Origin of the sequence: Halalkalicoccus sp. NIPERK01 (assembly GCF_030287405.1) — an archaeon.
GTDB lineage: Archaea > Halobacteriota > Halobacteria > Halobacteriales > Halalkalicoccaceae > Halalkalicoccus.
The window spans coordinates 1-110582 of record NZ_JASVVV010000001.1 but is presented as its reverse complement, the minus strand read 5'-3'; the positions used below and the strand labels follow the sequence as shown (position 1 = coordinate 110582).

Annotated in this window: 113 protein-coding genes, 3 tRNA genes and 1 other RNA gene; 63 read left to right on the top strand and 54 right to left on the bottom strand. The window is 64.5% G+C overall.

Going from position 1 to position 110582, the window contains the following annotated elements; all coding sequences use genetic code 11:
• Positions 1-31: 31 nt before the first annotated feature.
• A complete protein-coding gene (locus QRT08_RS00580) occupies positions 32-2626 on the bottom strand; it encodes a heavy metal translocating P-type ATPase (RefSeq protein ID WP_286043630.1) in 2595 nt (864 codons plus the stop codon).
• Between the two features lie 310 nt (positions 2627-2936).
• Complete coding sequence (locus QRT08_RS00575) at positions 2937-3701, bottom strand: HoxN/HupN/NixA family nickel/cobalt transporter (protein WP_286043629.1); 765 nt, start codon at positions 3699-3701, stop codon at positions 2937-2939.
• A 161-nt stretch (positions 3702-3862) separates the two neighbouring features.
• On the opposite strand from QRT08_RS00575, the gene QRT08_RS00570 reads away from it, so the two are divergent.
• Positions 3863-5308, top strand: a complete 1446-nt coding sequence (locus tag QRT08_RS00570; protein WP_286043628.1) for an MATE family efflux transporter — start codon at positions 3863-3865, stop codon at positions 5306-5308.
• Here QRT08_RS00570 and QRT08_RS00565 read toward each other — a convergent pair.
• Complete coding sequence (locus QRT08_RS00565; RefSeq protein ID WP_286043627.1) at positions 5305-5499, bottom strand: hypothetical protein; 195 nt, start codon at positions 5497-5499, stop codon at positions 5305-5307. The two genes, QRT08_RS00570 and QRT08_RS00565, sit on opposite strands and share 4 nt — an antisense overlap.
• An 89-nt stretch (positions 5500-5588) precedes the next feature.
• On the opposite strand from QRT08_RS00565, the gene QRT08_RS00560 reads away from it, so the two are divergent.
• Entirely contained in the window at positions 5589-6998 is a 1410-nt protein-coding gene (locus tag QRT08_RS00560) for a DUF7289 family protein (protein ID WP_286043626.1), read from the top strand.
• 2 nt (positions 6999-7000) lie between these two features.
• Here QRT08_RS00560 and QRT08_RS00555 read toward each other — a convergent pair whose 3' ends face one another.
• The 9 genes from QRT08_RS00555 to tatA all read right to left on the bottom strand — a co-directional run bounded on the left by QRT08_RS00555 (position 7001) and on the right by tatA (position 15329).
• The gene (locus QRT08_RS00555) at positions 7001-7738 is read right to left on the bottom strand and encodes a DUF7289 family protein (RefSeq protein WP_286043625.1); all 738 of its coding nucleotides are present in this window, start codon (positions 7736-7738) and stop codon (positions 7001-7003) included.
• Positions 7735-8196, bottom strand: coding sequence for a DUF7266 family protein (locus QRT08_RS00550; protein WP_286043624.1), 462 nt, complete (start codon positions 8194-8196; stop codon positions 7735-7737). Before QRT08_RS00550 ends, QRT08_RS00555 begins: the two co-directional genes overlap by 4 nt.
• Positions 8193-9044: a DUF7261 family protein gene (locus QRT08_RS00545; RefSeq protein ID WP_286043623.1), complete on the bottom strand. Its 852-nt coding sequence runs from the start codon at positions 9042-9044 to the stop codon at positions 8193-8195. The genes QRT08_RS00550 and QRT08_RS00545 overlap by 4 nt, the downstream gene beginning before the upstream one ends.
• Entirely contained in the window at positions 9032-9640 is a 609-nt protein-coding gene (locus QRT08_RS00540; protein ID WP_286043622.1) for a DUF7288 family protein, read from the bottom strand. Before QRT08_RS00540 ends, QRT08_RS00545 begins: the two co-directional genes overlap by 13 nt.
• Before the next feature lie 2 nt (positions 9641-9642).
• Positions 9643-10059 (bottom strand): DUF7287 family protein, encoded by a 417-nt coding sequence (locus tag QRT08_RS00535; protein ID WP_286043621.1) that lies wholly within the window; start codon positions 10057-10059, stop codon positions 9643-9645.
• A complete protein-coding gene (locus QRT08_RS00530) occupies positions 10056-12068 on the bottom strand; it encodes a type II secretion system F family protein (protein WP_286043620.1) in 2013 nt (670 codons plus the stop codon). The genes QRT08_RS00535 and QRT08_RS00530 overlap by 4 nt, the downstream gene beginning before the upstream one ends.
• Entirely contained in the window at positions 12065-14398 is a 2334-nt protein-coding gene (locus tag QRT08_RS00525) for a type II/IV secretion system ATPase subunit (protein ID WP_286043619.1), read from the bottom strand. Before QRT08_RS00525 ends, QRT08_RS00530 begins: the two co-directional genes overlap by 4 nt.
• A 492-nt stretch (positions 14399-14890) precedes the next feature.
• Positions 14891-14963: transfer RNA gene (locus QRT08_RS00520), tRNA-Arg, on the bottom strand.
• 33 nt (positions 14964-14996) lie between these two features.
• The gene (tatA, locus tag QRT08_RS00515; RefSeq protein ID WP_286043618.1) at positions 14997-15329 is read right to left on the bottom strand and encodes a twin-arginine translocase TatA/TatE family subunit; all 333 of its coding nucleotides are present in this window, start codon (positions 15327-15329) and stop codon (positions 14997-14999) included.
• A 93-nt stretch (positions 15330-15422) separates the two neighbouring features.
• Here tatA and thrS point away from each other — a divergent pair, with 93 nt between their 5' ends.
• The 13 genes from thrS (at position 15423) to QRT08_RS00450 (ending at position 30289) form a co-directional block, all read left to right on the top strand.
• On the top strand, positions 15423-17345 hold the full coding sequence (gene thrS / locus QRT08_RS00510) for a threonine--tRNA ligase (protein ID WP_286043617.1): 1923 nt from the start codon (positions 15423-15425) through the stop codon (positions 17343-17345).
• Between the two features lie 124 nt (positions 17346-17469).
• Entirely contained in the window at positions 17470-18459 is a 990-nt protein-coding gene (locus QRT08_RS00505; RefSeq protein ID WP_286043616.1) for a TAXI family TRAP transporter solute-binding subunit, read from the top strand.
• A gap of 1 nt (position 18460) precedes the next feature.
• Complete coding sequence (locus tag QRT08_RS00500; RefSeq protein WP_286043615.1) at positions 18461-18952, top strand: DUF1850 domain-containing protein; 492 nt, start codon at positions 18461-18463, stop codon at positions 18950-18952.
• Positions 18949-20943, top strand: coding sequence for a TRAP transporter permease (locus QRT08_RS00495; RefSeq protein ID WP_286043614.1), 1995 nt, complete (start codon positions 18949-18951; stop codon positions 20941-20943). Before QRT08_RS00500 ends, QRT08_RS00495 begins: the two co-directional genes overlap by 4 nt.
• A gap of 293 nt (positions 20944-21236) precedes the next feature.
• Positions 21237-22736 carry a phenylalanine--tRNA ligase subunit alpha gene (gene pheS, locus QRT08_RS00490; protein WP_286043613.1) on the top strand — a complete coding sequence of 500 codons (1500 nt, stop codon included), beginning with the start codon at positions 21237-21239 and terminating at the stop codon, positions 22734-22736.
• Complete coding sequence (gene pheT / locus QRT08_RS00485) at positions 22736-24439, top strand: phenylalanine--tRNA ligase subunit beta (protein ID WP_286043612.1); 1704 nt, start codon at positions 22736-22738, stop codon at positions 24437-24439. The genes pheS and pheT overlap by 1 nt, the downstream gene beginning before the upstream one ends.
• 137 nt (positions 24440-24576) lie before the next feature.
• A complete protein-coding gene (locus tag QRT08_RS00480) occupies positions 24577-24810 on the top strand; it encodes a hypothetical protein (protein ID WP_286043611.1) in 234 nt (77 codons plus the stop codon).
• Between the two features lie 32 nt (positions 24811-24842).
• A complete protein-coding gene (locus tag QRT08_RS00475) occupies positions 24843-25826 on the top strand; it encodes a glutathione S-transferase family protein (protein ID WP_286043610.1) in 984 nt (327 codons plus the stop codon).
• Positions 25827-25864: 38 nt separating this feature from the next.
• On the top strand, positions 25865-27142 hold the full coding sequence (locus QRT08_RS00470) for an FAD-dependent oxidoreductase (RefSeq protein ID WP_286043609.1): 1278 nt from the start codon (positions 25865-25867) through the stop codon (positions 27140-27142).
• A 120-nt stretch (positions 27143-27262) separates the two neighbouring features.
• Positions 27263-28063, top strand: a complete 801-nt coding sequence (locus QRT08_RS00465) for an HD domain-containing protein (RefSeq protein ID WP_286043608.1) — start codon at positions 27263-27265, stop codon at positions 28061-28063.
• Positions 28064-28114: 51 nt separating this feature from the next.
• Positions 28115-29290, top strand: coding sequence for an inorganic phosphate transporter (locus tag QRT08_RS00460; RefSeq protein ID WP_286043607.1), 1176 nt, complete (start codon positions 28115-28117; stop codon positions 29288-29290).
• Between the two features lie 53 nt (positions 29291-29343).
• Positions 29344-29739, top strand: a complete 396-nt coding sequence (locus QRT08_RS00455) for a universal stress protein (RefSeq protein WP_286043606.1) — start codon at positions 29344-29346, stop codon at positions 29737-29739.
• Between the two features lie 49 nt (positions 29740-29788).
• Positions 29789-30289 (top strand): DUF2243 domain-containing protein, encoded by a 501-nt coding sequence (locus tag QRT08_RS00450; protein WP_286043605.1) that lies wholly within the window; start codon positions 29789-29791, stop codon positions 30287-30289.
• On the opposite strand, the gene QRT08_RS00445 is transcribed toward QRT08_RS00450, so the two are convergent.
• From QRT08_RS00445 to eif1A, 3 genes are all read right to left on the bottom strand, one after another.
• Positions 30267-31322: a DUF7350 domain-containing protein gene (locus tag QRT08_RS00445; protein ID WP_286043604.1), complete on the bottom strand. Its 1056-nt coding sequence runs from the start codon at positions 31320-31322 to the stop codon at positions 30267-30269. The genes QRT08_RS00450 and QRT08_RS00445 overlap by 23 nt on opposite strands.
• Positions 31323-31409: 87 nt before the next feature.
• Positions 31410-31703 (bottom strand): hypothetical protein, encoded by a 294-nt coding sequence (locus QRT08_RS00440; protein WP_286043603.1) that lies wholly within the window; start codon positions 31701-31703, stop codon positions 31410-31412.
• Between the two features lie 118 nt (positions 31704-31821).
• Positions 31822-32106 carry a translation initiation factor eIF-1A gene (eif1A, locus tag QRT08_RS00435; protein ID WP_066383241.1) on the bottom strand — a complete coding sequence of 95 codons (285 nt, stop codon included), beginning with the start codon at positions 32104-32106 and terminating at the stop codon, positions 31822-31824.
• A 179-nt stretch (positions 32107-32285) separates the two neighbouring features.
• Between eif1A and QRT08_RS00430 the strand changes: the two genes are divergently transcribed.
• Positions 32286-34148 (top strand): asparagine synthase-related protein, encoded by a 1863-nt coding sequence (locus QRT08_RS00430; protein ID WP_286043602.1) that lies wholly within the window; start codon positions 32286-32288, stop codon positions 34146-34148.
• 292 nt (positions 34149-34440) lie between these two features.
• Here the strand turns inward: QRT08_RS00430 and QRT08_RS00425 are convergent.
• Together QRT08_RS00425 and QRT08_RS00420 are read right to left on the bottom strand one after the other, a co-directional pair.
• Positions 34441-34511: transfer RNA gene (locus tag QRT08_RS00425), tRNA-Gly, on the bottom strand.
• Between the two features lie 190 nt (positions 34512-34701).
• On the bottom strand, positions 34702-35337 hold the full coding sequence (locus tag QRT08_RS00420; RefSeq protein WP_286043601.1) for a class I SAM-dependent methyltransferase: 636 nt from the start codon (positions 35335-35337) through the stop codon (positions 34702-34704).
• Between the two features lie 142 nt (positions 35338-35479).
• On the opposite strand from QRT08_RS00420, the gene QRT08_RS00415 reads away from it, so the two are divergent.
• The 6 genes from QRT08_RS00415 to QRT08_RS00390 all read left to right on the top strand — a co-directional run bounded on the left by QRT08_RS00415 (position 35480) and on the right by QRT08_RS00390 (position 39722).
• Positions 35480-35950, top strand: coding sequence for a DUF5793 family protein (locus QRT08_RS00415; protein WP_286043600.1), 471 nt, complete (start codon positions 35480-35482; stop codon positions 35948-35950).
• 81 nt (positions 35951-36031) lie between these two features.
• Positions 36032-37384 carry a phosphohexomutase domain-containing protein gene (locus tag QRT08_RS00410; RefSeq protein ID WP_286043599.1) on the top strand — a complete coding sequence of 451 codons (1353 nt, stop codon included), beginning with the start codon at positions 36032-36034 and terminating at the stop codon, positions 37382-37384.
• 21 nt (positions 37385-37405) lie between these two features.
• A complete protein-coding gene (cdd, locus tag QRT08_RS00405; RefSeq protein ID WP_286043598.1) occupies positions 37406-37798 on the top strand; it encodes a cytidine deaminase in 393 nt (130 codons plus the stop codon).
• 41 nt (positions 37799-37839) lie between these two features.
• On the top strand, positions 37840-38019 hold the full coding sequence (locus tag QRT08_RS00400) for a hypothetical protein (protein ID WP_286043597.1): 180 nt from the start codon (positions 37840-37842) through the stop codon (positions 38017-38019).
• The gene (locus tag QRT08_RS00395; RefSeq protein ID WP_286043596.1) at positions 38016-38861 is read left to right on the top strand and encodes a beta-keto acid cleavage family enzyme; all 846 of its coding nucleotides are present in this window, start codon (positions 38016-38018) and stop codon (positions 38859-38861) included. The genes QRT08_RS00400 and QRT08_RS00395 overlap by 4 nt, the downstream gene beginning before the upstream one ends.
• A 36-nt stretch (positions 38862-38897) precedes the next feature.
• Positions 38898-39722: a nucleoside phosphorylase gene (locus QRT08_RS00390; RefSeq protein ID WP_286043595.1), complete on the top strand. Its 825-nt coding sequence runs from the start codon at positions 38898-38900 to the stop codon at positions 39720-39722.
• Positions 39723-39801: 79 nt separating this feature from the next.
• Here QRT08_RS00390 and QRT08_RS00385 read toward each other — a convergent pair whose 3' ends face one another.
• Both QRT08_RS00385 and QRT08_RS00380 read right to left on the bottom strand, forming a co-directional pair.
• Positions 39802-40953: an NAD(P)/FAD-dependent oxidoreductase gene (locus QRT08_RS00385; RefSeq protein WP_286043594.1), complete on the bottom strand. Its 1152-nt coding sequence runs from the start codon at positions 40951-40953 to the stop codon at positions 39802-39804.
• Positions 40954-41196: 243 nt separating this feature from the next.
• Complete coding sequence (locus tag QRT08_RS00380) at positions 41197-41730, bottom strand: Rrf2 family transcriptional regulator (RefSeq protein ID WP_286043593.1); 534 nt, start codon at positions 41728-41730, stop codon at positions 41197-41199.
• Between the two features lie 151 nt (positions 41731-41881).
• Here QRT08_RS00380 and rocF point away from each other — a divergent pair, with 151 nt between their 5' ends.
• From rocF to QRT08_RS00360, 4 genes are all read left to right on the top strand, one after another.
• Positions 41882-42787: an arginase gene (rocF, locus tag QRT08_RS00375; RefSeq protein ID WP_286043592.1), complete on the top strand. Its 906-nt coding sequence runs from the start codon at positions 41882-41884 to the stop codon at positions 42785-42787.
• Between the two features lie 285 nt (positions 42788-43072).
• The gene (locus QRT08_RS00370; protein ID WP_286043591.1) at positions 43073-44383 is read left to right on the top strand and encodes a M28 family peptidase; all 1311 of its coding nucleotides are present in this window, start codon (positions 43073-43075) and stop codon (positions 44381-44383) included.
• Between the two features lie 40 nt (positions 44384-44423).
• Complete coding sequence (locus tag QRT08_RS18760; protein ID WP_286043590.1) at positions 44424-45140, top strand: NAD(+)/NADH kinase; 717 nt, start codon at positions 44424-44426, stop codon at positions 45138-45140.
• A 50-nt stretch (positions 45141-45190) separates the two neighbouring features.
• Positions 45191-45613, top strand: coding sequence for a DUF7313 family protein (locus tag QRT08_RS00360; protein WP_286043589.1), 423 nt, complete (start codon positions 45191-45193; stop codon positions 45611-45613).
• A 294-nt stretch (positions 45614-45907) separates the two neighbouring features.
• Here the strand turns inward: QRT08_RS00360 and QRT08_RS00355 are convergent, their stop codons facing one another.
• The 8 genes from QRT08_RS00355 to QRT08_RS00320 all read right to left on the bottom strand — a co-directional run bounded on the left by QRT08_RS00355 (position 45908) and on the right by QRT08_RS00320 (position 51048).
• Entirely contained in the window at positions 45908-46183 is a 276-nt protein-coding gene (locus tag QRT08_RS00355) for a DUF7314 family protein (protein WP_286043588.1), read from the bottom strand.
• On the bottom strand, positions 46176-46481 hold the full coding sequence (locus tag QRT08_RS00350; protein ID WP_286043587.1) for a DUF7315 family membrane protein: 306 nt from the start codon (positions 46479-46481) through the stop codon (positions 46176-46178). The genes QRT08_RS00355 and QRT08_RS00350 overlap by 8 nt, the downstream gene beginning before the upstream one ends.
• Before the next feature lie 26 nt (positions 46482-46507).
• Positions 46508-47287 carry a cytochrome b family protein gene (locus QRT08_RS00345; protein ID WP_286043586.1) on the bottom strand — a complete coding sequence of 260 codons (780 nt, stop codon included), beginning with the start codon at positions 47285-47287 and terminating at the stop codon, positions 46508-46510.
• 6 nt (positions 47288-47293) lie between these two features.
• Positions 47294-48094: a cytochrome b gene (locus tag QRT08_RS00340; protein ID WP_286043585.1), complete on the bottom strand. Its 801-nt coding sequence runs from the start codon at positions 48092-48094 to the stop codon at positions 47294-47296.
• On the bottom strand, positions 48091-49182 hold the full coding sequence (locus QRT08_RS00335) for a ubiquinol-cytochrome c reductase iron-sulfur subunit (RefSeq protein WP_369684809.1): 1092 nt from the start codon (positions 49180-49182) through the stop codon (positions 48091-48093). Before QRT08_RS00335 ends, QRT08_RS00340 begins: the two co-directional genes overlap by 4 nt.
• A gap of 2 nt (positions 49183-49184) precedes the next feature.
• On the bottom strand, positions 49185-49574 hold the full coding sequence (locus QRT08_RS00330; protein ID WP_286043584.1) for a DUF7318 family protein: 390 nt from the start codon (positions 49572-49574) through the stop codon (positions 49185-49187).
• A gap of 1 nt (position 49575) precedes the next feature.
• Positions 49576-50199 (bottom strand): halocyanin domain-containing protein, encoded by a 624-nt coding sequence (locus QRT08_RS00325; protein ID WP_286043583.1) that lies wholly within the window; start codon positions 50197-50199, stop codon positions 49576-49578.
• Positions 50200-50280: 81 nt separating this feature from the next.
• Complete coding sequence (locus tag QRT08_RS00320) at positions 50281-51048, bottom strand: DUF7319 domain-containing protein (RefSeq protein ID WP_286043582.1); 768 nt, start codon at positions 51046-51048, stop codon at positions 50281-50283.
• An 88-nt stretch (positions 51049-51136) separates the two neighbouring features.
• Here QRT08_RS00320 and QRT08_RS00315 point away from each other — a divergent pair, with 88 nt between their 5' ends.
• Positions 51137-51619, top strand: coding sequence for a DUF7321 family protein (locus QRT08_RS00315; RefSeq protein WP_286043581.1), 483 nt, complete (start codon positions 51137-51139; stop codon positions 51617-51619).
• Between the two features lie 12 nt (positions 51620-51631).
• Here the strand turns inward: QRT08_RS00315 and QRT08_RS00310 are convergent, their stop codons facing one another.
• The 3 genes from QRT08_RS00310 to QRT08_RS00300 all read right to left on the bottom strand — a co-directional run bounded on the left by QRT08_RS00310 (position 51632) and on the right by QRT08_RS00300 (position 53917).
• Positions 51632-51865: a hypothetical protein gene (locus QRT08_RS00310; RefSeq protein WP_286043580.1), complete on the bottom strand. Its 234-nt coding sequence runs from the start codon at positions 51863-51865 to the stop codon at positions 51632-51634.
• Between the two features lie 55 nt (positions 51866-51920).
• Positions 51921-52604 (bottom strand): endonuclease III, encoded by a 684-nt coding sequence (nth, locus tag QRT08_RS00305; RefSeq protein ID WP_286043579.1) that lies wholly within the window; start codon positions 52602-52604, stop codon positions 51921-51923.
• A 128-nt stretch (positions 52605-52732) separates the two neighbouring features.
• Entirely contained in the window at positions 52733-53917 is a 1185-nt protein-coding gene (locus QRT08_RS00300) for a sugar-transfer associated ATP-grasp domain-containing protein (protein WP_286043578.1), read from the bottom strand.
• A 260-nt stretch (positions 53918-54177) separates the two neighbouring features.
• Here QRT08_RS00300 and mvaD point away from each other — a divergent pair, with 260 nt between their 5' ends.
• Both mvaD and QRT08_RS00290 read left to right on the top strand, forming a co-directional pair.
• A complete protein-coding gene (gene mvaD / locus QRT08_RS00295; protein WP_286043577.1) occupies positions 54178-55143 on the top strand; it encodes a phosphomevalonate decarboxylase MvaD in 966 nt (321 codons plus the stop codon).
• Between the two features lie 21 nt (positions 55144-55164).
• Complete coding sequence (locus QRT08_RS00290; protein WP_286043576.1) at positions 55165-56259, top strand: NAD(P)/FAD-dependent oxidoreductase; 1095 nt, start codon at positions 55165-55167, stop codon at positions 56257-56259.
• Here the strand turns inward: QRT08_RS00290 and QRT08_RS00285 are convergent.
• Complete coding sequence (locus tag QRT08_RS00285; protein ID WP_286043575.1) at positions 56256-56600, bottom strand: hypothetical protein; 345 nt, start codon at positions 56598-56600, stop codon at positions 56256-56258. The genes QRT08_RS00290 and QRT08_RS00285 overlap by 4 nt on opposite strands.
• Positions 56601-56751: 151 nt before the next feature.
• Here QRT08_RS00285 and QRT08_RS00280 point away from each other — a divergent pair, with 151 nt between their 5' ends.
• Both QRT08_RS00280 and QRT08_RS00275 read left to right on the top strand, forming a co-directional pair.
• A complete protein-coding gene (locus tag QRT08_RS00280; RefSeq protein ID WP_286043574.1) occupies positions 56752-57072 on the top strand; it encodes a hypothetical protein in 321 nt (106 codons plus the stop codon).
• Between the two features lie 179 nt (positions 57073-57251).
• A tRNA-Arg gene (locus tag QRT08_RS00275) sits at positions 57252-57326 on the top strand.
• A gap of 191 nt (positions 57327-57517) precedes the next feature.
• On the opposite strand, the gene QRT08_RS00270 is transcribed toward QRT08_RS00275, so the two are convergent.
• A complete protein-coding gene (locus tag QRT08_RS00270) occupies positions 57518-58285 on the bottom strand; it encodes a DUF8102 family protein (RefSeq protein ID WP_286043573.1) in 768 nt (255 codons plus the stop codon).
• A 67-nt stretch (positions 58286-58352) separates the two neighbouring features.
• On the opposite strand from QRT08_RS00270, the gene QRT08_RS00265 reads away from it, so the two are divergent.
• From QRT08_RS00265 to QRT08_RS00260, 3 genes are all read left to right on the top strand, one after another.
• Positions 58353-58490, top strand: coding sequence for a hypothetical protein (locus QRT08_RS00265; protein ID WP_286043572.1), 138 nt, complete (start codon positions 58353-58355; stop codon positions 58488-58490).
• Positions 58491-58875: 385 nt separating this feature from the next.
• Positions 58876-59094 carry a DUF8118 domain-containing protein gene (locus tag QRT08_RS19005; protein WP_483299906.1) on the top strand — a complete coding sequence of 73 codons (219 nt, stop codon included), beginning with the start codon at positions 58876-58878 and terminating at the stop codon, positions 59092-59094.
• Positions 59087-60682: a DUF7845 domain-containing protein gene (locus QRT08_RS00260; protein WP_286043571.1), complete on the top strand. Its 1596-nt coding sequence runs from the start codon at positions 59087-59089 to the stop codon at positions 60680-60682. The genes QRT08_RS19005 and QRT08_RS00260 overlap by 8 nt, the downstream gene beginning before the upstream one ends.
• A 412-nt stretch (positions 60683-61094) precedes the next feature.
• Here QRT08_RS00260 and QRT08_RS00255 read toward each other — a convergent pair whose 3' ends face one another.
• From QRT08_RS00255 to QRT08_RS00235, 5 genes are read right to left on the bottom strand one after another with little or no spacing between them, the layout of a single operon-like run.
• Positions 61095-61424: a hypothetical protein gene (locus QRT08_RS00255; protein ID WP_286043570.1), complete on the bottom strand. Its 330-nt coding sequence runs from the start codon at positions 61422-61424 to the stop codon at positions 61095-61097.
• A gap of 36 nt (positions 61425-61460) precedes the next feature.
• Complete coding sequence (locus QRT08_RS00250; RefSeq protein ID WP_286043569.1) at positions 61461-65081, bottom strand: DEAD/DEAH box helicase; 3621 nt, start codon at positions 65079-65081, stop codon at positions 61461-61463.
• 5 nt (positions 65082-65086) lie between these two features.
• Entirely contained in the window at positions 65087-67942 is a 2856-nt protein-coding gene (locus tag QRT08_RS00245; RefSeq protein ID WP_286043568.1) for a DUF1156 domain-containing protein, read from the bottom strand.
• A 2-nt stretch (positions 67943-67944) separates the two neighbouring features.
• Positions 67945-68577 (bottom strand): DUF7680 family protein, encoded by a 633-nt coding sequence (locus QRT08_RS00240; RefSeq protein WP_286043567.1) that lies wholly within the window; start codon positions 68575-68577, stop codon positions 67945-67947.
• Positions 68574-71864, bottom strand: coding sequence for an ATP-binding protein (locus QRT08_RS00235; RefSeq protein ID WP_286043566.1), 3291 nt, complete (start codon positions 71862-71864; stop codon positions 68574-68576). The genes QRT08_RS00240 and QRT08_RS00235 overlap by 4 nt, the downstream gene beginning before the upstream one ends.
• A 294-nt stretch (positions 71865-72158) precedes the next feature.
• Here QRT08_RS00235 and QRT08_RS00230 point away from each other — a divergent pair, with 294 nt between their 5' ends.
• The gene (locus tag QRT08_RS00230; protein ID WP_286043565.1) at positions 72159-72578 is read left to right on the top strand and encodes a hypothetical protein; all 420 of its coding nucleotides are present in this window, start codon (positions 72159-72161) and stop codon (positions 72576-72578) included.
• A gap of 228 nt (positions 72579-72806) precedes the next feature.
• Here the strand turns inward: QRT08_RS00230 and QRT08_RS00225 are convergent, their stop codons facing one another.
• The 3 genes from QRT08_RS00225 to QRT08_RS00215 form a co-directional block, all read right to left on the bottom strand.
• The gene (locus QRT08_RS00225; protein ID WP_286043564.1) at positions 72807-73595 is read right to left on the bottom strand and encodes a hypothetical protein; all 789 of its coding nucleotides are present in this window, start codon (positions 73593-73595) and stop codon (positions 72807-72809) included.
• A 124-nt stretch (positions 73596-73719) separates the two neighbouring features.
• A complete protein-coding gene (locus QRT08_RS00220) occupies positions 73720-75018 on the bottom strand; it encodes a hypothetical protein (RefSeq protein WP_286043563.1) in 1299 nt (432 codons plus the stop codon).
• Between the two features lie 122 nt (positions 75019-75140).
• Positions 75141-76160, bottom strand: a complete 1020-nt coding sequence (locus QRT08_RS00215; protein ID WP_286043562.1) for a tyrosine-type recombinase/integrase — start codon at positions 76158-76160, stop codon at positions 75141-75143.
• Between the two features lie 450 nt (positions 76161-76610).
• Between QRT08_RS00215 and QRT08_RS00210 the strand changes: the two genes are divergently transcribed.
• Positions 76611-77858: a hypothetical protein gene (locus QRT08_RS00210; protein ID WP_286043561.1), complete on the top strand. Its 1248-nt coding sequence runs from the start codon at positions 76611-76613 to the stop codon at positions 77856-77858.
• Between the two features lie 65 nt (positions 77859-77923).
• Here QRT08_RS00210 and QRT08_RS19000 read toward each other — a convergent pair whose 3' ends face one another.
• Entirely contained in the window at positions 77924-78079 is a 156-nt protein-coding gene (locus tag QRT08_RS19000) for a hypothetical protein (RefSeq protein ID WP_483299929.1), read from the bottom strand.
• Between the two features lie 554 nt (positions 78080-78633).
• Between QRT08_RS19000 and msrA the strand changes: the two genes are divergently transcribed.
• Positions 78634-79173 (top strand): peptide-methionine (S)-S-oxide reductase MsrA, encoded by a 540-nt coding sequence (msrA, locus tag QRT08_RS00200; protein WP_286043559.1) that lies wholly within the window; start codon positions 78634-78636, stop codon positions 79171-79173.
• A gap of 114 nt (positions 79174-79287) precedes the next feature.
• Here the strand turns inward: msrA and QRT08_RS00195 are convergent, their stop codons facing one another.
• On the bottom strand, positions 79288-79497 hold the full coding sequence (locus tag QRT08_RS00195) for a hypothetical protein (RefSeq protein ID WP_286043558.1): 210 nt from the start codon (positions 79495-79497) through the stop codon (positions 79288-79290).
• A 183-nt stretch (positions 79498-79680) separates the two neighbouring features.
• On the opposite strand from QRT08_RS00195, the gene QRT08_RS00190 reads away from it, so the two are divergent.
• Positions 79681-79815, top strand: coding sequence for a hypothetical protein (locus QRT08_RS00190; RefSeq protein ID WP_286043557.1), 135 nt, complete (start codon positions 79681-79683; stop codon positions 79813-79815).
• Here the strand turns inward: QRT08_RS00190 and QRT08_RS00185 are convergent.
• Positions 79812-80933, bottom strand: a complete 1122-nt coding sequence (locus tag QRT08_RS00185) for a PQQ-dependent sugar dehydrogenase (protein WP_286043556.1) — start codon at positions 80931-80933, stop codon at positions 79812-79814. The genes QRT08_RS00190 and QRT08_RS00185 overlap by 4 nt on opposite strands.
• Before the next feature lie 111 nt (positions 80934-81044).
• Here QRT08_RS00185 and QRT08_RS00180 point away from each other — a divergent pair, with 111 nt between their 5' ends.
• The 3 genes from QRT08_RS00180 (at position 81045) to QRT08_RS00170 (ending at position 83181) form a co-directional block, all read left to right on the top strand.
• Positions 81045-81821 (top strand): creatininase family protein, encoded by a 777-nt coding sequence (locus QRT08_RS00180; RefSeq protein WP_286043555.1) that lies wholly within the window; start codon positions 81045-81047, stop codon positions 81819-81821.
• 36 nt (positions 81822-81857) lie between these two features.
• The gene (locus QRT08_RS00175; RefSeq protein WP_369684808.1) at positions 81858-82706 is read left to right on the top strand and encodes a geranylgeranylglycerol-phosphate geranylgeranyltransferase; all 849 of its coding nucleotides are present in this window, start codon (positions 81858-81860) and stop codon (positions 82704-82706) included.
• A 61-nt stretch (positions 82707-82767) separates the two neighbouring features.
• On the top strand, positions 82768-83181 hold the full coding sequence (locus QRT08_RS00170; protein WP_286043553.1) for a CoA-binding protein: 414 nt from the start codon (positions 82768-82770) through the stop codon (positions 83179-83181).
• Here QRT08_RS00170 and QRT08_RS00165 read toward each other — a convergent pair.
• Together QRT08_RS00165 and QRT08_RS00160 are read right to left on the bottom strand one after the other, a co-directional pair.
• On the bottom strand, positions 83178-84152 hold the full coding sequence (locus QRT08_RS00165) for a PLP-dependent cysteine synthase family protein (protein ID WP_286043552.1): 975 nt from the start codon (positions 84150-84152) through the stop codon (positions 83178-83180). The genes QRT08_RS00170 and QRT08_RS00165 overlap by 4 nt on opposite strands.
• A gap of 26 nt (positions 84153-84178) precedes the next feature.
• Positions 84179-84547 carry a DUF5798 family protein gene (locus QRT08_RS00160; RefSeq protein WP_286043551.1) on the bottom strand — a complete coding sequence of 123 codons (369 nt, stop codon included), beginning with the start codon at positions 84545-84547 and terminating at the stop codon, positions 84179-84181.
• A gap of 84 nt (positions 84548-84631) precedes the next feature.
• Here QRT08_RS00160 and QRT08_RS00155 point away from each other — a divergent pair, with 84 nt between their 5' ends.
• The 3 genes from QRT08_RS00155 (at position 84632) to QRT08_RS00145 (ending at position 86224) form a co-directional block, all read left to right on the top strand.
• On the top strand, positions 84632-85051 hold the full coding sequence (locus tag QRT08_RS00155; RefSeq protein ID WP_286043550.1) for a DUF7548 family protein: 420 nt from the start codon (positions 84632-84634) through the stop codon (positions 85049-85051).
• A gap of 43 nt (positions 85052-85094) precedes the next feature.
• An RNA gene (gene ffs / locus QRT08_RS00150) (signal recognition particle sRNA) lies at positions 85095-85406 on the top strand.
• 149 nt (positions 85407-85555) lie between these two features.
• Positions 85556-86224: a DUF502 domain-containing protein gene (locus QRT08_RS00145; RefSeq protein ID WP_286043549.1), complete on the top strand. Its 669-nt coding sequence runs from the start codon at positions 85556-85558 to the stop codon at positions 86222-86224.
• Positions 86225-86250: 26 nt separating this feature from the next.
• Here the strand turns inward: QRT08_RS00145 and QRT08_RS00140 are convergent, their stop codons facing one another.
• The 5 genes from QRT08_RS00140 to QRT08_RS00120 all read right to left on the bottom strand — a co-directional run bounded on the left by QRT08_RS00140 (position 86251) and on the right by QRT08_RS00120 (position 88413).
• Positions 86251-86424 carry a hypothetical protein gene (locus QRT08_RS00140; protein ID WP_286043548.1) on the bottom strand — a complete coding sequence of 58 codons (174 nt, stop codon included), beginning with the start codon at positions 86422-86424 and terminating at the stop codon, positions 86251-86253.
• Positions 86425-86487: 63 nt separating this feature from the next.
• Positions 86488-87375 carry a mechanosensitive ion channel family protein gene (locus tag QRT08_RS00135; protein ID WP_286043547.1) on the bottom strand — a complete coding sequence of 296 codons (888 nt, stop codon included), beginning with the start codon at positions 87373-87375 and terminating at the stop codon, positions 86488-86490.
• Positions 87375-87632 (bottom strand): YhbY family RNA-binding protein, encoded by a 258-nt coding sequence (locus tag QRT08_RS00130; protein ID WP_286043546.1) that lies wholly within the window; start codon positions 87630-87632, stop codon positions 87375-87377. The genes QRT08_RS00135 and QRT08_RS00130 overlap by 1 nt, the downstream gene beginning before the upstream one ends.
• A 67-nt stretch (positions 87633-87699) precedes the next feature.
• Positions 87700-87978 (bottom strand): ribonuclease P protein component 4, encoded by a 279-nt coding sequence (locus tag QRT08_RS00125; protein WP_286043545.1) that lies wholly within the window; start codon positions 87976-87978, stop codon positions 87700-87702.
• A gap of 48 nt (positions 87979-88026) precedes the next feature.
• Positions 88027-88413 (bottom strand): hypothetical protein, encoded by a 387-nt coding sequence (locus QRT08_RS00120; protein ID WP_286043544.1) that lies wholly within the window; start codon positions 88411-88413, stop codon positions 88027-88029.
• Positions 88414-88606: 193 nt separating this feature from the next.
• On the opposite strand from QRT08_RS00120, the gene QRT08_RS00115 reads away from it, so the two are divergent.
• Positions 88607-89869, top strand: coding sequence for a serpin family protein (locus QRT08_RS00115; protein ID WP_286043543.1), 1263 nt, complete (start codon positions 88607-88609; stop codon positions 89867-89869).
• A 9-nt stretch (positions 89870-89878) separates the two neighbouring features.
• Here QRT08_RS00115 and QRT08_RS00110 read toward each other — a convergent pair whose 3' ends face one another.
• Entirely contained in the window at positions 89879-90637 is a 759-nt protein-coding gene (locus QRT08_RS00110) for a DUF2797 domain-containing protein (protein ID WP_286043542.1), read from the bottom strand.
• A gap of 73 nt (positions 90638-90710) precedes the next feature.
• On the opposite strand from QRT08_RS00110, the gene QRT08_RS00105 reads away from it, so the two are divergent.
• From QRT08_RS00105 to QRT08_RS00070, 8 genes are all read left to right on the top strand, one after another.
• Complete coding sequence (locus QRT08_RS00105; protein ID WP_286043541.1) at positions 90711-91070, top strand: BsuPI-related putative proteinase inhibitor; 360 nt, start codon at positions 90711-90713, stop codon at positions 91068-91070.
• Positions 91071-91082: 12 nt separating this feature from the next.
• Positions 91083-93023, top strand: coding sequence for an acetate--CoA ligase (acs, locus tag QRT08_RS00100; RefSeq protein ID WP_286043540.1), 1941 nt, complete (start codon positions 91083-91085; stop codon positions 93021-93023).
• Between the two features lie 103 nt (positions 93024-93126).
• Positions 93127-94773 carry a bacterio-opsin activator domain-containing protein gene (locus tag QRT08_RS00095; RefSeq protein WP_286043539.1) on the top strand — a complete coding sequence of 549 codons (1647 nt, stop codon included), beginning with the start codon at positions 93127-93129 and terminating at the stop codon, positions 94771-94773.
• 88 nt (positions 94774-94861) lie between these two features.
• Entirely contained in the window at positions 94862-96850 is a 1989-nt protein-coding gene (gene acs, locus QRT08_RS00090) for an acetate--CoA ligase (protein WP_286043538.1), read from the top strand.
• Positions 96851-96934: 84 nt separating this feature from the next.
• On the top strand, positions 96935-97390 hold the full coding sequence (locus tag QRT08_RS00085; protein ID WP_286043537.1) for a DUF4212 domain-containing protein: 456 nt from the start codon (positions 96935-96937) through the stop codon (positions 97388-97390).
• Entirely contained in the window at positions 97387-99111 is a 1725-nt protein-coding gene (locus tag QRT08_RS00080; protein WP_286043536.1) for a VC_2705 family sodium/solute symporter, read from the top strand. The genes QRT08_RS00085 and QRT08_RS00080 overlap by 4 nt, the downstream gene beginning before the upstream one ends.
• A gap of 4 nt (positions 99112-99115) precedes the next feature.
• Positions 99116-99580: a universal stress protein gene (locus tag QRT08_RS00075; RefSeq protein ID WP_286043535.1), complete on the top strand. Its 465-nt coding sequence runs from the start codon at positions 99116-99118 to the stop codon at positions 99578-99580.
• A 54-nt stretch (positions 99581-99634) separates the two neighbouring features.
• Positions 99635-99853, top strand: coding sequence for a DUF8119 family protein (locus tag QRT08_RS00070; protein ID WP_286043534.1), 219 nt, complete (start codon positions 99635-99637; stop codon positions 99851-99853).
• A 12-nt stretch (positions 99854-99865) separates the two neighbouring features.
• Here the strand turns inward: QRT08_RS00070 and QRT08_RS00065 are convergent, their stop codons facing one another.
• On the bottom strand, positions 99866-100105 hold the full coding sequence (locus QRT08_RS00065) for a hypothetical protein (protein ID WP_286043533.1): 240 nt from the start codon (positions 100103-100105) through the stop codon (positions 99866-99868).
• A gap of 90 nt (positions 100106-100195) precedes the next feature.
• Between QRT08_RS00065 and QRT08_RS00060 the strand changes: the two genes are divergently transcribed.
• From QRT08_RS00060 to QRT08_RS00015, 10 genes are all read left to right on the top strand, one after another.
• Positions 100196-100789: a tRNA (cytidine(56)-2'-O)-methyltransferase gene (locus QRT08_RS00060; protein WP_286043532.1), complete on the top strand. Its 594-nt coding sequence runs from the start codon at positions 100196-100198 to the stop codon at positions 100787-100789.
• Positions 100790-100794: 5 nt separating this feature from the next.
• Complete coding sequence (locus tag QRT08_RS00055) at positions 100795-101292, top strand: universal stress protein (RefSeq protein ID WP_286043531.1); 498 nt, start codon at positions 100795-100797, stop codon at positions 101290-101292.
• 139 nt (positions 101293-101431) lie between these two features.
• Positions 101432-101956, top strand: a complete 525-nt coding sequence (locus QRT08_RS00050; RefSeq protein ID WP_286043530.1) for a transcription factor — start codon at positions 101432-101434, stop codon at positions 101954-101956.
• Entirely contained in the window at positions 101956-102630 is a 675-nt protein-coding gene (locus QRT08_RS00045; RefSeq protein ID WP_286043529.1) for a DUF2110 family protein, read from the top strand. The genes QRT08_RS00050 and QRT08_RS00045 overlap by 1 nt, the downstream gene beginning before the upstream one ends.
• On the top strand, positions 102627-103376 hold the full coding sequence (locus QRT08_RS00040; protein WP_286043528.1) for a DUF5803 family protein: 750 nt from the start codon (positions 102627-102629) through the stop codon (positions 103374-103376). Before QRT08_RS00045 ends, QRT08_RS00040 begins: the two co-directional genes overlap by 4 nt.
• A gap of 29 nt (positions 103377-103405) precedes the next feature.
• Positions 103406-104095 (top strand): competence/damage-inducible protein A, encoded by a 690-nt coding sequence (locus QRT08_RS00035; RefSeq protein ID WP_286043527.1) that lies wholly within the window; start codon positions 103406-103408, stop codon positions 104093-104095.
• Positions 104096-104418: 323 nt separating this feature from the next.
• Positions 104419-105483 (top strand): ATP-NAD kinase family protein, encoded by a 1065-nt coding sequence (locus QRT08_RS00030; RefSeq protein WP_286043526.1) that lies wholly within the window; start codon positions 104419-104421, stop codon positions 105481-105483.
• A 73-nt stretch (positions 105484-105556) separates the two neighbouring features.
• Positions 105557-106588: a phosphate uptake regulator PhoU gene (locus QRT08_RS00025; RefSeq protein WP_286043525.1), complete on the top strand. Its 1032-nt coding sequence runs from the start codon at positions 105557-105559 to the stop codon at positions 106586-106588.
• 233 nt (positions 106589-106821) lie between these two features.
• Complete coding sequence (gene ggt / locus QRT08_RS00020; protein WP_286043524.1) at positions 106822-108435, top strand: gamma-glutamyltransferase; 1614 nt, start codon at positions 106822-106824, stop codon at positions 108433-108435.
• 256 nt (positions 108436-108691) lie between these two features.
• Positions 108692-108874: a YHS domain-containing protein gene (locus tag QRT08_RS00015; RefSeq protein WP_286043523.1), complete on the top strand. Its 183-nt coding sequence runs from the start codon at positions 108692-108694 to the stop codon at positions 108872-108874.
• Positions 108875-109098: 224 nt separating this feature from the next.
• Here QRT08_RS00015 and QRT08_RS00010 read toward each other — a convergent pair whose 3' ends face one another.
• Positions 109099-110241, bottom strand: coding sequence for an acyl-CoA dehydrogenase family protein (locus QRT08_RS00010; RefSeq protein WP_286043522.1), 1143 nt, complete (start codon positions 110239-110241; stop codon positions 109099-109101).
• A 65-nt stretch (positions 110242-110306) separates the two neighbouring features.
• The coding region (locus QRT08_RS00005; protein ID WP_483299902.1) for an elongation factor 1-alpha C-terminal domain-related protein at positions 110307-110582 on the bottom strand (276 nt) is incomplete at its 5' end.

Genomic DNA, 110582 nt, shown 5'->3' with positions numbered 1-110582 from the left:
CGGACGCCGCGACCATGTTTTCCCGTATCGTTCAGTCGGCCGCCGCGGGGGTCTTTCCGGGCGTGATCCGGGACAGGCGCATCGCGTTGGCCGTCACGGCCGTCGTCATCCCGGCGTCGCCGGCGAGGACGGCCAGCCAGATCGGCACGTAGCCGAAGGGGACCCCGATCGCGAGCGCGGCCTTGACGCCGAGGCTCGCGTAGACGTTCTGTCGGATGACGCCGTTGGCGTCGTTCGCGAGTTCGTAGAGGTAGGGGAGTTTCGTGAGGTCATCGGCCATCAGCGCGACGTCCGCCGTCTCGAGGGCTGTGTCCGTCCCCGCCGCGCCCATCGCGACGCCGACGGTCGCCGTCGCCAGCGCGGGCGCGTCGTTGATGCCGTCGCCGACCATCGCCACGCCCCCGTGGGTCGCGACGAGGTCCTCGATCGCCCCGACCTTCTCCTCGGGGAGCAGTTCGGCCCGGTACTCGTCGACGCCGACCCGTTCGGCGATCGCGCGGGCGGTCCGCTCGTTGTCGCCGGTGAGCATGACGGTCCGCGTCACGCCGAGGTCCGCGAGTCGGGCGACGGTCGCCGCGGCCTCCGGGCGGATCTCGTCGGCGACGCCGATGACGCCCTCGAGTTCCTCGTCGGTCCCGACGAGGACGACCGTCTTGCCCTCGGCCTGAAGCCGGGGAACCGTGTCCTCGAGGAGGTCGAGACAGTTGTTGCGCTCGCAGAGCTGGCGTGCGGTCCGCGTGACGACGCCGCCGTCGGTCGTCGCGTGGACGTGCGAGAGGTCGAACCCGAGGTCCTCGAACAGGCCGGGTTTGCCCGCGAAGTGGGGCGTTCCGTCGAGGTCGGCACGGACGCCCTTGCCGGTGATGCTCTCGAACTCGCTGACGTCGCGCTCGGTGACCTGCTCTCGCTCCGCGTGGGCGACGATGGCCTCGCCGATGGGGTGTTCGCTGCGGCGTTCGAGCCCCCGCGCACACCGGAGGACCTCCTCCTCGGAGTTGCCGTTCAACGGGACGACGTCGGTGACGGTGAGTTCGCCCCTCGTGATCGTCCCCGTCTTGTCGAAGGCGACGACGTCGACCTCGCCCATCGCTTCGAGGTGGTTCCCGCCCTTGATGAGGACGCCGTTTCTCGCGGCGCTGGTGATCCCCGACACCACGGAGACGGGCGTCGAGATGACGAACGCACACGGGCAGGCCAGCACCAGCAGGGTCAGCCCGTAGACGACGGCCGTCGACCAGGTCGTCCCGAGGACGGCGGGGCTTCCGACCGTGACGAGGACGGCGAACGCGACGACGACCGGGGTGTAGTACGCCGAGAACCGCTCGACGAACTGCTCGCGCTCGGTCCGGTTCGACTGGGCGTCCTCGACCATCTCGACGATCCGCGAGAGGGTGTCCTCGCCCGCGTTCGAGGTGACCGCCACTTCGAGGTAGCCCGCCTCGTTGATCGTTCCGGCGTACACCTCGTCGCCGACGGTCTTGTCGACGGGGACGCTCTCGCCGGTGATGGGGGCCTGATTCACGGCGCTCTCGCCCTCGACGACCTCGCCGTCGGTCGGGACCTTCTCGCCCGGTTTCACGACCACGACGTCGCCGACCCCGACCTCGTCGACCGGGACCGTGACCTCCTCGCCGTCGCGCCTGACCGTGGCCTCGTCCGGCGAGAGGTCCATCAGTTCGCGCAGCGAGTCGCGCGCGCGGTCCATCGAATGGCGTTCGAGGAGTTCGGCGACGCTGAAGAGGAAGGCGAGCGTGGCGGCCTCGAAGTACAGCGCCTCCCCGAAGACCACGCTCGCGACCAGCGCGCCGAGGATGGCCACCGACATCAGGAAGTCGATGTCGAGGTTCAGGTTCCGCCCCGAGTAGTAGCCGTTGCGGACGATCTCCTGTCCGCCGACGGCGACGGCGACGAGGAAGGCGACGTCGGCGACGAGCAGTTCGCGGCCCACGACGCTCGCGACCGGGACGTTCTGGCCGGCCAGGAGGAACTCGAAGAGGAGGCCGATCGCGACGAAGACGCCGCTGGCCCACGTCTTGAGCGCACGGGGACTCGTCCAGATGTCCGTCCGGGCGTCGTTTCCTCCCGCGTCGCCACCTCCAGTGTTGGTTCCCGTGACCTCGTAGCCCGCGCTCTCGATGGCGGCGACGACGTCCGCCCCGGTGGCGGTCGCGTCGTACGTGACGCTCACCTCGCCGGTCGTCGGCCGCGTCTCGACCGCCGAGACGCCGGAAACGCCGTCGAGCGCGTTCTCGATCTTGCCCGCACACGAGGGACAGTCCATCCCGGGGACCGCGAACGTCGCCCGCTCGCCGGTCGTCTCGACGCGGTAGCCCGCCTTTTCGATGCGGTCGGCGATGTCGGCGGGCGTCGTCCGGTCGCGCTCGTAGGAGACGGTCAGCACCCCGGTCGTCGCCTGCGGATCGACGTCGGCGATGCCGTCGAGTTTCCGGACGCTGTTCTCGACCTTTCCCGCACACGAGGGACAGTCCATCTCGGGGACGGTGAACCGAACCGTCCCCCGGTCCGTCGACGGCGGGACGGATCCCCCTTCGCCGTCTCCGCCGCGGTCGTGAGATCGAGAGCGGGGCTCGTCGGAGGTCGGCGAGTCCCGCGGAGACGAAGTCATCACCGTGGGCTAGGCCACGCCGTTTTATTAATCTAGCTGCTAAAAACGCCCATTATTTACCCTCTATTTATTATTTTTCTCGGTTAATATTGTTAACCTCCCCGGCCCCGTGGATCGGTCCCGTCGACCGGGTGCCCGACGTGATCGGCGACGGAACCGGCTCGACGTACTCACAGCCGGACCCGTGGCGAGCGGGGCTCGGATCATACCGTCGGTCACGGGAATTTCAACGGCAATGGCTGATTTGACGGGGCAATGGCGCAGTACCCGTCCGTCCGTGCCACCATCGATGTCCGTAGGACCGACAGTATCAGAAGACGCCGAGGAGGAACCCGATCCCCATCAGTACGAGGATCGCCGCCGTGAACGTCGGGAGGTGGTGGGCGTAGCCCTCGAGGCGCTCCTCGTAACGTTCGTAGCTCGCCACGAGCAGGAGCGTCACCCCGACGAGGGAGACGATGACCGCGAGCGAGTAGAGCACCATCAGTTCGAGACAGTAGGCCGATCCCGTGCAGATGGCGATGATGTCGAACTCCTCGTTGTGCGTGAACCCGAGGACGAACGCGAGAACGGCCATGCCGTAGAGCCCTCGATCCGCCTCGTCGACGTCGTGATGGGAGCGGTCGCCGACGAACGGGAGGACACGGCGGAGCCGATCGATCGGGCCGTCCCCGTTCTCGCCAACGTGCTCGTGGACGTGCTCGTGATCGTGGTCGGCGTGGTCGTGTCCGTGGTCGTCGGCCCGCGTCGAACGGTCGGGAACCGAGTGGTGGTGGCCGTTGACGTACTGCCAGACCCCGAGTCCGATGAGCAACGCGCCCGCGACGTAGTTCATCCACCCGATCCGCGTCAGCCCGAAGTACGAGAGCGCCCAGAAGTAGACGACCACCATCGCGATGCTGCTGACGAGGTGGCCGACGCCGAGGACGAGGCTCGCCGCGAGACCGTAGAACCACTTGTTCGGCTTATCGAGCGCGTAACTGGCCGCGATCGCCCAGCCGTGGCCCGGTGCGAGGCCGTGCATCAGACCGAGCGCGGTCGCACCGACCGCGAGACCGAACGCTCCACTCGCCATACCGATAGTCGGACTAGCGGACGGATAGGGGTTGTTATGATCGGCAGGGAGACGCCGCCGATCCGGAGGACGCCGTGAGTGTGCGAGCCAGCCTGAAACCGGTCGCGACTGCCGCGTAACCAAGGGCTTTCATACCGAATCGGCTAGTGTGGGGGAGTTCTGTGACCCGTGTCCCGAACCCGATCAGACTGCTCGTCCTGTGGGTGGGGCTGGCGCTCTCGCGCGTCGGCCTGATCGACGCCCATCGCGCGCGCCGGATCACCGATCTGGCGTGGCCCCGGGTACTGACGGGTATCGCCCGGATGTCGAAGAACGCCGTAGACGTGGCGATGGTCGGGGTCGCGGTCGGCTCGGGTGCCATCGCGGGCGTCGGCTTCGCGGGGGCCTACTGGGGGCTCGCCTTCGCCGTCGGCGGCGGGGTCGCCGGCGGGACGATCGCGCTCGTCTCCCAGTCGTTCGGGGCCGACGCCTACGCCGACCTCGGGCAGGCGGTGCGGTCGAGCGTTCTCCTGGTCGTCGCCTTCACCCTCCCGCTCACCGCGGCCTTCTGGACGTTTTCGACCGACCTCATCGGCCTGATCAGCGACGACCCCGAGGCGATCGCGCTCGGGGGGACCTATCTGGAGATCGTCGCCCTCGGGGTGCCGTTCGCCGCGCTGAACCTGATCGGCAGCCGGACGCTCGTCGGGAGCGACGACGCCTACACCGCGATGCTCGCGCGGGCTGGCGGCGCGGTGCTCAACGTCGTCATCAACGCCGTGTTGATCTTCGGCCTCGACATGGGCGTCGTCGGCGCGGCCCTCGGGACCGTGCTCTCGAACGTCGTCGTCACGGGGGCGTTCGCGCTCGGGCTAGTGATCGGGCGCTTTCCAGGGATGGGCGCGTTCCCCGTCACCGTCTCGCCCGCCGGGGCGTATCTCGACACGGGGATGATCCGTCAGCTCCTCTCGATCGGCCTGCCCGTCATGGGCCGGAACCTCGTCTGGACGGTCGCGGAGTTCCCCCTGCTCTCGATCGTCGACGTCTTCGGGCAGACCGTCGTCGCGGCCTACGTCATCGCGCGGCGGATCTGGGGGATCATGAACACCCCCGGCTGGGGGTTCGGGCTGGCCTCCTCCAGTCTCGTCGGCCAAGAGTTGGGCGACGGCGACGAGGAAACCGCGGAGGCCTACGGCCGGGAGATCGTTCGCTTCGCGGTCGCTGTCTACGCCGTCTCGGCCCTGCTGGTCTTCGCGTTCGCCGAGCCGATCGTGCTCGCGTTCGTCGACGACCCCGCCGATCCCGCGGTCCCGGTCGCGGTCTCGCTCGTGTACGCGGCCTGCGTCGCCGTCGTCCTCCAGGGGGTTTCGAAGGGCGCCGCCGGCCCGCTCGACGCCAGCGGCGACACCCGCTGGCCCTTCTACAGCCAGGTGCTCGGGATGTTCGGGGGATCGATTCCCCTCGCGTACCTCGGCGCGACCACGTCGCTCGGGCTCTGGGGGTTGTATCTCGCGTTCGTCGCCGAGACCGCCGTCCCCGCCGCAGTCAACTACCATCGCTTCGCGACCGGCAAGTGGAAGGCCATCAGCCGGTCGTACGGGCCACGCGGGGCGACCGGCGACGACTAGAACACGACGATCAGCACGACGAGCGCGAGGAGGACGGCGAGCGCGATCAGCCCGTAGCGCACCCGCTGGTCGTCGAGCAGTCCGCCGTCGTCGCCGTGATACGGGCTCAGGACCGTGTTACCACACGATCGACACTTGCTCGGATTGCGTCGGTGGACGGTTCCACAGGCGTCGCACTTCCACTTGGCCATCGGTGGCCGTAGACGCCGAACCTACATAGGAGCCCCGCCCGATAGCGTCCTATAGAAAGAGATATACTTTTATAATTATATTATAGTCCATGGATGGATCGCGGGGTCGCGGCGGTCGACGGATAGGTCGTGGCCAGTCGGAAGTGATCGGCGTCGTACTGGTGCTCTCGCTGACGGTGATCGGGGCGACGGCGGTCGCCGCGACGGGTGCGGCCGTGCTGGCGGACTCGCAGTCGAACTCGCAGGTCTCGCAGGCCGAAAACGCGATGTCGCAGATGAGTTCGAAGGCGAGCCTCGTCGCGCTCGGCGAGTCCGAGGGACAGTCGTTCGATTTGGGGAGACTCGACGATGGATCCGTTGAAGTACGAGAAGACGCCGGTCAGGTTACGCTCAGGCTTGACGGGGAGGAGATCTACAGCGAGCAGTATGGAGCGGTCGTCGCCACGATCGGCGGGTCGGAGGTCGCCTATCAGGGTGGTGGCGTCTGGAAGAAAGAAGGCGATAGAAGCGTCATGGTATCACCTCCGGAATACCACTACCAGCAGCGCACGCTGACGTTCCCGATCGTTCGCGTCAACGGCACGGATCACGCTACCGGAGCGGTCCAGGGACAGCTATCGAAGGGTGACAGCCGACCGATCTATCCCAACAGCACCGAAAACCGGGCAAATCCCCTCGAGGACGGTAATCTGACCGTCGAACTCCAAAGCGACTACTACCGGGGCTGGCACGACTTCTTCGACGAGCGAACCGAAGGAACCGTTGAAATCGATCACGAGAACCGGACGGTTACTGCCGAGTTAGCCGTTCCGTTCGAGAAGAACATCGAAAACGCGGTCACGGTCAGAGAGACTATCATCGCCAAAGAAGGGAACAAACCGACCCCACACCAAGAAGGGGTCGACTACCCATCGGCCAGCCCGGTGATCGAGGACAAGATCGAACGCTGTGAGAACGGGGAAAACGAGTGCGTCGCGATCGATGGAAACGAAACGATCGACCATACCGAGGATTCTGCTGGCACGTACTATGCGTCCGGAAAAGAGATTCCCGACGCGCTGACAGTCAAAACCGGCGGGCAAGATATTGACATCATCATTGACGGTTCGTTCGAACCCAACGACATCACCATCGAGGGAGACGGCACCGTCTCGATGTACATAAAAGGGGAGTTCAATCTCAGTGGCAATAACGCCATTAACGAGGGTGGCGATCCGTCACAACTGTTCGTCTACCTCCACTCAGATATCAGCGCCAGTCAGCAAGGGACACCGTCGTTCACCGGCGTCATCTACGCGCCAAACACGGATTTCACGTTGAGCGGAAACACGGATTTCGAGGGTGCTCTCATCGCAAACTCGTTGCGTATCGACGGTAACGCAGGGACGTTCGAGTACGACGAGAGCCTCTCGGAAATAGAGATCGAGATCACCTCGTCTCCGGACGCGATCACGTACCTCCACGTTACGGACAACGAGATCGAAGTCGAACTCCGATAGAGTCAGACGAAGCGAAACCGGATCCACGTCGCGGAGACGGATGTCTCACTTTCGGCTTCGTCTCTGTTGATCGCGTATTCGACCGTCGTGTCGCTTTCCATCGGTTCAACGGTGCCTACCTTCTGACGCTCGAAGTATCGTTCCCAAGCGTCCGCCCGCGGCGAATCGATCGTGATCGTCACCGTTTCGTTCTCGGTCGTACGAGGATGAAGGGGTTCGGTGTACTGGTAGGAGCTCCGTACGAGTACCGTCCGTTGGCCGCCAGTGGCCGTCTGATCGCTCGGTTTCGTAGTGATGAGAAGTGGAATCGACGATCGTCCGTCGTTCAGAACGTATCCAGGCTCATCGAGCATTACACTTGTCCCGCTGTCAGTCCGAATGATACCGCCCAGTTCGTACACGATATCGGTGTCGCCGCTACTGTAAACGAGCGGACGCGTTTCGATCGTCGTTGTGTTACCCTCGACAGCAATCGTAACCGTCGTCGGATCGCCGAACGCCAGTTGACCCCCGGCCAACCGCATCTCGGTCGACCTGCTCGGTGCGCCCTCCCTGTGGACCTCGTCGACGTTCGTCGCGAGGACGTCGAACGCCCGCTCGACGTTGTTGACCTGCTCGGCGTGTTGGGCGTCCTGTAACCCGGCGAACCCGACGGTGAAGACGATCGCGATCGTCGCGGTGATGAGCGAGAACGTGAGGACGAACCCCAGAACCTCGCTCACCGCCCGGTCGTCGCTCATGCGGTCGTGACCTCCAGCGGGCCGTCGTCAGCGTACGTGATCACGAGGTCCCCGCCCCGCAGTTCCGAAACCGCCGTCACCTCGGTCGCGGTCACGACTCGGGTGGAGGATTCGATCTCCGGGTCACTCGTTCGGAAGGTGAGTTCTGCGTAGCCGTTCCCTCCATTCTCGGTCCACGTGATCTCGATGCTGTAGGCCGTCCCAGCGACCCGGCGAGGTAGCTCAGTGCTGACGCGGACGTGTGCCGCCTCGCCGTCAGCGCTCTCGGCCAACCGATCCGCCGTCGAGAGGTCGGCGGCGAGGCGTTCCCCGAGGACGTCGAGTTCGTCCTGGATCGCGCGTTCGGACTGGGACTGGATCAGCGACCCCGAGGCGACGAACAGCCCGCTCAACAGTATCGCCGTGATGGCGAGCGTCAGCACGTAGTTGACGGTAACCGACACCCCGCGGTCGGTCACGCCGACTCACCCGCCTCGACGGTCGCTTCGGTGGTGTATCGGAGCTCCGCGGTCTCGTAGTGGATCACGAGGTCGACGCTCTCGACGGTATCAGGTCCAGTCGCCCGAAAGTCGTACGATCCCTTTAACCGGTCAGCGTTCTCGTATCTGACCTCGTCCGACTCCAGCGGAGTATCGAGAGAGACTGGCTCACCGTCGATCGTCCCATTTACGAGGTCCACCTCAAGCGGCGTTCCGTAGGCGGGACGGTCGGCGGGCCATGAGTTCCCGTTGGCCTCGATCACGATCTGGTCGTCCTCTGTGTCTGAGTTCGTCTCGACGATCGTCATCTCCCAGTCGCCCACGATGAGTCGAAACCGATCTTGTGGGTCGGCGGCGGGTTCGACCGACTCGACTGTCACGGCAAACCGTTCGGTGTCGGTCACGTTCGTCGCTACGGTCGCGTTCGATCCGTTTTCGTCGAACTCACGAGAGTCGATCTGCCATGAGATCGGCGGCCCCTCGTTGACCTCGTACGTCGTCTCCGCGACCGCGCCACGAGAGAGATGGCGCTCCGACAGTGTCCTGTTGATCGTTCCGGTTCCGTTCTCGACGCCTGCGACCGGCAGGCTCCCCTCGTAGTAGTGTTCGTTCTCCTCGGCGATCAGTTGACTTACCGCTCCGACGACGGTCGCCCGGTACTCGATCGCGTCCCCGCCGCCTGCGTCGACGCCCCGGGTCGCCAGGTTCTCGGTGTAGATGACCGTGTTCAACAGCACGACCAGCGCGACGAGGATCACGGCGATCGTCAGCCCGGTGACGAGGATCAACTGTCCCCGATCCGTTTCCGGGCGATTCAGAGCCGCCATACGACGATCCTCACCTCCACGACGTTGTACACCTGGCTGTCCGGGTCGATGTCGTCGGCGTAGAACTCGTTCTCGACCTCAGCCAGCGTTTTCGTCTCCTCCTCGCCTTCAGTAGGGAGTTCGGTCGAATCGTAGAGGACGACCGTCCGCGTCGCCGAGACGGCGTTGTCGCTCGGTGATCCCATCACGACCATGGGCTGGGTGCTCCGGTCCGTCGCCTCGGGACCGCGCTGGTAGCTCACGTCGACGTTGTACGCCAGATGTCGCTCGGCGAAGAACGACTCGAGCGTCCCATAAAGTGGATGGTCCTCGGGGGGCGTTCCGGTGTAGTACGCCCGTTCCTCGCTGGAGTTAATGAACCCCCCGTCTCCCTCAGACGTATTCCAGTAGACGACCGCCTCGCGGAGCGATCCGTCCTCGGCGGTGACCGCAAGCAGGTCGTTCGCGACGGCCCGGTGCTGGTTCTCGATGTGCTGGTTCGACGTGCTCGCCGACAGCGGCGTCACGGCGGTCGCCTGACTCGCGAAGACGAGGCCGGCGACGAGGAGCAGCGCGGCGACGAACGCCTCAAGGGTGTGGGCCTGAGCGCGGTCCACGATCACCACACCCTCACTGAAAGGAGGTGATTCTCCCCGTCGATCGAGACGAGACGCTGTGAGACCGATACTGATGTGCCAGATGGTGGATCATCACCACATTCCAGCTCCATTTCACTCGGCCCAATCACGATCCGGACGTTCCGGTCGTCGATCCCGAGTTCCGATTCGATCGGACAGTCCTCGAAGAACGCCTCCGTTTCGGTCGTGTTCAACACGTTCGGCGTCGTAGAGTCCTCCGCGAGCACCTCTTCCGCCAGTTGTGCGGCGCTCCGGTCGGCGACGAGGTCGTTGTCCACGCCGTGGCCGGTGAAGGGGTCGAACATCGTCGGGACGAACGAGAAGACGAAGCCGACGGCGATCAGGAAGACGGTCATCCCGATCAGGAAGTCGATCCCCGTCTGTGCGCGCTCGGTCATCCGACCACCGTCCAGACGCCGAGCGCGACCGTCATGAGGATCACGACGTACTTCACCCCGCTCAGGATGTCCGCGTCGCGCATGTAGCCGCTGATCAGCCCCGAGAGGATCGCCTGCATCGTCACCGCGTGGAAGAACAGCACCGAGAGCAATCCGGTGTCGAGCCCGCCCCCGAAACTGGGACCGCCGCCGGCGCTCGCCGCCTCGGCCCCGCCCGTGTCCAGCCCGGCCATCACGTCGAGGAACTGGGTCTTGAGGATCGCCATCACCGCCAAGAGGGTCAGGTAGGTCATGATGATGATGACGACCTGCATCAGCGTCCGTGACCTCCGCTCGCGCTCGATGTCGTCCTGGTTCTCGCTGGCCTGTGCCGCGGTCGTGAGGACGGCCGTGATCTGGCTGGAGGCCTCCTGGGCCTTGCTGATGAGCTTGACCGTCCGGGCCAGGCGGGGGATGTGATACCGGTTGTTGAACTCGACGAGCGCGTCCTTGAGGCTCGTCCCGTAGGCGACCTTCGCGTGCATCACGTCGAACTCGCGGGCGAGTTTCCCCGAGGAGGTCTCGGCGACCACCCGAACCGATTCGAGCAGCGTCATCCCGGTGTCGTTGGCGCTCGAGAGCTTCCGGAGGGTGTCGGAGAGCGACCCCGTGATCGCCATCCGCGAGCGGACGTTCCACTCGCGGAAGGCCGCCAGTGGGAGACAGACCACGTAGACGGGGACGTAGACCCAGATGAACGTCGCCCAGACCGGCGCGTCGACGAACCCCTCCCACGACAGCGGCGCGGTCCCCGCGACGACGGCGGTGCCGACCAGCGCGATCGCGGCCGGGATCGTCAACGACAGCGTGTAGGTCGGGTGGTCCCGGAAGAAGTGATGGGGTCGACGCAGGAGCCGTCCCGTCTCGTAGGTCCCCTCGCGGCGCTCGATGCGGTCGAACACCCCGAAACGCCCGGCGTAGCGCTCGACCAGCCCGAGGTCGAACAGCGGGTTTCGCCCCGTCGAGTCGATCGTTCCGTCGTCCCCCCGGAGGTAGCCGTCGCCGGGTTCGTCCTGTTTCACCGTCGAGACGAGGACGAGAAATCCCACGCCCACGAGCGGGATCAGCGCGTAGACCGTCGCGTAGAGCATGAACTCGGAGGCCTCCCCGAGCATGCTCATGATGACCAGCAGGATGATCAGCAGGAGGGGGAACAGCGAGAGGGTCATGTACATCTCGCCGAACAGTTCGAGGGTCTCGAGGGTGAGTTCCTGTTGCTGTTTCGCGGTGCGCATGTGTTTGTCCTTCTTGTCCTCGAAAAAGCGCGTCATATCGCCGCCGGAGTTGACGATCGAGAGCATGTCGGTCAGGAACTGGCTCAGGTCGTCCGAGGGGGTCTCGAGCGCTTGGTTCCTGATCGCCGTCCGGTAGTCGGTATCGAAGTACTCGGTCTCCTGGACGATGCTCTGGAACTCCCGGGAGACCTCCCCGTAGGTGTCGTCGGCCTTCGCCATCGCCTCGAGGATCTCCAGTTGGTTGAGCCCGCCGACCGACAGCGCGTACATGAACGCGACCGAGTCGGCGAGCAGCATGTTGATCTCGCGCTTTCGCGTCGAGACCCGCGAGTAGGGGATCGCGACGAGCGTGCCGAACGCGAGCGCGAAGCCGATCGACCCGAACACGACGCCGGTGACGGCGATCAGCGAGGGGATCCGCGCCGCGATCACGAGTTCGAGCAGGCGTTCGTTCGGGACCGGCACCCCGATGAGCGTGCCGACCGGCACCAGCCCCGTGGCGAACAGTGCGTAGCCCAGAAGGGTGCCGACGATCCACAGCAAGCCCCCCGAAAGCACGCCGTAGGCCAGCGCTCGCGAGAGGTAGTGCTCGACCGTGTCGCCCATCCGGGCCTGTTTGAGCGTGGTCTGGAACTCGACGGCGAACTGGCTGTCCTCGCCGAACAGGCGGCGATAGAGCGGGTAGAATGCGTCGCCGAGGCGGTCGGTTCCGTCCCTTTCGAGCGCGAGACTCACGGGACGTCCCCGCTTCCGTCCGCTGCGAGCGCGGCTTCGAGCGATCCCGGCGGGTCGCGATGGTCCGCGAAGAGCCGTTCGTCCGCGCGGTCGAGGATCGTTTTCGCGAGTTCAGCGGTCTCCTCGTCGGGACCCGGTCGGGGGACGAGCGCCTCCTTCTCGGGTTCGACGTCGATCAGGACGCTCTCCATCGAGCGCAGGTCCTCGAGGCTCTCGGCGAGTTGGTCGTTGGCGATCAGTCCGACGATCGTCTCGGGGTCGTTGATGAAGGCCTGCAGGGTGGCGGCGACCTGCCGGTACTCGTTGAGCCCCTCGTCGATGAGGTAGGCGAGGACGGCCTGGCGGACGAGCAACTGCTCCTCTAGCTCCCCGTGGCTCCACCCGCGGTCGAAGCAGATCTCGGCGAGCGTGTTCGAGTCGCCGACCTCGAGGAACTCGTCGGACTCGGCCTGCCACTGGTAGACGTCACGGACGTTGATCTCGTCGTGTTCGGCGTCGTAGTGGTTGATCTCGGTCAGCGACTTGTTCCGGCGGACCTTCCGGCCCTGCACGCGCGTCGAGGTCTGGACCGAGACGAGATCCAGCGCCGTGAACATCGTCTTCGAGACGTTGATGGGGTCGGTCGTGAAGCGTTTGAGCACCTCGCCAACCGAGTCGGCGTGGAAGGTGGTGTAGGTGGTGTGGCCCGTCGACATGACCTGAAACAGCGTTCGGCCCTCTTCTCCCCTGATTTCGCCCATCACGATGTAGTCGGGGCGCTGGCGGAGCGCGGCCTCCAGCAGGTCGAACTCGTCGACGTCGCCGCCGTCGCCGTCGGAGAAGGAGGGGCGAGTCACGGACGCGATCCAGTTTCGCTGGGGGAGTTCGACCTCGCGGGTGTCCTCGATCGAGACGATCTTCGCGTTCGAGGGGATGAACAGCGAGACGGCGTTCAGACTCGTGGTCTTCCCGCTTGCGGTCCCGCCCGCGAAGATGAGCGACTTGTGGTTCTCGATGCAGAGCCACAGGTAGGCCATCTCCTCGAGCGAGAAGGTGTGCCAGTTGATCAGGTCGATCGGCGTAAATGGGACGTCCTTGAACTGCCGGATCGTGTAGTTGGTTCCGTGGTCCGAGACCTCCCGACCGAGGGTGAGTTGGGCGCGCGAGCCGTCGGGCAGGGTGGCGTCGACTTGCGGGCGGCGCTTCGAAATCCCCTTGCCCGAGCGCTGTGCGAGTTTGACCACGAAGTCGTCGAGGCGCTCGCGCCCATGGTGAACGTTGGAGATGATCTGCTCGTAGTCGGTGTGATAGACGAAGACGGGCGAGTCGTAGCCGTCACAGCTGATGTCCTCGACGTTGATGTCGTGTTTGATCCCGTCGATCCGCTCGTAGCCGATGAAGTCGCGTTTGAGGTAGTACAGCAGTTTCGTGGTCTGCGCTTCGGTCACCGTCTCGGGGTCCTCGGCGAGGATCGCCGGTTCGGGCCGGACGGGGTCGACCACCGGCGGGTCCGCCGTCTCCCCCTGCCCGAGGAACGACCGGACCCGATCGACCAGCCCAGCCGTTCGTCCCCCATCCGAGCGACCGGCTGACGGGCGCTCGATGAGGCCGTAGCGATCGAGCAGTCGGCGCGTCTCGCGGTCGATGACCGCCCGGCGCTCCTCCTCGTTTCCCTCGACGGTCACCTCGTCGTCGGTGTACTTGATCGCGGTGCGGAGTTTGCCGGTGAGGAACTCCGTAAGGTCGCGCTCGATGGGGTTGAGGTACGGCTCGATCAGGTAGTACTTCGTCTCGTTCTCCTTCCGGGAGTGAAAGACGACCACGAACGAGTAGGGTTCGTTCACCCAGTAGCGTTCGACCTCCTCGAAGTGACGCTTCTTCTCCATCGGAACCGCCTTCTCGAGGTCGTATCGCGTCGTGATCGTCGGATTCCCCCGCGAGGAGAAGAAGGCGTCCTCGTCGATCTCGGGGTTCACGTCGACGGTCCGTTCGTCGACGAGGTCGGAAAGCGCGCTCGCGGCCGACTCCCCCGTGGAGAGCAATCCCTCCGTTCGGGCGGGCTCGAACCCGAGCAGTTCGGCGGGATCGAACGGGATCGGTTCCCCTTCGGCGTCGAGCGGGACCGACCCGTCCGCCTCGTAGTAGTACTTGCGCTTGACGTGCTCCCACGTGTAGAGGTCCTTGACGACGAGTTCGTCCGGATCGAGGTAGGCGTCCAACCGCCGCGCACGCGTAGCGGCGGCGAAAACGGTTTGTAGAGCGGCCTCGGGACGATCCTCGACGCTCGCGTCGGTGACCTCCGTCGGTGAGACGGGTCCCCGTTCGCTCCCGTCGGCATCGTCCGTAGACATTGTATAAGTAGATAACACATATAGAAAAAAGACTTTCGGTAAACGTTATTAAATCCGACGGGGTCGATTCGACGGTTCCACGAATGGGGAGGGACGTTCCTTGATGATCGTTTTCCCCGAAAGTGTTAAGTTCCCGAGATGGGTACTACAGAACGAGTGAAAATGAGCCGAACACGACACATGGAGAACGCGGGCGCGGCGATGGACGGATACGGCGGCAAGACGACGGCGGATCGCCCGCTGCGGTTCCGGGACCTCGTGGCACAGATCGTCGGGAAGTAATCGGGGGCCTGACGGTTCGTGAAGACCGTCAGCGACTCGATTTTCGATCGATTCCGTCGGTTCTGAGGGACGATAGCGCTCTAAAGACGGCGTGACGGGACTGCCGTGAGCCGTGCGGGACCGAAGGTCCCGCTGGAAACCGGCGGCGAAGCCGCCGGTGACGGAGCGAACGGTGGTCAGGAACGCCCGCGAGTGACTGAAAGGAACGAGCGGGCGTGACGGGATTCGAACCCGCGGTCTGAAGGTTAGGAACCTTCCGCCCTATCCGCTAGGCCACACGCCCTATCGGTAGGTGGCGTGGGGGAGGGAAAAACGGTTATCGGTTCTCGTTGGTCTCGGTTTCGAGCTCGGCGTCGGACTCCATCTCGGCGGTGGGTTCGTCGGCACCGATCTCGGGTTCGGTCTCGTCGTCGGCACCGATGTCCGGTTCGGGTTCGTCCTCAGTTTGGGTCTTGCCCTCGCGCATCGCCTGTAGCTCCTGATCGATCTCTTCGCGCCCCTTCTGGAACTCGCCCATCGCCTGTCCGGTCGAGCGCGCGAGTTTGGGGATCTTGTTCGCACCGAAGAGCAGGATCGCGATGAGCACGATCACTGCTAGTTCGATCCCGCCGGGGATCGGCCCGAACAGCGGGGCAAATTGTACTGTCATCCTAGTAGTTGATAACCACGTCTGAGTTATAGGCTTTTTGCTCGATTCGCTCCGGATAAATGCTTATTTACGCCGTGCTGGCTCAGGGTAGGTATGAGCGTTACCGTAACCCTCCCCGACGGAGCCGAACTGTCCGTCGAGGCCGGTTCGACGGTCGAGGACGTCGCTTACGAGATCGGCCCCGGTCTCGGACGCGACACCGTCGCCGGCGTCGTCGACGGCGAGTTCGTCGCCAAGGAACACCCCATCGAGAAGGACGTCTCGATCGAGATCGTCACCGAGGGAAGCGACGAGTACATCGACGCGCTGAGACATTCCGCGGCCCACGTCTTCGCCCAGGCCCTCCAACGCCTCCACCCGGAGGCGAAACTCACCATCGGCCCGTGGACCGACCAGGGGTTTTACTACGACGTCACCGGCGTCGACCTCGACGAGGCCGACCTCGAGGAGATCGGCGCCGAGGCCCACGAGATCATCGAGGCCGACCTCCCGATCGAGCGCGTCGAGATCGCTCGAAAAGAGGCCTTCGAGTACTACGAGGACAACCCGTTCAAACGGGAGATACTCGACGAGGAGGCCGCAGGCGAGGATCCCGTCAGCTTCTACGAACAGGGCGAGTTCCGCGACCTCTGTCGGGGACCGCACGTCGAATCCACCGGCGAGATCGGCGGCTTCGCCCTCCTCGAAATCTCGGGGGCCTACTGGCGCGGGACCGAGGAAAACGAGATGTTGACTCGTGTGTACGGGACGGCGTTTCCGAGCGAGGGGGAGTTGGAGGAGTTCTTAGAGCGGCGCGAGCAGGCGAAAGAACGCGACCACCGCAGGATCGGCCGCGAGATGGACCTCTTTTCGGTGCCCGACCACTCGCCGGGCTGTGTCCACTTTCACCCCAACGGGATGCGGATCCGACGGGAGCTAGAGGAGTACATCCGGACGCAGAACGACGGACTGGGTTACGAGGAGGTCTGGACGCCCGAACTCAACAAGGCCGACCTCTGGAAGCCGACGGGCCACTACGACAACTTCACGGCCGAGGGCGAGATGTTCGCCTGGGAGCAGGACGACACCGAGTACGGCCTGAAGCCGATGAACTGCGCGAACCACGCGTACATCTACGACCGGGAGGTCCGCTCGTACCGGGACCTCCCGATCCGCTTCTCGGAGTTCGGCACGGTCTATCGCAACGAGCAGTCGGGCGAGCTCTCGGGGTTGCTCCGTGTGCGCGGGTTCACCCAGGACGACGGCCACGCGTTCATCCGCGAGGACCAGATCGAAGCCGAGATCGTGGACGTGCTCCGCGCGATCGAGGAGATCTACGACAACTTCGAGTTCGAAGCCGAGTACGTTCTCGAGACCCAGGGCGAGAACGCCGTCGGCAGCGACGAGATCTGGGACGAGGCGACCGAGTCGCTCCGGGACGCCCTTGAGGTGGCGGGGCTCGACTACGAGGTCCACGAGGGCGAGGCCGCCTTCTACGGTCCGAAGGTCGGGATCAACGCGATCGACGCCCTCGGCCGGGAGTGGACGATCGGTACCGTCCAACTCGACTTCAACATTCCCGAACGCCTCGATCTCACCTACACGGGCGAGGACAACGCCGAGCACCGGCCCGTGATGGTCCACCGCGCGCTTTTGGGCAGTTTCGAGCGGTTCATGGGCGTGATGATCGAGCACTTCGACGGGAAGTTCCCGACGTGGCTCGCCCCCGAGCAGGCCCGGATCCTGCCGATTAGCGACGACAACGTAGAGTACGCCGAGGAGATCAGAAAGGAGCTCTCGGAGTTTCGCGTGGGGATCGAGGACCGCTCGTGGACCATCGGCAAGAAGATCCAGACCGCGCACGACGACCGCGTGCCCTACATGCTGATCGTCGGCGGAAACGAGGAGGAGGCCGGCACGGTCTCGGTTCGGGACCGCTTCGAGCGCGAACGGGGCGACGTCTCCCCGGTCGAGTTCCGCGATCACCTCGAAGACGAGGTCGGCGGGAAACGTACCCAACCGGACTTCCTCGAGTAGTCGCGCTGGCGGCGATAGCCCGAGACGGGACGTCGCATCGAACCGGCCGCGGTACGTCGCTTCCAGCCTCCGGGGGCCGATTAGAACCATCATAGTTATTAGCGGCTAATGACCCCCTAGGGACATGGTTCGAGATCAGACAGGCCGCGTGAACCGCCGAACGTTCCTGAGTACGACCGGAGCGGCGGCGCTCGTCGGCCTCGCCGGGTGTGGCGGCGGGGGAGGCGGAGGCGGCGGGGGAGGCGGCGACGGACCGCAGTTCGTGACCATCGGCACCGGCGGAACGGGCGGCGTCTACTACCCGCTCGGCGGCGGCATGGCCGACATCCTCAATCAGAACCTCGATGTCGAGGCCTCCGCGGAATCGACCGGCGCAAGCGTCGAGAACTGCCGGCTCGTCGCGAACGAGGAGATGACGATGGCGCTGGCGCTGGGCAACTCCGTGTTGCTCGCGGTCAACGGCGAGGGCGACTTCGACGAGGCCCTCCCGTTGTCGGCGGCGTTCGGGGCCTACCAGAACGCGACCCAGGTCGTCGTCCCCGCGGACTCCCCGGTCGAGACGCTCGCGGACATGGAGGGATTGACCGTCAGCGTCGGCGCACCCGGAAGCGGCACCGAGGTCATCGCCGAGGAACTGCTGGGGTTCTACGACCTCACCTACGACGACATCGACGAACAGCGCCTCTCGTTCTCCGAGACCGCGAGCGCGCTTCAGGACGGCCAGATCGACGCCGGCTTCTGGAGCGTCGCCTACCCCGCCTCCTCGATCCAGGACCTCGCGAGCCAGCGGGCGATTCGGTTGATAAACTTCTCCGACGAGGACATGGAGCGGCTCACGAGCGAGTTCGACTACTACAACGCGGCGACCGTCCCCGCCGGCACCTACCAGGGCGTCGAGGAGGACGTCCAGGTCCCCGGCGTGACCAACACGATGATCGTTCGCGAGGACATGAACGAGGACTCCGTCTACGACATCGTCGAGGCGATCTACACCAACCTCGACCAACTCGCGGAGGTTCACCCTGCCGCCGAGCAGTTCGAGGAGACGGCCCGCGAGGCGCCGATCGACCTGCATCCGGGCGCGGCGCAGTACTTCGACGACGCCGGACTGTGAGATGCGGCGTCGTCGAGTGCTCTCCGCGGTAGCGGGCGGCCTCCTCCTGTCCCCGCTGGTCGCGACGGACGTGACGGTGTTGCGACTGGCGGACCCACGGAGCGGCGAGACGCTCGGCGTCGAGCGCGTCGAGGAGGGCGATCGGTTCGCCATCCACTACGTTCACTCGTTCGACAAGACCCCGATCCGCGAGGTGTACGAGGTCCGGGGCGAGGAGATAGTCCAGATCCGCGAGGAGTTCAAGTACCACGCGATCGGGCTGGAGTACACCGAGGACGAGCAGACGCGCGAGGACGGCTTTACGATCCTGCACATGGAACGGCGCTTCGACTCGTTCACCGTCCGGGTGGCGAAGTACACCGACCAGTCGCTCGTCATCGACGGGGAGGAACGACCGCTGTCGTCGTACACCGCCGAGTGGGGGTCGATCCGGTTCTCCGTCGAGCGGACGAACCACCTCCGATATCTCCGATACAGGCTAGAGACGCTATGAGCACGACCACCGAAGCGAAGGCGACCGACGGACTGACCGACGCGGACGAGAAACCGGGTCGAACCCTCCGCGGGAACACGCGGGTCCTCGCGCTTGCGGTGGCGGTGCTGGCGGGGCTGTACCACATCGCCATCGCGGGATTCGGCACGCCCGGGGCGTTCATCAACCGCTCGATCCACCTGACGGCGGTGGTGATCCTCGCCCTGCTGTACTTCCCGGCGCGGGACGCCGACGCCGACCGCGTCCCGTGGTACGACTGGCTGCTCCTAGCCGTCGGCGTCCCGAGCACGCTCTACATCGCCTACGCCGTCCGGTACGGCGGGCTCGCACAACGTTCGGGATCGCCCCTGCCACAGGACCTGCTCTTCGGCGCGATCGCCATCCTCGTCGTTCTGGAGATCACCCGGCGGGCGACCGGGCGCGCGCTCCCGATCATCGGCCTCGCCTTTCTCGCGTACGCCTACTACGGGCGGCTGATGCCCGGCCCGCTCATCCATCGGGGCTACGACATCGACCGCATCATCGCCCACACGTATCTCACCACGGAGGGGATCTTCGGCATACCACTCGGGGTGAGCGCGACGTTCGTCGTCGTGTTCATCATCCTCGGGGCCTTTCTGGAGGTGACCGGCGTCGGCGACTGGTTCATCGATCTGGCCTACGGGGCGACCGGCCGGTCGACGGGCGGCCCCGCGAAGACCTCGGTGCTCGCGAGCGGGTTCATGGCAAGCCTCAACGGGAGCGCGGTCGCCAACGCGGCGACGACCGGCGCGTTCACGATCCCGCTGATGAAACGCAGCGGTTTCGAGGACCGCTACGCCGCCGCCGTCGAGTCGGCGGCCTCCTCCGGCGGGCAGATCATGCCCCCGGTGATGGGTGCCGGCGCCTTCATCATGTCCGCGTGGACGGGCATCAGCTACGTCACCATCATCGCGGCGGCGGCCATCCCCGCGCTCTTGTACTTCCTCGGCGTCGGCGCCGCGGTTCACTTCCGTGCGAAACAGCAGGGACTCGAGGGCGTCGATCCGAACGAACTGCCGAATCCCTGGGCACTGCTGCGAACCGGCGCACACTTCACGATCCCGCTGATCGCGCTCGTCTGGATGCTGGTGGCGGGCTACTCGGCGATGCTCGCGGCGTTCGTCGCCATCCTGCTGACCGTCGTCGTCGCGGTGCCGCTCTCGGCGGCCCGCGAGTTCGTGGGCGCCGTACCGCAGGGCGACTTCGACACCATCACCCGACTTGCCCGCGCCGCGGGCGTCACGACCGTCAACGCGCTCGACCGGGGGATGCGCATGACCATCGTCGTCGCGGCGGCGTGTGCGACCGCCGGCCTCGTCGTCGGGGTCGTCACGCTCACGGGTCTGGGACTGAAGTTCAGTTCGCTGATCACCACCGCCTCCGGCGGGATCCTCATCGTCGCGCTGGTGTTGACAATGATCACGTCGATCGTCCTCGGGATGGGGCTGCCGACGACCGCCGCGTACGTCGTACTCGCGGCGCTGGGCGCGCCCGCGCTCACCGCGCTGGGCGTCGAACTGCTCGCCGCCCACCTGTTCATCTTCTACTTCGGGATCATCAGCGCCATCACCCCGCCGATCATGCTCGCGGTGTTCACCACGAGCAGCATCGCCGAGTCCGACCCCTGGAAGACCGGGTTCACCGCGGTCAACCTCGCCGCGGCGGGCTTTCTCGTCCCCTACCTGTTCGTTCTCGGGCCCGAACTCCTGCTCATCGGCGAGACGACCGCCATCGTCACGGGCGTCGTCACCGCGATCATCGGCGTCGTCGCCCTCTCGGCGGGTACGCAGGGCTACTTCTACGCGCCCACCCACCTGATCGAGCGGGTGGCGCTGGTCGCCGGCGCGGTGGCGCTCATCTACCCCGGGACCACGGCCGATCTGGTCGGACTCGCCGTCATCGCCGTCGTGTTCCTCCGACAGTACGTCACGGTGCGCCGGGGCGCGACGCCCGCCACGCCCGCGAACTGACCGTCCTCGTCGGAGAAACGCTTTAGTTTCGGGCCGCGAACCGTCGCGTATGGTTTCCGAACCCGGGACCGGCGGGCGAACGGCGGGGAAAACGGCGGCGGTAGCGGTCGGGTTCGGCTTTTTCGCGACCCTATGAGTGGACGCTGGAGCCCCGCGGTGGGGTGAACGCGTTCGCGTCGTCGACCGGCGGCGGTGATCGACGCGGCCCGCGGCGGTCGTCTGAACCGTCGCCCGACTCACGACCGCCAGTCCGGAACCGCTAAACGACTGCTTTGCGACCAACCACACAACGAATGCGACTGCCATCGACACAGGCTGCACTCCTCGAGGCGGCGAGCGCCACCGAGGAGCGCACGATCGAACGGCTCGCCGAGGAACTCGGCGAAAAACCCGAAACCGTCACCGGCGCGGCCTTCGCCCTCGAAGAGGAGGGACTACTGGACGTTTCGGAGGAAGAGATCGAGGGCGTCTCGCTCACCGAGGAGGGTGCGGAGTACGCCGAGAAGGGACTCCCTGAACGGCGTCTCTACGAGGCCGCCCTCGAACTCGGGGCGGACGAGGAACCCGTTCCGATGGGCGAAGCCATCGGCAAGTCGGGATTGGAGGGAGGAGAGGTCGACATCGCGCTGTCGAACTACGCCCGGAAGGGGTACGGGGAGATCGACTCGGGCGAACTCTCGGCGGCCGCGGGCCACGACGAGGACGAGGAGGCCGACGCGCTGGCGCTGATCGACGCCGAGGAGCCCGTGGCCGACGCGGTTCTCGACTCGCTCGAACGACGGGACCTGATCGGTCGGCGCGAGTCGACGGTCCGCTCCGTGACGCTGACCGACGAGGGCGTCACCGCGCTGATGGAGGGCGTCGAGGTGAGCGAGACCGTCGGCCAGATCACCCCCGAAATGCTCACCAGCGGCGAGTGGAAAGACGTGGAATTCGCCGCCTACAACGTCGAGGCCGACGCCGCCGAGGTGACCGGGGGAAAGAAACACGTCCTCAGGCAGACCGCAGACCGCGTAAAGGACGTTTTGGTTGGTATGGGCTTCGAGGAGATGGACGGCCCACACGTCGATTCGGAGTTCTGGATCAACGACGCGCTGTTCATGCCCCAGGACCACCCCGCCAGAACCCACTGGGACCAGTTCGCGCTCGAAACCCCCGATCGAATGGACGACCTGCCCGAGGACCTCGTCGAGCGCGTGCGGTCGGCGCATCTGGAGGGCGTCGGCGAGGACGGCGAGGGCTACCACTCGCCGTGGACCGAGGAAGTCGCCCGCGGGATGGACCTCCGCGGGCACACCACCTCGCTGTCGATGCGGTATCTCTCGGGCGAGGCCGTCGGAAAACTCGAACCGCCCCAGCGGTACTTCAGCGTGGAGAAGGTCTACAGGAACGACACCCTCGACCCGACCCACCTCCTCGAATTCTTCCAGATCGAGGGCTGGGTGATGGCCGAGGACCTCTCTGTGCGCGACCTCAAGGGCACCTTCACCGAGTTCTACGAGCGGTTCGGCATCACCGACCTGCAGTTCAAACCCCACTACAACCCCTACACCGAACCGAGCTTCGAGCTGTTCGGCCACCACCCCGAGACGGGCGAACTGATCGAGATCGGTAACTCGGGGATGTTCCGTCCCGAGGTGCTCGAACCCCTCGGCGTCGAGTGTGACGTGATGGCGTGGGGGCTCGCACTCGAACGCCTCGCGATGCTGATCACCGGCGCGGAGGACATCCGCGACCTCCACGGCACGCTCGCGGACATCGAATTCCTCCGGAACGCGGAGGTGATCTACTGATGCCCGTCGTCGATATCGACACCGACGACCTGCGCGAGCTGACCGGCACCGAGAAGGACGACGACCGGCTCAAGGACGACCTGTTCGGGCTGGGTCTGGAGTACGAGGGTCGAACGGAGGACGGCGAACTCCAGTTCGAGTTCGCGCCGGATCGGCTGGACCGGCTCTCGGTCGAGGGGGTCGCCCGCTCGCTCCGGTATCAGTACGGCGAGGACCGGGGGACGTACGTCCCGCCGACGAACGACCCCGACTGGACCATCGAAGTCGACGACGTGCCCGAGGAGCGCCCCTACGTCACCGGCGCGGTGATCCGCGGGGTCGATCTCGACGAGAAGGGGCTGGACTCGCTGATCCAACTCCAGGAGAAACTCCACGCGACGATGGGTCGAAAGCGCGCGAAGGGCGCGATCGGGATCCACGACCTCGCCATGTTGAAGGGACGGCCGGCGACGGGCGAGGGGTCGCCCTCGATCCGCTATACGGGAGTCGAACCCGACGGGCCGCGGTTCGTCCCGCTCGACTCGAACGCGGAACTCACGCCCGCCGAGGTCCTTGAGGACCACCCCACGGGCCGGGAGTACGCCGACATCGTGAGCGACTACGGGAAGTATCCGGCGATCTACGACGAACTCGGCCTCTTCTCGTTCCCGCCGGTGATCAACGGCCGGCGGACTGAGGTCTCGACCGATTCCAGGGAACTGTTCGTCGAGTTGACCGGGACCGACCAGTGGACGATCGACAGGATGTGTGCGATCGTCTGCTACGCGCTGTCGGCCCGTGGCGCGACCATCGAGGAGGTCGAGATCGAGTACCCCGACCGGACGCTTCTCAGACCGGACTTCGAGGTTCGCGAAAAGCGCGTCGCACACGACCGCATCGAGGGGATGCTCGGCATGGAGTTCGACCCCGAGACGGTGATCGACTGCTTCGAGCGATCCGGGCTCTCGGCGACACGGGTGTTAGGAGAGGAGACCGCCTACGACGTGAAGGTCCCGCCGTATCGCGTCGACGTCCTTCACCCCGTCGACCTGATCGACGACGTGGGTCGGGCCTACGGCTTCGACGCGCTCGTCCCCACCTACCCCGAGGTGAGCACCGTCGGCGCTCGTCACGAGCGCACCCGACTGGAGGACGCCGCCCGGGGCGTCCTCGTGGGACTCGGCTTCGAGGACACCCTGAACTTCCACCTGATCAACGAGGCCGAGAACTTCGAACGCCTCCGGGTGGCGCCGGACGAGGGGGTCGTCGGCGCGGGCGACCCCGCGACGATCCGCGAACCCTACAGCGAGGACTACACGATGGTCCGCACGTGGGCGCTGCCCTCGTTGCTGCTGGTTCTGGAGAACAACACCCACCGCTCGTACCCCCAGGACCTCGCCGAGGTCGGCTTCGCCGCCTGGATCGACGACTCGACGGAGACTGGCGTCGCCGAGCGCCGCACCGTCGCGGGGGTCCTCGCACGGACCGACGCCTCCTACGAGGACGCCAAGGCGGTCCTGCAGGCGATCGCCCGCGCGTTCGGCGTCGACCTCGAAACGCCCCCGACCGAGCACCCGACGTTCGTCGACGGCCGGGCGGCCTCGGTCGCCATCGACGGTCGATCGGCGGGCGTCGTCGGCGAGATCCACCCCGAAGTGCTGGTCGAACACGACCTCGAACTCCCCGTCTCCGCCTTCGAGTTCCGACTCGACGCGCTGAAATAGACCGGTGTTTCCGGCACAGCAACGCTGTGTCGGTGTTTTCGGTCCAGCTTTTCGGACCGGGAGGGTCGCTCTCGCGACCCCGGGGCCGGAAGACGTGGCTGGCTACCACTTATCACGGTCGCGGACGAACGCCGACCATGGACCTGATCGGTCGAACCCTCCCGCCCTCGCTCGTCTGTCACGACTGCGACGACGAAATCGATCCCCGTGGTGGGATCTACGTCGTCCCGGACGGCGACGAGGTGCGACCGGTCTGTCCCGAACACGCCGAGGGCGCACACGGGGTCGAAATCGAGCGCCGGTCTCGTCCCGAAAACGAGGATCGGTGGGACGAGTGGTACGTGATCACGTCGGTCCCCGACGGCGGCTAAGCGGCTTTACGTCTCCGAGCCGTAGGGTTCGCGTGAACCAACTGGTCGACGGCGAGTGGCGAACCGACGCCTACGAGTCGACGAACGAGGAGGGGGCGTTCGAGCGCCAGGAGACCACGTTTCGCGACCGGATCGGCGAGGGGTTCCCCGCCGAGTCCGGCCGATACCACCTCTACGTCTCGTACGCCTGCCCGTGGGCACACCGGACCCTGCTGGCGCGGTCGCTGAAGGGACTGGAGGGCGCCATCGGGGTGTCGGTGGTCGACCCCTTTAGGGACGAGGACGGCTGGGGGTTCATCCCCGAAAAGGAGGGCTGTACCCCCGACCGCGTCCACGGATCGGACTACCTCCGCGAACTGTACGTCCGGGCGGACCCGGACGTCACCGCCCGGGTGACCGTTCCCGTCCTCTGGGACACGAAGGAAGAAACCATCGTCAACAACGAATCGAGGGAGATCCTGCGAATGTTGGACACCGAGTTCGAGGAACACGCGACCCGCGAGGTGGACCTCTACCCGGAGGGGTATCGCGAGGGGGTAGAGGAGATCATCGACGCGATCTACGAGCCGATCAACAACGGGGTTTACCGGGCGGGCTTCGCGGGCTCGCAGGCGGCCTACGACGAGGCCATCGACGACCTCTTCAGTGCGCTGGACCGCTGGGATTCGGTCCTCGCCGACCGGCGCTACCTCGCGGGCGACCGCCTCACCGAGGCCGACCTCTGCATGTTCACCACGCTGATCCGGTTCGACCAGGTCTACCACACCCACTTCATGTGCAACGTCAAACAGATACAGGAGTACGAGCACCTCTGGCCGTACCTCCGGGACCTGTACGGGACGCCGGGCGTCGCCGAGACGGTGAACATGGGCCACATCACGGAACACTACTACACGACCCACCCGGACGTGAACCCCTCGCGGATCGTCGCGCGCGGGCCCGACCTCGATTTCGATGCCCCCCACGACCGGGACCGGTTGGCGGGAGGACCGCCCGAGGCACTGACCCCACGGTAGCGGCGCGTTGATCTCCTAGGGGTGCGTTATCGCACGGCATGGACACCGAGATCGAGACGACGGTGGCAGTCGTCGGTGCCGGGCCGGGGGGCTGCCTTCTCGCCTACTTGCTCGCGCGAAGCGGCATCGAGACGACGCTCATCGAGCGCCACGCCACGCTGGACCGGGAGTTCAGGGGCTACCTGTTCCAGCCGCTCGCGCTCGACGTCTTCGAGCAACTCGGTCTTCTGGACGAGGTGCTCGCGCTCGATCACGAGCGGGTTTCGCGCCCGGAGGTGGTGATCTACGGGCGGCCCTACCGAACCATCGATTTCGAGGCGCTCGGTGGCGGGCACGACTACGCGCTGTTGATGGAACAGCCCCCGCTTTTGGAACTGCTCGTCGAGCGCGCCGCCGAGTTCCCGAACTTCGAGTACCACGACAGGCTGCCCGCGCGGGACCTCCTCTACGAGGGCGGGCGGGTCGCGGGCGTGCTCGCGACGAACCGCCGGACCGGCGACGCAGTACGGATCCGCTCGCGGGTCGTCGTCGGCGCCGACGGGCGCTACTCGACGGTCAGGGCCAGCGCGGGGATCGACCCCGGCAGGCTGGCGTCGAAACTCGACCTGCTGTGGTTCAAACTGCCCGCCGACGCCGTCGGCGAGACCGCTCAGGGCCGGTACGACGACGGCGGGCTACTGCTTTACTTCGGCCTCGGCGGCGAGGCGGCCCAGGCCGGCTGGTTCATCCCGCGGGGGAGCTACGCCGACCTGCGCGGGCGGGGAATCGAGGCGTTCCGCGAGCGGATCTCGACCGTCGATCCCGGCCTCGACGGGGTGCTCCCCGACGCCCTCGGGAGCTTCGATGACTGCACCCTGCTGCGGATCGAACCCGGGATGGGCGAGCGGTGGGTCGACGGCGGCCTCCTCCTGCTCGGGGACGCGGCCCACATCGCCTCGCCGGTCGGCGGGCAGGGGAACGCCCTGGCCATCGCGGACGCCGTCGTCGCCCACGAGACGGTCGCCCGCGCGCTCTCGCTCGATCCCGGCGACGGTCCGCTTCCCGCCTGCGCCCTCGGGCGCTACGAGTCGCGCCGTCGCCCCGCCGTCGAGCGGGTGGTCGAGACCCAGCGCCGCCTCGAACGGGCGCTGACGGCGCTGGTCCTCCACGGGGAGCGAGTCCCCCGCCCGATCCGCCGGCCCGCCCTGCGAACGTTCTTTTCCGTCGCGCCACGTAGCCCGCTCGCGGAGCGGACGGCAGAACTGCTCGCGTTCGGGCCCGATCCCGTCCGGGTCGACGACTCGTGGTTCGAGCGGGAGGCCCCGACGCAGTTCTGACGGCTCGGCCCCTCCGGCGTCGGTGAGGACGACGCCGCACCCGTTGTCGCACCGTCCATCACGACCGCCGCGGACGCCCGATGCCGCGGGTTTTTCTACCCGGCGAACCCACGGACGGATATGGCAGAGTCGACCGGTAACAGGCGATACGACCCCGACGCCGAACACGCCTTCCCCGACGAACGCGTCAACGAGGTACTCGCCTTCGTCGAACGCGACGAGGAGATCCAGGCGTACCTCGAAGCCCAGAACGTCAACCCGGTCACGCGGATGCGCTACAACGATCACGGCGAGAAACACATCGAGATCGTCCTGAACAGGGCGCTCTGTCTCTACGACCTCCTGAAGCGCGGCGGCGTCGAGTTCAACGGGGCACGCGATCAGGGGCTCGAGGAGGCCGACGAGGCGGTGATCCTCGCGCTCGCCGCGAAGCTCCACGACATCGGCCACGTCGTCCACCGCTCGGACCACACCTACTACTCGATCCCGCTCGCGGCGGACGTCCTCGACCGGATCCTCCCGGAGTTCTACGGGATCGACGGACAAGTACGAGTGAAGGGCGAGGTGCTCCACGCGATCCTCTGTCACCACACCGAGGAGGTCCCGCTGACCCGCGAGGCTGGCGTCATCCGGATCTGTGACGGCCTCGACATGGAACGCGGGCGTTCGCGGAACCCCTACGAGCGCGGCGGTCGGGGGATCAACACGGTGTCGAGCCAGGCGATCCAGCGCGTCTCGCTCCACGAGGGCGAGGACATCCCGGTCCACGTCGAGATCGAGATGACCGACGCCGCGGGCGTCTACCAGGTCGACAGCCTGCTGAAGGCGAAACTCGACGACTCGGGGCTGGAGGACTTCGTCCGGATCGTCGCGCTCAACACCCGAAGCGAGAACGAACTCGTCGAGCGGATCGAACTCTGAGCGACGCGGGCAGATGACACGCCTTAACCGGGCCCCCGCCGTCGGGGAACCATGAGCGACGTCCTGCTGTTCGTCGGCGTCGTGGTCGCGGCGTTCGTCGGCTACAACGTCGGCGGGGCGACGACCGGCCCCGCGTTCGGCCCCGCGGTCGGCTCGAACGCGATCTCGAAGGTCGGCGCGGCGGCGCTGATGACGGTGTTCTTCTTCGCCGGCGGGTGGACGCTCGGACGGGAGGTCGTCGACACGCTCGGGGGCGACATCGTCCCGAGTTCGCTGTTCAGCCTCGAGGTCTCCATCACCGTCCTCTTTTTCATCGGCGGGGCGCTGTTCGTCGGGAACGTCTTCGGCGTCCCCGCCTCGACCTCGATGAGCGCCGTGGGATCGATCGCCGGCCTCGGCATCGCCACCGGCCGGATCGACTGGGCGACGATGGGGGTGATCGTCTCGTGGTGGCTCGTCGCGCCCGTGATCGCCTTCTGGGTCAGCGGCGTCATCGGCCGGTACTTCTACTCGCATCTCAACCGGTTGGTCTCGATCCCCCGGAACGACGAACCGACGTTCGTCCTCGACCGCACGGGGCGGCTTCCGCGGCTCACCACCGGGGAGGACGTGGCCCGCCGGGAGACCGTCGGAACGGCCGTCCTGATCGGGATCGGCTGTTACATGGCGTTCAGTTCGGGCGCCAGCAATGTCGCCAACGCCGTCGCCCCCCTCGTGGGAAGCGGCGAACTGGCGATGAACCCCGCGATCGCGCTCGCGGCCGCGGCGACCGGGGTGGGGGCGTTCACGATCGCCAGACGGACCCTCGAAACGCTCGGCAACGACATCACCGACCTCCCGCTGACCGCCGCGATCGTGGTCGCGGTCGTCAGCGCGACCATCATCTCCCTGCTCTCTGCGGCCGGCATCCCCGCGAGCTTCGTCGTCGTCGCGACGATGAGCATCATCGGCCTCGGATGGGGGCGGGCGACCCGGACGACGACGCTCTCCGATAGCGTTCACGGCCGCGAGCGGACCAACGTCTCGGTCGGCGCGCTGGCCGCCGACCGCGAGGGCGAGCCCCTCCCGAAGATCGGGGACGAACGCCCCGAGGAGATCCCGAAAACCACGGATCTGTTCGACCCCGAGACGACCGCCCGCGTGATCCTCCTGCAGAACGTCGTCCCGGCGCTCGCGACCCTCGGGGCGTACCTCGCCTTTCGATTCGTGCCCGTGTTCGGGTTCTAGCCGACCGGCTCGAAGCCCGCCCACTTTTTAGGTCGGACACGATTGGCAGGGGTATGCAGCTCCTCGTCCCGATCGACGGTTCGGCCAGCAGTTTCGACGCGCTCCGGTTCGGCGTCGAGTTCGCCAGCGGGTTCGACGCCGATCTGGCCGTGGTGCACTTCGCGGCCGAGCGCACCGACGCGACCGACGAACTGTTCGAGCGCGCTCGCGCGGCGATCTCGGAACGGGGCCTCGACCCGGAACCCGAACTCGTCGAGACCGACGTCGTCCGGGAGTCGGGTGCGGCCCGGAAGGTCGGCCAGCGGATCGTCGCGCTCGCGGAGGAGCGGGGCTACGACCACGTCGTGATGGGGCGGACCACGAGCAACCGGCTCGAACGGTTCGTCGTCGGCAGCGCGAGCGAGGCGGTCGTCGAGGAGAGCGACCTGCCGGTGACGCTCATCCCGTAGTTGCGCTCTCCGGGCGTACGCTTTTGGAGCCGACCTACGAACCGCACCCATGATCGACACCGGCGGGTATCGACGGGCGCTCCTCCTGTGGGGCGGCGTCCTCGGATTCGGCATCGGAGCCCTCGTGGACGTGCTGGTCTTCCACCTGATCTTCCAGACCCACCACCTGCTCTCGGGGTTTTACGACCCGCTGACCTACGACGGCCTGCGGACGAACGTGATGTTCGACGGGCTGTTCTCGCTTACGATGCTCCTGATCGCGGGACTGGGAGCGGTGATGCTCTGGAGAATCGCCAACCGCGCCCGCGAACCGCTGCCCTCGCTGGTCGCCCTCGGCGCGTCCCTCGTCGGCGCGGGCGTGTTCAACGTCTTCGACGGGGTCGTGGATCACTACCTGCTCGGCCTGCACGACGTCATCCACGGCACGGAGGCGTACAACCCCCACTGGGTGGTCGTCAGCCTGCTCATGCTCGGGGCCGGCCTGCTCGTGGTGTGGCTGGCCGACCGCCGGAGCGGCCCAGGGAGAGCTACCGAGGAAGTCGTAGACTGAACTCGCCCCGGTCGAGGAACGCCGTCTCGTAGCCCTCGTGTCGTGCGACCTGTGGCGGCGTTTCGACCGCAATCGTCACCCGCTCGCCTCCCGCGAACTCGACGGGCGCGCCGTAGTGGTGGCCGATCTCGGGATCGAACGACTCGAACAGCGGGCGGGTCTCGCTCGACCCGGCGCGGTCGATCCGCGCCGACAGCGACGCGAACGGCGTCGGAAACCCGTTGTACGGCGTCCGCATCGAGGCGATCAGATGGTTCCCGTCGAGCGCCACCACGACCCGACAGCCGCAGACGTGACCGGTCCCGAGACGGGAGGGAAACGCCTCTGCGGGCGGTGCGGTCGGGACCGCCGGGTGACCCTCGCCGTGGCCACCGCCTCCGGCGTGCTCGCCCCGTCCGTGACCCATCGGTTCGACGGCCCCGGGTTCGCCCCGCCGGTCCTCGTCGAGGACCGTCCGCTCGAGCGCCTCGATCGCCGCCGGGTCGTACTCGAACTCGACGTCGTGGACGCCGGGATCGAACCGGGTCGAGGGGTCGCGGTGGCGGACCCCCGACGGGAGGACCCGGACGGTCGCCGCGTGGGTTCCGGGGCCGGGAAGGGCGACGTTGTCGCCGTGGTGTGGCCCCATTCGCTGGGAGAGCATCGGCCAGAGCGTCCGGTCGAGCGACTCGCCGTCGCGGGGGATCGAGACGCGCACCTCCGCGGGCAGGTATCGTCCGGACGTCGGCTCCCGGACGGCGGCCATCAGGTGGACCGAGTGGGCCTCGCGCATCGCGACCTGGTTGGTCTCGGTGCCGGTGACCGTCCAGAAGCCGTGTGGACGGCTCGCGAGGAGCGTGAGGTCGTACCCGTCGGCGTTCACGCTCGTCCACGTCGCCATCCCGTGGATCTCCGGGGGGACGTAGACCTCCTCCGGACGGTCGACGACGAGGTCGCGCCAGGCCGAGTCGGACTCAAGGGCGCCGAGACAGCCCGAAAGCGACGCTCCACAGACGAGGGTCAGTCCCGAGCGGAGCGCGGTGCGGCGCTGCATGATCGATCGGTGGGCGCGACGTACCGGCGAATACGGCCGCGTGGTACCCGTACCGTCCCTTGACGTGCTACTCGATGACGGATTCACCTACCCGAGGGAGAGGTTCTCGAGGTCGAACCGGTCTTTCGCCCGGTCGAGAAGCGCGTCGATCCGGTCCTGGAACTCCTCGACCGAACGTTCGACGTAGTACACCCGGTCGCGGGGGATCCGGCGGACGACGTCGTTGCCCTCGTCGTCCTCGCCGGCTTTGACCTGCCAGTGGTCCTGGAAGTAGACGATGTACTCGTTCTCGACCGTGATCTGGTCGACCTCGCCGTCGGGCGTCTCGAAGACGATCGTCGCGGTGCCGAGTTCCGGGTCGGGGACGTCCATCTCGTCCATATCCAGTGGAGGCCGGGCAGTCGGAAAACTCTGGGGCATGATATGCCCATACGGCGACGGGGGACGTCAACGGTGGACGCATCGCTGTCGGCTCGGGCTCGTCGTCCTCGAAAGGGGATCAGTCGATGTGGCCTTCGCGGCGCAGTTGATCCGCGTCCTGGCCCTTGTAGCGCCACTCGATGTCGGCCTTCTCGTCCTGCCAGTCCCACGGTTCGATCAGGACGACGTCGCCCTCGTTGATCCAGGTTCGAAAACGCATCCGGCCGGGGATGCGGCCCATGCGCTCTTTGCCGTCGTTACACTGGAGTCTGACGCGTCCGCCACCGAGCATGTCGGTGACGACGGCGAACATCTCGTCGTCGTTGGGCATCCGGAGGTTCCGGCGCCCGCTTTCTTCACTCACAGGCGAAGTACGAGCGGGAGACGGTTAAATCGTGTGTTCCGGCACGTCTCGACGTGCCACGGGCCGGCGGCCCGACCGTTGGGGGCGGGAGGGTTTCGCCCGTCAGTACCGCTCGGGAGAACCATACATCGAAACGGAGACATACCAACATTCAATCCGAAGGACTGTCTGAGAGAACTATGGTTGGGATCTGGGGAGCGATAGGTACTGAGCCGGTGCGAACGGACCAGAGGGAACGTCTGACGGCGGATCTGGAGTGGAACGGGCTGGAGACGACGGGCGAGTATACGGACGGGGACGTGACGGTCGGCATCGCCACGCACTCCGACGAGCCACAACCGGTCTGGACGGGCGAGGACGTGGCCGTCTGGCTGTGGGGCTCGGTCTGGGGGTTCGACGGCCCCGACGGGTACTCGCTCCCGACCGGCCCTCCCGCGGCCTACTGTGCGTCGCTGTACGAGGAGTACGGTCTCGAGTTCGTCGCCGGCCTCAACGGGAACTTCGTCGGCGCCGTCTACGACCCCTCCGAGAGACGGGTCTCGCTGTTCACCGACCGCCTCGGGAGCCGGGCGGTTCACTGCTACCGGACCGACGGGGGCATCGTCTTTTCGACGAACGTCCAGTCCCTGCCGCTTCACCCGGCCGTCGAGACGGGCTTCGACGTCGAGTACCTCGCGGAGTACTTCTCCCTCCAGCGGGCGTTCGGGGTGAAGACGCCGCTCGACGGCGTCGAGCGCCTCCAGCCGGGGTCGATCACGACCGTCTCGCTCGACGAAACGACGGTCGAGACCGAGCGGTACTGGACGCCCAGCTACGACCCGGTGGACGAGCCACGGGAGTACTTCGTCCGGCGGATCGCGGAGACGCTTACGCGGGCGGTCGAGGAGCGAACCGACCCCGACACGGAGTACGGACTGCTCCTCAGCGGGGGCAGCGACTCGCGGCTCACGCTGGCGGCGCTCATGGCGGCCGACCGGGACGTCCGCTGCTATCACCTCGCCGACTGGGTCAACCCGGAGGCGCGGATCGCCCGCCGGGTGGCCACGGCGGCCGACGTCCCGATCACGTTGCTACAGCGTGGCCGGGAGTACCAGGCCAACACCCTGCGAAAGACGCCGCGGGCCGGGAACTTCGTCGGCTACTTCAACCAGATCCACGCCGCCGGGTTCGAGGGGACCCTCCGCGAGGACGTCGAGTACCTCTTTACCGGCCACTACGGCGACATGCTGTTCAAGGGCAACCACGTTCCGACGCGGACGATCGACCTCGGCGGGCTGGGGTCGTTCCCCCTCCCGGTCGAGGAGGATGTCGAAAGCGTCGAGGAGTACGTCTCCGGACGCGTCTCGGAGGCTCCGCCGTACATCCGCGATGCGCTCTCGCGGGACATGTACGACGTGTACGCCGCGAACGTCTCCCGGGAGGGCGAGGGGATCGTCGACCACGGCATCGCCTACGGCTCCCTGCAGGAGGCGACCGTCTGTAGCCGGTGCCCGCTGACCAACGGGACCTCGCAGTTCTTCTACTACGGGACGCTCCAGACGATGCCCTCGGGCACGCTCTTTCTGGACAACCGCCTCGTCGACCTGTTCCTCTCGACGCCCACGTCGTACCTCCTCCGGGGCAACCTCATCGGCGAGGCCATCGAGTACCTCGATCCCGACCTCGCGGCGATCCCTCACGGGAGCACGAACGTCCCGCTGTCGTACCCCCCCGCGATCCAGCAGGCCGGGCGGATCGCGACGGCGTTCAAGCGCCGCCACTTCCCGGAACCGATCGACGAACCCCACTGGACGGCCGGCCCGTGGACGAACCACTCCGAACTCATCCGCTCGCAGGGGTTCGTCCGCGAGACGATCGATGAACACGAGGAGCTCATCCGGGCGCTGCCGTTCCTGAGTTGGGAGGGCGTCAACGAGTGTTATCAGGCTCACCTCGACGGCGCGGACAACCTCGCGGCGCTGTACACGCTCGTGACCTTCCTGCGGATGCCGCTCACGCGGCGGCTCGCGCAGGCGGAGCGGCCGGTCGCCACGACGCCGTGATCGGGCCTCGGACGTCGCTTTTCGTTCGCGGTGTTCGGGAAATGCGCCGGCCGGGATTTGAACCGGAGCAAGACGGTCGCGCTCACTTCGTTCGCGCGCTGCGACTTGCAGGGTTCAGAATCCCGCTGTAGCTATTTTTGTCCTCGTTGTCGCTCGGACAGAAAATGCGCCGGCCGGGATTTGAACCACGGTCGCTCACGCCGTTCGCTCTCTGATTCAAACCCCACCGAGTTGCATTCCACCTCACGGACCCGCTCGTCGCTGGCGCTCCTCGTTCGTCGTGTTCGGGAAATGCGCCGGCCGGGATTTGAACCCGGGCCATGAGCTTGGAAGGCTCAGGTCCTGCCACTAGACCACCGGCGCTCATTCGCACCGAGGATCGCAGTTCCTTCGGAACTGCTCACCACCGGCGCAAGCTCACTCCGTTCGCTTGCGTCGAGCCCTACGTCGCTTTGCTCCGTAGGACACCGGCGCTTCTCCGTCGAACCGGGAGCCACCGAAACGGTGGACGAACGCAGCGTATCTCCAACTACCTTCGCCCCGGTTAAGGGCCTTACTGTTCTCTTCGCACCGTCGCGTAGCAGTTCCCGCTGGAGACCTCGAATGCCTCGATTGCGAGCGCGCTGTTCGCGACATCCGCGCGGAACTCCTCCGGCGCGTAGATGTGATAGAATCGGGGCACCGTCTCGCCGCCCGGCAGGGTCCACGAGATCGTGGTGTCGAACCCCGATTCCGAGTCGAACCGGTCGTGGGCGGTGCTCCACGCGCTGACCAGCGCCCGGCCGTCCGGCGCGAGCACGCGTGCGAGTTCGTCGAGGCTGCGCACCCGCGTCTCGCGGTCGCGCAGGTGGTGGATCGTCGCGACGTAGAGCGCGAGGTCCACCCTTCGCGAGCGGATCGGAAGGCCCGCGGCGTCCCCCTGAACGAGGTCGACGGCGAAGCCCCGCGTTCGCGCCCGGTCGCGGGCCTCGCCGAGGAGGCCACGGCTCACGTCCATCCCGACGGCGCGGTCGGTGCGGGCGGCGAGCAGTTCGGCGTGCCGCCCGTTCGCACAGCCGACGTCGAGTCCGAACGCGCCCGAGCGGTCGTCGAGGAACGCCTCGACCTCGGGCCAGGGATGCTCGCGGGTACTCGCGAAGTGGGCCGCGATCCGGTCGTAGGTCTCGCGGACGCGCCGCGATTCGTCCATGTCCCGGGATCGGGGACGGACGGCTAAACCCCTCCGGTCGACGGGGTCGAGAACCGGCGGACTGACGGGCCACGAACTGCCACCCGTCGGTGAGGTGGGCGTTACGTTCATGGCCTCGCGGTTCGTACCGTTTCGTGAACTGATGAGGCGCGATTACTTTACGCTCGATGTTCGCGGGATCGACTGGGTCGAGGAGGGGGGCTCGCCGGCGACGCCGACCGTCGTCATCGATTTCGAGGGCCCAGCCGACGAGCTCGAAGCGCGCCTGACGGGGTTCGACGACGAACTCCTCTCGGCGGCACAGACCGACGTCGCACTCAGGCTTCAGGGAGACGTCGACGACGACGGGGTGACGGGCGTGGTGAGCGTCACGAACCGCGTCACCGGGGACTTCGTCCTCGAACTCAACGAGCAGGCGAGCGACGTTCTGCGGTTCATCCGCGCGGCACGGGCCTACGGGAAGGAGGCCGACTCCGACGAGCGCTACCGGGTGATCATCCGGATCGACGGCGAGGACCTCACCATCTACGGGAAATCGACGTTTCTGGTCTACGACCGGGAGGGCCACCTGCTCCGCCAGCACAGCCTGATCCCCAGCGGCGTCGAACTCTGATGGGCGACCGCGTTCACCTCCCGATCCCGTCCCGCCCGGGGAGCCGACAGTATATATGAGTGCCGGCGAAACCGGCCACACATGATCCGCTTCGGAACCGCGGGTATCCGCGGGCCCGCTCGCGAGAAAGTGACGCCGTTCGTCTGTCTCGCCGTCGGACAGGCGGTGGGCGAGGCGGGAACGACGATCGTCCTCGGACGCGACGGGCGCGAGACCGGCCCCGCGCTCGCCGACGCGATGGCCGCCGGCCTCGAGAGCGCCGGCACGACCGTGATTCGCCTCGGCGTCGTCCCGACCCCGACGCTGGCGTTCGCCTCGCAGGGTCGCCACGGCGTGATGCTCACCGCCTCGCACAACCCGCCCGCGGACAACGGGATCAAGCTGTTTCGCGACGGCGTCGAGTACGACCGCGACGCCGAGACGGAGGTCGAGACCGCCCTCGAGGCCGGGACGCACCCGACCGAGTGGGACGCGTGGGGGGAGTCGATCACGCGGGACGTCCTCGATCGCTATCGACGCGCGGTCGTCGGGTTCACCCGCGAGTTCGTGGGGGGCGCGGAGGGCCTGCAGGTCGCCGTCGACTGCGGCAACGGGATGGCGGGCCTCGCGACCCCGCAGGTGTTGACGAGCCTCGACGCCGCGGTCACGACGCTGAACGCGAACGTCGACGGCCGTTTCCCCGGGCGGGGGAGCAAGCCGACCCCCGAGACGCTCGCCGACCTCCGGGCGTTCGTCGCCGACGGTTCCCACGGGATGGGGATCGGTCACGACGGCGACGCCGATCGGATCGTGATCGTCGACTCCTCGGGGGACGTGGTCCACGAGGACACCGTACTGGCGATCCTCGCCGAGCGCTACACGCGCGAGAGCGCCTCGCCCGACCCCGTCGTGGTGACGACGCCGAACGCCTCCGCGCGGATCGACGAGCGCGTCGAGGCGTCGGGCGGGCGGGTCGAGCGCGTCCGACTGGGCGCGCTCCACGAGGGGGTCGCGCGCGTCCGGGAGTCGGGCGGCGACGTCGTCTTCGCCGCCGAGCCGTGGAAACACATCCACCCCGGATTCGGCGGGTGGATCGACGGCGTCGCCAGCGCGGCCGTCCTCGCGGGACTGGTCGCCGAGGCCGACGGGATCGGTCCCCTAAGGGAGCCGATCACCGAACGGCCCTACCGGAAGGTCGCCGTCGAGTGTCCCGACGAACGCAAGGAGCGGGCGATGGAGCGCCTCGAAACGGCGCTTCCGGCGGCGTTCCCCGACGCCGCGGTCGATACGGCCTACGGCGTGCGCCTCGAGTGGCCCGACGGCTCGTGGATCCTCGTCCGGCCCAGCGGGACCGAACCCTACGTCAGGCTGTACGCCGAAAGCGAGGGCGTCGAGACGCTGATCGAGGAGGCCACCGCGGTCATCGAGTCGGCGGTCGACGAGCAGGCTTTATAACCATCACTTCGTACTCGAACCATGAAAACGGAGGACCTCGTGCAGGCGGCCCGAGAGGCGCACGCCCACGCCCACGTCCCCTACTCGGAGTACCGGGTGGGGGCGGCCATCGAGACCGTCGACGGCACCGTCTTCACCGGCTGTAACATCGAGAACGCGAACTACTCCAACAGCCTCCACGCCGAGGAGGTCGCCATCTCGCAGGCGATCGCCACGGGCCACCGCGAGTTCTCGCGACTGGCCGTGAGTTCCGACCGGCGCGACGGCGTCACGCCCTGTGGGATGTGCAGACAGACGCTCGCGGAGTTCTGCGACGAGGAGTTCCCGGTCGTCTGCGACCGCGGCGACGACTGGGAGGCGTACACGCTCGGGGAGCTCCTGCCCGACACGATCACCCAGCAACACCTCGAATAGGGGTGGAACAGGTTTTAGCGGGTGGCGGTCCCAGACGTGCCATGACCTGTCCGTATCTGGAGTACGAGCGAGAGGGCGACGGCCGGTCGTTCGAGACCGCACGGGCGTACTGTACCGTCGCCGGGGAGTTCGTCCAGCCGATGCGGGCCGACGTCTGTAACGACCGCTACGACCTGGATCACGCGACCGACTGCGAGATCTACCGCGAGCACGAGCGATGAGCTATGGCGACTACCTGGAGGGGAACCCGTTGATCGTCACCGTCGCGCCGACGGGCGGCGTCCACGGCAAGGAAGCGCATCCCGACCTGCCCGAGACGCCCGGGGAGGTCGCCGAAACCGCGGCGGCCTGCGAGGCCGCGGGGGCGGCGGTGATCCACCTCCATGCCCGCCGGGAGAACGGCGAACGGTCGTTCTCGCGCGATCGGTTTCAGGAGCTGACCGCCGCGGTCCGCGAGGCGACCGACGACGTCGTGATCCAGCACTCGACCGGCGGGACCGGCGTCCCCGTCGAGGATCGCCTGGAGCCGCTTCGGACGGAGCCCGTTCCCGAAATGGCGTCGCTCGACATGGGCCCCGTAAACCGATATCACCACCTGACGAGCGAGAATCCCCGCGGAACCGTCGATGCGCTGCACGCGGAGATGCGAGAGCGAGGAATCAAACCCGAGATGGAGGTGTTCAATCCGGGTCACCTGAACGAAGTCGAGGCGTTTCTCGACCGTGCGGAGGTCGAGTCACCGCCGTATCTCGGTGTCCTCTACGGCGGCGGGACCCTCACCCCCGCCCACCCGCGCAACGTCCAGAACGTCGTCGACAACCTGCCCGAGGGCGCGCGGTTCAACACGCTCGCGATGGGGCGCCACCAGTTGCCGCTGACGACCATGAGTATTCTTCTCGGTGGACACGTCCGCGTGGGCTTCGAGGACAACCTCTACGTGCGTGCGGGTGAACGTGCGACGAGCAACGCCCAACTGGTCGAGCGCACCCGGGAGATCGCCGAACTGTTGGGGCGGCCGGTCGCGACGCCCGCGCAAACGCGCGAGATCCTCGACATCGAATGACGCGGTTATTTGCGCGGCGGGCGGAAATCCCGATCCATGCCAGCCGACGACAGCGAGGACCCGAACGAGGAGGTACAGTACCACATCGAGGTCGGTCCCGAGGACGTCGCGTCCTCTGTATTGCTCCCGGGCAACCCCGAGCGCGTCGGGAAGATAACTGAGTTCTGGGACGAGTCGGACGAGAAGGGCCATCACCGCGAGTACCGCACCCTGACGGGGCGATACGACGAAGTTCCCATCTCGGTGACCTCGACGGGGATCGGCGGGCCCTCCGCAGCGATCGCCGTCGAGGAACTCGCCCGGGTCGGCGCCGACACGTTCATCCGGGTCGGGTCGTGTGGCGCGATCCAGGAGGGAATGGACGTCGGGGACCTCGTGATCACGACGGGCGCGGTTCGACAGGAGGGGACCAGCGACGAGTACGTCCGCGAGGACTACCCCGCGAGCGCCGACCACGAGGTGGTCTGTGCGCTCGTCGCGGCCGCCGAACGGCTGGGCTACGACTACCACACCGGGATCACGATGAGCGCCGACTCCTTCTACGCGGGGCAGGGCCGCCCCGGATTCGAGGGGTTCGAGGCCGCCGGTTCCGACGACCTCGTCGAAGATCTCAGGGAAGCGAACGTGAAGAACATCGAGATGGAGGCCAGCGCGATCCTGACGATCGCGAACGTCTACGGCTTGCGTGCAGGTGCGATCTGTTCGGTCTACGCCAACCGGATCACCGGCGAGTTCCGGACGGAGGGCGAACGGCGCGCGAGCGAGACGGCCTCGCTCGCGGTGAAGCTACTGGCGCGGATGGACGAGGTGAAGGCGGAGGCCGGCGCAGGGCGGTGGCACGCGGGGCTGAGCCTAGAATGAAACGACCGTTCTACGCTTCGTAGCGTAGGTTTTTGCTCCGAGCGGGTCGCAGCGACCCCGGGGAGTGAAACGGACGCTTCTAAAGGTGCTTCCAGGCGCGCTTCGCGCGCTTAGGCGAGGAGACGTCCGCGATCCAGCGGGCGGCGACGGCCTTTTTGAGGGTTTCGGCGCCCACCCAGCCGAAGGTGTTGATCGGGATCGGCTTGATCCCGTGGGCGACGGCCTCGTCCCCGATGGAGATAAGCGTCCCCTTGTCCTCGTAGGTCCAGGTCTTCAGGGGGCGGCCCTCGCTCGCGCGGGCGATGTTCTCGCCGACGAGTTCAGCGGCCTGCCAGGCGGCCTGTGCGGTCGGCGGCGCGGGGGTCTCGCCCTGGTCGACGATCGCCGAATCGCCGATGGCGAAGACGCGCTCGTCGTCGGTCCGGAACGTCGACTCGGCGACGATGCGGTTGTGCTCCTTCTCGACGTTCGCGTTCTCGAGACACTCCCGGCCGCTGATGCCGCCGGTCCAGACGAAGACGTCGTACGCGAGGGGTTCGCCCTCGTCGAACTGGATGGTCTCGGCGTCGGCCTCGGTGATGGGGTCGTCGGTGAGGATCTCGACGTCCTTATCGAGCAGGCGCTTTTTGACCGCGCCCTGGAGTTCGGGGTCCTGCCCGGGCATGATCTCCGGAAGCGCCTCGATCAACGAGATCTCGATCGGCGCGTTGTGCTTATCGCGGAACTCCGCGACCTCGCCGGCGGCTTGGATGCCGGAGAGACCCGCGCCGCCGATGGCGACCTGTGCGGGTTCCTCGCGGGTCGCGTCGCGCGCCGCGGTCTTGACCGCCTCGTGGATCGCCAGCGCGTCGTCGAGGCTCTTCAGGGTGAGCGAGTGTTCGTCGAGGCCGGGAATGCCGTAGTAGGCCGTCGACGAGCCGAGCGCGACGAGCACGTAGTCGTAGTCGATCGCGGTGCCGTCGGCGAGCGAGACGACGCGGTCGTCGGTGTCGAGATCCGTGACCTCGCCCTCGATGAAGCGCGTGGCGGGAGATTTGATCTCCTCGACCGGGATCGTGACGTGATCTTTCACCGACGGATCGCGAATCACGCGGTGGGACTCGTGGAGGACGAGGTGATAGTCGGTATCGGAGATCCACGTGACCTGTGCGTCGCTCAGCTCGTTTTCGAGTTCGGGGATCGCTCCCGCACCGGCGTAGCCCGCCCCGAGCACGACGACCTGCTCTGTCATATCCCACCGTCCGAGAGCCACCGATACAAAGGTGTTGAAACCCCGACGGGGCTGGGAGGCGTTGACAGGTAGGGAGTATCGTAGCCACCCGAATGTCGACTCCCGAGAGCCGACGCCGCGATTCGATCCTCGGGCAGGAACGCTCTTGACACCCACGATAATCCCTATGTATACGCCAGCAGCCCGGCGAAAAAGACGGGGAACGGGACGCCCGACGAACGGCGACGAACGGAGGACGACCGCTCAGTGGCCGGCGTCGTCGGCCGGCGCCCGCATGTCGTCGATCTGCAGGATGAGGATGTTGTTCGTGTCGTCCTTGCCGTCGACGGTCCCCTCGATGACGAGCCGCGAGAGCGGCGTCGGGCCGACGGTCACGGAGTCGCCCTCGTGGTACTCCCGTACCGACCCCTGGATGTGGATCTCCGCCCGGCAGAGTTCGGGGTGGTGAACGCTCGAGAGGTCGATCTCCTCGACGTTCACGTCCTCTACGGGTTCGCCGTTGTGCTCCAGGGGGACCGCCGCGGGTTCGTCCATCTGCTGGACGTCGAGCGCCTCGTAGGCGGTCGCGGTCGGCTTGTAGCCGCCCTTCGGCCCGGGGACGCCCTCGACCAGTTGGAGCGCCTTCAGGCTCTGCATCTGGTTTCTGATCGTTCCCGGGTTCCGATCTACCTCCTCGGCGATGTCCTCGCCCTTGACCGCGTCCTCGGCCTCCCGGTGGAGGTTGATCAACGCGGTGAGGATGGTTTTCTGACTCGGCGTGAGTTCGATCGATGACATAGCCCCCCTTCGGTATAGATTCGCTTAAATGCGACGAATACCGTATCACACCCGTTCGGATCGCCACCCTCCAGGGGTCTCCTCGGGTGATCACTCCGATTGCCGAGGGGAAATCCGCAGGTTTAATCCGGCGATACCCGATTGGCCGGCCATGAGAGAACGGGTCAGAGTCATCGGTGCGCCGCTGGACTACGGCGCGGATCGCCGGGGAGTGGACATGGGACCGTCGGCGATCCGGTACGCGGGACTCGCCGACGAACTCGCCGCGAGCGGGCGGACCTCGATCGACCGGGGCGATCTGGAGGTCCCACGCGCGGAGGAGCGCGATCCGGACGCCGAGACGCCCCCGAGCGGATCGGCGAAGTTCGTAAAGGAGGTCCGGGACGTCTGCGAACGGCTCGCCGACGAGGTCGCCGACGGCCTCGCCAACGGGGAGTTCCCGCTCGTCCTCGGCGGCGATCACTCGATCGCGATCGGGTCCATGCAGGGATCGAGTCGTAACGCCGAGGTCGGCGTCCTGTGGTTCGACGCCCACGGCGATTTCAACACGCCCGAGACCTCCCCCAGCGGCAACGTCCACGGGATGCCGCTGGCCGCCGCGCTCGGCCACGGCTCCTTTGCCGACACCGACTGGGCCAACGCCTCGATCGACCCCGAGAACGTCGCGCTCGTCGGGCTTCGAAGCATCGACGAGAAGGAACGCGTCGCGATCCGCGAGAGCCCCGTCACCGCCTACACGATGTCCGACATCGACGAGCGGGGGATCACGGCCGTCACCGAGGCGGCGATCGAGGTCGCGAGCGGGGCCGCCGACGGGATCCACGTCAGCCTCGACCTCGACTGGCTCGACCCCAAGGAAGCCCCCGGCGTCGGCACGCCCGTCCGCGGGGGCGTCACCTACCGCGAGGCCCACACCGCCCTCGAGATCGTCGCCAACAGCGGGGCGTTGCGCTCGCTCGAGGTCGTCGAGGTCAACCCGATCCTCGACTCCGAGAACGAGACGGCGAGCCTCGCGGTCGAACTCGCCGCGAGCGCGCTCGGGAAACGCATCTTGTAAACGGACCTTTTTACGGCTCGGGTGCGCTTCGCGCACCACTCGCCGCAAAAATCTCCTCCAAAAAACCGAGCGCGCTTCGCGCGCTCGGTCCGCACCGGACCGCGGTCCGAGTGTTCAGAAATTCACGGCGTAGATAGGAAGTCTCGTAGCCAGCCGGGGACACAGCGACTCTCAACACGTCGCCTACTTCTCACGAAACCGCATCTAGCTACTGGCCGCGTATCGCCTCCCGAAACGGCGTTTCGTTTCGAAACGTTTAGGATTCGGTCCGGATCACGACACGGTATGACAGACTGGATAGGAAAGACGTTCACCAGCACAGTGGGTCGGGACCACCTTGAGGCCCTCGTCGACCTCGAGAACCGGATGGCGGGCACCGAGGGCGAGCGTCGCGGCGCGGAACTGACCCGCGACGCGCTCGCGGAGGCGGGCGCGCGAAACGCCCGCCTGGAGGAGTTCCCGATTCAGGGCTGGGTTCGGGGCGACAGCGAGATCCGGGCCGACGGGACCGTCCAGGCCTGTATCGCACTCCCCCGGAGCCCCAGCGAGGAGGCCGCCGGCGAACTGATCGATCTCGGGTATGGTCTGCCCGAGGACTTCGAGGAGGCGGACATCGAGGGGAGGGTCGTGATGGTCCGAAGCGACGTCCCCGAGTACTTCGACCGGTACATCCACCGCCGCGAGAAGTACTACTACGCCGTCGCGGGCGGGGCAAGCGCCTTCGTCTACCGCAACCACGTCGAGGGCTGTCTCCCGCCGACGGGAAGCGTCGGCACGCCCGAGGAGCCCATCGGCGATATCCCCGCGGTCGGCGTGAGCAGCGAGGTCGGCGCGCGCCTCGCACGGCGGTTCGACGGCCGGGAGGTCTCGATCGCAGTCGAGGCCGAGATCGACGAGGCGAGGAGTCAGAACGTCCACGCCGAGATGGGCCCCGACACCGACGAGGCCGTGTTGGTGACGGGCCACGTCGACGCCCACGACATCGCGGAGGGCGCGAGCGACAACGGCGCGGGCACGGCGATGGTGATCGAGATCGCGAACGCGCTCTCCGAGCGGTCGGACGAACTCGAAACGAGAGTCGAGTTCGTCGTCTACGGCGCGGAGGAGGTGGGGTTGGTGGGATCGGATCACCACGCCGCGAACGCCGATCACGGGTCGATCGAGGCGATCGTCAACAGCGACGGGGTCGTCCGCGGGCGCACGCTGGAGTTCTACACGCACGGCTTTTCCGAACTCGAAGCGGCCGCAGAGCGGGTCGCAGACCGGTTCGACCACCCGGTGAAGACGGTTCCACGGATGGGGCCACACAGCGACCACTGGCCGTTCGCCCAGTGGGGGGTGCCGGGCTATCACGTCATGAGCGACACCGGCGAACTGGGTCGCGGGTGGGGCCACACCTTCGCCGACACCATAGAGAAGGTCGACGTGCGCGACCTGCGCGAGCAGGCGGTCGTGCTGACCGAACTCGTGGTCGACCTCGCCCGCGAGGGGACGACGATCGAGCACCGCGCCCCCGAGGAGATCGCGGCGGCGCTCGAAGACGAGGGCCAGGCGGCGGGCATGAAGGTCATCGGCGACTGGCCTTACGGCGAGTGATCCCGCAGGCTTTTGCCCTGCGGGGCGTAGCCCGAGGTATGTGGGATCGCTCCCGGGTGGGTCGGCGGTGACGGTCCATGTCGTCGGAACCGCCGAGCGGGTGGTCGAGACGATCGAGGCCGCAGGGCATCCGGTCCGGACGGCGGTGCCGGCGGACGTGGTGGAGGAAAACCCCTCGGTCGTCGTCACCGTCGGCGAGCGCGCGCTGCTTGCGGTCGCACGCGAGCGCCCGGCCGTACCGATCCTCCCAGTCGATACGGACATCGGTCCCGGGAGCGCCGACCGGAGGGCGATCCTCGCCGCCCTCGCCGGCGACGCGACCGAACACACCCACCCGATCCTCTCGGTCTCCATCGATGGCGAGTCGACCGCCAGCGCGTTCATGGACGTGACCCTCGTCACCACCGAACCGGCGCGGATCTCGGAGTACGCCGTCGACCACGCCGACGAGCGGGTGGCGGCGTTCCGCGCCGACGGCGTCGTGGTCGCGACGCCCGCCGGGAGCCACGGATACGCCGCCGCCGCGGGCGGACCGACGCTCGCTCCGACGGCGGAGGCGCTCTGTGTCGTGCCGATCGCCCCGTTCCACACCCAGGCCACCCGCTGGGTACTCGATACGAGCGCGCTGGGGCTGTCGGTGCTGCGCGACGAGGGGGAGGTCTCGTTGCTTGTCGACGACACGGAGTACGGCGTCGTCGACCCCGATCAGCGTGTGCGTCTTGCGGTCGACGGACACGTACGGACGCTTCGTCTCTAGCGAGGCGATAATTGGAAACACTCTAATGGAACAACGTCCGTTATCCGGGTATGCAACCCCTGCAGGTCGGGGCGGCCGAGGCGGCGATCCCGTTCGTCGTCTTCGCCCTTGCGATCGCAAACGTCGTAACCAGGTTCCTCGCGCATCGCTCGCACGTCTCGCAGGCCGACGAAAACGGTCCCGACGGGATCGAGCGCTCCTCGCTTCACACGCTGACCACGCTCGCGCTCGTACTGGCGACGTTCGCCTACGTCATGGTGGACCTGCACTTCGGCGTCGCCCTCGCGGCGTTCGCGCTGACGGCCTTCATCGCCGACTTCTTCGAGTTCGAGGCGCGACTGGTCGAGGCGCGAACCGACCGGCCGCTCGAACCGCCCAAGTCGTCCATCGGCGCGTCGCTGTTCGTCCTCGTCTACGCGGGCTTCATCGTCCTCGTCACGCTGTTCGGGTCGTTCTGGAGCCCCGTCATCTGATACCGTCGATCAGGGGACGTTCAACGGCACGTCCCTGATTCGACGGACCACAGCGCGAGTCACTCGTGCCCTGCCACCGGCCGATTCACGGGGTATGACCGACAGGATGAACGGGACGAACCCCTTCTCTATCGAGTCGCGTTCGGCGAGAGACCGACCGATCGGTTCACGACCGCTGACCCGGAGCCTCGTCGCCGGAGACCAACGGCGGTGTTCCCGAGCGGGCGACCGCGAGAGACGGTCGTGGCTCTCGGCAGTACGGACGTTCGAGGCGAGAACGGGTAGAAAAGACGCTTACTCGGCGTTTTGCCGGCGTTCCTCGTAGGCTCGCCGACTCTCGCGGGCGGCGGGAATGACGACCCAGAAGGTCAGCGCGCCGAGGATGGCGAACCAGAAGGCGACGTCCTTGATCGCGATTAACACGTCCGCGTACAGTCCGACGTCGTCGGGGTTCGGCGCGATCAGTTGCGTCCCGCCGAAACTCTCCGTGTTGAACCACGCCGAGACGATGAACCAGAACAGGCCGGCGGTCGTCAGGACGCCGAACCCCTTGACGAACTCGTCACTCATTGTTCGACCCTTCGCCCTCGGCATCTTTAGCGTTTCCCATTTCCGTGGCCTGGAAACGAGTCGAGAAGGCGTACACCGCCGCCGAGAGAACGATCAACGCCACGCCCAGCAGGGCGAGGAGCGGGCTGACTTCCGCGAGGTCGGCCTGTGCGCGGTCGGTCGCGACGTCGAGCAGGACGAACCCGCCGACGACGCCGACGACCGCGAAGAGCGTCGAGAAGACGGTGACGGTCTTGTAGACGCGCATCGGGACGACGACGCTTGCGTCCTCTGACTCCTCGGGGGGCGAGTCCGGCATACCGGAACGGTGGGCGGGCGGACGTATTACCTCGGCGGTCGAAGCCGGTAGTACCGTCGGTTGAGCGAATACATGTAGCCCTCGCGCATCGTCTTCAGGATGGCGTACGCGAGGAAGAAGCCGATCAACGGCAGGAAGAAGACCAGATTGAACACGAGTTCGCCGGGGATGAACGTGATCATGTCCTCCAGCGGGAGGGCCGCGATGGTGATCGCGAAGATGACGCCGCCGACCCCGAGCGCCGCCCAGAACGGCTCCTCGACCGGTCGTCGCGCACTGCCCTTGTTCAGGAAGGGAACGATGGCGATGACGCTGACGACGACGATGTTCGCCATCACGCCGTAGACGCGGTCGCTCACCAGCTTCTCGCCGCCGAGGATCGCGAGTTCGGGGTTGATCGGATTGAGGTGGAGCAGGCCGTACGACCAGTAGAGATACCAGTCGGGCAGGATCACGGGCGGCGTCGAACTCGGGTCGGCCGCTTCCGGCATGTGTGGCGGGGCCGCCGCGGCCACGAGGAACATCATCCCGACGAAAAACGAGGTCAACGCGAGGTTGCGGATCGTCTCGTGGGGCCACGTCGGGAACCCGAGGACGTCGCGCTCGACGTACGTCGACTCCTGGCGGAGGTCCTGGTCCTCGCGCCGGGAGCGCTCGAAGTACTCGTAGGTCAGTCTCGAGAGCCCCTGGGTGCGCTCCTTGCGCTCGCGCCAGGTCGGCGTCTCGTCGTCCGGCGGGACGGCCGGGACGCCGCCCCCGTCGGTCTGGGGCTCTCCGCCGTCGGTGTCTGAAGTGTTGTCGCTCATGGTCGATCAGTGTGGCTCCGCGATTCCCTGCATCCAGACGATGCCGATGTGCAGCGCGATCAGCGCCGTCACCACGAACGGCAGGACGAACACGTGGAGGATGTACATCCGCTGGAGCGTCGGTGCGCCGAGACTGAACCCGCCGAACACCAGCTGGGCGACCCACTCGCCGATGAAGGGGACCGACAGCGCCATCTCGACGCCGATCTGGCCGGCCCAGTACGACAGTTGCGTCCACGGCAGCAGGTAGCCGGTGTACCCGAAGGCCATCGTCAGGCTGATCAGGACGATCCCGATCAGCCAGTTGACCTCACGGGGCTCCTTGTACGCGCCCGTGAAGTAGACCCGTAACATGTGGAGGAACACCGCCGCGGTCATGATCTGGGCGGACCACCGGTGCAGGCTCCGGAGGAAGTACCCGAAGTTCATCTCCTGCATGATGGCCACGACGCCGTCGTAGGCGACGGTCGCCTCCTCCGTGGCGGCGGTCGACGGGGCGTAGTAGAACCCGAGCAGCGCACCGGTCACGGCGGCGACGATGTACGCGATCGTCGAGAAGGCTCCCAGCGAGTACAGCGGGTACCAGTACCAGAACTTGTTGTCGAGGTTGTACTGCTCGGTGTGGCTCTTCGGCATCTGGAGGTTGACGCGGTAGTACATCGTCTCCAGCAGTTCGAGGTAGTCGACGACGCGAAAGCGCTTGTCGAGCCACATCAGGGTCATCAGATAGCCCTGCTCGATCGGCGAGAGGTCCCGTTCTTGCATCCAGCCCCGGTGGTCGTGCTCGTCCGTTCGTTCGAGGCTCATTGCCCCTCACCGCCCTCGCTACCTTCGGAGCCGGATCCCTCACCGCCGCCTTCGCCGCCACTGCCGCTTTCGCCACCGCCCTCTCCGCCACTGCTCCCACCGCCTTCGCCACCGCCGCCCTCTTCGCCACCGCCTCCTCCTCCGCCGCTGCTCTCTCCGCCACCGCCGCCTCCTTCACCGCCTCCGCCTCCTCCGCTGCCGCCGCCCCCGCCGCCTCCGCCACCGCCTTCGGGCGCCTCGACGTCGTCGGGCTGGGGGAACGAGAGGAACGACTGTTCGAGGACCGTAAACGGGTCGTAGACCGACGCGTGACACTGACAGTAGATGACGTTCCCGTCCTGGAACCGCTCTGCGGTCTCCGAGACCTTGAAGCCGGGGACACAACAGAAGTGCGTACAGACGTTGAGGTACGCGAACACCCCGTCCTGGGTGGCCGCCTCGAGGAACTCGTCGTTCTGGGCGGCCTCCTCGATCAACGGACTCCGCATGACGATCACCTGGAGGACGTCACCGCCGTCCAGTCCGTCCGAGCGCCACGTCGCGGCGGCGGGCTTCCCGGCCCCTTCGGTGCCGATCTCGTTGCCCCACTCCTCGTAGTCATCGAAGTGGGAGATGTTGAGCGGATCGCCCTCGCTGAGGGCCTCGGTCTGCCACTGGTACTGCGTCTGTGCGGACGAGAGGAACCGGTTGTCCTGCTCCGCCTGCGGGAGCAACGCCGGGGAGGTCTGTTTCCCACAGTACTGGAACCACTGCGATGAGTAGGTGATCCCACCGAGATCCTCCTGTGCGAGATACTCGGTCTGTCCCTGGACCTGTTCCTCGACGACCTGGGGCCACCGACCGCTGATCGTTCCGTCCTCGGCGATCTCGACCGGGATGATCGGCATGCCGCGGGGGGCCGGACCGTCGATGCGTTCGATCCCCATGAAGGGGGTGATTCCGCCGCCCGATCCCGTCGGTGGCGTCGCGGTGTTGACCGCCGCCGCGCCCGTCGAGCCGATCGCGGCGATCGCGCCCGCGCCGACGACGCCCTTGACGAACCGCCGTCGATCCGATTCGACCGGATACTTGTCTTCGTCTGCTGACATTGTTAGTTCTTCTTGTAGTATGGGTAGACCGCGCGTTTGAAGTGCTCCAGTGCGCCGTCCGCGAACTCCTCGCCCTCGGCCTGCTCCTCGCGGACGTAGAGGTCCTCCCACTTCCGGCGGCGTTTCTTGACGATCATCACGTCGGGGAGGAACTCCTTTCTGTACAGCACGAGAATGAACGCCAGATTGATGAAGATCATCGCGAGCAGCACGCCGAGGTAGATGTTGCCGACCTGCGTCGTCCCCCACGCCGTGATCAGCCCGTAGGTGAACAGCGCGACGAGGACGACTTCGAGGATCGTCAACAGCACGATCGCGATCACGGCGACCGTGCTCTCGCGGGCGGGTTCGTAGCGGTGGATGTCGCCGTAGGTGCTTCCCGACGAGGACATCTCAGTTGCCCCCCTTCGCGTGGCTGGATTCGCCGTATTTCAGCACGAAGAACGTGAACACGAGCGAGACGGAGATCATCAGCATGGCCCCGATGCCGATGTAGTGCTCCTGGAGTTGGACGCCCATCTCGTGGATGTCCGTCGTGCCGCCTTCTTGCACTTCGCGGGTGGGGACCTCGCCGACGGCCACGCCGCCGTGCATCCCCTGTCCGGCGTGGGGGTCACACTGGTAGGTGTTGATCTGGCCGTCCTCCTCGAAGGTGTGTTCGAAGGTGAACCCCGCCTGGTCGTTGACGTCGCTCGCGTACTCTTCGCCCTCCTGGCCGGCGACGTTGTGGCCGCCGCCCTCGCCGGTCCACTCCCAGATCACGTTGGTGCCCGCGTCGATCCAGATCGCCGGCGGGTCGAACGCCAGCCCGTCACCGGCGCCGACCTGGACGGTGGCTTCGTCCTGGCCACGGAGGTCCTCGGTCTCGCCGCTCGAGTACTCGTTCGCCTCGGAGACGAAGTCGGGCCAGTCGGGCTCCTCTTCCTGGGCGGCCGCGGTACCGACGGCTCCGGTTACGCCCGCCGCCGTCGCGGCGCTCCCGACACCCGCCGCCGTGATAAACTCCCGCCTCTTCATACGAGCGGGAATCAGGACCGTGTTCGCTTAAACCCACCGATGACGGTGAGGTCGAGTCCGGCGCGAACGGCCCGTGGGCGGCTATTTCCCCGCTCGTTCGCCCTCGGGGATCGGCTCGATCTCGCCGTCCTCGACCGGGACGAACTCCGGGCGCTCGCCCGAGGAGACGCCGGCCGCCCGGAGGCGCTCGCGGTACTCAACCGCGCGGAACCGATCCGAGAGCCGCGCGTTCGCGACCACCAGAAAGAGGAAGACGCTCGCGGCGACGAAGATCAGCGCCACGACCAGGACGATCACGGCCGCGCCGCCGACGTCCCCGACGAACAGCCCCGCGAACGCCCCGATACCGGCGAGCAGCATCCCGAAGGCGATCACCTGTAACATCTTGTTGCCCAGGTCGCCGCTGCCCTCGGGCACCGACTCGGGATCGGGGAGCGACCACTCCTCGGGGGGATCGGACACCTCGTAGTCGTCCATCGAGCAGAGCGCGACCGACGGCTTCACGTCCCGGACGACCGTCCCCCGTCCCTCGACGCTCCCGTCGGGGTAGACGATCGCGTATCCCTCGTCCGAATAGGCGAGCAGCCGCGGCGGGTCCTCGAACCGTTCGAGCACCGCGAAGACGTCGCGGCTCGCGATCCGCGATTTCAGGTCGGCCTCGACCCGGTCGATCAGCTCCCGGCCGGTGATCCACGAGTCGGGATCGAACGCCGCCTCCCAGTCGTCGGCGTCCATCCGCGCCATGTCATCGGGGCCGAACTCCTCGAAGTCGAACTCCTCTTCGGGGGGCGGGCCCTCGTCTGCGTCCCGCTCTGAGCCCTCGCGCTCGGAGGGACGACCGTCAGCCATTGCCCGAACGTTGGGCCGGGCCGGGCATACGTGTTCCGGGACGGGCGGATTCGGGCCGCTTAACGCACCCCCACACCAAGTGACGGTGATGGCCAACGCCGTCGTCTGGGCGACGATCACAGCCCTGCTGGTCACCGTGAGCTTTCCGTTCTACCTCTACGGGGCGTGGATCGTCATCGAGAACGATCCCGTCACGTGGGCGGTGCTGACGCGCCACCTCAGGTACATCTTCACCGGGCTCGTCCTCACCACCGGTCCCGTCCTCGGCTGGATGGCCCCGCGACTGTTCGACCGGCTCAGCGGGCTCCAGGCGATGCACGCCATCTTCGGGGTACAGGCCTACGCCTTCCTGCTGTTCGCGCTGACGGGGATCGTCCGCATCTTTCAGGCGAAACGACGCCACGACCTCTACGGCGACCCCGAGCAGGGGATCGACATCGACGACCTCCACGAGAACATGGGCGCGTGGCGCTTCCGCCTGCGGGTCGGCGTCGTCGGCTACCTCGCCTGCTGGCTGATCGCCTACCTGCTGGGCCTCGCCCAGTACGCCCTGACCTACCTCTACGCGTAGCGGCGGCCCGTCTCAGCTGTTGAAGGGGCGCTCGTCGCGGTGGGCGTCGGGGTTGGCGGTCTCCTCGGCGGCGGCCTCGCGCTGTTCGTCCTCGGCGTCGAGTTTCTCCTCGGCCTCCTCTTCTTGCTTTCGTCGGCGCTCCTCCTCCTGTTCGCGTTCGACCTCCTCGTCGACGTCGGCCTCGCTCTCCTCGTCCTTCTCCTTGTCGAGCGTGACGTCCCGGCCGTGTTCGTCTGATTCGGTCATGACACCCTCGCCTTCTCGGTCCAGTATGAAAACCGTTGGCCCCGCGCCCGCCGGCCTACCACGCCTCGCCGCTCGCCAGATCCACCCCGTTGTCGAGTTTCGAGGACGGACAGACGTCCTCGAGGACGCACCCGGCACAGTCGGGGTTTCGCGCCGTACACGTCGCCCGGCCGTGACTGATACAGAGGTGGGTGAACGCCTGCCAGCGCTCCCTCGGAAGGAGGTCCATCAGTTCGCGTTCGATCCTCTCGGGGGTGTGTTCCTCGGTGATCCCGAGCCGCCGCGTGAGACGCTGGACGTGCGTGTCGACGACGACGCCCTCCACCAGTTGGTGGCCGTGCTGGAGGACGACGTTCGCGGTCTTCCGCCCAACCCCGGGGAGGTCGGTGAGTTCGGCCATCGTGTCGGGTACCTCGCCGTCGTGTTCGGCGGCGATGATCTCGCAGGCCTCGCGGATGTAGCCCGCCTTGTTGTTGTAGTAGGTGATCGAGGAGATGTCCTCGGCCAGTTCTTCCTGATCCGCGGTCGCGTAGTCCTCGGGGCCGTCGTACTTCGCGAAGAGGTCCTCGGTCACCGCGTTGACCCGCTCGTCGGTACACTGCGCCGAGAGGATCACCGCGATCAGGAGTTCCAACCGATCGGAGAAGCGAAGCGAGATGGTGCTGTCGGGGTAGGCCTCCGCGAGGCGATCGACGACCTCGGCGGCCTGGTCCGCGGGCGAGTCCAGTCGGGTTCCCATACCCGGACTCGCCGTCGGGGGGTGTTGAGCGGTTCGGTTCCCGTCGCTCATACCGTCGGCTGTACGTCGTTACGGATCCTCGCCGCTACGGGGTGGGGAGAATCGCCACACAGTTACAGCCGACAGCATCAGATCACGCCGTGGCGCTCGTAGAAGCGACGTGCCCGCTCGTCGCGGAGCAGGGGTTCGTGCGTCTGGATCAGCGCGGAGGTGTTGTTGTTGGCCTCGATGATCGAGAACTCCCCCTTGCCGGTGACGACGAGGTCCCACCCGATGTAGGGGATGTACGAGAGACGGTCCGCGATCGCCAGCAGATCGGCCTCGATGCGCTTCCAGCCCGGGACCTCGCGGCCGGCGATCCGCTCGCCCGTGTCGGGATGGGTCTCGAACTCCTCGGGGTACTCCGGCGGGAGGTACCGGACGCCGGATCCCAAGCGACCGGTCTCGCGGTCGACGCCGACCGAGAGCCCGCCCCGCGAGAAGTTGTCGAGTTCGCCGGAGCGCTCGGTGCCGAAGCGATGGGTCGCAGCGGCGACGAACGCCTCGCCGGCCCCCTCGTCGTACATCGTGAGCACGCGCATCGTGTTGACCGATTCCGGATACACCGCCGCGGCGTAGGCCGCCTGCGCGACGTACTCGGTCACGAGGTAGTCCGCCAACCCGTCGATCCGCGCGCGTAACTCGTCCTCGGAGCAGGCCTCGCCGTTGATCGTGTATCGCCCGCCGTCGAACGCACAGATCAACACCTGCTTTCCGGACCCGCCCTTGAACCGCTTGCAGACTAATCGCTCGTCGGCGAGGCGTTCGACGAACCAGTCCGCGCCGTCGGCGACCGACGAGACGGGGCCGATCGACCGGCCCAGCAGTCGGCCGGCGGGTCCGCCGTCGGACGTCGGAAACGCCGTCCCGTCGATCGGGTGAAGCCGGCCACGCTGCAGAAGGCCGTAGACCGTCGGGCGGTGCTCGTCGAACTCCGCGAGCAGGAGGTGACAGAGCAGTTTGTTGTCGATCGCGTCGCGCCACGCTCCATTCAGGTAGTACGCGCGGACGTAGCGCGCGGCGTCCGAGAGGTACTCGTCGGGCCCGTACGTCTCGAAGTCGTAGAGGTGGGCGGCCCGCCTGCGAAAGCCGCGGCGATGGAGCCAGCGCCGTTTCGCGGCCGGGACCGGCGGCGAGGACTCGGTCAGTTCGTCGCGTGCGAGCACCGCCCACCGCTCGTAGGGACGCGGGAGGAGGTACTCGGCGGCGGTCGCCATCGGGGAGACGACGCGCGAACCCGAATCGGGCCCTCGCGGGCGTGCCAGCGGGGTCATCGTCGATACGCTCTCCTCTCTCAGGAGGGGTGACGAAGGCAATACCCTACTGGTCAGTCCCATCCGGTGAAACGGCGCGCTCGGAGCGTTGCCGACCGGGGTATCCCGACCTCGAAACGCGAACCGAGCCTTCGAACCTCGCGTCGCGCCGCCCCGTAGAACGACGGAGCGCGTCGTGTCGCTCGGTGCGTTCGACCCGCTGTCGTCCCGCTCCAGCCGACAACGCAGCGTTTATGCGAGCGACACCCGCCGGTCGTGGTATGAAGAAGGCGACCGCGATCGCCCACCCCATCCAGGGCCTCGCGAAGTACCACGGGATGCGCGACCCGGACCTCAGACTGCCGTATCACGACTCCATCAGCGTCTGTACCGCGCCGAGCCACACGCGGACGACCGCCGTCTTCGAGGACCGCGCGGAGGACGTCTACGTCGTCGACGGCGAGGAACTCGACGGACGGGGGTACGAGCGCGTCGAGGCGGTGGTCGATCACGTCCGCGACCTCGCCGGGACCGACGACCGGGTCCGCCTCGAGAGCGAGAACTCCTTCCGGTCGAACGTCGGCTTCGGCTCCTCGTCGTCGGGGTTCGCGGCGGCCGCGATGGCACTGTGCGGGGCCGCGGAACTCGACCTCTCGCTCCCGACGGTCTCGACGGTCGCCCGCCGGGGCTCCTCCTCGGCCGCGCGCGCGGTCACGGGCGCGTTCAGCCACCTCCACACGGGGCTGAACGACGAGGACTGTCGCTCCGAACGCATCGAGACCCCTCTGGAGGACGAGCTACGGATCGTCGCCGGCCTCGTCCCCTCGTACAAGGAGACCGAGCAGGCCCACGAGGAGGCCGCCGACAGCCACATGTTTCAGGCGCGGATGGCCCACATGCACGGCCAGATCGCCGAACTCCGGGACGCGCTCCGCGAGGGGGACTTCGACCGGACGTTCGAACTCGCGGAACACGACTCGCTGTCGCTCGCGGCGACGACCATGACGGGTCCTGCAGGGTGGGTCTACTGGCAGCCCGAGACGATCGAGATCTTCGACCGCGTGCGGGAGCTCCGCAAAGAGGGCGTACCGGTTTACTACTCGACGGACACCGGCGCGAGCGTCTACGTCAACACCACCGAGGAGCACGTCGAGCGGGTCGAAACCGAGGTCGCGAAGGCGGGTATCGAGACCGAGATCTGGGAGGTCGGCGGCCCCGCCCGGCTGGTCGACGACCACCTCTTTTAGGCCCCCGGCCCTACCGCCAGTATGCGAATCGTCGTCTGTGGGGCGGGCTACGCCGGGGTGACGCTGGCGAAACGTCTCGAAGACGGACTCCGCGAAGCCGAGGTCGTCCTCGTGGACCGAGAGCCCTCCCACCTGATCCAGCACGAACTCCACCGGGTGATCCGCAACCCCGGATTGGCCGACGTGATCCGCCTGCCCCTCGAATCGCTGTTCGATCGGGTGAAGGTCAGGGAGATGGAAGTCGAATCGATCGACCGCGACGAGCGGGTCGTGCGCTGTGCCGACGACGAGATCGACTACGACTACGCGGCGGTCTGTCTCGGTGCCGAAACGAACTACTACGACCTGCCCGGCGTCGAGGAGTTCTCGGTCCCGTTGAAACGCCTCGAACACGCCGAGCGGATCCGCGAGCGCGTCACGGACGGGTCGCGGGTCGTCGTCGGCGGGGCGGGCCTCTCCGGGGTGCAGGTCGCGGGCGAACTCGCCGCGATGGACCGGGACCTCTCGATCACGCTGCTCGAACAGTTCGACGCGGTCGCGCCGAACTTCCCGGCGAACTTCCAGGCGGCGGTCACGGAGGAACTCGAGACGAGGGGGGTCGACGTGCGGACGGAAACGACCGTCGAACGCGCGACGGAGGGGGCGATCGAGACCGCCGATGGCGAGCGAACCCCCTACGAGGCGTTCGTCTGGACCGGCGGGATCCGCGGGCCGGCCGCGTTCGGCGGGGAACGGCCGCCGGTTCGCAGCGACCTCCGACTCGACTCGCGGACGTTCGTCGCCGGGGACGCCGCCCGCGTCGTCGACGACGACGGCGAGGCCGTCCCCGCGAGCGCGCAGGCGGCGATCCGCGAGGCCCGCGTCGTCGCTCGGAGCCTCGTGGCGCTCGCGGGCCGCGGGAACGACGGGTTCGGCCCACGACCCGAGCGGTTCACGTTCGACTCGCCGGGGTGGCTCGTCAGCGTCGGCGACGGCGCGGTCGCACAGGTCGGCCCGACGATCCTCCGGGGAAGGGCGGCGCTGGCGCTCAAAGCGAGCGTGGGTGCCGGCTATCTCTCCTCGATCGGGGCGGTGCGAAACGCGGTCGACCTCGTCAACGAGGAGGTCGGGGATTAGGCGCCCGGGACGCCGAACGCGCCGACGCCGAGGTTCAGAACCGCGTTCAGCACGAACAGCAGCGCGAGCGCGGCGATCCAGGCGATGAACCCGATGATCGCGGCGTCGACCCACCCGCCCGGATAGCGCCAGTTGATCACGCCGATCCAGACGATCAGCGCGAGGATCGGGCCGAACAGGGGGATCCACGCGGTCAGTCCCCACGCGATCGCCCCGAGGAGCGCCGTGATCACGGCGTGGCTGTAGTCCTGAACGTCGACGACGAAGTTGGCGCTGAGGTAGATAGCCAACCCGCCGACGAGCAGTGCAACGACGAACGCGACGATCGATCCGAGTACCATACCTCCGAGTTCGTCGGACACCCCTTTATATCTCGTGCCGGATAGTTCAAGGACGACGATACGAACGGTCGATGACTGGTCCGGGAAGTTGATCAACCGCGTGAGACGTGTCTGACAAAGGGTTAAGCGCGCCGGCGAGCAAGGGACGACGATGACCGAGGGTTCCGTCGGGCGTGACGCGGACGCCGGCGCCGACGAACGGGCGTGGCGGGAACTGATCGAACGCCGCGTCCCGGCCGACCACGACTGTACCCAACTCGCGGGCGATCTCGCGGCGAGCAGGCGGGCGTTCGACGCTACGACCGAACCGGCGGGATCGAGGAGACGGCGCTGGATCGTCCGGGGACTCGTCCTGCTGGCGATCCCGCTGATCGTCTACAGCGAGATCACGACGCCCACCGGCGCGATGAACTACAGCGGATTGGGGATCGGCGTCGTGTTGATGCTGGCCGGCGGACTGGCGTATCTGTAGGGATTCGGACCGGTCTCCGTACCGGATGCGGCTGCCGGGGTTCACCCGGAATGGATCGAGGAGGAGCGGCCGGGTCCCGAGTTACCCGTGCCATGGTTCCGAAGGCCACGGATATGGCATACGGGGTCGGAGTGGAAATCGCGGGAGTTAAACGGGGCTAGCCCGAACCGGTTCCCGTAGGGCGCTTAGCTCAGTCTGGACAGAGTGCTTGGCTTCGGACCAAGTTGCCGCGGGTTCAAATCCTGCAGCGCCCATTCGTTTTTCACTCGTTTCGAATCCAAGCGACGGCGTCGGGGTGTATATAAAAGACCTCGGCAATCTGGCAGGTGATTTGAACCATTTTCGGGTTGCGGGTCGGTGACGGCCGGCGATTTGCGAGTGCCAAAAGGAGTGGGAAGTATATATATTGTTTGTTGAACAACACCAACTACGCCCTATCGATTTTCTATTGGTCTTCGCTTGATTGGAGTTCGTTGCCCGCTTCGAGAGTGATTTCAGATGCTTCGCTCCGCCATTGTTTACGCTGCTGACGATGGCGCTCGCGCCATTCGTGGTCGCCACCATTTATTGCTTCAACCATTCGGTCGCGCCAATCGTCCATTCCTTTCTGTATGAGTTCTTGGTCCTCTGGATAGGCGTGTCTCAGCGCTTCGTACTCCTCGGGGAGCAGAAGTTCACCTTGGTGCAGTTGTTCACGGACCTTTTCGAGAGCGATGGTATCGGAGTATTCGCGCTTAAGTCGTAGGTCCGGAACGATGGAAACGCCATTCGCGGCGAGCGTGCTAATGAACGCTGTTTTCCCGCCGGCAGAAAGACATTCATCGAACTGCCCGCCAGCTGTCGGTCGAACACCTCCGAGGACGTAGAATAAGAATTCGAACATGCCTTCAATTCCATCTCGGAGTGTGGGTGATTCGTCGTCTTCAACCACTTCGTGGAACTCTCGAGGATAGCGTTTTCCGTCTTCATCAATTGCCTCGTCGATATCCTCAAAGATGTCAGTAAGCTTCTCAGGCGGTGGATTCAGGATAGCAAAATCAAGGATGCTGTGAAGCATCCGCTGCCGGATTCGCGCGCGCCGTTGACGTTCGGCTGACGGTGTTTCGTCCGATTGACCAAGGCCACCAGTATTGATGAGCAGGTCACGCTCTTTTGAAGTCAGCAAACCGGTCGGTCGGTCTATCCAGATATCGTGGTGGTCTTCGTTCGGCATCGTAACGTAATTCCATCACACTACGTATAAACGTTACTATTATGTGTCTGCAGAATCGAGTAGGTGTATGGCTGAGCAAGCCACCATCCCGGTTACACCAGGTCTTCGAGACCGTATCCGCCGGCTGAAAGGGTTCGAACGCACCTACGACGAGGTGCTTTCAGCCTGGGCAGATATGGCCGAGGACCGCGAATCGACGGCATAAGGCATGCAGCTGAAAGTCGTCACTACGGAGGATGAGTGCGCCGCGTCAGACCCGAACTTTGGCCAGGAACGGTCTGACGCGGCGAAGTATCGCAGCCGGCCCTACGCGCCGACGGACGATGCCGCCGGAGGTGAGCCGTATAGTGCGTTCTCCCTCCAGGGGTATATGCGTTATCCAGACCCGTTGCGGTCGTTCTCCCGGCGTGTCAGGGCTTTCAACGCCCATCGATGATAACGGAACACCACGATACACACGCTGAAACACGGACGAACAATGGTCTGAACGAGTCCGCTTCATCGGAGCGGACTATCGAGGAGTTTGCCGACACCTCGAATGGAGGGTGTATCCACCCTGTAGACCTCCTCAAAGGGAGGGAAGGGCGATTATGACGCCCGACGACTATCGGGCCGAACGCGCCCGCGAGCAGTGGGTTGATGAGCGTCCCTTCACGGTCCATCAAGAACCCGACGAGCAGGGGGGCGAAGAGTACGCCAGATGTCGGGGATGTGGTCGAGAAATACTCCCGGTTGACCGGTTTGGATGCCTCTCGCACCCGGAGGACTGTCCGGTAGCGGCGGCGACTGGAGCGCTGATAGATGACTGAGCCGGTTGTTCGGGAAGGCTCCAGTAATCGGACTTGCCGCGAGCAATCGACGGACGCTACGCCAACAGAGGGCCTATCAGTGATTACTCCAGCACCACACGAGGTATCTGGCCATCTGATATTTACTGACGAAGGGCTCTTGCCGTACTATGAATTGCACGCTATCACGTACAGCAAGGGCCACTACGAGGCAACGGAAGGGACGTTCGGTCTTGCAGGTGAGATATGGAGCGTAGAGTTGACGCCAAAGGAGAGCGGGCTAAAGCCGCGAGACGACCCAGAATTCGAGCTTAAGACGGTGAAAGAGTACGTCCTTCGAGTCGCTCCCGAGGACGCGGACGATCAGATAGCGCCTCCAGCCGTTACATTTCAGGTAGCTCCACGATGGCCTGAGATGGAATTTAGCCCTGATATAGTGGGAGTAAACGTGCGGTTCGACGGGTCTAACCTCCCGCTGGAGACGTATCCCGTACTGCTCCAGCGCGCTATGGCGGCGGTCGGCCTTACTCCGGACTCCTTCGCGGAGATACACCCTTATAGCAATATCTGGAGGTTCGAGCGATACGTTCGTGTTCAGCGTGAAAAGGCAACGGTGGTTATCGGGTCGAACGGACCGCTGGAGCGTATCTTTGAGCACGTCAGCTCCAAGGGGAACTTCCGAGAGCTCCGCGAGGACGACCGCAAGCGGAAGGGCTACTACCACCGCGTCAAGTTCGACTCAAGGGGCGCTTCGGCGCTCCTATCGGGTCATACGCTCGGCAAGCAGGTGAAACACTATCATCCGAAGAACGTCCACGGAGATGCTGGCGACCCGCTCTATCATCCAAAGGTCAGCGTCTGTTATCTCTCGAAGCAGACGGACGACGGAGCGGTTAAGTGGGACGACCGCGACGTGCTCCAGCGAGAGCTCGATGAAACTCTCATAAACGTCCTCTCATGGGCAGGGCTCCCGACACAGGCGGACCCGTCGGTATATGTCGAGGACGTCCACTTCGATGTCACTGAATCGAAGCGCGCGCTCCGGTTGATAGACGACCCACTACCCGAGATACGACGTACGCAGAACGCGACGGTGATAGAGGGGATTTCAGCAAATCCGAATCTCACCCACTCGGATATGGATGCGCTTGAAGTGCTTGCAGACGGGGGCGCTGAAATGCCGGTCGGCACACTTGCGGATGATGCAGGGGTGTCGAAACGAACCATATATCGAACCGTCGAGCGACTGAACGGGGTTCTTGAAGTGCATGCGGGCTCAGTCGGATTCGCGTCGGCGTACATTCGGGATACAGTCCGAGGCTTGCTATCGGACGTAGCCGACTCGATACGCGCAGATGATGCAGTAGAGGATACGCAAAGCGCTTGGGCACAGTTCAAGGCACGGTATGGAGTAGAGGTGAAGGACGACCGGAATGCAAGGCTCCAGCTGCGGTTCGGCAAGCTACCGCGCGGACGGTCGCTGACGGACATCCTGAAGGACGGGTTCTTTGCTTATCCGGGTGACGAGTTCCGGTTCAAGAATGCACGGATAACCTATAAAAAGGATGGACGTACGCAGGTTCTGGAGGGGTTCGACCCACTCCAGTGAGGTAGTCCTGCTGAGCGGCAACACTATACCCTCTCGGTGAATAACGTAGTCTTCCCGTGGAGCATGGCGATTAGCATTTTCTGATGTGCGCTGCGTGCAACCCCGACTTCCACTGTGGTAGTTGCGATAAGGTGGGTGGGCGGTATTTCTCCCATCCCTTTAGGAACACTCCCTAAGGGAATTGCGACACGCTGTGTCACGCAGTGACAGTTTCATCTGGTTCGCCAGTGCTCCAGATATACGAAAGCGAGCGGGGAAAGCAGTAGAGGAATCATGAGAGACATCACCTATATACATTGTCGATGAAGTCGCCGGTCATTGCTTGTACACAAGAGCACGACTTGATACCTTCAGCACTCTTCTAGCGTTGTAGCGACTGTTTGAATCCCATCCGATAATCCACCCGAGGAGGTCAGTATCGGTCTATACTTGACTGGGACTGTAGCTGGATTCCGGAACTCTCGTCCTCATCCATCCACTCGTTTAATCTATCTACCGTCTCGTCGCTTACGCGTACTTTCGCTGCACTGGATGACGACTCGGGACCCCACAGTCCAAATACCCTCTTTCCATCTTGGTACTCCCGATACTCATCGGGAAGAAGATACACCCATCCGATTTCATCGTGTTGCTCGTCATCCCGACCGCAGATGAGGGCAGTTTCCGGGTAACCGACGGGCTTCACTGCGATGGTATAGTTCGTGTTTCTAGGCGGATGGTCTTGGCAACGTACTATCGCCATACCTTCGTTCGGTAGTCGAAAAGACAATAATAGTTGCTACTGCACGTGGTAGTTCGATAACCAGTGGGTGATTGTTGTTTCCGCATCCTGTTGACTCGGAAGCCGGACATCGAGTGTAAGTCGTCGTTCCGCCGTCGTCGCATACGTTGCAACAAGTGCTGGGATTTCTGCGGATACGCCTGACCATACCTCTGTAACCCCTTCGTTGTAAGCGCCTGCAACGCGGACGATGCTTTCCTCGGAGAAGTCTCCGAGTTCGTCGAGGAGCTCTCGGAGGAGATAGCTAAAGAACTCGTGTTGCGGGAGGGGTATCACGACGGAGGGATACCATTCGAGTACGTCTGGGTCGAACGAAACCAACACTTCCCCTTCATCAGTATATAACGCCTGAACGGTGTCCTCCGGTGGATTGTTAGAGATAGGCGGCTTCTTATCTCCCGGAATTTCCAATCGGTAGAGCTTCTTGTAGGGCGCTTCTTCGTCTTCAGTCAGCTGTCGGTCGAGCATCTCGAACCTCCATCCCTTATTCCGTAGCGCCTGGCTCTGAGTGAACAATCGCTTGAATACGTCTGGGTTCACCAGAGGTTCGAACGGTCGTTCCGGGTACCCAATACGACCAACATCTGGATGGGGCGCAGTCCAGCCGTCTAGCCTAGCCTCCTCAATGATGTCTTCAGGCTGGACCGCATCAAGCTCTTGAGACAAACCGACTTGCCTGGACTTCTGCTCGGCCTCCATCGATTGGGACTCCGCAGCAGCGACGATGTCTTCGCCTGATTTCGTTGACTCTCCCATCGCGACGTTCTGGACCTCGCCCTCGATACCTTCCAGAATGGGTCGAAGGGGGCCAACTGCCTGCTCGAAGAGGTTTATTCGCTCGCCGAGTCGCTCATAGATGTCCTCCTCTATCGTTTCGTCATAGACGTAGTTCCAAACGAGTACTTCCTCGTTCCTCTGTCCGATACGGTCAATACGACCAATCCGTTGCTCGACTTTCATCGGATTCCACGGGAGGTCGTAGTTAATCAGTGCGTCGCACGCCTGAAGGTTGAGCCCTTCACTCGCGGAATCCGTACACACGAGAATCGAGAGGTCGCCGTCGGGGTCAGTGAACTCCCGCTTCACACGCTCCTTACTAACTGCTTGCCACTCATCGCCGTCGTATATCTCACCTCCGGCACCTGAGTAGGTGCCGACGTCGTGATGGCTAAGACAGACTTTCTCTTTGATGGCGTCCAGCGTGTCCGTGTACTGTGTGAAGATGATGACTGTATCTCGTGCACGGGCACTAAGCTCCCCAAGGTCCTGCATCAACTGCTCCAGTTTCGGGTCCTCAGGGACATTATAGAGTCGCGCGATGAAGTCCTCCAGTTCGCTCAGTTCGAACTGACGGACACGTTCACCCGCAGAACTATTAGCCCCAATCTGGTCTACTCTCAGGCCATATTCACGGCGAAGCACTTCTTCGCGGTCGACAAGGGCTCCCGTTTGAAGGTCACTCTCTAAAATCTCAGAAGCGTCTCTCAGATTGGAACGAAGGTTCTCACGACGACGTTTGAGAGACTGCTCGATAGCGTGTAGACTTGAGGTGAGTCTCTGCCGGTACGTCGTCATCACAAAGCCGATTGCTGTCTTTTCCTTGCCCTCCAGTAGCTTCTTAGACTGGTCGTACACATCGCTGATATACGTCTCAACACGGTCATAGAGGGGTTTCGCGTCACCAAGTTCGACGGACCGAGTTTCAATATCGCGGCGAGGGATGTTCTCGTCGAGGAGGTCTGCTTTCTTGCACATTCGAAGCGTGTGTCGCGTGTTCCTGAATACGCGCGATTTTACTGGTGTGGTCTCTTCCCCGAGGGTGAGAAGGTAACGAAGGCTCTCTACGGAGAGATTCGAGAACTTGTCCTCCCAATCGCGTGTCCCGAGTCGTCCGGTTCCGAGTACTCGATTCAACCGACGGCGTTCGCTCAACGAGATGCTACTGTCGTCGACCTCATCTGCAACTCGCTCCTTCACATCATCGTGGGTTTTCACGAACGATTGAATCATTCCTACCCACGTACGGAGATAGGAAATCCCCTCGTATGGCTCGTAGTTCCATTTCGAGGCAAGGTCGGGGAGGATTTCTTCGACGGTCTTCGACCCATCGGCTTCGAGCTCGTCCAGTGTCTCCGCAACCTCCTGCTGTATCTCAAAGTACGTATCGAAAGACTCGCGGTCGTTCCAGCCCTCGGGGAGGTCACAGAGACGAAGCAAGTCGAATAGCTCAGTGATTTCGAGTTGCATCGGGGTCGCAGTCAGCACGTAGGTGCAAGCCGTGTCGTTCTGCAGCTCGGTAAGCAAGTTGTAAAGATTCGTCCCCTCGCGACCGTGGTGAGCCTCGTCGACGAGCGTTAGGTCCCACTCAAAGCTATCCTTCGGCGGGTCACCCGGATGCTCCTCCTGCCAGTGAACGGTCGGTGAGAACATCCCCATATTCTGTGTGCGCCGGGCCGTGTGCCACGAGGCGAGGACGACCGTCGGCTCGTCTCTACCGGAGACGAATTCGCCGATGTGCGAGTCTTCCCATGCATCGATGGTCTCGTAGTCGGAGAGTGAGTGCTCGATACCGTAGGCGTCACGTAGGACGCGCTGTGCGCCGCTGTACTCGTAGGAGTAGGCGTTGATGTTGAACTTCTCCAGAAGCTCCTCCTGCCACTGTGGCTGGACCGTAGCCGGCACAAGCAGCAGGGCGTCGCTCACCTCACCGATAGTGAGGAGTCGAGAGATAGTCAGCCCGGCCTCAATGGTCTTCCCGAGGCCGACCTCGTCACAAAACAAGAGACTCTCGGGATAAATGCTCGCCGCCGTGTCAGCGATGACACGCTGGTGGGGCCACGGGTCAATCGAGCTGATATCCTCGGCGATATGAAGCGCACCGGGGAGGAGTTCGCGCTCGTTGGCGATGCGAGTGACCGTCGCTTCGGAGGCAGGTGGCTCACTCGACTTCTTGAGGCGTTCGACGTGCCCCTCAACCTCTTCATCGGACTCGGGCTGCCAGTCGAGGATGTCCCGCTCTATGGCCTCGTCGATATCTGTGACCTCGACATCCTCGTGCTCCTCGTTCCAAAGCCGCTCGAAAGTCCTCACATCCTCCTTGACGTACTCGTTCTCGACCTCGTCCCACGAGCGGTGGACTTTGAATCGCTCGTAGTTGCGATACCACGCGTTGTACGTCTCGTTGATGCTGCCCTCGAACGTGATTCGGTTCCCGTCGGCGTCGGTCGCGATGCCGAGCTTGGGATGGAAAATGCCTGAGTCGGAGTTATTCCGGGGTTCTCCGATTTTGAGCTGGAGTCGCCCCTCGTCCAGCATTTGGGCGATGAGAGCGAGTCGTGACTCGCCTTCCTCGGAGAGTGGAGCGTCGTCGGTGAGGACCGGTTTGTTCTCTTGGCTCAGGCGCTTCGAGGCGATGATACGGATTTCGCCATCAGATTCGAACGCAGACTCGATCCCTTGGAGTGCATCCGCGAGGTTTTGTAGACTCAGATAGCCAGCGAGGCGGTCATATTGGACGGACTCTCTTAATAGAGGACGATAAAATGAACTAACGAGTGTCTTGTTGCCTCTAAATGTGCTCTCATATACGCGCTGCCAGTCTGTTTCGGGTAATCCCATCAGGATTAAAAGTCTTGGAGAGTTGTTCGTCCAGTCGTCTTTGATTTACTGGTCGTAATTGTTTCTTGGTCGATATCCAGCAACTCTCCTGTTTCACCTGATGCTAGATTTACCAAGAGCTCTCGGTCTGGGTGCTCTTCGGGCAGGACTTGAATTAGACTTTCAATAGTCCGTTTGAACGACGTAGAGTTTTGCAGGCCTCTATCCTGTAGCCAATTCCAGGCAAAATCGCTCCCCTTGGTCTGTAGAACATTGAGAGCTGCATGTACTGCATCGATATCGTAGTCAAAGGATGTGTCTGTGGGATTCACGGGATATGCCCGCTTTCTTCTCTTTTCACCTGCTTCTATTGCAGTGAAATCTCTAACACGGTAGTCCTGACCCTTCACGACCAAGTCGTCCCGGCTTTTGCTCCAGATTTTCGTTTTCTGCTTTATATCATCAATCTGTACCCCGACACCCAGGCCCAGCTGACGAGCCTCGTCATACGGAATGCTCTCGCTTTCATAAACGAGCCACGACAGGATGTACCATGTGCTGAGTGAATCGACTGTTTCGAGGTCGCCAGATAATTCATGGTCAATAATCACTTCTGTTACTGCTGCTCTCGCTTCAGTGAGTGCCTCTTTCGGACGTACTGGATTGTCTTTATCATCCACAACAGGATATTCTTGAGTAAAAACGCGTAGAGTGGGGCCGAAAGCGCTGATAATCATATCCGTCTTCGTGAGATTGTAATCGGACTCTAGCAATTCAGTCGCTTTCTGCCGTGCAACAGAGCGGGTTTCGTGTCTGATGTCTCGCCAAAGAGTGGGTGTCCGATTTTCAGGTTTCCGCTTTGGTTTACGGCAGGTCAATAGAAGCGTACTATCGGCAGAGGCGTTTTTTTGAACACCAATTCGATTTGGCACTTCGCTAGTAATAGTATGAGTAGCCGAGATAATGAAACCGGAGCGGATAATAGACATAGTAAGAGAATCCCACGCGTTAACTTCCTTGTCGGTAAAGTATATCGTCAGCGTCCCTCCGGACTGTAGAACTCGGAAAACCTCAGAGAAGATTCCTCTCATTTTCTCCTCATACCGCTCTCTTGCGGCTTCTGCAGTAGATTGCCCTTCTTTCGGGTTCACGATAACCGGGTTTTCGACTGCTTCATCGGTCTTATTGGTCTCGGGTGGACTGAAAGCATCTGCAAATATATCTCTCAAATACTCTCTGAGCCAAACGTGGAATGCATCGGCGATTTCCGAATACATGATATTATCGCCGTACGGCGGGTCAATAACCACACTCTGGATAGAGCCATCATCAAGAGGTAGGTCCCCAGCGTCACCCTGATGGACATCTGCTGCATCGTCAATGTGATTTACATAATCGACCGTCTCCTCATAACTGTCCAATACATTATCTGCTTCAGATTGATAGCTGTATGTCCCCGTCATCAAGTTGCTCTCCCCGAAATGCCATTGGAAAGAGAAATTATTATTCCCCAACATATTGTCCGGAGAGCCGTAATCAGAAGTAATTGGGTTTAATCTTGAGTTCCGGCGAATCAACTTCACAGATATAAATGATAGTAGAGTGAGTATCAATTCTGCTTCCTTCTCTGAGTGCTTCGCAACGATATCGCTTTTAACTTCGTTGAAAGCTTCAAGATACGCAGCATGCGTCAGTAATTGTCGTGGGCTGTAGACATCGCGCCACTGGGTTATTCCATATGGCACAGCGCGGTCGTAATATCCTTCGTACCGTTCGGTAGCTAACAAGGTCGAGAGATGTAAGTCTGATTCAACCCTCTCACGTGCCTTTTGAAGTGCCTCTTTATCGGCTTCTGTGGGTGCATGATATCTCGTGCCACCAATGGCTTTCTCGTATCTCACGCCACATACCTCGAACTCAAATTCACCCTTGCTGAAGAGGTCGACAATTTGTGACCTCTCAGTTACTACCCCACAGAACGGACACTCAGCGTCTCCCCCACTCACCGAACCACTACTGGGGTCGTAACCCTCTCTTGTTTCTGTCTTTGTCGGATTGATTACTTGGAATTCGAGTTTACCCTCTTGTAGGACTGGATAAATAGCAGCCTCCCTTCGCCGATTGAAGTACCAACGGTTCGAGATTGGGAGTCTATCACCACAAGATGGACATGTGATGCTGTAAGCTCGGTAGTAGTGGTCGGGGGCAATGCCACTACGCTCTGGGAAATATTGCTTCAACTCCTTCTGGACTTCAGTTTCAATTTTTTCCATCCAGCTCTTCACATCTGACTCTATTGAGCCCACGGTAGGTGCGTAGTCCAGAATGACCTTGTTCAAGAGCCACGCAACGGGATTCAGCTCATTTGCTATCGTGGGCAATCCGTACCTAAGCGATTCAAGAGGAATTGTTCCTCCTCCCGAAGTGGGGTCAAGAACTGTGGGGAGTTCGCCCCCCCACTGTTGCTTCAGTTCCTCATGGAACTCAGCCAACTTTTCTTTCGATGGGACTTGCCGGTGCGGATACTCGTACCCGAAATGCTCTTCAATACTTCCGTCGCGGTCGTCCTTTGTCGAATATTTTTGAAGAACGTAGTCAGAGATACTGCCATTCAACTCCTTGTTCGGCCCGATGCACATCAGCTTCAGTAATTCATCGTTCGTAGTCTCCTCTGGAAGGATAGATGCCAGCAACGCTAACCGAGTCGCAGCGGTAGGGCGTCGAGCAAACCACTTGAAGATATTTCGGTGAGGAGACATAGTCTCCGGATTCGCTTCCTTTAGACACTCAATCCCGACCGTTTTTGTCGGAAGAATGGTCTCAGCTTTTACTGGCTGAAATTCGTCACTCTTTGAACTGATAGATTGGTTTGAGTCGCCCATTTTCACAAATCTCCTGCAAGAAGCACTCTAAGTGCCTTTACACCGTTTGGACTAGACGGGGACCTACACTTTGCATGCCAGTAATAACATTCCTCAAGACTCATTCGAGCGATGCTGTCCGCCAGGGTAGTCAACTTCTCGTACTTCTGAAGCCGTTTCATCGCTAAGAACGCGATTGTCAAGCGAATTCCTGCGCCCTCTGAGAGTAGGGTGGAACCCTCTCCCCGAGTCACGAAGTCAATATTAATCCTGCTGTCATCTAAGACATCGCGAACCAGCCGATGAACAGCTTGCTGACGGCTGTTCGAAAGGGTCGCAATTTTCAGGGCACACCAATCGTTCCACTGCCACTCGTTGGGAGTGCGAGCAGACGGAGCTCCGACCTCGGAAAAGTCCAGAACTCCATTCGAGTCCTCCTGCACGTCTGGGACAGCGTCCGTAACAGACACCCGCGTGAGCCTACGGTTGCTGTTCGCCTTTCGGAACCGCTTTTGGCGACCGTCAGCGAGGTCTTCGGGAATTAGCTCGTACAGCGTGAGGCCGGCGTCATCGCCGAGTCGACGCGTCAAGGCGAACGTCGGCCGCCCACCGTACATACTGCTGCCGTAGGCGAACGACTCCGCCTCGATGCTCATGCACTCACCTCTTCACTCTGCTCCGACGCCTCTTTCACGATACCAGAGACGACCAGTTCGACGTTGTTAATCCCACCAAGGTTTTCGAGCGCTTCCTGCAGCACGTCGAGAGTCGCCTCACGGGAATTGTCCTCCATCGATTCCGTGTTGATTGTCAGGACGGCCTCGCCTTCGGAGTCTCCACCAGCGCTGATGAAGCTCTCCGGGATGTGGTTCGTGCCGAAGTGGTTGGCGAACTCTGCTGCGGACCCCTCGAAACCGGCCTCGAAGACACTGGCAGAGGTATCGGCTCCTTGTGCAACGTATTCGAACACGATGGAGGTTGCTTCCCCGATAGTATCTAAATCTTTGAGCTTGTTCGAGATGAACCACGCCCGCTCCCAGACTTGGTCGCCCTCCAGTTCGATTTCGATGGAGTCGACCTCGACAACGATGTCGCTGCTGGACACATCGTAATTGTCCCTCAGACGCATCTTCTTCTGGTCGATATCACTGTTTACATCCGAGAACGCGCCCTTGATTGCGCTCGGAGAGTCTGTAGTGGCGTTGAACGACAGCTCGGACCGCTGCGGCGGACTGATTCCACCACCGGCTCCTCCACCCGTACCACCTGTCCCACTACTACCTCCTCCTGAGCCACCTTCGTCTTCGCCTTCTTCCCTAGTCTCCTTGAGGAAGTCGAGGTCGTGCTCGGCGAGCAACTTCTCCCCGTCCCCGTAGACGACGTGGTCGTCGCTAATCAGGACACTCGACATCGGGAGGTCCGTCGACATTTGCTCGGCCTCGGAGAGCGTCTTCTCACCTTCGGACGTATTCACGGTCATCCCTTCCGAGCAGTAGCCCTCGCCAGCCGTGTCGTCCCAGAAGACGTACGTAGACATGTCGCTGGTCGTCACGGCCCGGATAGTGGCTCGAAGCGGCTTCGGGTCGAGGAGGATTCGGATGTCAGTCCGCTTCGCGACGAGCTTGCGGATGTCCAGCGTCGTCATCGAGTCCGGGTCCGACTGCCAGATGCGGTTCCGAAACCACGTCGTTCCGAGTGCCCCCTCGTCTTGTGTAATGAGCTTGTCGAGACTTTCGAGATTCTCGAAGACGATGTCGTGGAGGTCAGAACTGTCGTTGACGGAGTCAATGGTCTCGTTCGCCAGTCCACCGGCGTCGGGATAGTAGAGATGACGGTAGGACTGCCGAACGGATTCACCGAGCAATGCTGATTCCCTCTGAAGCCGTTCGTCGAGGTCGTCGCGTTGAGCACTATTGAGTTCTGCTTCCCATGCTTCACCGTTCAGAATGCGCTCCATTGCTTTTACGCGACGAGCATGGTCGAGTGCTCCGTCGGTTTCCTGCTCACCAGCCACGAGAAATACGACGTTATTCCGATAGACACGCTTCTTCTCGGAGCCCGGCGAGCGTCCTGTCTTGTTCGCTAGCGTCTGGAGCAGTTCTGGTGGTTCATTGAGGTCACTCGAGATAGTGACCGCGTCGAAGCCCATTACGCTGAGTCGGACAGTCTCATAGTCATCCGGAACTTCATAGGGTGCCTGTGGGTCGTAGAGCGTCTCGAATATACCGCCCCCGAGTGCGCCACCAATCGTCTGTTCGAGGCGGTTGCGAGCAACCCCTGGTTCGATTTGTTTCGCCTCGTTAGTGATGAGTTTCGAAATCTTGGGCTCACCTTTGAATCGGAGAAGCCCGTTCTCCGTCTCATAGAGGAAGAATGCCTCTGTATCCGGGTTCGACCCCGTCTCGTTCAGATTTTTCAGGGCATCCCGATAGTGGTCGAGTTCGACACCAGGCTCCAGAATCATTTCCCAGAGCTTGCGTCGGGTCACTCCGCGTCCACGGTTCCCGCCAGAGACGATGCTCTTCCAGAGGATACTCGTCCCGAGATGGGTCGCAATCGGCGGATGTCCCATCGGCGTCCAGTTGCCATCCTCGTACTGACAAGCAGCTTTGCCATCGTTGGTATAGATGTCCGACTTCGAAGCTGTACGGAGGTCCTGCTCAATATGCTCGAAGAGGTCGAGAAGCGTCGACCAGACATGGTCATCCGAGGGATGCATGTCAAACGCCCGGATGTAGTGGCGACCGGCGTTCGTCTCGCGGTTGTTCCAGATACGGTAGACTGCTCGCGAGACGAGTTTGAGTGCCCCACGCGTACGTTGGAAGCTTGGTAGTGTATCAATCTCTTTTCCGAGAAGGTCGATAAGCGTCGGGTGGAACGGATACGTCCGTTCAAGCTGGTCACGGAACTCCGCTTTCGTAACTCTGTCCGGGAGTTCGTCCTCGAACTTCCGATAGTAGCTCTGGTACTCTTCAGCAACCTCGGCAGCTACGTCATCCTCAACCGATTCGAACAGCCGATGACGGAGAACCGCAGCGACCTCGTCATCCTCGGTTGGTGTGACTGAGTGCTCCGTCCGCTCAGAGATGTCGTTGAGGTCGTTGATAAGCTCCTGAACTTTCTGCGCTCGCTCCTCGAAAGCGGTCGCAGACACTGAGAGGATGACGGTCACAGCGTCCGTATTCTGACTGGCTCGCATCAGCGACCAGAGGAACGAATTAGTCTGGTCGGCCAGTGTTGAGTCCTCAACCCCCACCGCAGCAGCTTGCTCGAAATACTGGGCGACTTCGTCAATTAGTACGAGCCCAGGGTCATCGAGTTCGTCGAATAGCTCCGAGATGTCCGATTCTCCTGGAGCGATTTGTTCATCATCGTAGTCGCTGAATTTCGCGTAACCCTCAGCACCTGCCAATTGATACGCGAGCTCGCCCCACATCGTTTGCGTATTCGGGGCGTTTTCATCGTCTTTATTGCATTTAGCATTAGTCGCGCTGACGTACCCTCCTTCGAAAACTGCCGTTCTTACAGAGAGGTCATTTTTGACCTCCTCAAATTCTTCTCGTGCTTCGTCGTCCGTGATGTACTTACCGAGATTCTCAATAGCATCAGGGTTCCGCGAAAAATGGTACGCAGCTATCTGGGAGTGTGTCTTTCCCCCACCGAAAACGGTATCAAGTGATAGGAGCCCGTCTTCGCCGCTGAACTCTCCCTTCACTTTCCCTGAATAGCGCTTAGCGAGGAGTGTAAGAACGGTCTGAAGACCATCTGTTGCATAGGTTTTAGAAAAGAAAGTATTCGAATCGGCATAGATGGCGGGAGCTTCGTCCGGTTTGAAGACGACATCAGAGAGTTTTGCGGCAAATTCGTTCTCGGAAAGGGTACCCGATAATACGTCATCGTGAGGGGTACACGATTCGAGGAGTGTAGGTATCTCCGGAGCCATTAATTGGCAAATCGTATGCGGGTGTCAAATTAGTTGCGACAGGAAATCTCATTCGATAATGTTTTCTAATCCTCAGACGAGCAATGAATCGACTGTTTATAGTGGTATCTAATAAGCAGGTTTCTGCAGCGCGATATAGAGACCGCTGGCGGGAGTTCTATAATGGTCTCTATCGAATACGAACACTAAGTCAAGATGGCCTCAACATCACATAGCTCACAGTTGGCTTCGGTCTGCGGTGCGAGAACGGAGAACGGCCCCTGCCAACGGTCAACGACCAGTGAGCGGTGCTTTATGCACGATGGTTCCGAGCTGCATCCGAATCATGGCGCACCAGAGGGAAATGACTATGCGAATGGAAACAAGGGCGGGGCACCGCCTATTGGGAATACGAATGCGATGAAGCACGGCATCTATGCCGCTCGTAGCACGCTCAGAGCGCGTATATCTCCGAAGGAGAAACAGTGGTTGGAAGATATGAGTGCAACTGTCGCCCGTCGAATTGCAATGAATGAGCGTAGTACCGTCGATTTCGAGGTGGCGCGTCAGTCGATTGGAGAGGATATCGCATGGCTGTTCTATCGAAAGTCACTAGCTGATACCGACATTGCGAAACGGGGCATTGATTTAGATGGCCGACAGCTGAACCCTTCTGTTGCCCATAGCCGCCACTTAGGACAGCGAATATTTCGGCTACTTCGCAACCACCACTGAACGTTTGGTTACTGGTTTTCAATTGCGGATTCTGCTACTTCGCCAAGTAGTCTTGTTAATGCATCCTCAAACGGTTTCGAAAGGTCGAATGCGCCGCCGCTTCTTGGATGTGCTACTTCGTGAAGGAGGGTACTTGCAAAGGCACGAACGCTTCCGAGCTGTTGCTGACGGATGACCATACGCTGTTTCTGAACAAGCTATAACTCTTGTCCCCGTCCTGACTCTTACTCAAGTTGAGGGATATATTGTCTCAATTTTCGCCCGAAGATAGTCTTCTCCCCATTCATCTTCATACTTATCCAAGAGCCACAGGGGTTGGTCTATCTCGACGGGAATCAAGTCGTGCTCAATACAAAAATCGCTCCAAAACTTCCGAACTTCAGCGGTGGAGTAGTCTGCATCAAGGAGCTTATTGGTGATTCCTCTAATGTGGGAGTCAACGGGAATATCTACTTCTTGGATATTGCTCAGCGGTTGGATTTCCTCATGGAGAAGCCGTATCCACAGGGCTCCTACCTTTTTTCCACCAAGGGACAGGAATTGTTCTCGTCGCTTCTTGCGTACGATATTGAGTAGTGTTGGAGCATCATAATCGGCTTCCTCAAGGAGATTCATTGGGTCGCTATCGTAGTGGCGATAAAGAGTGAGAGAGTTGAGATACCATACATGAGGGTCTTCGTAGTAATTGAACGTCATTGTCTTCGTAAATAGGTCAATCAGGTTGCTGTATTCGTAATTCTCTATAAGTTTCTTAGGTTGGTATGCCCATCTCTCATTTTGCCAAAGACGTTTTCCTACGTTCCAAAGACCTTCTTCTCCGGCAGTTTCCTTCCGCTTGTCAATAGAAGCGATTAGTGTCAGGAAAATGCAATATTCTGAATCATTAGAGAAGCCTCCTCGAACCTGATGTTCCGGCATATGCTCCGCCAAGAAAGGACCATTTGCGTTCCGGAAATCGTTGTAAATTTCTGGGGCTAACTCTCCAAGTTCAGAGCGGGTGATTCCGTAAGTCGTCATAATTGCTCAGCGTAGCCGACAAATAAAGGAGTTTGGTCTACTCAAGCCGCCTGTCGTACCATGCCCTCTTCTCCCCGACTCAAGTCTCTCAGTTGATGATTACACCTCAACATTGATTTATCGCTTAAGACTTGTACTCTTCCGGAGAAAGAAGGGTGTCCTCTTGGTAGAATATTTCTTCAATATCATCTCTATCTACGCCATCTTTCAAATGTGATTTAACAAGATGGTACAAGTCAATAGTTGTTAAAACCTTGTAGTCACCCCGGCGTTTCAGATATGCCTCTACATTCGGTTCTAAGCTAACATCTCTTTCTTCCGGTGGCCTTTCCATCTCCGGATTCACGATTAATAGGCCCGAAATGTCATCGCCGGGATTTTCTGCTATCACGTTCTCAACCCAATCATCCAATTGTCTAGCTTTGCTTTTCTTGATACCACCTGTTGTTCCGGTAATTTCAAGAACAAACTGAGTGTCCCAGGTATGTAAGATTCCGTCGCGCTTTCCCGGTACTTCGTCGTCAACTGTGAAACCAAGCTTCCGCAAAGCATCTCTTGTCACTTCTTCAAGATTGGTGTGTGTCTCATAGAGAAGTTTCTTGAATTTCGTCAGAGACTCTAATTCTTCCTCTAATTCCTTAATCTCCTTTTTCTTTTCTTGTATAGTGTCTTCTATGTTGCCTTCATTTGGAAGACTGTACTTTGAAAGCCATGGAGGGGGAGCATGACCTTCTATATTCGTTCCCATACCGAATACGTATTGGAGCGTATCTTTGACAAAATCAGAATATGTTAGAGATTCGTCTGGAGGTATAAAGGCGGCATAGCCATCAGATGAACCGTAACGATGAGTGACTTTGGTTGCAATAGACTCTGAATAAGAATTCTCAGCGATTGTCTCGGATTTATAGCTTGAGTTACGAGTCGAGTGACTGATTATTTTATCCCATACAAATCGATTTCCGAAGTACCACTCCCACTCTTCCTTGAGTACAGTAACTGATTTCCCTGATTCTTCAGTATTAATCTTAATCGAGAAAGGAAGCCAATTCAAAAGTTCATATTCATCATATGGGTCTACTTCTTTATCCTTCTGTCCAGCAGACCTACCCCTCGAAGCGATTGTTGCCGTATTGTTTTCCTTCGGCTTCGTTGTCGTGTTCCCCATGCTCACAGTAAGAGAATCCGGGAGATAGACCACCATGAATCCGCCTGTCTTGATAAACGTAGTGACTTCACTAGAATCAAATATATTTGGTGATTCGTCTGATTCGTTATATGGATGGTCATAATTCTCGGCTGATTCCTCTAAGCTTCTCAAATTAACAAAGATAATATCAAAGTCCTTAAAGTTGATAGACTCATCCCATCCTACAGATTCATGAACAAAAGGGAGTACGCTCCCTTTGGAAAGAACTCTCATTAAGAGGCGGAATGAATCACTGCGACATAGTTTTAGCGAAACGTCGTAAGCCAGCAGAAGAGGATTAGAAGATGAGTATAGAATCAGGAGGGAATTGAAAGATACTGTGTAGCGTAATAGGATTACAGGACATTCTCTAAGTATTGTCGTCGTTGTTCGACCTTTTCTCGCTCAGTTCGGCGGTCATAATGTTTATCAAGTACGTCCTGCGAGACGTTCGCGCGGTCACTGACCACACGCATTGGTACATCACGCTGAAGCCAATACGTGATACTACCTCGTCGGACAGCATGCGGCGAAACGCTTACCGGGCATTTCGATGCCGCTCGACCGTTCTCCATTGCTTCACAAGTCTTTGGGTCACGTCCTTCAGGACACTCACCAGTGAATACACAGGGGCGAGTCATAGCATAGACGTACCCCTGAATGGTCTGACCGTGAACCCGCCCCTGTACTGTCGCCAGCAACGGTTCACGGCCGTATTCGTCAGTCACGGCCGGTCGCTGGGTCGCTACCCAGTCATCAAGGAGGTCACACATCTCCTCGGACAGCGCGACCATTCGCTCGCCGCGCTGCTTATTCTTGATGGCAGTACCCGTATCGGGTCGATGGCGAACCATGAGGAGCTGATTCTCTCGGTCGTAGTCCTCAAGGTCAAGTGCCCGTGCAGCGCCGCGACGCATCATTGTGTGCCAGAGAAGCGCCAGCGTAACGTGCTGGATACTCGCATAATCGTACTTATTGAGGTAGGCGAGTATTGCCTCTGCACTCTCATTATCGAGAAGTACGTCTCGCTCGTTTTCTCCATCGGTAAGGACTGGTGATTGCACTTTCGTCGAGAGGTCCATTGGAACCCCGTCGACTGATTCACACCATCTGATGAATACCCGCAATGTATCCATCTGTGTTTTGAGCGTGACGGCGTTCAGGTCGCCGTCGTCTCGTCGCCAGAGCTTGTATCGCTGGATGTCACGTCCAGTAAGTTCGTTCAGGTTGTCGATACTACGTTCGTCACACCACCGGATGAAGTGTCCGAGACGACTCTTGTGACTGTACAGGGTTGCGTCGGATACTTCCGTCCGTTTTTCGGAGAGGTATAGTGTGAGTGCGTCTGTTGGTTCGAGTGGTTCGAGGGTTTGCATGTCGTATCACGTTGCAAACCGCCGAGCCGCGACCGGCCTGGCGCTTGTTCTGCTCAGGTCGCCTGAGTGCTCATCCCAAGTTGCCGCGGGTGAGCGGTGAGCGACCGATGGGAGCGAACCGCGATTGGGACTGACATGAGTGACCCGCGAAGCGGGGAGCGATATGTCAGCTGGCGTTCAAATCCTGCAGCGCCCATGCGTTTTCCCGTTGATTCGAATCCAAGCGACAGCGTAGCGTCACTTTCAAAGAAGACGCTATTTCGCCGAACATTTCATTCGGATTCCGAATATGGGTCGCCGCAGTTACGCGATTCGCTAGGGTTTAAATGACAAACACGGGCCATAAAACCTCGGCCGACCGGGTACGAAGCTTTCGTTCGGCTGTGTGAGCCAGCTCGGCGACGCGATGAAGCCGAATATTCATGTGCCAGCTGTCTAAACCTGAGCGACATGGCAAGTGCGGCGCGTACGTTGACCGAACCGCAAGTCCTCGCGCACACCAAGCGCCGCCTCTTTCCGGACGACGATACCGACGGCGGATACGTAGTCGTCGACACTCAGTTCTCCTCAGACCAATGGCTCGCGAACGAACCTATCGATCCGGAGGTTACGGAGTTACTCGCTCCATTCAACCACGTACGCGTTGGATCGGGATATCCCGATCTCGTAGGCGTTCGCGTACTCGGTGACGACCTCCTCGCCGTCGACAAGATGGGTGACGAACCACCGCTCGTCGCTATCGAAGCGAAGGGGTACTCCGTCCGCGGGGACGTCGATATCGAGCGTGGCATCGTCCAAGCGTACGACCGCCTCAACGAAGCGAACGCCGCGTACCTCGCGGCACCTGCCGGAGCTATCTCCCGGTCTGCCCGTACGCTCGCGCGCGAACTCAACGTCGGTGTCCTCGGTATCGACACCGGTGGAGCGGTCGAGCCGTTGGAAGTCCCGCGTCTCGTCGGCAATCGGACGACAACCGAAACTAGCGCGATTCGGTTCCAAGCGAGCGCACAGGGCGTCGCGAACAAGTCGTTCAGTCTCAACCACCCGAAGAACTACCTCGCGTACCCCTTGGCGGTGTACCATCCCGACGAGACGCAACAGATCCTTTCGGAACGGGTCGTTCGCGCCGTCGACGGTGCCCGCACCGGGGCCGCGTTTCTGAACCTCGTCGACGAATACTCCGACCGTGTTCGGCTGACGCCGCTGGGGAGGGAGGTCGTCCGATTCGGACTCCGCGAGTACGGATCCGTTGACACAGCCCTACAGGCGTTCGACGAGTGGAAGCGGTCACGAAAGCGGTTCTGTGACCTCGCGCCGAAATGGGGGCTGCTGACTCGCCGTGTGGTCTACGCGTATCCGGCGACGCAACTGCTCGTCGAGGAACTCCAGCGTATGCACGAGGACGGAATTCCTGAACCAACGCTCCCTCACGTCGTCGAGTATCTTCACGAATTGCATCCCTCCTTTACCATAGAATTGTTCGTACGCGGTGGCGAGGAGGTTCGGAGTCGTGTGCTGAACACCGACGGCGAACTACAGCGTGATGAACTCACGGACGGGAACGTGTATCACTCGCCGACGGTATTCCAACTCAAGGCGATACTGTTTCACGCTGGAGTTTTGACGTCACGTGGGGCTGAACCATCTAATTTGGATCCCACGACGGACATCTGGAGGCTTCGGGAATCGGTTGTCTGATACAAACTGAATGGCTAGTTCCCGTGCTTAGACTGTCGGCTGTACATCGTCGCATATCCTCCCCGCTACAGGGTTGGGAACATCGCCACACAGCTACAGCCGACAGTATTGGTCAACCTCAAGACCAGCGATTTCGGCGCGGCGCTTTGTCCACTGCGTTCCATTGTGTTCCCCCATTTCTCCGGCGGCTCGGATCGAAGGTGTTCGACCCAGCGCTTGATGGCCGTTATGCACCTGCTCGCGGTTGCGTTCGTGTTTCACGTCGAGGTGCTCACGCGCGTTCGAGTCGCTCATATTCGTCTTCAACGTCGAGCCGTGTTACCCGCTTTTCGAGGCACACTAAGGCTTTCCTCAAAGAACGTGTAGAGGTGGACCACGTCCGCGATGTCCTTTTGCGCGCCGAGATAAAGCCTGTATGCGATCCGGAGTTACCGGGCCAACCGGGATCGCTTCGTCACCGATCCTAGCCGTGATAGCGTTGGTGCCGCGCTCGGAGATGACGGTCTCCGGCGCCCGTCCCGATGTTCGCTCACCGAGTTCCGTCCCCGTGGATGCTCACGTGGCAATTGACGGAGTACGGACACAATCCGTGATTAGTGCAGTGTCAGGATCGAAAGGACAACAGCTAAATCAGCGGAGACGAACCATCCGTCCGGAGGTCGCTGTGAGCCCGGACGGCGTCTCTGACACGCTGGCGACCTCTACCGATCGCCAGTGGCCGGCCCCGTCCCCGGCCGGCGCGAGGCTTAACATCGCGCGCCCCCAATCTCCGACGATGGGAGAATCCGTCGCGACCGTCGCCGGTGGTTGTTTCTGGTGTATCGAGGCCGTCTTCGAGGAACTCGACGGCGTCACCGACGTGACCTCCGGCTACTGCGGGGGTCACGTCGAGGAGCCGACCTACGAGGAGGTCTGTCGCGGCGAGACCGGCCACGCCGAGGCCGTCCAAGTCACCTACGACGCCGACGAACTGAGCTACCCGAAGATACTCGAGGTGTTCTTCACCGTCCACGACCCGACCACGCTGAACCGGCAGGGCCCCGACGTGGGAAGCCAGTACCGCTCCGCGGTCTTCTACCACGACGAGCGCCAGCGCGAACTCGCGGAGGCGTTCGTCGCCGACCTTGAGGCGTCGGGAGCGTACGACGACCCGATCGTGACCGAGATCGAACCCTTAGAGGCGTTCTACGGGGCCGAGAAGGAACACCAGGACTACTACGAGAACAACCCCGAGAACCGCTACTGTACCGTGATGATCGAGCCGAAACTCGCGAAGCTGCGAGAACGGTTCGAAGCCCAACTCCGGGCGCCCTGATAGGGTCGTTCGTCACGGTGTTCAGCCAGCCTCAGCAGCGACGGATTTCGCGGGGGCGAGAGAGACGGCGGAGCATCTCTGCCGGGAGAGGAGTACGAACGGCCCTCTGGCAGGTCACTCCTCGAGGACGACCGGCTTCGACTGATCGTGTTGGTGACACGAGATGAACGGCAGTGAGACGGTGATCAGACACGGCGTGCCGTTCGCACAGCGCCGGCCACAGACGTACTCGCCGTCGTCGTTCGTCGGCGGGTCGTCGGCCCCGGCGGTTGGTTGTGGACGCAGTTCGCCTTCCGATTCCGGTGATCGTTGTGATTGGCCCATTGTGATACGAGTTCAGAGTCGAGAGTGGTAGTCGGGATACGGTTCGCGAACGGTCGATCCCGCTCGGTCGCTCAGACCGCGTACCCGAAGTGAACCAACGTGTACGTCTAACGATTCGGCTTGCACCTGCAGGGAATCGCGGACAACGAAACGGCTATGGGGGGGATCGCCGAACGGTGTCGTGTGACCGGGTACTACATCCTCGCGGGCGAGACGGTCGTCGAGGGTCCGTTCGAGACCCACCGGGAGGCGAGTCGACGGCGCGCGGACCTCTCGACCAGCGACGTCGGCGTCACCTACCGGATCGAGAAGCGCTAGGTCGAGAGACGGACGAGCACGTCGTCCTCCTCGCGAGGGAACCGGCCGTAGGCCCGGCCGTCCCGGTTGGACGTGATGGCGTAGAGGGCGTCGGGCCCTGCCGCGACGTGGCGGACCCGGCCGATCGCTCTGGGGAGCGCGGCCGTGGCCGTCGCCGTATACGCATCGTCGAGCCACTCGGCGTCGTAGGTGGTTCCCTCCGGGGACTCCTCGCCGGGGGCGGTCAGCGCGAGGACGATCACCTGCTGGGATCGAAGCCCCCCGATCAGGAGGCGGTCCCGCCAGTTCTCGACCCCGTTGCCGGCGTAGTAGGTCATCCCCGAGGGGGCCCACGTCGTATCGGGACCCGTGTTCACGAGCGGGCGGGCGAACTCCGTGTCGGGGTACTCCCCGCCGTCGCGTGCGGCGGGCCAGCCGTAGTTCGCGCCCGCGACCAGCCTGCTGACCTCGTCGCGCGCGTTCGGGCCGTGTTCCGTGATCATCGGAGTCCCGTCGGGGAGCCACGCGATCCCCTGCGGGTTGCGGTGGCCGTAGGTGTAGATCCGAGGATCAGGGAGGTCGGTATCCGTGGCCGGTTCTCCTTCGGGGGTCAGTCGGAGGACGGATCCGGCGAGCGATTCGGGGTCCTGTGCGAGATCGGGGTCGTCGGCGTCGCCGGTCAGCACCCAGAGGTCGCCCTCGGGGCCGAAGTCGATCCGCCCGCCGTTGTGGCGCCCCGCCGCCGGGATCCCCTCGACGATCGGCTCCGGATCGCCGGGCGCGTCGAGGGCGTAGCGCACGACGCGGTTCTCCGACCCGCGGGTGTAGTAGGCGTAGAGGAACTCCTCGGCGGGATCAAGCGCGATCCCGAGCATGCCGCCCTCGCCGTTCTCGGTCGCGTCGGATTCGACGACGGTCTCCCGTTCGCCCTCTTCGAGGAGGCTGACCCGTCCGGGACGCTCGGAGAGGTAGATGCCTCCCTCGCCGAACGCGAGGTCCCACGGCGTGTCGAGGCCGGTGAGAAGCGCCTCGGTCTCGACGCTCGCGTCGTCGGATTCGGTCTCGCCGTCCCCGCTGAGACAGCCAGCGAGGCCCGCCGTGCCGAGCGCCGCGAGGACGCGCCGACGTGTGATGAACATGGCGGGGATAGGGCCGACGGACCAAAAAGCCCGCCGTCGATGAGTTCCCCGCCGGACTCCGGTCGAACCCGGGGGCGGTGACTTATGAGCGAACCAGTGAAACCGGATGTCATGCCCGAGAAATACGCGATAGCGGATCTGACGTGGCGGGAATTGGATGCCGCGACCGACGAGACGAGCACGCTGTTGCTCCCGGTGGGAAGCACCGAACAGCACGGCCACCACCTCCCGCTGGGCGTCGACACCCACATGCCCGAGGCGATCTGCCGGCGGATCGCCGAGCGCAGTCGCTGTCTCGTGGCCCCCGCGATCCCCTACGGGGTGAGCCCGCACCACACGTTCAAGCCGGGGACCGTCACCGTCGGGAGCGAGACGTTCCGACGCTACGTCCGGGACGTCTGCGTTTCAACGAGCGAGTGGGGGATCGAGACCGTCCTCCTCGTGAACGGCCACTACCTCGTCCAGGACCCCGAACTCGAGATCGTCGTGCGCGACCTGCGGACCGACCACGGGATGCGGGCGTTTCACGTCCCCCTCGTGGACCTGTTCGCCGATCTGGCGGACGAGATCCGCGAGAGCGACCTCTCCTTTCACGCCTCGGAGTTCGAGACGAGCATGATGCTCGCGCTGTGTCCCGACCTCGTCCACATGGATCGCGCGGAGGCGACCACGATAGCGGAGGAGGCGCTGCCGCTGACCGACTACGACGCGCTCGGGGACAACGAGGTCGGGTGGGCGCTCTCGGCCGACGAGATGGCCGAGTTGACTCCCACGGGGAACCTCGGCGATCCGACCGTCGCCACGGTCGAGACGGGCGAACGACTGGTCGAACGGGTCGTCTCGAAGGCCGTCTCGCTCGTCGATGCGCTCGAACGGCCGGAGGGCTGAGACGGGCCTTTTATCCCCCCCGCTCGTCGAGGGCGAGTGATGGCTGGGTCGACGGGGCGTGGACTGCTCGAACTCGTTCGCCCGGTGAACGCCCTCGTCGCGGGCGCGTTGACCCTGATCGGCGCGTTCGTCGCCGGGGGACTGGCCGGTGCCCCCATCGCGGCGGGCGCGGCCGCTGGCGCGACCGTCTTCGCCACCGGGGCCGGAAACGCGATCAACGACTACTTCGACCGCGAGATAGATCGAATAAACCAGCCCGGACGCCCCATCCCGCGGGGCGCGGTCTCCCCGCGCGGCGCGCTCGTCTTCAGCCTCGCGCTCTTCGCTGGCGCCGTCGTCCTCGCGCTGGCGCTGCCCCCGCTCGCGATCGCCATCGCGCTCGTCAACCTCCTGTTGCTCGTCGCCTACACGCAGGTGTTCAAGGGGTTGCCGGGGGTGGGAAACGCCGTCGTCGCCGCGCTGGGCGGGAGCACCTTCCTCTTCGGCGGCGCGGCGGTCGGAAACGTCACCGCACCCGGCGTGTTGTTCGCCCTCGCGGCGCTCTCGACGTTCACCCGCGAGGTGATCAAGGACGTCGAGGACGTCGCGGGCGACCGCGAGGAGGGGCTGAACACGCTGCCGATCGCGATCGGCGAGCGACCCGCGCTCTGGGTCGGCGTCGCGTGTCTGCTCGTCGCCGTGCTCGCGAGTCCGCTCCCCTACCTGCTGGGCGCGCTCGGCGTCGTCTACCTGCTGGCCGTCCTCCCGGCCAACGTCGTGATGCTCTGGGCGGCGGCCACGAGCCTTCGGAACCCGACGGCGGGCCAGCGACGGCTGAAGTACGGGATGTTCCTCGCGGCCGCGGCGTTCGTCCTCGGGCGGGTCGCGCTGGTCCTGTCGGCGTGAGCGAAAGGCGGTATCGGCCGCGGTCAGAAGCGTTATTCGGCGGGCTGTTCTCAGTCAGCGTATGCCAGTCGAGAGCGATGCCGAGTTGCGCGAACTGCTCGGCCTTCGCACCGTCGCGGTCGTCGGCTGTTCTACCACGCCGGGCAAGGACGCCCACGAGATTCCCGAGTACCTCGTCGAGCACGGCTACGACGTGATCCCGGTCAACCCCAACGCCGAGGAGGTACTCGGGCGACCCGCGTACGACTCGCTCTCGGAGGTCGAGGAGGAGATCGACGTCGTCGACGTGTTCCGCCCGAGCGACGAGGTGGCGGGGATCGTCGACGAGGTCCTCGACCGCGAGGACGTCAAGGTGCTCTGGCTCCAACTGCGTATCTCGGATCCCGACGCCGAGGCCCGCGCCGAGGAGGCGGGGGTCCACGTCGTCGTCGACCGGTGTATGAAGGTCGAACACCAGCGCCTGCACGCGCCCTAGTCCTCCCACGCCTCGAACGACCGGTAGATCCCCTTCGAGAGGTAGCGCTCGCTCGAATCCGGGAAGACCGTAACCACGCTGTCGTGGGGCGCGTCGATCTCGTCCGCCTCGATGCGCTCTGCGACCCCGAGCGCCGCGACGCTCGCCGCGCCCGAACTGGAGGCGACCAGGTGCCCCTCCTCGCGGGCCAGTCGCTTGAGTTCGTCGTGAGCGTCCCGATCGGATATCTGGAGCACCTCGTCGACCAGTTCGGGCTCGAACAGTTCGTTCGTCGTCGGGTCGTGGGTGCCGATCCCCTCGGTCTTGTACTCGGCCTCCTCGCTCTCGACGCCCTTCGTGGTCGCGTACAGCGACCCCTCGGGTTCGACCGCACAGACGTAGGTGTCGGGGTCCCGTTCGCGGGCGTAGCGCGCGAGACCCATGAGCGTGCCCGCCGTCCCGCACCCGGCGACGACCGCGCCCACCTCCCCGTCGAGCGCCTCGTAGACCTCGGGGGCGGTCGTCTCGTAGTGGGCCTCGGTATTGAGGGGGTTCGAGAACTGCTGGGGCACGACGGCATCGTCCAACTCCTCGGCGAGTTCGTGGGCGCGCTCGATGGCGCCGCCCATCCCCTCGCTGGTGGGCGTGTTGATCACCTCCGCGCCGAGCGCGGCCATGAGCTGCTGTTTCTCGACGCTGAAGCGTTCCGGGACGACGAACACCGCTTCGATGTCGAGTTGCCCCGCCGCGACCGCGATCCCGATCCCCGTGTTTCCGGCGGTGGGCTCGACGACGGTGCCGCCGGGCGAGACGTCGCCGCGTTCGAGCATCCGTTCGAGCATGTACCTCCCGATGCGGTCCTTGACGCTCGCGCCGGGGTTGAACGACTCGAGTTTGGCGTAGACGGGCACGGCGTCGGGGGCCGCTTGGACGGAGACCAGCGGCGTCCGGCCGACCGTGTCGAGGACGCTGCCGGCGGGAGGGTCGATCATCGGCTGGCAATCCTTGCCGGAGCTACTTAACTGGTCTCGGTTCCGACTCCCTCGGCGTCGTCGGCCGTTTCGGCGGGTTCGCCCGGTTCGCCCGGTTCGCCGGGGACGTCCTCGGATCCGACCCCGTCGGGGGCGGGACCGGGCTCCTCTACGTCCTCGATGGACGCCTCGGTGAGCACCCGCTCGACGTCGATCCCCTGCTGTTCGGCGAGGGCTTCGAGCAGCGCGCGGTTCTGCTCGTGTCTGATCTCGAGGTCGGAGACGGTGTCGTGGGTGGTGTCGACCTTGGCGCGGAGGTCCTCGAGCTGTCTTTTGACCTCGTTGAGCTGGGCGTAGAGCTGTTCGGCCTTGTCGGCCATCATCTGGAGCTTCTTCGTGGTGCTTCCGAGTCCCATACCGGCTCTTTTTTCCGGCCCTATGTGGGTGTTACGCTCGTCCTCGAACGCCGACTTTAGGTTCCGGTCGACCGACCCTCCGACATGGACCTCACGCGACGCGCCCCCCAGTTGGGGATCGCCGCCTGTCTCGCCGTCATCGCGGTCGTCATCGCGCCGTACGTCGCCCTCCCGGCGGACGCGGCCACGGGCCTCGCGATCTACTACGACGCCGGCGTCTTCGGCCCGAGGCTGATCGGCGTCTTCGCCGCCGTCGCCGTCGTCGTCTTCGGGGCCGGACTCGGCGGGCGCTCGGACCCGGCCACGGTCGCCGGCGCGGCGCTCGTGATCGGCCTGTTCATGGCGCTGATGGCCCTCGTGTGGGTCGTCTCGCTGTCGCCCGAGGCCGTGACGGGGATCACCACGCAAGACTGGCTCGCCTACCACCGCTGGCTCCTCCTCGCCTGTTCGGCGCTCGCGGCGCTCGCCGCCGCCCTCTACGCGCGGGCGCTCGGCCTGCTGTAGGGCGACGAGGCGAAACCCTCTTATGGCCGACGCGGGTAGTACGAACTGGACTAGGTCGGGCAGTTAGGCCCTGCTCGAAACCCGCACTACGGTCTTCAGCGGGGACCGAACCCCGGGCGCGTCCGGTCCGACCGGCGCGGGCCCCGGGAGCCAACTGAGAAGCCTCGTCCGTCGGGGACAGCGGTCCGCGGCGAGCGTCCGCAGGGACGTGCCGTCGCGGTTAACCGGTGGAAATCCGTCAGGCACGGAAGTGAGCAGCGGGCCACCGGACACCTGTCGCTCGACGGATCGCGGGGTGGAGGAGGCAACCGGGACTCCCCGCGCCGGAACGCCGGGCAACCCCGGGCGTCCACCCATTCATACGCGCCTTTTACTTCGCGAACGAGCCACCGGCTCTCTCGAAAAACCTGCACCAAAGCGACGGGTCGAACAGCCACCGCACTCGGTTCTCGCCCGGCGAGCGCAACCGATAGTCGTATCACCCATCAGCGAGCGTCCACAGCCATGTCCTCCCCGAAGCGCCGGCCCTCCCTCCGGAATCGGCTCCGCCAGTCGGTCATCACCGGCACCGCGATCACGATCCCGTTCATCCTCACCGTCATCGTCCTGGGGTTCGTCCTCAGTTTCGTCGCCGAGACGCTCAACCCCGTGGTGTGGCTCGCGGCCTACGCGGACATCGAGGTCGCCGCGCCGGTCGTGCAGGCGACGACGATCCTCACGCTGCTCGCGCTGATCGTGGCCGTCGGAATCGTCGCCGAACACACCGACGGGACGCGGATCGCGGGCGGTTTCCACGCCGCGATGGAGTCGATCCCCGGCGTGAGTTCGATCTACAACAGCTTCCGGCGGATGAGCGACATCCTCATCGAGAGCGACGTCGAGAGCTTTCAGGACGTCAAACTCGTCGAGTTCCCCCGCGACGGCAGCTACACGCTCGCCTATCTGACCGGCCGGCCGCCGGCGGAACTGGTCGCGGCGGCGGGCCACGAGGAGATGCTCACGCTGTTCGTGCCCTTCGCGCCCAACCCGGTGATGGGCGGGTTTCTGATCTACGTCCCCGAGAGCCGGGTGATCGACGTCGACATGACCGTCGAGGAGAGCGTCCAGGCGATCATCACGAGCGGCGTCGCTCACAGCCAGGAGGACCGAACCGAGGTTCAAAGACCGGAATAAAAGCCGAGCCGTCCACCGCCCGCGGGCTACGTCCCGACCGAGCTATCGACCGTCTGCTCGTCCGGCGGGCGGCGGTCGTTCGCCAGTTCGACCGGGTGTCCGAATCGGACGTGATGTTCGACGGCCAGTGCGCCGGGGTCGGCGGTGAGCGAGTCGTTCGACTCGACTTCCCAACCACATTCGGTACAGACGTAGCGCATCGTACACCCGGGCGGGGGTGAAACGCGTACCTCAATCAGTTCTCGTCTTGCAAGAGCAGGGGTTCACTCGGCGAGTTCGCCGCGCGGGCGAACGGATTCGAGGCTCTCGACGGAGAGCCCGCCCTCGAGCGTGCGGTACGGATACGGGATGTCGATCCCCTCGCGGTCGAAGCGCTCCTTCACCCGCTGGACGTACTCCCCGCGGATCCGCACGAAGTCCGAACGGGCGGGGTCCGCGATCCAGAAGCGAGACTGCAGGCCCACGTCCGAGTCGCCGAGTTCGGTGAGTCGAACCGTCGGCGCGGGGTCGTCGAGGATCTCCTCGTGGTTCTCGGCCTCCTCGACGATGACCTCGCTCGCCGTCTCGATGTCGTCGTCGTAGCCGATGCCGAAGACGAACTTCTGGCGGAGCGTGTCCTTCGCGACGGGGTTCTTCACCGCGTTGTCGGTGAGGTCGGAGTTGGGCACCGTGATGAGTTCGTTGTCGAACGTTCGAACCCGCGTCACGCGCAGGCTGATGTCCTCGACGATCCCCAAGTAGTCGCCCTCCTGCCACTCGATCCAGTCGCCGATCCGGAAGGGCTTCTCGGTGAAGATGAACACGCCCGCGACGAAGTTCGAGATGACCGACTGCATCGCGATACCGATCGCGAGCGCGGCGGCGGCGGCGATCGTCGCCAGCGAGGTGAGGAAGCTCCCGTAGCCCCCGAAGCCGAAGGCGATCGCGACCGCCCCGAAGAGCACGCCGAACCACGCGACCTTCTTCAGCGGGCGCTGGGCGTGGGGTTCGAGGTCGCGGCTGTCGAAGGCCCGGTCGAGCAGCGGGAGGACGACCGCGCGGCCGACGATCACGAGCGCGATAAAGGCGACGAGAAACCGGATCGCGCCGTCGATCGCCGCGGCGGGCCCCGGCCGGAGTCCGAGGTCGACGAGGAACCCTTCAAGGACCATCAGTGGTACACCGCCGTGTTGCCGCGCGTCTCGACGAGCGTGGCGTCGACCGCCTCCGCGAGGTCCTTGGCGAGGTCTTCGGTCGTCGTGCCCCCGCGGGCCGCGCGGTGGAACTTCACCTTCACCAGATCGCGATCCGCGAGCTGATCGGCGAGTTCGTCGGTCACGGCGTCGATCCCGCCCTTCCCGACCCACACCGTCACGTCGAGGTCGTGAGCCTCCTTCCGGAGTTCCTGGAGATCCGCTCGGTCGCTCATGCGCTTGCTATCGGGCCGACGTACTTTGAACGTTCGATTCGCGGTAGAATCGACTGGATACGCGCCGTCAGGGCCGATAGGGGTAGCGGTGATGTTCGCCACACTCGCAGGTGACCACGACGTGGCCGTCCTGCAGGCGCACGCGGGCGTTGCGGCCGGGCCTGAGGTAGCGGTCGCACCGACCACAGGTGGCCCGTTCGAACGAGCGAGGAAAGCGCAGGCGGTTTCGCTCGGCGATCCGCCGGGCGAGCGCGACGTACTCGCGGGCGCGCTCGTCCTCGCCCGCCGCTGCGGCCTCCTTTGCGAGCGCCTCTAGACGGCCGATGCGCTCGCGAGCGAGGGACATTCTACTTCGAAACGGACGACACGCCGGTTTAGCTCTTTTGCGATCGCCCTACTCCTCGAGGGCGTCGGCGATCCGCTCGAGGTGTCGGTTGACGTCGCGGACCTCGTCGCGGAGCTGGCGGACCTCGCGGACGAGCTGTTCGTTATCACCCTCGCCGCCGGGGCCGCCCGCACCGGGACCGCCGGCGGGACCGCCGCCCATCGCGCCGGGGCCGCCGCCGCCCATCATGCCGCCCATCATCTGGGCGAAGGGGTTGCCGCCCATCCCGCCGGGGCCGCCACCGCCCATCATCTCCTCGAGGCGCTCCTCCCGGGAGCCCTCGCCCTCGCCTTCGGGCCCACCCTCGGCCTCGCGCTGTTCGCGGATCTCCTCGACGCGCTCGCGGAACGATTTCTCCTCCTCTCCCTCGTTCTCCTCGCCGTTGTCGTCTGCCATACCCTCGGATTCGACAGCCGAACCGAAAAGGGTTGGGTTGTCGCTCGTCGAGTCACAGAGATCACGATCGGTCCGAACTGCTTTCTCGCAGATTATCCACGCCGAGCGACCGCCGTCTCGCGAGCCACAATTCTTATATATATATATGACATTTCCGGTAGATATACGCATGGAGCTTTCCCGACGAACGATCTTGGCAACGTCGGGCGCAGCCCTCGCGAGCGGCGCCCTCTGGTACGCCATCCGCGACGAGGCGGCCGCCTCCGACGCCGATCCGATCCCCGGCGTGGCGGCCGCCGACGTCGATACCGACGAGCTACGACGCGTCGTCGAGGGCAACGTCGGTTTCGGGCTCGCGATGCTACGCGAACTCGCAGCCGCCGAACCGACGGAAAACCTGCTGGTTTCACCCGCGAGCGTCGGGTTCGCGTTGGGGATGACGTACGCCGGCGCCCGTGGCGAGACGGCGACGCGTATCGCCGAGACGCTGCGGTTTCCGGACGACCCCCACTCCGCTCACCAGCAGCTCCAGTACGAACTGAACGAACGGGCCGCGGCCGTTGACGACGGCGAGTTCGAACTCGCGGTCGCGAACGCGGTGTGGGGCCTCGAGGGGTATCCGTACCGCGAGGAGTACCTCGAGCTGCTCGAGACCCGATACGGCGCCGGGCTGCGAACGGTCGACTTCGTCGGGGATCCCGAGGGCGCTCGCGAGGAGATCGACGAGTGGGTCGCCGAACGGACGAACGACCGTATCGACGAACTCTTTCCCGATGGCGCGTTCGATCGGTACACGCGTCTCGTCCTGACCAACGCGATCTACCTGCTCGCGGACTGGCACCACCAGTTCGACCGAGGCGACACCCGGGAGGAGGAGTTCACGACCCTCGAGGGCCGAGCCACCGAGGTCCCTCTGATGCGTCAGACGGAGACGTTTCCGTACGTCGAGGCCGACGGCCACCAGCTCGTCGAACTTCCGTACGTCGAGGGGGAGGTTGGCATGGTCGTTCTACTTCCCGCGGAGGGCGAGTTCGAGGAGATCGAAGCGGAGGTCACGGCCGATCGGCTCGCGGAGTTCGTGGACGCGCTCGACGAGGCGGAGGGGGAGGTCGTTCTCCCCCGCTTCGAGTTCGAATCCGGATTCAGCCTGACCGACCTCCTCTCCGAGATGGGCATGGGAGTCGCGTTCGACCCCGACGCGGCGAACTTCGACGGGATCGCGCCGCTCGACGAACTCGAGGGGAATCTGTTCATCGACGACGTCGTTCACGAGGCCTACGTCGCCGTCGACGAAGAAGGGACGGAAGCGGCCGCCGCGACAGGGGTCGAGGTCGGGGTCGACTCCGCGCCAGCGCTCGACTTCCGGATGGTCGCTGACCGCCCGTTCCTCTTTCTGATCCGGGACCGGATCACGGGGGCGGTGCTCTTCCTTGGTCGCGTGGTCGATCCCGAATAGGGCGTATGGTCACCCGAACGCACCCAGGCTCGACTGCAACGCCCGGTCGACCGGGCCCTCGCGTACCTCGTGGCCCACGAGGTCGCGCATGTCGACCACGTAGGCCGTCCCACCGCGTTCGAGCACCAAAATCCGACCCTTGGTGCCGAGGACCGTGCCGCTCGCGATCGTCTCCCCGACCGGACGCTCCGCGAGGTCGAGGTCGTACTCGAAGGAGAACGTCTCGATGGGGTCGTACTCCTTTACGAGCGCCTCCCACGCCGCGGAGTCCACCGACTCGCCCAACCCGCGGATCTTCGTCGGCACCCGGACGCTGTCGCCGATCTCGCGGGCGATCTCACTCTCCATCTCGCGGGCGATCCGGCCGTTCGACACCGTGTGGAGGTGGGCCCCCCGGTCTGCACCCTGTTCGCGTAAGCGCGTGTCGAGTCGCCACGCGCGGGTGACGCCGACCTTGAACGTCGCCGGGGCGAACGCCGCGAGATAGACGGCGTGCTCCTCGAAACAGTCCATCTCGTCCTTGAGGCAGGTCCCCGTACAGCGCGCACAGACCCACGTGGAGGTGTGGGAATCGCAGTAGGGGGCCTCGGGGTTCGGACACCCCCTGTGGATGCCCTCGACGACCGTCCCCGCACAGCGGCGTTCGCCGAGGGCGTATTCGAGGGGCTCGCCCGGGGCGAGCGGTTCGCGCGTGAGGTCGCCCTCGTCCGCGACCACCAGCACCGGCTCGCCGTCGCTCGCGCCCGTCTCGTAGCCCACGATCTGCACACGTCGAGTACCGCCGCGCGGTAGAAATGGCTGTCGCCCGTGGGTTTTTGGGCGGTGCCGACCCAGCACGACCATGACTCTCTCGGGGATCCTCGACCTCGAACTGGACGGGAGCCTCCGGTTCGCGTTCACCGTCACGAACGCCGGCGACGAGCCGGTCGAACTGCGGTTCCGCGACGGACAACGCGCCGAGTTCTCGCTGATCGAGGGCGGCGAGGACCGCTGGCACTGGAGCGAGGGGCGGGCGTTCACGCAGGCGCTCGGCCGCGAGCGCCTCGCATCCGGCGAGTCGGTCACGTACGGCGGGGAGTGGTCGGACCCCGAACCCGGCGAGTACACGGCTTTCGCGGTACTGTGTGCCGAGAACGGGGACTGTCGTGTGGAGCGGGCGATCGCCGTCTCGGGCGAAAACTTATCGTCCGATCCCCCGTGAACGTCCCACACGATGACTCCGTCCCCGGACGAGCGATACGAACCGCCCCCGTCGTTCGTCGAGCAGGCGAACGTCTCCGACCCGGGAATCTACGAGGCGTTCGACGAGGAGTGGCCGACGTGCTGGGAGCGGGCGGCGGAGTTGCTGGACTGGCACCGCGAGTACGACCGCGTCCTCGACGGGAGCGACGCCCCCTTCTACGAGTGGTTTCCCGGTGGCGAGGTGAACGCCGCGTACAACTGCGTCGACCGGCACGTCGAGGCCGGGCGCAAGACCCACGCCGCGCTCAAGTGGGAGGGGAAACGCCGCGAGACGCGCACCTACACCTACCAGGACCTCTACGGCGAGGTGAACGAACTCGCCGCGGCGCTTCGCGACCTCGGCGTCGAGGAGGACGACGTGGTGACGGTGTACCTCCCGATGATCCCCGAACTGCCGATCGCGATGCTCGCGTGTGCGCGCATCGGCGCGCCCCATTCGGTCGTCTTCGCGGGCTTCTCCGCCGACGCGCTGGCGACGCGAATGGAGCGGGCGAACTCGGAGTACCTCGTCACGTGTGACGGCTACTACCGGCGTGGCAACGCCTTCAACCAGAAGAGCAAGGCCGACAACGCGCTCATGGCGCTCGACCGCGAGGTCACGACGGTCGTGGTCGACCGCCTCGGGGAGGACCTCGATCACAGCCTCGACGACGACCAGTACGACTACGAGGACCTCGTCCTCGCCCACGCCGGGGCGACCGTCTCCCCGGCGGCCCGCGACGCGGAGGACATGCTGTTTCTCATGTACACCTCGGGCACGACGGGCGAACCGAAGGGCGTCACCCACTCGACCGGCGGCTATCTGGCGTACGCCGCGTGGACTGCGCGGGCGGTACTGGATCTCAAACCGGAGGACACCTACTGGTGTTCGGCGGACATCGGCTGGATCACGGGCCACTCCTACATCGTCTACGGCCCCCTCGCACTCGGCACGACGACGCTGCTCTACGAGGGCACGCCCGACTACCCCGATCGCTCGCGGCTCTGGGAGATCGTCGAGCGAAACGCCGTCGACGTCTTCTACACCGCGCCGACCGCGATTCGAGCGTTCATGAAGTGGGGCCAGGAGTACCCCGATGCCCACGATCTCTCCTCGCTGCGGCTTCTGGGCACGGTCGGCGAACCCATCAACCCCCGCGCCTGGAAGTGGTTTCGCGACCACATCGGCGGGGGGGAGTGTCCCATCGTGGATACGTGGTGGCAGACCGAGACCGGCGGCATGATGGTGTCGACGCTCCCCGGAATGAGCGCGATGAAGCCCGGGTCGGCCGGCCCGCCCCTCCCGGGGATCGACGCCCGGGTCGTCGGCGAGAACGGCGAGGGAATCGACCCCGGCGAGACGGGCTATCTCGTCGTCGACCGCCCGTGGCCGGGGATGTTCCGCACCCTGTACGGAAACGACGAGCGCTACCGGAGCCAGTACTGGGAGCCCTTTTCCGAGGGCGATGAATGGGTTTACTTCTCCGGCGACGGCGCGACGGTCGATTCCGACGGCTACATCACGGTGCTGGGCCGGGTCGACGACGTGATCAACGTCTCCGGGCACAGGTTGGGGACGATGGAGATCGAGAGCGCGATCGTCGGCGTTTCCGGCGTCGCCGAGGCCGCCGTCGTCGGCGGCCAACACGAGACCGACGGCACCGCCGTCTACGCCTACGTCAGCACCGATCACAGCCACGAGCCGAGCGAGGCGCTCCGCGAGCGGATCGTCGAGAACGTCGAGCGAACGATCGGCCCGTTCGCCCGGCCCGAGGCGGTGGTGTTCACGCCGGAGTTGCCGAAAACGCGCTCGGGCAAGATCATGCGCCGCCTGCTGGAGAACATCGCCAATCAGGAGCCGCTAGGTGACACGTCGACGCTCCGGAACCCCGAGGTCGTCGGCGAGATAGCGGCCGCCGAGGACGGCGAGTAGTTCGTATCTTTCGAGAAACACGAACCCGAACAGGCCGGGGATTTCGGGGGACTTCGGACCGACAGAGCTAACTGGGTTTCGTAAAATACGAGAACTACGAAACATGGTCGACGCGAGCGTAGCCGGGAGGGGCGAGGAGGGGTGGCTCACGCGGACGGAGTACGACGAACTGCTGGAGGCGGCCACCACCTACCGGAAACGCCTCCTCGTTCGGCTCGGGGGCGAGGTCGGGCTCAGGGCGACCGAGATGACCGCGATCCGCCCGGAGGGGATCGAGCGCGTGCGAAGCGACCCCGACCGGTACCTCCTCTCGGTCCCCGAGAGCGGGGGCGGGGATCGGGTGGCCCACCTCCCGGCGGGCGTCGAGCGCGAACTCGCGCGCTACGTCAACAGCAACGCGATCGGGGGGTCCGAACGGGTCATCGACGTGACGCCCCGGCGCGTCCAGATGCTCGTCCGTGAGGTCGCCGATCGGACCGCCGAGCGGACGGGTGAGTCGCGCCTCGCCGACGTGAGCGCCCACGACCTGCGGCGGTACTTCGCCCGGACGCTGCTGTGCGAACGGGACGTCTCACCGCGCGTGGTCCGGGCGATCGGCGGCTGGCGGAGCCTCGAGGCGCTCGATCCGTACATCGATACCCCCGATAGGGAGGAGATCGTCGACGCGCTCGACGCGGGGGACGAGCGAACGGATACGACGCTCGACTCGGTCCTGCTCGACGCCTCGACGCGCGAGGAGGTCGAAACCGGGGTCTGTGGGGCGCTCGCCGATCGGTACGGGTTCGCGTGGATCGACGCGCCGGAACTCGACGGGGAGGACGCGCCGAGCGCCGTTTCGGGCATCGAACCCGGGGCGATCCCGTCGATCCGCGACGACCTCGACCCGACGGGGTGGATCCGAACCGAACGCGGGGTCGTCGTCGCGGCTCCGATCCGGTACGGCGAGACCCGATACGGCACCCTCTACGTCGGCTCCCCGGACGCCCCCGACGGGCGGGCGCGGGACCGCTTTGCGACCCTCGGACGGCGGATCGGCCACGCGATCACCGCGATCCGTCGCCGAAAACTGCTGTTGGCGGATACGATCCTCCAACTCGAGTTCCACAGCACCGATACGGGGTCGGCGCTGATCGCCGCGTCCGACCGGTTCGGCTGTCGGATCGACCTCGAATCGATCGTCTCGTCGTCGGAGTCGGCGCTGGTCTACTACCTGACGCTCGCGGGCGCGAGCGCGCCCGCCGTCATCGAGTTCGTCTCCGAGCGGCGGGGAATCGAGGACGGGCGGCTCGTCGAGGGGCGCGACTCGGGCGCGCTGGTGGAGTTCGTCGTCTCCGGGGGCTGTCCCCTTCTCTCGCTCACCGACGACGGCGCGACCGTCGAGGAGGCGACGATCGAGAACGGCGAGGCACGCATCCTCGCCGAGTGTGCGTACGACACCGACCTCCGGGCGCTCGTCGGGCGGCTGACCGAGGCGTTTCCCGACACCCGACTCGTCGGCAAGCACGCGGCCGAACGCGGTGCCAGCACCCTCGACGGCTTCGAGCAGGGGGCGACCGAGCGGCTGACCGACCGCCAGCACGCGGCGCTTCGGGCGGCGTACTTCGGCGGGTATTTCGACTGGCCACGGGGGAGCACGGCGGAGGAGGTCGCCGACGCCATGGGCGTCTCCTCGCCGACGCTACACAACCACCTCCGCAAGGGCCAGCGCGAACTCCTCGAACTGCTGTTCGAGGACCGCCCCCAGGTATGATCCGTGCGATTTGTAACCGAATACTAGACTGTTTTGTACACCTAGATCCCATGTTTACTACGTCGGTTCCGTATTGACTGGCCGTACCATGGCTGGTGACAACGAGGACGTTCAACTCGAGGCGCGGCTCGAAGAGCAGGACACGTTCGAGCCGTCCGATTCGTTCGTCGAGCAGGCGAACGTCTCCGACCCGGGAATCTACGAGGAGTTCGAACAGAACTGGCCCGACTGCTGGGAGCAGGCGGCCGATCTGCTCGACTGGGAGGAGTCGTACGATCAGGTGCTCGACGAGGGCGATGCCCCCTTCTACGAGTGGTTCGTCGACGGGAAGCTGAACGCGTCGTACAACTGCATCGACCGCCACATCGAGGAGGGCCGCGGCGACGAGGTCGCCCTCGAGTGGGTCGGCGAACCCGTCGACGAGACGCGCACGTACACCTACGACGACCTCTACGAGGAGGTCAACGCGACGGCCGCGGCGTTCCGCGAGATGGGCGTCGAGGAGGACGACGTGGTGACGATGTACCTCCCGATGATCCCCGAACTCCCCATCGCCATGCTCGCGTGCGCGCGCATCGGCGCGCCCCACTCGGTCGTCTTCGCCGGCTTCTCCGCCGACGCGCTGGCGACCCGGATGAAGTCCGCCGACTCGGAGTACCTCGTCACCTGCGACGGCTACTACCGGCGGGGCGACCCCCTCGACCACCTCGAGAAGGCCAACGAGGGGCTCGGGGACGTGGATCACGACACCACGACGGTCGTCATCGACCGGCTCCCCGACGAGGACTCCTTCGGCCACGACCTGGGCGGGAACCAGCACGCCTACGCCGACCTCGTCGGCGAGCAGGAGGGCGAGGAGGTCGACCCCGTGGTACGCGACGCGGAGGACATGCTGTTCATCATGTACACCTCCGGGACGACCGGCCAGCCCAAGGGGGTGAAACACACCACCGGCGGGTATCTCGCCTACACCGCGTGGACGAGCCAGGCGGTGCTGGACGTCAAGCCCGAGGACACGTACTGGTGTTCGGCGGACATCGGCTGGATCACCGGCCACTCCTACATCGTCTACGGCCCCCTCGCGCTCGGCACGACCAGCGTGATGTACGAGGGAACCCCCGACTACCCCGACAAGGACCGCCTCTGGGAGATCGTCGAGGACTACGGGGTCAACCAACTGTACACCGCGCCGACCGCGATCCGCGCGTTCATGAAGTGGGGCCAGGAGTACCCCGACGAACACGACCTCTCCAGTCTCCGCCTCCTCGGGACCGTCGGCGAACCCATCAACCCCCGCGCCTGGAAGTGGTACTACAAGCACATCGGGAACGAGGAGTGTCCGGTCGTCGACACGTGGTGGCAGACCGAGACCGGCGGGATGATGATCACCACCCTGCCTGGCGTCGGCACGATGAAGCCCGGGTCGGCCGGCCCGCCCCTCCCGGGGATCGACGCCCGGATCGTCGACACCAACGGCGAGGAGATCCAGGCGGGACAGGCCGGGTATCTCACGGTCAACAAACCCTGGCCCGGCATGCTGCGAACGCTCTATAAGAACGACGACCGGTTCATCGACGAGTACTGGGAGGAGTACTCCGATCCCGACTCCGACGAGTGGATCTACTTCCCCGAGGACGGCGCGAAGATCGATTCTGATGGGTATATCACCGTTCTCGGCCGGGTCGACGACGTGATCAACGTCTCCGGGCACAGGTTGGGGACGATGGAGATCGAGAGCGCGATCGTCGGCGTTTCCGGCGTCGCCGAGGCCGCCGTCGTCGGCGGCCAACACGAGATGAAGGGCGAGGCGGTCTACGCCTACGTCATCACCGAGGACGGCTACGAGGGCGGCGAGGAGCTCCGCGAGGAGATCGTCGCGGGCGTCGAGGACGCCATCGGGCCGATCGCCCGGCCCGAGCAGGTGGTGTTCACCGACGAACTGCCCAAGACCCGCTCGGGCAAGATCATGCGCCGCCTGCTCGAGGACATCGCGAACGAGGAGGAACTCGGCGACACGTCGACGCTTCGGAACCCCGAGGTCGTCTCGGAGATCCAGCAGAAGGTACAGGGCGACTGATCGACCGGCGCTTTTCCTCGGTTCGAGTCGCACGACCGGGGATTGGGCGCCGAGATAAACAACACCATTAACGATACACGAAACATGTCAACCGAATCCGATCCGTCCGATACACCGGACGATCCAGACGCGGTACGGACCGACGGAGGACTGAGCGACGTCGAGAGGGAGCGCCAGATAGACTACCTCGACGTGGAGATCAACCTGTTGAAGCCGGCGACCCCGTTCATGCGGGACCACCTGCGGGTCGTCTGGACGGGCTTCATCATCTGGACGTTCACCACGTTCGGGCCGATCACGCTGACGCGGATCGCGCCCGACCTGATGACGACCCAGCTGCCGGTGATCGGCTTCCCGATCCACTACGCCTCAATCGCGATCGGCGGCCCGACGGCCGCGTTGTTGCTCTCGGTCTGGTACGCCCGCAAGCGCGACAAGATCGACGAGAAGTACGGCATCGAACAGGAGGTCGTCGAACCGGAGCCGACCGAGACCGGAGCGGAGGACGTCGCGGCGACTGACGGGGGTGTCACGGAATGAACGGGCTTTCGATCCACGCGACGAACCTGGCGCTTCAGACGGCCCAGGACGAAGCGTTGCTGCCCGAGGGGCTCGACATCTCGTTCAAGGCCCTCCCGGCCGTCATCGTCCTGGGGATGATGCTGCTGTTCCTCGTCGTCGGGTTCATGTTCAAGGTCGCCGACACCGACGACATGTGGGTCGCCGGCCGGTCGATCGGGAACATCGAGAACGGGATGGCGATCGGCGCGAACTGGATGTCCGCGGCCTCCTACCTCGGGATGGCGGCGCTCATCGCGCTCTCGGGCGTCTACGGGCTGGCGTACGTCGTCGGCTGGACGACGGGCTACTTCATCCTGCTGATCTTCCTGGCCGCGCAGATGCGCCGGTTCGGGAAGTACACCGCGCCCGACTTCGTCGGCGACCGCTTCAACTCGGACGCCGCACGCGCGCTCGCGGCGATCACCACGTTCCTCATCGGGTTCGTCTACGCGCTCGGGCAGGCCCGCGGGATGGGGCTGGTCGGGATGTACATCCTCGGCGACATCAACAACCTGGTCCCGCTGCCGGGGCTGAGCGCGTATCAGGCCATGATGATCCTCTTCATGGTCATCACCATCGGCTACCTGGCGCTCTCGGGGATGCTCGGTGCGACCAAGAACATGGCGCTGCAGTACATCATCCTCATCTCCGCGTTCCTGATCGGCCTGCTCGCGACCGGTTGGTCCGCGGGCTTCTCGACGGTGCTGCCCCAGATCGAGTACGGACTGCTGATCGACGACCTCGCCGCGGAGTTCTCCGCGCCGTTCGCCGGCGGGAGCTACTACCTCTGGGTCGCCACCTGCTTCAGCCTCATCTTCGGGACGTGTGGGCTCCCGCACGTGCTGGTCCGGTTCTACACGGTCGAGAACGAGCGGGTGGCCCGCTGGTCGTGCACCTGGGGACTCTTTTTCATCTGCCTGCTGTACCTCTCCGCCCCGGCGTTCGCGGCGTTCGGGACGGCGCTGTACGGCGATCAGGTCGGCGCCGTCTACGGCGACAACGGCATGTCGAGCGCCGCGGGCGACGTGATCGTCGTCCTTGCGGCACAGCTCGCGAACCTGCCGACGTGGTTCGTCGGCTTCGTCGCGGCGGGCGGGATCGCCGCCGCGGTCGCGACCGTCGCCGGCCTGTTCATCGCCGCCTCGTCGGCGATCTCCCACGACATCTACGCCAACATCATCAACGAGGAAGCCTCCCAGCGCCAGCAGGTGCTCGTCGGCCGACTGAGCATCATATTCATCGGTCTGCTCACCATCGTGTTCGCGATGGACCCCCAGCAGCCGATCGCGGCGCTGGTCTCCTTTGCGTTCTCGCTCGCGGCCATCGTGCTGTTCCCGATGTTCTTCCTCGGGCTCTGGTGGGAGAACGCCAACCGGCAGGGCGCGCTCGCCGGCATGGTCTCCGGGCTGGTCCTCTGGTTCATCCCGATGTTCAACGAGGGCAACTTCGGCATCGTCAACGGCGGCGAGGGGCTGGGGATCTCGGTCCTCGCGACGTGGATGCCGGCCGCTGGCTCCGCGCTCATCGCGACGCCGCTCGTGATCGGCATCATGATCGTCGTCTCGCTGGTCACGGACGATCCACCCCTGCGGACGAAACAGATGGTTCGCCAGTGTCACAGCCCCGATCCGATGCCGAAAGACATGACCGCGGCCGACGTCGTCGCCCGGAAGAACGGCGAGACGCCCGCGGACGACTAGACCCATGTACGAACGCATACTCGTTCCGACGGACGGTAGCAAAGTCGCGGAAGTAGCGGTCAATCACGCGGTCGACCTCGCCGAGAAGTACGGTGCCGAGGTCCACGCGCTGTTCATCGCCGACGTCGACGCGGTCGCCTACGGCCTCGGCACCGAGCAGGTCGACCGCATCAGACAGGGCAACTTCAGGGGGATGACCGACCTCCGCGAGGACGCCGAGGACGCGACGGGCTACGTCACAGAACACGCCGAGGCCGCCGGCCTGACCGCGGTCGAACGCCACGCCGGCGGCCGACCGCACGACGTGATCGCCGACTACGCCGAGGACAACGACATCGACCTCATCGTGATGGGGAGCCACGGCCGCTCGGGGGTCCGACGCGCGCTCCTCGGGAGCGTCACCGAGCGGACGCTCCGCTCGACGCGCGTCCCCGTGCTCGTGGTCGATTACGTGAAAGACGACGAGTAACCACACTCGTCCTCCCGCTCGCATCCGCTTCGACGACCGGAGAGACAGAGACAGATGGACCTCACAGATCGGATTCGAGAGCACGTTCGCGAGAACGGGACCGGGATGGTCCACGACCTGATGTTCGCGGTCGTCTGGGTCGCGGTCGTCTCGTTCCTGTTCGAGTTCGTCTTCGTGAGCGCGCCCCGCTGGACGTTCTACATGTTCATGCTCGCCGGCATCCCGGCGTACTTCGGCTTCTTCCTCTCGCTGGAGTTGGCGAGAGCGGGGTGAGGGCCCCGAGAATCAGTCGCCGGATTCCCCCGCCTCCTCGCGTGCGGCGACGTAGCGCCGTCTGAGACGGAAACAGACGACGCTCGCGGCACCGAAGATCACCGGGAGCGCCAGGTCACCCACCGACCCCGATAGCGCCGGCATGACGCTCATCCCGGCCATCAGGGCGAAGACGAACGCCAGCAGCCCCGTTATCGGGACGGCGAACCCGTCCGGGAACGCACCGCCACCGCGGCCCGATTCGTTGCTCATACCCGTCGTTCGGGCGGGTCCCGATTAAAGACCGCGTCTCCCCGCGAAACGAACCGAAAACCCCTACCCGACGCCGGGCCGAGCGAGGGTATGAACGACGAACCCGAAGTCGCCGTGTTGCGACTGGGCCACCGGCCGGGCAGGGACGAGCGCATGACGACCCACGTCGGCCTCACGGCGCGCGCGCTCGGTGCCGATCGGGTGATCCTCCCCGACAACGCCGGCGGGTCGAAGGCGACCGTCGAGGAGGTCACTACCCGCTTCGGCGGCCCCTTCTCGGTCGAGCTCTCGGGCTCCCAGAAGGCGCTCGTCCGGGAGTGGGACGGGTGCGTGGTCCACCTGACGATGTACGGCGAGCGGATCCAGGACGTCGAGGACGGGATCCGCGAGGCTCACGACGAGGCCCCTCTATTGGTCGTCGTCGGCGGCGAGAAGGTTCCGTTCGAGATCTACGAACACGCCGACTGGAACGTCGGCGTCACCAACCAGCCCCACTCGGAGGTCGCCGGATTGGCGGTCTTCCTGGATCGCCTGTTCGAGGGGCGGGAACTGGAACGGGAGTGGGCCGACGCCGAACAGCGGGTGATCCCGCGCGAGACCGGGAAACGGGTCGAACCGACCGATTCGGAGACCGGTCGGTCTCCCGACAGGGCCGACAGCGATAACGACGCCGGGCGCCACTAGAGCGCATGTACGATTCGATACTGTTGCCGACCGACGGGAGCCAGCGGATGAACGCCGTCGTCGAGCAGGCCGTCGGGCTGGCGTCGCTGTGTGACGCGCGACTCCACGTGCTCCACGTCGTCGACGAACGGGCGTACCTATCGGTGCCCGACGACGCCCGCGACCGGGTCCGGGAGACGCTCACCGAGGACGGAAACGCCGCGACCAAGTCGGCGGCAGAACGCGCCGTCGAACGCGACCTCGAGGTCGTCCGGGAACTCAGATGGGGGGATCCGGCCGCCGCGATCCTCTCGTACGCCGTCGAGAACGGCGTGGACGTCATCGTGATGGGGACCCACGGCAGGAGCGGCTACGAACGGTACCTCCTCGGGAGCGTGGCCGAACGGGTCGTACGCACCGCACCGATCCCGGTGCTCACCGTCGCGGTCGGGGACACCGAGGAACAGACGGCGGCGATCCTCGGAACGCGGGTCGAGGAGCTACTCCGGGACGAAAGCGCGTAGAACGGGAACCGACGACCCCCGTGACCGAAGGCGTCGGAGTCGGATCCCGAGCGTCGAACGGGTCGGGAGCCGAGGCGGCCGCTCCGGCGTTCGCGGTCGCTCAAAAGACTTAACCGGCGAACAACGCAATGGAGGGGTAATGGCTTTTGAGGATCTACTCGAGGACCCCGTCATCCAGAAGTATTTACACGAGCTGGTGGGGCCGAAGGGGATGCCGGTCGCCGCCGCGCCGCCGGACGGAGAGGTCACCGACGAGGAACTCGCCGAGACGCTCGATCTGGAGCTCAACGACGTACGCCGGGCGCTCTTTATCCTCTACGAGAACGATCTGGCGAGTTATCGTCGGCTCCGGGACGAGGACTCGGGCTGGCTCACGTACCTCTGGACGTTCGAGTACGAGAACATCCCCGAGAACCTCGCCGAGGAGATGGAGCGCTTGCTCGACGCGCTCGAGAACCGCGAGGAGTACGAGCGCAACCACGAGTTCTACCTCTGTGAGGTGTGTTCGATCCGCTTCGAGTTCGGCGAGGCGATGGACTTCGGCTTCGAGTGCCCCGAGTGCGGCTCGCCGCTGGAGGCGATGGACAACGCGATGCTCGTCGAGGCGATGGAGCGCCGCATCGCCGAACTGCGCGACGAACTCAACGTCGACGTCGAGGCCTGATGGTCGTCCTCGCAACCAAGGTGACGGTCCACGGCAAGGCGCGCGAGCGGGCGCTCGACGGGCTCCGATCGCTCGTCGGGAACGCGATCGGCGACCTCGACGTCGAGTGGGAGGTCGGGGTGCGTCACGACGACTTCCCGACCGTGAGCGTCGAGGGCGCGGACGCGACCGTCGCGCGCAACGCGCTTCGCGAGGAGTGGGGCGAGATCACCGACGAGTTCCGCGAGGGCGAGACCTACGTCGGGACCCTGACGTCGTGGGACGACGAGGGGTTCGTCCTCGACGCCGGTCGAGAGGTTCGGATTCCAACCGCCGAGTTGGGGCTCGGACAGGGGCGGCCCGCCCAGCTGGTCGAACGGTTCGGGCTGGTCCAGCACCTCCCGATGAGATTCGTCTACGGCGGCGAGGACGACTCACGGCTCGCCGACGCCGAGCGCGATCGCCTCTACGACTGGACGCGCGGCACCGGCCGGGTCAACGTCAACAACGCGACCCGCGGGGAGGTGCGCGCGACGGTCAACCGCGCGGGCCACGCGAAGGACATCGTCACGGTCGAGCGGTTGGGCCTGCTCGAACAGAGCGTCGTCTGTCGCGAGGGGACCGACCCGCCGGGACTGCTGGCGGCGATCGGGCCGCACCTCACCTCGGAACTGCGGTGTGTCATCAGTTCATGAACCGTCGCCTGCTCGCCATCGGCTCGCTCGTCGCGCTCGTGTTCGTAGCCGGGTGTGCGGGGTTCGGGTCGACGACGAGCGAGGAGGGGCTCAACGAGGAGGCGAGCTACGACTGGGACACCGAAGCCGACGCCACCATCGAGGTCACCGACGGGGAGTACCGGGCGGTCTACACGGTCGAGAACCGATCGACGATTCGGCTCTACGAATCGACGCGCTACGGCGACGACAACCCGATCGACGTGCGGGCGGTGCAGTTTCGCTATCCCGACGGTACCGTCGTTGGAATGGACGAGATCGAGGTCGAGGAGAGCCGTTCGGGGGTCACCGTCCACCTGCCCGCCGAGAACGGTCAGCTCGCGTTCACGTCCGACTCCCGGTCCAGGAACTTCGCGACCGAGACGTTCGTCGAGGGCTCCTACGAGGTGATCCTCCCGCCGGGCTACCGCGTCGACAACTTCGTGCTGGCGAACGTCCGGCCGGGCGGCTACGAGGCCGAGGTCGTCGACGACCAGGTCCACATCCGCTGGGACGAGATGAACGCCAGCGCCATCTCGGTGCGCTACTACCTCGAACGCGACGTCTACCTGTTCGGTGGCCTCATCCTCGTCGCCTCGATCGGGGCGGCGATCGCCGGGGCGTACGTCTACCGTCAGATGCAGGAGCTCAGACGGAAACGCGAGGAGGCTGGTCTCGACGTCGACATCGAGGAGGACGACCGAAAGCCGCCGCCGGGAATGCGGTGAGTTTTAGCCCGCTACCTCCAACGGGGCGTATGCACGTCGCGCTCGTCACCGTCGGCGACGAGATCCTCGCGGGCGATACGGTCAACACGAACGCCGCGTGGCTCGGCCAGCGCCTCGCCGAGCGTGGCGTCGACGTCGAGCGCGTGACGGTCGTGCCCGACCGCGTCGAGGAGATCGCCCGCGTCGTCTCCGAGTACCGCGCCGAGTACGACGCCGTCATCGTCACCGGCGGTTTGGGTCCGACCCACGACGACCTGACCCTCGAGGGGGTCGCGGCGGCGCTCGGCCGCGAGGTCGAACGTAACGAGGAGGCGCTGGCGTGGCTCACCGAGGAGGGTGGCTACGAACGCGCGGAACTCACGTCGGGGACCGCGGACCTTCCCCGAGGAGCGCGCCCGCTTCACAACGAGGCCGGCGTCGCACCCGGCGCGGTGATCGAGGGGATCTACGTCCTGCCGGGAGTGCCACGCGAGATGAAGGCGATGTTCGAGTCGATAGAGGAGGAGTTCGAGGGCGAACCCCGTCACACCCGCTTCGTCCACACCACCGAACCCGAGAGCGCGCTCGTCCCGCGGCTGGCGGAGGTCCGCGAGCGCTTCGACGTGACGGTCGGGAGCTACCCCGGTGACGGCGTGCGGCTGAAGCTCACGGGAGCGGACGAGGGGACGGTCGAGGCCGCGGCCGACTGGCTCCGCGATCGGGTCGAGGGCGACGAATAGCGGGAAGTGGTCCCCACCGGATCGAACCACGTCAGAGGCACCATCGAAACGGCGATCCGGGTGGGCACCTGCGATCAGGATATGACCCCGGAGGATATATAGCTATTGATCGTTACAAACTCATCGGTAGAGGTAGAACAGCCACGCCAGCGTCAGCACGACGCTGACGACGAGCACCGAGGTGCCGAGGATCTCGATCGGGTACGTGCCGTACTGCTCCAGCGGAAGCGGGTTCATGCTCCACCGTGTGGGACGCTGTTTCATAAGTGTTGACGACTCTCCTCGACCGCGAGGCCTTTCATCGCGGGGCGGAAACGGACGGTATGCGACGCATCGGTTTCGTCCTCAACCCCATCGCGGGGATGGGCGGGCGGGTCGGCCTGAAGGGGACCGACGGGAAGGTCGCGGAGGCCCGCGAGCGGGGCGCCGAACCCCGAGCGCCCGAACGGGGGCTCGCCGCGCTCGAAGCGCTCCGGGAGCGACTGCCCGACGCCGAGATCCTGACCTGCGGCGATCCGATGGGCGAGGCCGAGACGCGGGAGGCCGGCTTCTCGCCCGAGGTCGTCTACGAGCCGAGCGGCGAGACGACGGCCGCCGATACCCGGAGTGCGGTCCGGAAACTACTCGACCGCGAGGCCGACCTGCTCCTGTTCGTCGGCGGCGACGGCACGGCGACGGACGTGGCCGAGGCGATCACCGAAGCCGACGGCGAGACGCCGATCCTCGGCGTTCCGGCGGGCGTGAAGGTCTACTCGTCGGTGTTCGGCGTCACGCCGGAGGACGCGGGTCGGATCGCGGCGGCGTTCGACGCCACCGAGCCGAGGGAGGTGAGCGACATCGACGAGGAGGCCTACCGCGAGGGCGAGGTCAGGACGAGCCTCCGGGCGGTGGTGAACGTCCCGGTCGCGGAGGACCTCCAGTCCTCGAAACAGCTCGGGGGCGGGTCGATCGAGGGGCTCGCCCGGGGGTTCGCGAGCGAGGTCGATCCCGACACCACGTACGTCCTCGCGCCGGGCAGCACGGTCGGCGCGATCGAGGACGAACTCGGGATCGAGGGGAGCCCGCTCGGCGTGGACGTCTGGCGGGACGGGGAGCTACTGGTCCGGGATGGCGGCGAGTCGGAGATCCTCGCGGCGCTGGGCGATCGAAACGTGATCGTCGTCTCGCCGATCGGCGGACAGGGGTTCGTCTTCGGGCGGGGCAACCAACAGCTCTCGCCCGACGTGATCCGCCGGTGCGGGATCGAGATCGTCGCCTCGCGCTCGAAACTCGACGAGACCGGCGTCCTCCGCGTCGACACCGGCGACCCGGACCTCGACGCGGAGCTTCGAGGCTGGACGCGCGTGCGCGTGGGCCGCGTCGAACACCGGTTGTTGCAGGTCGTATGACCCGCCATATCGATACAGAGACATATAATGATGAAGTAGTGAATATTAATACCTCCCGAGGAATACCATCGCTATGGATACACGGAAGGTCCAGCGGCTCGGCCCGTCGACGCTGGCGATGACGTTGCCCGCCGACTGGGCGAAGGAACACGGCGTCGAGAAGGGCGACGAGGTGACCCTGCGGCGGGGGAGCAAGGGCGCGCTGACGGTGATGCCCGAGTCCGCCGACCGGGAGGAGAGCGAGGCGATCATCCACGCCGACGAACTCGACGCCCGCGCGGTCGAGCGAGCGATCATCGCTCAGTACGTGCTGGGCCGGCGGATCATTCACGTCCAGCAGCAGGAGGGAGCGCTCTCCTCGGACCACATCAACGCCATCTATCAGGCCGAGACCCAGCTCATGGGGCTGGGCGTGATCGAGGAGACGCCTGAGAGCATCGCGATCCGGTGTTCGGTCGACCCCGAGGACTTCACGCTCGACAACCTGCTCAAACGCCTCGAAAACACGGGGAGTACGATGCGCGGCGAGGCGGTCAAGGCGCTCGCGATGGGCAACCCCGACCTGGCCCAGCGCGCGCTCAACCGCGAACGGCAGGCCAACAAGATCTTCGTCCTCCTGCTTCGCCTCATATTCACCGCCTACCAGAACCCAACGCTCGCGCGGGCGGTCGGCTTGGACGACGGCTTCGCGCTGATCGGCTATCGCTCGATCGCGAAGAACCTCGAACTCACCGCCGACAACGCGGAGGACATCGCCGAGATCGTCCTCGAATCCGGGGACCACTCGCTGAACGTCGACAGCGCGACGATGCGCCGGATCCGCGAGTTCACCGACCACGTCGACGAGATCACCGCGCTCGCGGTCGAGGCCGCAGTCGAACGCGACTACGACATGACGATCGGGGTCCGCGAGCTGTTCAAGGAGATCTCGGACCGGGAACGCGAGATCCTGAACGATCTGCCCGAGATGAACAACGACGACCTCCTCCAGATCAGGGAGGTCCTCGTGAGCCTCCAGCAGACCGCCCAGTACGCGATGCGAAACGCCGAGATCGCGGCGAACCTCGCGCTCAACGAGGAGTCGGAACACGTGACCATCCACTGAAAAGCCCTCAGCGCGCCTTGGCAGGCGCGCTTCGCCCTTTTTATGTCCACCAGGACCGCTTGCGAGCGGTTCGGATCCGAACCGCTCGCTTAGGACGCCAGCCCTTCCCCGCCCCGCGAGCGTGGCCGACGGACGTGACGGCCACGCTCGCGCCGGCCACCGCGCCGCTTCGTCGTCACGCGGCGGTTTGCCCCTTCTTCACCATTCAATACGCAGGAGCGTGGACGCCCGACATGGAGTTCGAGTACCCCTGGGGGTTCACCGGCCGGCGCTCCGCGGTCATGGCCCCGAACGGCATGGTCGCGACGAGCCATCCCCTCGCCGCGCGGACGGGAGTGAAGATCCTCGAAGACGGCGGGACCGCCGCAGACGCCGCGATCGCGACCGCCGCCGTGTTGAACGTCGTCGAGCCCCACATGACCGGGATCGGCGGCGACGCCTTCGCGCTGACCCAGTTCGACGGCGAGTACCGCGCGCTCAACGCGAGCGGTCGCGCACCCGCCGAGGCCGATCTGGAGGACTATCGCGAACGAACCGACGCCGAGGAGAACGGGAACCCGGTCATGCCCGAAGACGGCGGCCTCCCCGTGACGGTTCCGGGTGCGCTCGACGGCTGGGCGACGCTCCTCGAGGAGTACGGGCAATTCGACCTCGCGGAGGTCCTCCGACCCGCGATCGACTACGCGGAAGGCGGCGTCCCCGTCACCGAGTACGTCGCCCGCCAGTGGGCGAACGCCGCGGAGCGGATCGCCGGGTTCGAGGAGAGCGCCCAAACCTTCCTCCCCGATAACCGAGCGCCCGAACCGGGCGAGCGCTTCTCGAACCCGGGGTTCGCCGAGTCGCTCGAGTCGGTCGCCCGCGAAGGCCCCGAGGTCCTCTACGGCGGGGAACTCGGCGAACGGGTCGTCGAGGTCGTTCGAGAGAACGGCGGGACCCTCTCGCTCGCGGACCTGGAGGCACACGAGAGCACCTGGGAGGAACCGATCGGCACGGCGTTCGACGGGGTCGAGGTGCTCGAACACCCGCCGAACGGCCAGGGGATCGTCGCGCTCGAAGCGCTGAACGTCGCCGAGGAACTCGGAATCGAGGGCGAACCGACGAGCGAGGAACGCCTCCACCGCCTCATCGAGGCAACCAAGCTCGCCTTCGCCGACGGCTACGCCCACGTGAGCGACCCCGAGCACGTCGACGTCCCGACGGAAACGATGCGCTCGAAGGCGTACGCGAAAGAGCGAGCGGGCGAGATCGGTCCCGAGGCCCGAACCTACGGCGCGAAAGCGAGCGAGCACGCGAACACGGTCTACCTCTCGGTCGTCGACCCGCAGGGCAACGCCGTCTCCTTTATCAACAGCGTCTACATGAGCTTCGGCAGCGGGCTCACGGCGGGCGGGTTCGCGCTGCAGAACCGCGGCCACTCGTTCAGCCTCGACCCGGAGCACGCAAACCGGCTCGCACCCGGAAAGCGCCCGTTCCACACGATCATTCCCGCCATGCTCCGCGAGGACGGCGAGTTCCGCGCCTCGTGGGGCGTCATGGGCGGATCGATGCAGCCACAGGGCCACCTCCAGGTCGCCGCGAACCTCACAGAGGGGCTGAACCCGCAGGCCGCGCTCGACGCGCCGCGATTCCGCTGGCTCGACGGCAATCGGGTCGCGCTCGAAACCTCGCGGCTCTCCGACGAGGTAGTCGAGGGTCTGCGCGATCGAGGCCACGAGGTCGTCAATGAGGGCGAGTTCTTCGACGAGGGGGGCCACTGGGGCGGCGGCCAGATCGTCTACCGGGGCGCCGAGGGCGACCTGATCGGCGGATCGGACCCCCGGAGGGACGGGCAGGCGGTTGGCTTCTAACGAAAGCCCTCGCAGCAGACTGGCGTCTGCTGCTCGCCCTTTTCATGTTGGTTACGAACGCCGGAGGCGTTCGTCACATCCCAAAAATCTTCGATTTTTGAGGACCACCAGGCCCGCAATCGCGGCGCGTGATCACGCGCCGCTTCCGGGGACGCCACCCCTCCCCCGTTCGAGTCGCGGCCCCGGCCGCGAAGCGAGGCCGCCGGCGGTCGCGTCCCGGTGACTTTTGCCGTCGGCCGCACAAGCGACGGCCACGATGACCGACTGCCCCGTCTGTGACTGCGAGATCGAACAGGAAACCCCCGGCTCCGAGGAGGGCTACGGCGGGGAGAGCTACGCCCCCGCCCAGGCGGAGTACGAGGGCGAGATCTACTACTTCTGCTGTTCGGATCACAAGGAGTCGTTCGAATCGTCCCCCGAGGAGTACGCCGGGTCGTAGCGGCGAGTTGCGATCCGGTTACGGGACTCACGCGACCACTCCCGGAACGCCTGTCCTCTCCCGTTCGAGTCGCGGCGCCGCCGCGAACCGAGGCCACCGCACCGACGCCGCCCTACAGCCCGAGTTCGCGGCCGATCACCAGATGCTGGATCTCGCTGGTCCCACTCGAAAGCCCTCACGAGCGCCGACGGCGCTCGTTCGCCCTTTTCATGTCCACCAGGCCGCTACAGCCCGATCTCCCGGCCGATAACTAAATGTTGGATCTCGCTGGTACCCTCGCCGATCTCCATCAGCTTCGCGTCGCGGTAGAACCGCTGGGGCGCGAAGTCCTCGGTGTAGCCGTAGCCTCCGAGGACCTGGACGGCGTCCTCCGCGACCTCGCGACACGCCTCGCTGGCGTCGAGTTTCGCGAGCGCGCTCTTTCGAGTGACCTCCTCGCCCCGGTCGTAGGTGGTCGCGGCGTCGTGAGTTAGCAGACGGGCGCGCTCGGTTTTGCGGTGCATCGAGACGACCATGTTCCGAACCGCGTCGAACTTCGAGATGGGCTGGCCGAACTGCTCGCGTTCCGTGCTGTACCTTCGGGCGGCCTCGTACGCGCCCTGTGCCAGCCCCACCGAGAGCGCCGCAATGGAGATCCGCCCGCCGTCGAGCGTCTTCTTGGTCTGGTCCCAGCCGTCGCCCTCGGCCCCCAGAAGCCGGTCCTCGGACACGCGGACGTCGTCAAGCTGGATTTCACAGGTCGGGGAGGCGTTCAGCCCCATCTTGTCCCAGATCGTCGTCACCTCGAACCCGTCGTCCTCGTGGGGGTCGACGATGAACGTCGAAATGCCGTCGTAGCCCGCTCCGGGGTCGGTGACGGCCTTTACCAGCACCGATCCGGCCTCCGAGGCGTTCGTGATGAACTGCTTGGTCCCGTTTATCACGTAGCCGTCGCCGTCGCGCTCGGCACGGGTGTCCATGTTCGAGGCGTCCGACCCGCTTCCCGGCTCCGTGAGCGCCCACCCGCCGACGTACTCGCCCTCGGCGAGCGGGCGGAGCCACCGTTCTTTCTGCTCGTCGGTCCCGAAGAGTTCGATCGGCTTCGAGGCGAGGCTGACGTGGGCGGCGTACGAGAGGCCGATGCTCCCCGACACCCGCCCCAGTTCCTCGGTCACCAGCGCGTACATGAGCTGATCGCCCCCGAGCCCGCCGTACTCCTCGCTCACGGGCACGCCCATGATATCGAGGTCGGCGAGTTGGTCGAATATCTCGGCGGGATAGCGGTGCTCGCTCTCGATCTCCTGGGCGATCGGCTCGATCTCCTCCTCGCAGAAGTCCCGAACCGTATCGCGGATCATCCGGTGTTCGTCGGGAAGCCTGAAGTCCATAGCCATAGCTCATGATTAGAAGGGATAGAAGTCAAGGTTTTCATTGGGCGACCCCCGGCGATCGATCACTCGCGTTCGCTCACGCTGAGGACCTTTCCCGCCGCGATGGTCTGGCCCATGTCGCGCACCGCGAAGCTCCCCAGTTCCGGGATCTCCCCCGACGGTTCGACGCTCAACGGCTTCTGTGGACGGAACGTGACGACCGCCGCATCCCCGGACTGGATGAAGTCGGGCTCTTCCTCCTCGACCTCGCCCGAGGCGGGGTCGATCTTCTGATCGATCGACTCGATCGTACACGCGACCTGGGCGGTGTGGGCGTGGAACACGGGCGTGTAGCCCGC

What these genes read in the sequence shown, in the direction of transcription:
- pheT (WP_286043612.1), top strand. Translation starts at nt 22,736, where the DNA reads ATGCCCGTCGTCGATATCGACACCGACGACCTGCGCGAGCTGACCGGC.
- QRT08_RS00195 (WP_286043558.1), bottom strand. Translation starts at nt 79,497, where the DNA reads ATGGGCCAATCACAACGATCACCGGAATCGGAAGGCGAACTGCGTCCA.
- msrA (WP_286043559.1), top strand. Translation starts at nt 78,634, where the DNA reads ATGGGAGAATCCGTCGCGACCGTCGCCGGTGGTTGTTTCTGGTGTATC.
- QRT08_RS00420 (WP_286043601.1), bottom strand. Translation starts at nt 35,337, where the DNA reads ATGGACGAATCGCGGCGCGTCCGCGAGACCTACGACCGGATCGCGGCC.
- QRT08_RS00075 (WP_286043535.1), top strand. Translation starts at nt 99,116, where the DNA reads ATGTACGAACGCATACTCGTTCCGACGGACGGTAGCAAAGTCGCGGAA.
- QRT08_RS00445 (WP_286043604.1), bottom strand. Translation starts at nt 31,322, where the DNA reads ATGCAGCGCCGCACCGCGCTCCGCTCGGGACTGACCCTCGTCTGTGGA.
- QRT08_RS00050 (WP_286043530.1), top strand. Translation starts at nt 101,432, where the DNA reads ATGGCTTTTGAGGATCTACTCGAGGACCCCGTCATCCAGAAGTATTTA.
- QRT08_RS00240 (WP_286043567.1), bottom strand. Translation starts at nt 68,577, where the DNA reads ATGAGCATCGAGGCGGAGTCGTTCGCCTACGGCAGCAGTATGTACGGT.
- QRT08_RS00385 (WP_286043594.1), bottom strand. Translation starts at nt 40,953, where the DNA reads ATGACAGAGCAGGTCGTCGTGCTCGGGGCGGGCTACGCCGGTGCGGGA.
- QRT08_RS00350 (WP_286043587.1), bottom strand. Translation starts at nt 46,481, where the DNA reads ATGCCGGACTCGCCCCCCGAGGAGTCAGAGGACGCAAGCGTCGTCGTC.
- QRT08_RS00325 (WP_286043583.1), bottom strand. Translation starts at nt 50,199, where the DNA reads ATGAAGAGGCGGGAGTTTATCACGGCGGCGGGTGTCGGGAGCGCCGCG.
- QRT08_RS00480 (WP_286043611.1), top strand. Translation starts at nt 24,577, where the DNA reads ATGGACCTGATCGGTCGAACCCTCCCGCCCTCGCTCGTCTGTCACGAC.
- QRT08_RS00185 (WP_286043556.1), bottom strand. Translation starts at nt 80,933, where the DNA reads ATGTTCATCACACGTCGGCGCGTCCTCGCGGCGCTCGGCACGGCGGGC.
- QRT08_RS00555 (WP_286043625.1), bottom strand. Translation starts at nt 7,738, where the DNA reads ATGAGCGACGACCGGGCGGTGAGCGAGGTTCTGGGGTTCGTCCTCACG.
- QRT08_RS00260 (WP_286043571.1), top strand. Translation starts at nt 59,087, where the DNA reads ATGACTGAGCCGGTTGTTCGGGAAGGCTCCAGTAATCGGACTTGCCGC.
- QRT08_RS00215 (WP_286043562.1), bottom strand. Translation starts at nt 76,160, where the DNA reads ATGCAAACCCTCGAACCACTCGAACCAACAGACGCACTCACACTATAC.
- mvaD (WP_286043577.1), top strand. Translation starts at nt 54,178, where the DNA reads ATGAAGAAGGCGACCGCGATCGCCCACCCCATCCAGGGCCTCGCGAAG.
- QRT08_RS00580 (WP_286043630.1), bottom strand. Translation starts at nt 2,626, where the DNA reads ATGACTTCGTCTCCGCGGGACTCGCCGACCTCCGACGAGCCCCGCTCT.
- QRT08_RS00165 (WP_286043552.1), bottom strand. Translation starts at nt 84,152, where the DNA reads ATGATCGACCCTCCCGCCGGCAGCGTCCTCGACACGGTCGGCCGGACG.
- QRT08_RS00460 (WP_286043607.1), top strand. Translation starts at nt 28,115, where the DNA reads ATGAGCGACGTCCTGCTGTTCGTCGGCGTCGTGGTCGCGGCGTTCGTC.
- QRT08_RS00355 (WP_286043588.1), bottom strand. Translation starts at nt 46,183, where the DNA reads ATGAGTGACGAGTTCGTCAAGGGGTTCGGCGTCCTGACGACCGCCGGC.
- QRT08_RS00085 (WP_286043537.1), top strand. Translation starts at nt 96,935, where the DNA reads ATGTCAACCGAATCCGATCCGTCCGATACACCGGACGATCCAGACGCG.
- QRT08_RS00055 (WP_286043531.1), top strand. Translation starts at nt 100,795, where the DNA reads ATGTACGATTCGATACTGTTGCCGACCGACGGGAGCCAGCGGATGAAC.
- QRT08_RS00170 (WP_286043553.1), top strand. Translation starts at nt 82,768, where the DNA reads ATGCCAGTCGAGAGCGATGCCGAGTTGCGCGAACTGCTCGGCCTTCGC.
- QRT08_RS00245 (WP_286043568.1), bottom strand. Translation starts at nt 67,942, where the DNA reads ATGGGCGACTCAAACCAATCTATCAGTTCAAAGAGTGACGAATTTCAG.
- QRT08_RS00395 (WP_286043596.1), top strand. Translation starts at nt 38,016, where the DNA reads ATGAGCTATGGCGACTACCTGGAGGGGAACCCGTTGATCGTCACCGTC.
- QRT08_RS00030 (WP_286043526.1), top strand. Translation starts at nt 104,419, where the DNA reads ATGCGACGCATCGGTTTCGTCCTCAACCCCATCGCGGGGATGGGCGGG.
- QRT08_RS00035 (WP_286043527.1), top strand. Translation starts at nt 103,406, where the DNA reads ATGCACGTCGCGCTCGTCACCGTCGGCGACGAGATCCTCGCGGGCGAT.
- QRT08_RS00400 (WP_286043597.1), top strand. Translation starts at nt 37,840, where the DNA reads ATGACCTGTCCGTATCTGGAGTACGAGCGAGAGGGCGACGGCCGGTCG.
- QRT08_RS00500 (WP_286043615.1), top strand. Translation starts at nt 18,461, where the DNA reads ATGCGGCGTCGTCGAGTGCTCTCCGCGGTAGCGGGCGGCCTCCTCCTG.
- cdd (WP_286043598.1), top strand. Translation starts at nt 37,406, where the DNA reads ATGAAAACGGAGGACCTCGTGCAGGCGGCCCGAGAGGCGCACGCCCAC.
- QRT08_RS00310 (WP_286043580.1), bottom strand. Translation starts at nt 51,865, where the DNA reads ATGACCGAATCAGACGAACACGGCCGGGACGTCACGCTCGACAAGGAG.
- QRT08_RS00250 (WP_286043569.1), bottom strand. Translation starts at nt 65,081, where the DNA reads ATGGGATTACCCGAAACAGACTGGCAGCGCGTATATGAGAGCACATTT.
- QRT08_RS00430 (WP_286043602.1), top strand. Translation starts at nt 32,286, where the DNA reads ATGGTTGGGATCTGGGGAGCGATAGGTACTGAGCCGGTGCGAACGGAC.
- QRT08_RS00270 (WP_286043573.1), bottom strand. Translation starts at nt 58,285, where the DNA reads ATGCCGAACGAAGACCACCACGATATCTGGATAGACCGACCGACCGGT.
- QRT08_RS00105 (WP_286043541.1), top strand. Translation starts at nt 90,711, where the DNA reads ATGACTCTCTCGGGGATCCTCGACCTCGAACTGGACGGGAGCCTCCGG.
- QRT08_RS00230 (WP_286043565.1), top strand. Translation starts at nt 72,159, where the DNA reads ATGCACGATGGTTCCGAGCTGCATCCGAATCATGGCGCACCAGAGGGA.
- QRT08_RS00330 (WP_286043584.1), bottom strand. Translation starts at nt 49,574, where the DNA reads ATGTCCTCGTCGGGAAGCACCTACGGCGACATCCACCGCTACGAACCC.
- nth (WP_286043579.1), bottom strand. Translation starts at nt 52,604, where the DNA reads ATGGGAACCCGACTGGACTCGCCCGCGGACCAGGCCGCCGAGGTCGTC.
- QRT08_RS00095 (WP_286043539.1), top strand. Translation starts at nt 93,127, where the DNA reads ATGGTCGACGCGAGCGTAGCCGGGAGGGGCGAGGAGGGGTGGCTCACG.
- QRT08_RS00410 (WP_286043599.1), top strand. Translation starts at nt 36,032, where the DNA reads ATGATCCGCTTCGGAACCGCGGGTATCCGCGGGCCCGCTCGCGAGAAA.
- QRT08_RS00010 (WP_286043522.1), bottom strand. Translation starts at nt 110,241, where the DNA reads ATGGACTTCAGGCTTCCCGACGAACACCGGATGATCCGCGATACGGTT.
- QRT08_RS00455 (WP_286043606.1), top strand. Translation starts at nt 29,344, where the DNA reads ATGCAGCTCCTCGTCCCGATCGACGGTTCGGCCAGCAGTTTCGACGCG.
- QRT08_RS00335 (WP_369684809.1), bottom strand. Translation starts at nt 49,182, where the DNA reads ATGTCAGCAGACGAAGACAAGTATCCGGTCGAATCGGATCGACGGCGG.
- QRT08_RS00380 (WP_286043593.1), bottom strand. Translation starts at nt 41,730, where the DNA reads ATGTCATCGATCGAACTCACGCCGAGTCAGAAAACCATCCTCACCGCG.
- QRT08_RS00040 (WP_286043528.1), top strand. Translation starts at nt 102,627, where the DNA reads ATGAACCGTCGCCTGCTCGCCATCGGCTCGCTCGTCGCGCTCGTGTTC.
- QRT08_RS00060 (WP_286043532.1), top strand. Translation starts at nt 100,196, where the DNA reads ATGAACGACGAACCCGAAGTCGCCGTGTTGCGACTGGGCCACCGGCCG.
- QRT08_RS00495 (WP_286043614.1), top strand. Translation starts at nt 18,949, where the DNA reads ATGAGCACGACCACCGAAGCGAAGGCGACCGACGGACTGACCGACGCG.
- QRT08_RS00440 (WP_286043603.1), bottom strand. Translation starts at nt 31,703, where the DNA reads ATGGACGAGATGGACGTCCCCGACCCGGAACTCGGCACCGCGACGATC.
- QRT08_RS00125 (WP_286043545.1), bottom strand. Translation starts at nt 87,978, where the DNA reads ATGTCCCTCGCTCGCGAGCGCATCGGCCGTCTAGAGGCGCTCGCAAAG.
- QRT08_RS00065 (WP_286043533.1), bottom strand. Translation starts at nt 100,105, where the DNA reads ATGAGCAACGAATCGGGCCGCGGTGGCGGTGCGTTCCCGGACGGGTTC.
- QRT08_RS00340 (WP_286043585.1), bottom strand. Translation starts at nt 48,094, where the DNA reads ATGAGCCTCGAACGAACGGACGAGCACGACCACCGGGGCTGGATGCAA.
- QRT08_RS00220 (WP_286043563.1), bottom strand. Translation starts at nt 75,018, where the DNA reads ATGAGAGTTCTTTCCAAAGGGAGCGTACTCCCTTTTGTTCATGAATCT.
- QRT08_RS00265 (WP_286043572.1), top strand. Translation starts at nt 58,353, where the DNA reads ATGGCTGAGCAAGCCACCATCCCGGTTACACCAGGTCTTCGAGACCGT.
- QRT08_RS00235 (WP_286043566.1), bottom strand. Translation starts at nt 71,864, where the DNA reads ATGGCTCCGGAGATACCTACACTCCTCGAATCGTGTACCCCTCACGAT.
- QRT08_RS00080 (WP_286043536.1), top strand. Translation starts at nt 97,387, where the DNA reads ATGAACGGGCTTTCGATCCACGCGACGAACCTGGCGCTTCAGACGGCC.
- QRT08_RS00225 (WP_286043564.1), bottom strand. Translation starts at nt 73,595, where the DNA reads ATGACGACTTACGGAATCACCCGCTCTGAACTTGGAGAGTTAGCCCCA.
- QRT08_RS00120 (WP_286043544.1), bottom strand. Translation starts at nt 88,413, where the DNA reads ATGGCAGACGACAACGGCGAGGAGAACGAGGGAGAGGAGGAGAAATCG.
- QRT08_RS00360 (WP_286043589.1), top strand. Translation starts at nt 45,191, where the DNA reads ATGCAACCCCTGCAGGTCGGGGCGGCCGAGGCGGCGATCCCGTTCGTC.
- QRT08_RS00180 (WP_286043555.1), top strand. Translation starts at nt 81,045, where the DNA reads ATGCCCGAGAAATACGCGATAGCGGATCTGACGTGGCGGGAATTGGAT.
- QRT08_RS00315 (WP_286043581.1), top strand. Translation starts at nt 51,137, where the DNA reads ATGGCCAACGCCGTCGTCTGGGCGACGATCACAGCCCTGCTGGTCACC.
- acs (WP_286043538.1), top strand. Translation starts at nt 94,862, where the DNA reads ATGGCTGGTGACAACGAGGACGTTCAACTCGAGGCGCGGCTCGAAGAG.
- QRT08_RS00415 (WP_286043600.1), top strand. Translation starts at nt 35,480, where the DNA reads ATGAGGCGCGATTACTTTACGCTCGATGTTCGCGGGATCGACTGGGTC.
- QRT08_RS00145 (WP_286043549.1), top strand. Translation starts at nt 85,556, where the DNA reads ATGTCCTCCCCGAAGCGCCGGCCCTCCCTCCGGAATCGGCTCCGCCAG.
- acs (WP_286043540.1), top strand. Translation starts at nt 91,083, where the DNA reads ATGACTCCGTCCCCGGACGAGCGATACGAACCGCCCCCGTCGTTCGTC.
- QRT08_RS00505 (WP_286043616.1), top strand. Translation starts at nt 17,470, where the DNA reads ATGGTTCGAGATCAGACAGGCCGCGTGAACCGCCGAACGTTCCTGAGT.
- QRT08_RS00560 (WP_286043626.1), top strand. Translation starts at nt 5,589, where the DNA reads ATGGATGGATCGCGGGGTCGCGGCGGTCGACGGATAGGTCGTGGCCAG.
- thrS (WP_286043617.1), top strand. Translation starts at nt 15,423, where the DNA reads ATGAGCGTTACCGTAACCCTCCCCGACGGAGCCGAACTGTCCGTCGAG.
- QRT08_RS00320 (WP_286043582.1), bottom strand. Translation starts at nt 51,048, where the DNA reads ATGGCTGACGGTCGTCCCTCCGAGCGCGAGGGCTCAGAGCGGGACGCA.
- QRT08_RS00140 (WP_286043548.1), bottom strand. Translation starts at nt 86,424, where the DNA reads ATGCGCTACGTCTGTACCGAATGTGGTTGGGAAGTCGAGTCGAACGAC.
- QRT08_RS00045 (WP_286043529.1), top strand. Translation starts at nt 101,956, where the DNA reads ATGGTCGTCCTCGCAACCAAGGTGACGGTCCACGGCAAGGCGCGCGAG.
- rocF (WP_286043592.1), top strand. Translation starts at nt 41,882, where the DNA reads ATGAGAGAACGGGTCAGAGTCATCGGTGCGCCGCTGGACTACGGCGCG.
- QRT08_RS00345 (WP_286043586.1), bottom strand. Translation starts at nt 47,287, where the DNA reads ATGAGCGACAACACTTCAGACACCGACGGCGGAGAGCCCCAGACCGAC.
- ggt (WP_286043524.1), top strand. Translation starts at nt 106,822, where the DNA reads ATGGAGTTCGAGTACCCCTGGGGGTTCACCGGCCGGCGCTCCGCGGTC.
- QRT08_RS00280 (WP_286043574.1), top strand. Translation starts at nt 56,752, where the DNA reads ATGACCGAGGGTTCCGTCGGGCGTGACGCGGACGCCGGCGCCGACGAA.
- QRT08_RS00450 (WP_286043605.1), top strand. Translation starts at nt 29,789, where the DNA reads ATGATCGACACCGGCGGGTATCGACGGGCGCTCCTCCTGTGGGGCGGC.
- QRT08_RS00255 (WP_286043570.1), bottom strand. Translation starts at nt 61,424, where the DNA reads ATGGCGATAGTACGTTGCCAAGACCATCCGCCTAGAAACACGAACTAT.
- QRT08_RS00545 (WP_286043623.1), bottom strand. Translation starts at nt 9,044, where the DNA reads ATGGCGGCTCTGAATCGCCCGGAAACGGATCGGGGACAGTTGATCCTC.
- QRT08_RS00470 (WP_286043609.1), top strand. Translation starts at nt 25,865, where the DNA reads ATGGACACCGAGATCGAGACGACGGTGGCAGTCGTCGGTGCCGGGCCG.
- QRT08_RS00465 (WP_286043608.1), top strand. Translation starts at nt 27,263, where the DNA reads ATGGCAGAGTCGACCGGTAACAGGCGATACGACCCCGACGCCGAACAC.
- QRT08_RS00370 (WP_286043591.1), top strand. Translation starts at nt 43,073, where the DNA reads ATGACAGACTGGATAGGAAAGACGTTCACCAGCACAGTGGGTCGGGAC.
- QRT08_RS00290 (WP_286043576.1), top strand. Translation starts at nt 55,165, where the DNA reads ATGCGAATCGTCGTCTGTGGGGCGGGCTACGCCGGGGTGACGCTGGCG.
- QRT08_RS00535 (WP_286043621.1), bottom strand. Translation starts at nt 10,059, where the DNA reads ATGACCGAGCGCGCACAGACGGGGATCGACTTCCTGATCGGGATGACC.
- QRT08_RS00130 (WP_286043546.1), bottom strand. Translation starts at nt 87,632, where the DNA reads ATGAGCGACCGAGCGGATCTCCAGGAACTCCGGAAGGAGGCTCACGAC.
- pheS (WP_286043613.1), top strand. Translation starts at nt 21,237, where the DNA reads ATGCGACTGCCATCGACACAGGCTGCACTCCTCGAGGCGGCGAGCGCC.
- QRT08_RS00070 (WP_286043534.1), top strand. Translation starts at nt 99,635, where the DNA reads ATGGACCTCACAGATCGGATTCGAGAGCACGTTCGCGAGAACGGGACC.
- QRT08_RS00285 (WP_286043575.1), bottom strand. Translation starts at nt 56,600, where the DNA reads ATGGTACTCGGATCGATCGTCGCGTTCGTCGTTGCACTGCTCGTCGGC.
- QRT08_RS00155 (WP_286043550.1), top strand. Translation starts at nt 84,632, where the DNA reads ATGGACCTCACGCGACGCGCCCCCCAGTTGGGGATCGCCGCCTGTCTC.
- QRT08_RS00525 (WP_286043619.1), bottom strand. Translation starts at nt 14,398, where the DNA reads ATGTCTACGGACGATGCCGACGGGAGCGAACGGGGACCCGTCTCACCG.
- QRT08_RS19005 (WP_483299906.1), top strand. Translation starts at nt 58,876, where the DNA reads ATGACGCCCGACGACTATCGGGCCGAACGCGCCCGCGAGCAGTGGGTT.
- QRT08_RS00135 (WP_286043547.1), bottom strand. Translation starts at nt 87,375, where the DNA reads ATGGTCCTTGAAGGGTTCCTCGTCGACCTCGGACTCCGGCCGGGGCCC.
- QRT08_RS00300 (WP_286043578.1), bottom strand. Translation starts at nt 53,917, where the DNA reads ATGACCCCGCTGGCACGCCCGCGAGGGCCCGATTCGGGTTCGCGCGTC.
- QRT08_RS00160 (WP_286043551.1), bottom strand. Translation starts at nt 84,547, where the DNA reads ATGGGACTCGGAAGCACCACGAAGAAGCTCCAGATGATGGCCGACAAG.
- QRT08_RS00565 (WP_286043627.1), bottom strand. Translation starts at nt 5,499, where the DNA reads ATGGCCAAGTGGAAGTGCGACGCCTGTGGAACCGTCCACCGACGCAAT.
- QRT08_RS00390 (WP_286043595.1), top strand. Translation starts at nt 38,898, where the DNA reads ATGCCAGCCGACGACAGCGAGGACCCGAACGAGGAGGTACAGTACCAC.
- QRT08_RS00575 (WP_286043629.1), bottom strand. Translation starts at nt 3,701, where the DNA reads ATGGCGAGTGGAGCGTTCGGTCTCGCGGTCGGTGCGACCGCGCTCGGT.
- QRT08_RS00210 (WP_286043561.1), top strand. Translation starts at nt 76,611, where the DNA reads ATGGCAAGTGCGGCGCGTACGTTGACCGAACCGCAAGTCCTCGCGCAC.
- tatA (WP_286043618.1), bottom strand. Translation starts at nt 15,329, where the DNA reads ATGACAGTACAATTTGCCCCGCTGTTCGGGCCGATCCCCGGCGGGATC.
- QRT08_RS00025 (WP_286043525.1), top strand. Translation starts at nt 105,557, where the DNA reads ATGGATACACGGAAGGTCCAGCGGCTCGGCCCGTCGACGCTGGCGATG.
- QRT08_RS00015 (WP_286043523.1), top strand. Translation starts at nt 108,692, where the DNA reads ATGACCGACTGCCCCGTCTGTGACTGCGAGATCGAACAGGAAACCCCC.